The organism is Micromonospora sp. LOL_013, from assembly GCF_048060315.1.
Taxonomy (GTDB): Bacteria; Actinomycetota; Actinomycetes; order Mycobacteriales; family Micromonosporaceae; genus Micromonospora_E.
The window spans coordinates 1-112,777 of sequence record NZ_JBHMIQ010000022.1 but is presented as its reverse complement, the minus strand read 5'-3'; the positions used below and the strand labels follow the sequence as shown (position 1 = coordinate 112,777).

Genomic DNA, 112,777 nt, shown 5'->3' with positions numbered 1-112,777 from the left:
CAGAGGGCACTTTCTACATCCGGGGTCCTGCCGGTCCAACCTTCATCGGTGGATCGAGGCTCAGTCAATTCGGGCTTTAGTAAAGGGCCAAAAGGGTGGATATATTGACAGATTCGGAAATGAGTGGGTGCGCGGCCCTTCGCGAACTCCAGGACAAGAATTCGAGTGGGATGTCCAGCTAAGTAGGACGGGTAAGGCTCAGCTGAGAAGGCTGAGTCCTGACGGGAAGCACTTGAATGTTTCGTTGGATGGAAGGATTACACACTAGCATCCTACTGGCATGCCTAGTGCGTTGGCCGTGAACGTTCACCGGGTCTGATCGGTCAGGCGGCCTTGGCCCGGGGACGGCCCCAGCGGTGCTGGCGTTCGCTGCGGACCCGGGCTCTTTCGCGGCGTTGCGCGGCCAGCACGTCCGGGTGGCGGGCGTTGGCGTTGCGCCAACGCAGGTACTTCTGCATCTCTCGGGCCAGGACGGTGTGGTTGGGGTGGTTCGAGTTCGCCATGGTGAACATCCGCAGCGGCCCGAACTGCGCTTCGATCGGGTTGGCCCAGGACGCGCTGGTCGGCGTGAGGCACAGCTCGACCCCGTTGCGAGCCGCCCAGGCCCGGATGGCCGGGGTCTTGTTCGCCGACAGGTTGTCCAGGACGACGTAGATCGGGGCGCCGTCCGGCCGCGCCCCGCGGATCGACTTCAACGCGGACAGGGTGTGGTCCGCGCCCTTGCGGCGGCGGTTGACACCCCAGAGCTGGTCGTCGCCGAGGCTGTAGCAGCCGTGGAAGTACCGGATGCCGTGCGTGCGACGGTAGGTCGCCGGCAGCCGGTCCGGACGCCACCGGTTGGGGAACGTGCTGGTCACCTCCTCGATCCGGTCGAGTTTGGCGTCGAGGTCCGGGTCCGTCGATTCCTTCCAGGTCCGGGTCCGCTGCCAGCTGACCTCGTTACGTCGCAGGATCTGCCGCAGCCGTTCCCGGCCCACGTCCACCGTCCGGGTGGCGTCGGTGGCCAGGTAGTCGGCGAGTTTACGCAGGCTCCAGCAGGTGAAAGGCCGCCCGAGCGTGCTCGGGCGGGCCTTGGCCGTCGCGACGATGAACGCCTCATCGTCGTCACTGATCCGGCGGGGACGGCCTCCCGCCCACTGAGGGTCCAGCGCGCGGAGACCGATCTCGTTGAACGCGTGGATCACGTCGCGGACGGTGTCCTCGTGACCGGCGATCAGCCGGGCGATCGCCGGGACCGGTGTCCCGGACGCCGACGCCATGATGATCAGCGCCCGCCGCATCCGGACCGAATCGTGCTTGCCCCGGCGGACGAGTTGTTGCAGCTTACGGCCTTCTTCTTGCGTCAACCGCCGTGCCCGTACCGGCTCGGCCACCCCGCCACCTCACTCTCGACAGCCAATATCACCGCCGTCGAGAGTGAGCCGTGACCAGCGACTACCAGCGGACGCCGCCCGGCGTGTCGCCGACCCGGTGAACGTTCATGGACAACGCACTAGGGGGTAGTATTGGGGATTGGGTGTATGGCTGGGGCGAGTGTGGTCTTGGTTGGCATGTTGCTTATTCTGCGAAGGTGGTTGGTGGTGCGATGGAATGTGGTGACCGGTATCGCTTTTCGGTGCGGTTGCTCTGATGGGTAGCCCGAGTTGGCACTTTGTTATCGATGAAATGCGAAATGGGTGAATCGTGATGGGTAATGGTCGAATTCCTTTCTATTCGGAAATTGTTGTCGTCCGGGATCCGCAGCAGACTGGGCAAGATGGTCGACTTGGGGCGGTGGTTGGCGTATCGGAGAATTTCGACGAGGGTGGTAGTTATGCAATAATTCTTGATGGTGAAGACCACGTCGTCGTTTATGATTCAAGGGATATTCGACCTACGGGAAAAATGCGCACTCGTGACTTGTACTATCCCGATGAAACCTTAGAGTGAAAGTCGTACAGGGTTTGGGATCGACCTGCGGACTGGTCAAGTTTCTCGACCTATTTTACATCCGGTAGTGACGGGGGTTGTTTGGCATGTTGACGCCGACGTGATGGTCGTTCACAGGCTTGTGCAGATAGGTGTTCCGAATCTGCGGGTGTAGGTACCAGTAGCGCGGGTCGGCCCAGATCTCGGCCAGCTTTCCCTCTGGTTATCTAGGAAGTGCAGTAGTCCATAATGGTGGGTAGATCGTGATGAGGGGCACACGCGTCTGGCCGGCGCGACCGATACCGTCAACTGCGTGTTTGGGGCGAAGAACCGGGCCCTTGCAGGGACGTCGGGTTTCCCCTGTTTGTTGCTGGGGCGAGGCCCCTCAGAACCGGGCGGGCCCTAATCGGTCGTCGTAACCGTGATGGAATCGTCCCCAGTAGCGAGCCTGGACCCATCATTTCCCTTGTTCGGATGTCCAGTCGCGTCGCTGCTCAAAGGCAATGCCGGTGCTATGGGACAGCAAGGACGCGTCCGGCCCGGTGCTGCGGTTCGAGCCGGGCACGTGGTCGACCTTCGTCGACGGGGCGAAGGCGGGCGGGCTCGCCCACGCGTGACCACCGGTAGGCCGCCGCCCAACGAACGCGGGTCCCGGGTCCTCAGCTACCCGGCGGTTACTCCTTGCAGCATCAGGAGGATCCCGGGCCGGTCAGGGCCCGGCGGGCGGGTACGCAGAGTAGGGTCAGCCGCGTGAGCGCGAAGACGTGAACCGCGTACCGCCGGGCTCCCCCGACCTCGCCCGGCGGGCGCGTGCAGGCCGCGAACGAAAGGCACCCCTGTGACCAGCCCAGCCAAGACCCGCGTCGCCATCGTCTTCGGCGGCCGCAGCACCGAGCACGCGATCTCCTGCGTCAGCGCCGGCAGCATCCTGGCCGCCCTGGACACCGACGAGTACGAGATCGTCCCGGTCGGCATCACCCGCGCCGGGCGGTGGGTGCTCACCACCGGCGACGGCAGCCAGCTGGCCATCACCGACCGGCAACTGCCGGAGATCACCGACCGGTCCGGCTCGGCCGTGGTGCTGCCCGCCGACCCGACCGGCAACGGGATCATGGTGCTCGACCCGGCCGACGGCCCGGCCGCCGCCCTGGCCGGCGTCGACGTCGTCTTCCCGGCGCTGCACGGCGCGTACGGCGAGGACGGCACCATCCAAGGGCTGCTGGAGATGGCCGGCATCCCGTACGTCGGGGCCGGGGTGTTCGCCTCGGCCGCCGCGATGGACAAGGAGTTCACCAAGAAGCTGGCCACCGTCGAGGGCATCCCGACCGGCCCGTACGCGGTGCTGCGCCCCGGGGTGAGCCTCAGCGACGCCGACAAGGAGCGCCTCGGCCTGCCGGTGTTCGTCAAGCCGTCGCGCGCCGGTTCGTCGTACGGCATCACCAAGGTCTCCGACTGGGCCGACCTGGACGCCGCCGTCGCCACCGCCCGGGAGATCGACCCGAAGGTGCTGATCGAGGCGGCGATCGTCGGCCGTGAGGTCGAGTGCGGGGTGATCGAGGGCGAGGCCGGCGGCGGCCCCGAGGCGTCCCTGCTGGCCGAGGTACGGGTGGTCACCGACCACGAGTTCTACGACTTCGAGGCCAAGTATCTCGACAACTCCTGCGAGTACGACATCCCGGCCGGGTTGTCGGAGCAGGTGACCCGGCAGGTGCAGGACTACGCCTGCCGCACCTTCACCGCGCTGGACTGCGCCGGTCTGGCCCGGGTCGACTTCTTCGTCACCGACGACAACCAGATCTACCTGAACGAGATCAACACCATGCCGGGGTTCACCCCGACGTCGATGTTCCCGCGGATGTGGGCGGCCGCCGGCCTGGAGTACCCGAAGCTGGTGGACCGGCTGATCCGTACCGCGCTCAGCCGGGGCACCGGGCTGCGCTGACCGACCGCCGGGACCGAGACCGGACCAGAGGAGCGGACCGGACCGGATTCGGACCGGACCCAGAGTCAGGCGCGGCAGCCGCGCGGGGCGGCGTCCGCGTCGCTGGGCACCGTCTCGATCAGCGGGTCGGCGAACGCGGTCACCCACTGGCCCGGTTCGTCGTAGGAGCCGGGCACACTCACCCGCACCGGGATCTCCCGGTCGACGGTGGTCCAGACGGTGGCGTCGGCCTGCTCGGCGGCGTGCCAGCAGACCCCGTCAAGCGCGTAGACCAGGTCGGTCGGTGGGAACTGCGCCGCCGGCACCCCGCAGGCGACGGTGATCGGCGGTTCGCCGTACGCCGCGTTCTGCTCGGCGCCGTCGGTGACCCGCCGCTGCGGCAGGTCGCGCAGCGTACCCGGCAGTTGGGAGACCAGCGCCCGGCAGACGATCTCGGCGCGTTCGTCCAGCGTCGGGGCGGCGATCTGCACCGGCGTGGTCGGCACCGGCGCGACACCGGCGGACGCCGACGCCGACGGGTCCGCGGCGGCCCCGGGGTCGTCGTCGGACCCGGCCGGGGCGAGCCGGCTGAACGCGGCGAGCGCCACGATCACGGTCAACGGCAACGCCACCACGGTCGCCCAGATGGCCGCCTGCCTGGTCGTCCGGTCCGGCCCACCTGTCACAGTCGTACCACCGAACACGTCAGGGTCCGGGTGATGCCCGGCACCATCTGGACCCGGCTGACTATCATCGTCCCGAGTTCGTCCACGGTGTGCGCCTCGGTGAGCACGACCACGTCGTACGGCCCGGTCACCGCGTCCACCCGGACCACGCCGGAGATGTCCGCGATCGCGTCGGCGACGTCGCGTGCCTTTCCGACTTCGGTCTGGATGAGGATGTATGCCTGGACCACGACCCGACTCCTATCCGCCGCCCGGGAGCGGCTCGAACGTGAAACTACCGTACGGAGCAGGCCGGATTCATGACGGTGCCCGAGTGGAGACGACAATGATCGAGGTGGACCGGTGAATGTGGCACAGGCCGGTGAATTCGGGCTCATCTCCCGGGTCACCGCGCGGCTGCACCCGGGGGCCGCCACCCTGCTCGGCCCCGGCGACGACGCGGCCGTGGTGGCCGCCTCGGACGGCCGGGTGGTCGCCTCCACCGACGTGCTCGTCGAGGGCCGGCACTTCCGGCGGGACTGGTCCAGCGCCGTCGACGTCGGCCACCGCGCGGCCGCCGCGAACCTCGCCGACATCGTGGCGATGGGGGCGGTGCCGACCGCATTGCTGGTGGCGCTCTGCGCCCCGCCGGAGACCGACGCCGGCTGGGCCGAGGACCTGGCGGTCGGCCTGTCCGACGAGGCGGCCAAGGTCGGCGCGAGCGTGGTCGGCGGCGACATGTCGGCCAGCCCGACCCTGACCATCGCGGTGACCGCCCTCGGCGACCTGCACGGCGCGGCCCCGGTGCTGCGCAGCGGCGCGCACGCCGGTGACGTGCTGGCCATCGCGGGCCGGCTCGGCTACGCCGCCGCCGGCTACACGGTGCTGTCCCGCGGCTTCCGGTCACCGAAGCTGCTCGTGGAGGCGTACCGACGCCCCGAGGTGCCGTACGCCGCCGGCCCGGCCGCGGCGAACGTCGGCGCCAGCGCCATGATCGACATCTCGGACGGGTTGATCGCCGACCTGGGTCACGTCGCCACCGCCAGCCGGGTCGGTATCGACCTGCGCCGGGCCGCGTTCGAGGTGCCGCCGCAGATGCGCGACACTGCCAACGCGCTCGGCGTCGACCCGTACCAGTGGATCTTCGGCGGTGGTGACGACCACGCCCTGGCCGCGACGTTCCCCGAGGATCTGCCGCTGCCGAAGGGCTGGCGGCGGGTCGGCCACGTGGTCAAAGGCGCCGGGGTCACCGTCGACGGCCAGCCGTACCAGGGCGTCGCCGGCTGGGAACACTTCCAGTGAGCCCGCGCCGGTCACCGCTGAGCCACCGCCGGTGACCGCACTACGCTTTACCGCGTGACTGATCTGCTTCAGGCCGGCGTCGAGATCCGCCGGGTCCGCTACACCGACGCGGTGGCGCAACGTCTGGTGGCCGCCGCCATGGCCGATCTGGGTGCCCGCTACGGCGGCACCGGCGACGACACCCCGGTCGACCCGGCCCACTTCGACCCGCCCGGCGGTGCCTTCCTGATCGCCCATCTGGACGGGGCACCGGCCGGCTGCGCCGGCTGGCGCAGCCACGGCAGCTCCGGCGAGGACGCCGAGCTGAAGCGGATGTACGTCGCCGACGCCGCCCGCGGGCGCGGGGTGGCCCGCGCGCTGCTGGCCGCCGTCGAACGCTCCGCCGCCGGCCAGGGCCGCCGCCGGGTCATCTTGGAGTGCGGCGACAAGCAGCCCGAGGCGATCGCGCTCTACAGCAGCAGCGGGTACGCCCGGATCCCGAACTTCGGCTACTACCGGGACTCGCCGGGCTGCCTGTCCTTCGGCCGGGTGCTCAGCGCCGACTGGTGACGGATGCTCACCGCCGGCTGGTGACCGTACACAGTCAGCCGCCGGACCCGATCGGGTCCGGCGGCTGCTGAAACGTCGAGGTCGTGGGCGGCGCGGTCAGGCGCCCCGGACCACCTTGCCGGCCTTGAGGCAGGAGGTGCAGGCGTTCACCTTGCGGGTGTTGCCGCCACCGGCCGGGGTGCGAACGGTCTGGATGTTCGGGTTCCAACGGCGGTTGGTCTTCTTCTTCGACCACGGCACGTTGTGACCGAAGCCCGGCCCTTTGCCACAGACGTCGCACACGCTAGCCACGGGATACTCCTGGGGATTTGTCGTTCATCAGGTCGCCGGTCGCCGGGACACACCACGCCCAGACAACCTGGCCAGGCTACCCGATCGACCACCCGGGCGGCCAATCGCCCTGCCCCGACCGTCAAGCTGCCGCCGCCCGGCCGCCTGCGTCGTCTCCGCGCGCCGGCCGCCTGGCCGCACCCGGGTCGTCTTCACGGCGGCTGTCGGCGTGCGCCAGTAGGCTCATCGCCGTGCTGGACACCCTTGACGCCGCCGCTGTGCGCCGGTGGTGTTCGGGTTCGCTGGCCGCGCTGCGCCGCCACCAGGGCGAGATCGACGCGCTCAACGTCTACCCGGTGCCGGACGGCGACACCGGCACCAACCTGGTCCTCACCCTCACCTCGGCCCAGCACGCCCTGGCCCTCGACCTGGACAACTCCTCGGAGGGGGAGCAGACCTCGCACGGGCGGGTGCTGCGGCTGATGGCCCGGGGCGCGCTGCTCGGTGCCCGGGGCAACTCCGGGGTGATCGTCTCGCAGATCCTGCGAGCGCTGGCCGACGCGCTCACCGACACCGCCGTGGTGCGCGGCCGGGCCCTCGCGTCGGCGTTGACCGCCGCCACCGACGCGGCGTACGCGGCGGTCGCCCGCCCGGTCGAGGGGACCGTGCTGACCGTGGTCGCCGCCGCCGCGCGGGCCGCCGACCGGACCGGCTCCGACGACCTCGCCACCGTGGTACGGGCCGCCGCCTCGGCCGCCCGCGACGCCCTCGCCGCGACCCCCGGCCAACTGCCGGTGCTGGCCCGCGCCGGAGTGGTCGACGCCGGCGGTCGCGGCCTGTGCCTGCTGCTCGACGCGCTGGCCGCCGTGGTCGGCACCCCGCTCACCGACAGCACCGACAACCCTGACAACGCCGACAGCCCTGACAGCACTGACAACCCCGTCGGCCGCGCCACCGACCCCGGCGGCGCCGGCCGCGCCGTCGACCCCCACAGCGGGGCCGGCTCCGAGGAGTACGCCTACGAGGTGCAGTTCCTGCTCGAAGCGCCGGCCGGGGCGGTCGACCGGATGCGGGCCGCACTCGCCGAGATCGGCGACTCGCTGGTCGTCGTCGGCTCCGACGCAGGGGATGGCGACGGGGACGATGACGACAGGGACGATCCGGTGTGGAACGTGCACGTGCACGTGCACGTCGACGACATCGGCGCCGCCATCGAGGCCGGCATCGCCGCCGGCCGCCCGTACCAGATCTCGGTCACCCGGTTCGCCGACCAGCCGGCACCGCCGCTCGCCGGCCGGGCCGCGGTGGTGGTCGCCGCCGGCACCGGCCTCGCCGCCCTGTTCACCGGTGAGGGTGCCGGCGTGGTCGGCGGCTCCCCGTCCACCGCCGAGCTGCTCGACGCCATCCGCCGCACCGGCGCCGCCGAAGTGGTGGTGCTGCCCAACGACCCGGACACCCAGGCCGTCGCCGGCCTCGCCGCCCGGGAGGCCGAGGCCGGCGGCGTCACCGTCGCCGTCGTGCCGACCCGGTCACCGGTGCAGGCCCTCGCCGCGCTCGCCGTCCGCGACCCGCGACGCCGCTTCGACGACGACGTGATCGCGATGGCCGAGGCGGCCGGGGCCTGCCGGTACGCCGAGGTCTGCCACGCCGCCCGGGAAGCGCTCACCGTCGCCGGCCGCTGCCGCCCCGGCGACGTGCTCGCCCTGGTCGAGGGGGAGGTACTGCTGATCGGCACCGACCTGGCCGGCACCTGCCACAACCTGCTGGACCAGCTGCTCGGCGGCGGCGGTGAACTTGTCACTTTGATCGTCGGCGAGCAGGCACCGGACGGCCTGGGCGAGGCGGTGGCGGCGCACGTCGCCCGCTGCTGGCCGTTCGTCGAGGTGCACACCTTCGTCGGCGGGCAGCCGCACTACCCGCTGCTGGTAGGGATCGAATGACGCAGCCGTTGTTGGAGGCCGGATGACGCAGCCGTGCACGATGGACACTCCGCTGAAGGTCAACCTGGGCGCGAAGACCGCCAAGGCGATGGCCGACCACCTCGACCTGCACACCGTCGGGGACCTGCTCTACCACTTCCCGCGCCGCTACGACCAGCGCGGCGAACACACCGACATCCGCTCGCTGGAGGTGGGGGAGCAGGTCACCGTCCTGGGCCAGGTGCGGCGGACCACCGTACGGCCGATGCGCCAACGGCGCGGCAAGCTGCTCGAAGTGGTCGTCGAGGACGGCACCGGCGGCACCCTGACGTTGACCTTCTTCGGCAACCAGGCGTGGCGGGAACGGGACCTGAAACCGGGCCGCTGGGGGCTGTTCGCCGGCAAGGTGACCGAGTTCCGGGGCGTACGCCAGCTCAACGGCCCCGAGTACGTGCTGCTCGGGGACGGCGCCGCCGACGGCGAGGTGGCCGCCGAGGACCCGGTGGAGGAGTTCGCCGGTGCGCTGATCCCGGTCTACCCGGCCGCCGCCGCCGTACCGACCTGGGTGATCGCCCGCTGCGTCCGGACCGTGCTGGACGTGCTCACCCCACCCGAGGATCCGATGCCGGCGGCGGTACGGGCCAGCCGCAACCTGCTCGGCCTGCACCCGGCGCTGCGACAGATCCACCGCCCGGCCGACGAACCCGAGCTGTTCCAGGCCCGGCGGCGGCTCAAGTGGGACGAGGCGTTCGCCGTACAGCTGACGTTGGTGCAGCGCAAGCTGCGCGCCGCCGACTGGCCGGCGCGGCCCCGGCCCCGCGCGGACGCCGGCCTGCTGGCCGCGTTCGACGCCCGCCTGCCGTACGAGCTGACCGACGGTCAGCGGCGCATCGGCGAGGAGATCGCCGCCGACCTGGCCACCGCGCATCCGATGCACCGGCTGCTGCAGGGCGAGGTCGGCTCCGGCAAGACGGTGTGCGCGCTGCGGGCGATGCTGCAGGTCGTCGACGCCGGCGGGCAGGCGGCGCTGCTCGCCCCGACCGAGGTGCTCGCCGCCCAGCACCACCGGGGCATCCAGGAGCTGCTCGGCCCGCTGGGGCGGGCCGGTGAGCTGGACGGCGACCCGGCCGGCACCCGGTTGACGCTGGTCACCGGGTCGCTGGGCGCGGCGGCCCGCCGGGCCGCCCTCGACGAGGTCCGCGACGGCCGGGCCGGCATCGTGATCGGCACCCACGCCCTGCTGTACGAGGGCGTCGACTTCGCCGACCTAGGCCTGGTCGTCGTCGACGAGCAGCACCGGTTCGGGGTGGAGCAGCGCGACTCGTTGCGGGCCAAGGCCGAGCAGCCGCCGCACGTGCTGGTGATGACCGCCACCCCGATCCCGCGGACGGTCGCCATGACCGTGTACGGCGACCTGGAGGTGTCCGCGCTCACCCAGCTGCCCGGCGGCCGGTCGCCGATCGTCTCGCACGTGGTGCCGGCGGCGGAGAAGCCGGCCTTCCTGGAGCGGGCCTGGCGGCGGGTACGCGAGGAGGTGGCCGCCGGCCATCAGGCGTACGTGGTCTGCCCGCGCATCGGTGACGCGACCGGAACCGGCGCCGACGAGGAGCCCTCCGGCGACGGCGACGATCCCGGGGCGCGGCGGCCGCCGCTGGCGGTGACCGAGGTGGCGCCGCTGCTCGCCGACGGGCCGCTGCACGGGCTGCGGATCGAGGTGCTGCACGGTCGGCTGCCGGCCGACGCCAAGGACGCGGTGATGCGCTCCTTCGCCGCCGGTGACGTCGACGTGCTGGTCGCCACGACGGTGGTCGAGGTGGGGGTGAACGTGCCGAACGCCACCGTGATGATCGTGCTGGACGCCGACCGGTTCGGGGTGTCGCAGCTGCATCAGCTGCGCGGCCGGGTTGGTCGGGGCTCGGCGGCCGGGCTGTGCCTGCTGGTCACCGACGCCGCCGAGGGCACGCCGGCCCGCGAGCGGCTGGACGCGGTCGCGTCGACCACCGACGGGTTCCGCCTGGCCGAGCTGGATCTGGAGCAGCGCCGCGAAGGTGACGTGCTGGGCGCGACCCAGTCGGGTCGCCGGTCCCATCTGCGGCTGTTGTCGCTGCTGCGCGACGCCGACCTGATCGGGCAGGCCCGGGCCGAGGCGATCGACCTGCTCGACGACGATCCGGAGCTGACCCGGCATCCGGCGCTGGCGGCATCCGTCGGCACCCTGGTCGACGCCGAACGCGCCGAGTACCTGGAGAAGGGCTGAAATCACGGCCGGGAGCGGCTGCGGCGGACCGGGGTACGGCTGCGGCCGGACAGGCGGAAGGGCGCCGACCGGGGGGATCGTCGACGCCCTTCCAGGGGTGGTGCGGGGGGATGACTTGTCAGTCAGTCACGACCCAGGGTGGCTGACTCAGGCGGTGAAGGTGACCCGCCGACGACGCGCCAGGTAGAACAGCACGCCACCGATGGCCAGCAGCGCGATGGCGCCAGCGGCGAGACCGCCAGCGGCGGCACCGGTGACCGGCAGGGAACCGCCGCCCTCGCCACCGGTGTCACAGTCCTCCGGCAGCTCCCAGGCGAAGGCCTCGGACTCGTCCTCGAAGCCCTCGACGACCAAGGTGACCGCAAGGCCCTCGAACGCGTCGAACTCGGCCACGCCCGACTCACCGGGGCCGACGGTGACGGTGCGGGTGTCGCCCTCGTTCGGTACGAAGTCGACGGTGATGGTCTCGCCGTCCTCCGGATTGTTGATCGTGAAGATCAGCTGGTCGCAGGTGGACTCGATGATGCGCTCGGGCTCGCTGGGCTCCACCGCCGGCGGCTCGGTTGGCTCCGGCGTGACCGGCGCGGTCGGGCTCGGTTCGACGCTCGGCTGCACGGTCGGTTCGACGCTCGGCTGCACGGTCGGCTCGGTCGTCGGCTCGGTGGTCGGCTCGGTCGTCGGGTCGACGGTCGGGCTCGGAGTCGGCTCGGCACACATCGGCAGCAGCCTCAGCCGCTTCGGCTTCTTCACCGGAATGCTGGTGACGGTCTGCGTGACGACCTCGGTCTTCCGGGGGCGGACGCGGAGCCACTCGGCGGTCACCGTCAGGGACACCTTGGTGATCTCGGACGGGATCATCTGCTCACCGCGAATGCCGTCGCGGCCGGTGGGCAGTTCCGCGCCGACGAAGATTCCACCGGTGATCTCGGTCTCCGCCGGGTCGGTCGAGACCTCGGTCAGCGTCGCGGCGAGGTCCCGCTCGCTGTTCCAGACCTTCCAGACGATCTTCCAGTCGCCGTCTGCCGTCTTGCAGACCGGCAGGCCGACCGGGATGGGGTGGTGCGCGCTGGCAGGGGTGGCGAGGGCCACCGCGCCGACCACGCCGATCGTCGCGCCGGCCGCGATGGCCAAGGCGCGCCGAAGCGGAGACTTCAGACGGTTCACAGGTACTCCCGAGTGAGGGGTTCAGGGGCCCGGCGCGGCCGTGCGCAACCTGACTGGTGAGGTGCAGTCGATGATTGGTGCGACAACGACCCGCGTCGTGCGTCGTGTCCGGCGTTGTCCCACCGGCACAGCGCCTGACCTTAGCTGTTCCTGAACTGACAGGGTGCCCCACAGGTCCGGCTAAGGATGATGTTGTCGTTCCGAGATATTTCATAGACGCAACGTGTTTGCCGTCCGCTTTCCGAGTGGTTGTTGCCCACTCGGGTGTCTCTTTGCAACAACAGACGCACCTGGTCACACGAGGGCGGATTAAGCCGTCCGGGTCGGCATTCGACCGGTTCGGCTGATCGCGTAGCGTGCCGGGGATGAGTGCACCGGCCGCCGTGGGGGTCCGCCGCCGATGACCCGGATCATCTCCGGCCGGCTCGGCGGCCGGCGGATCGCCACACCGCCTGGCGCGAACACCCGGCCCACCTCCGACCGGGTCCGTGAGGCACTGTTCAGCACCCTCGGCACGATGACCGACCTGGTCGGGGCGCGGTTCGCCGATCTCTACGCGGGCAGCGGCGCGGTGGGTCTGGAGGCGCTGTCCCGGGGCGCCGAACACGTCCTGCTGGTCGAGTCCGACACGCGGGCCGCCCGTACCGTGCGGGCGAACATCGCCGCGCTGGGAGCTGGCACCGGTGCGCGGCTGATCACTGCCAAGGTCGCGACCGCGCTGGCCACGCCGCCGGACGGCGGCGGCTACGACGTGGTCTTCGCCGACCCGCCGTACGCGGTGACCGACACCGAACTCCGGACCGCCCTGGACAGTCTCGTCGGCGGCGGCTGGCTCGCCCCGTACGCCGTCGTGGTGATCGAGCGGTCCGCCCGGGGACCGGCGTTGACCTGGGTGGAAGGCGTCACTGCCGAGCGCGGGCGGCGTTACGGCGAGACCATGCTTTGGTACGGTCGGCGATCATGAGACGAGCGGTGTGCCCCGGCTCTTTCGATCCGGTCACCAACGGACATCTCGACATCATCGGCCGGGCCAGCCGGCTGTTCGACGAGGTCATCGTGGGTGTCCTGATCAACCAGTCCAAGGCTGGCCTGTTCACCATCGACGAGCGAATATCGATGCTCCGCGAAGTAACCGGGTCGTACCGCAACGTTCGGGTCGCTTCGTTCCGTGGCCTACTGGTGGATTTCTGCCGTGCTCAGGAGGCGGCCGTCGTGGTCAAAGGCCTGCGGGCGGTCAGCGACTTCGACTACGAACTGCAGATGGCACAGATGAACATTGGCCTGGCCGGGGTGGAGACGCTGTTCATGCCGACCAACCCGCTCTACTCGTTCCTCTCTTCCAGCCTGGTCAAGGAGGTCGCCAAGTGGGGCGGTGACGTCTCGGCCCACCTGCCCGAGGCGGTCCACGACCGGCTGCTCGCCCGGGTCACCGCGCCGCCGACCCAGCAGGTGTGAACCGGGCTGGCCCGGCAGCTCCGGGCGGGCCGACCGAGCCGCGATGAACCGCCCGGCGCGTCGCGACGCGCCCGAACTCGGGGTGGGATGGACCACATGTCGTCCTGGGTCGCATCATGATGGAGCGCCGACCGGTCCGGCAGTTGGGATGATGACGTTCTGGCCCGGCCTTGCCATCATGGTGGGTCGACCCTCCGACAACAGGGAGTGAGATGCCGGTGGATCCATTCGACCGCATCGACGAGATCATCGCGATGGTGGAGACCGCGCGGGCCGTGCCGATGTCCCGGAACAACTGCATGATCGACCGGGCCGAGATGATCGGTGTCCTGGACCAGTTCCGGGCCGAGCTCCCCGCCGACCTGCGCCGGGCGGCGGCGCTGCTGGAGGAACGCGACAAGATCATGGACGCCGGCAAGCGCGAGGCGGACCGCATCATCAGTGAGGGCGAGGCCGAGCATGCCCGGCTGGTGTCGGTGAACGAGATCACCGTCTCCGCCGAGCACGAGGGTGCGCGGATCGTCGCCGAGGCCCGCGCCGAGGCGCAGCGGCTGCGCGCCGAGGTCGACGACTACGTCGACACCGCGTTGGCCAACTTCGAACAGTTCCTTACCCGGGCGCTGGCTTCGATAGAGCGTGGCCGGGACAAGATGCACGCGTTGCGGGAGATCGGTACCTTCTCCGGTGAGGAGAACGAACGCCCGCTGCCCTTCTGACTGACCGGTGCCCCGGTTCGACGCCGTCGCCGCTGCTCGGGTAACCTGTTTTGTCGGCCTCTACCAGGCCGGAGTCCAACTATGCGCAATCACTCGTCGAAGACACTCAACCCCAGGTCGCCGCTGGTTCTCGACACCCGGGAACTGCCGCGTCGCCCTGGCGCGTTGCGTACGGTGAGCCGGGTGGTGCCCGCGCCGGCGGACCTCGGGCTGGAGCTGAACGGCGTACCGGAAGGTGCCGACCTGAGCCTCGATCTACGGCTCGAGTCGGTCTCCGAAGGGGTGCTCGTTTCCGGGACGGTCTCCGGACCGGTCTCCGGCGAGTGCGGGCGGTGCCTGCGCTCGATCAGCGAGTCGCTGACCGTCCCGATCCAGGAGCTGTACGCATACGAGAACAGCACCACGGACGAGACGGCCGACATCGACGAGGTGGGCCGGTTGCAGGGCGATCTGATCGACCTGGAGCCGGCACTGCGGGACGCGGTGGTGCTTGCACTGCCGACCACCCCGCTGTGCCGCAGCGACTGCCCTGGGCTGTGCCCCGACTGCGGGGTGCACTGGGACGAGCTGCCGGACGACCACAACCACCAACAGGTCGACCCGAGGTGGGCCGGCCTGTCGCAACTGACCCGCCAAGAGGAGTAAGAACCGTGGCCGTTCCCAAGCGCCGGATGTCCCGCAGCAACACCCGTTCCCGCCGGTCCCAGTGGAAGACCACGCCGGTGGTGACCGTCGAGTGCCCGCAGTGCAAGTCCGCGAAGCTGCCGCACACCGCGTGCACCGTCTGCGGCACCTACAACGGCCGCCAGGTCATCGAGGTCTGATCCGGTCGTCGTGACGCCGCCGGTCTTCGACCGGGCGGCGCGGATCTCCCGGCGAACGCCGGGTGCCTCGTCCCAGGAGCCGGCCGGTCGGTCGGCACCGGCCGGCGCTGACTCCGGGACCGGCACCTCGCGGATCGCCGTCGACCTCCTCGGCGGGGATGGGGCACCCGCCGTCGTGGTTGACGGCGCTCTGCGCGCCTGCCGCGCCGATCCCGATCTCCAGCTCCTGCTCGTCGGCCCGCCGGATGCGGCGGACGACGTTCGCGCCGCGCTGCCCGACGAGCAGCGGAGCCGGATCACCGTACGGCCGACGGGTGACACCGTCCGCGCGGCGGCCGACACCGGCGAGCTTTCCGTCACCGCCGCGGGTTCTGTCACCGGCCGGGCCGACGAATCGATCCGGGCCGGCATGGCCGCCGTCGCCGACGGCGCGGCCGACGCGTTCATCTCCGCTGGGTCCAGCGGCGCGATCGTCACCGCCGCCGCGCTCGGTCTCGGCCGGTGGCCGACCGTACGCCGGCCCGCCCTGGTCGTCACCCTCCCGGCGGTCGCCGGCCCGGTGGTGCTGCTCGACGTCGGCGCCACAGTAGAGGCGCGCCCGGCCACCCTGACCCAGCACGCCCTGTTCGGGGCCGCATACGGTGCCGTGCGGCTCGGCCTGGACCGGCCCCGGGTCGGACTGCTCTCGATCGGCGCCGAGCCAGGCAAGGGCGACCGGGTCCGGCGTACCGCCGACACTCTGCTGCGGAGCCTCACCCTGCCCGCCGACGGCCGGTATGTCGGCTTGGTCGAAGGACACGACGTCATGCTCGGCGACGGCATCGACGTGGTAATCACCGACGGCTTCACCGGGAACGTGCTGCTCAAGGGCATCGAAGGTGCGTACGCGATGGCCGGCGGCCCGGAACCGGGCCGGGTCGCGCCCCGGGCGGCGGCCCTGCTCGGCGTCGCCGGGACGGTGGTCGTCTGCCACGGTGCCGCCACCGGTGCCGACATCGCCACCGGTATCACCCTCGCCGCCGGACTGCACCGTGGCCGGGTGACCTCGACTCTCGCCCGGATGCTCGATGACATCACCCGGCTGATCGCAGAACAGGACGAGGTATCGCCATGAGTAACAACCAGTCCCGTCGTCCGCCGGTTGCGCACCTGGAGGCCGCGTTCGGTGTGGCGTTCGAACCGGATCTGCTGGAACGGGCGTTGACCCACCGGTCGTACGCGTACGAGAACGGCGGTCTGCCCACCAACGAGCGGTTGGAGTTCCTCGGCGACTCGGTGCTCGGCGTGGTGATCACCTCGGCGCTGTTTCACAGCCACCCCGACCTGCCGGAAGGGCAACTGGCCAAGCTTCGGGCCAGCGTGGTCAACATGCGGGCGCTCGCCGAGGTGGCCCGGTCTCTCGGCCCGCAGGGGCTTGGCCCGTACCTGCTGCTCGGCAAGGGGGAGGAGAGCACCGGCGGGCGGGACAAGGCGAGCATCCTGGCCGACACCCTGGAGGCGCTACTCGGTGCGATCTACCTGCAGTACGGGCTGGACACCGCGTCAATCGTGATCCGCCGGCTGTTCGACCCGTTGATGGCGGACTCCGCGAGCCGGGGCGCCGGGCTGGACTGGAAGACCAGCCTGCAGGAGCTGACCGCGACCCTCGGGCTGGGCGTACCCGAGTACCGCATCGACGACGCCGGTCCGGACCACGCAAAGACCTTCACCGCCTGGGTGGTGGTCGCCGGACAGCGCTACGGCGGGGCCGAAGGCCGCAGCAAGAAGGAGGCTGAGCAGCGGGCCGCCGAAGCCGCGTGGCGTACCCTTTCCGCGCAGATGGTGGACTCCACCGCGGTCGCCGGCACCGCAGCGGCCGTTGACCAGCCGGGTCCGGCTTCCGACGCCGACGCCGGTCCGCCGGGCGAGGTCGCTGCCGGTCCGCCGGAGCCCGAGGACGGGCCGCCGGCCAGCCCGTCCGCCCAGGTCTGAGCACGAGAACACCACCGGCACCGGTCGGAGAAAGGCATGTCATGCCAGAGCTGCCCGAGGTCGAGACGGTCCGGCAAGGGCTGGCTGGCTGGGTGATCGGCCGGCGGCTGGACACCGTGGAGGTGCGCCATCCCCGGGCGATTCGCCGGCACCTGCCCGGCCCGGTGCACTTCGCCGCCGTACTCGCCGGCCGGCAGATCATCGACGTACGCCGCCGTGGCAAGTACCTGTGGCTGCCGCTGGACAGCGGCGACGCGGTGGTCGGCCATCTCGGCATGTCCGGACAGCTGCTGCTGCAGCCGGCCCACGCCCCGGACGAGACGCACCTGCGGGTCCGTTTCCGGTTCGTCGACGGCGACCCGCAGCTGCGCTTCGTCGACCAGCGGACGTTCGGCGGGCTCGCTGTGTCGGCCGGTGGCGCCGAGTTACCGGCCGAGATCGCGCACATCGCCAGGGATCCGCTCGACCCGGACTTCTCCGACACTGCGTTCGTCGCAGCGGTACGCCGACGTCGCACCGAGATCAAGCGGGCACTGCTTGACCAGTCGCTGATCTCCGGGATCGGCAACATCTATGCCGACGAGGCGCTGTGGCGGGCCGGCCTGCACGGCACCCGACCGACCGACCGGCTGCCGGCCGCGACGGTCACCAGGCTGCTGGCACACGTACGGGACGTGCTGCGGGCGGCAGTTACCGAGGGCGGCACCAGTTTCGACGCGCTCTACGTCAACGTCAACGGCGAGAGCGGCTACTTCGACCGGTCACTCAATGTGTACGGGCGGGAGGATCAGCCCTGCGCCCGGTGCGGGGCGCTGATCCGCCGGGAGTCGTTCATGAACCGGTCGTCGTTCAGCTGCCCGCGCTGCCAACCTAGGCCGCGGGCCGTTCGCCGCTGACCGACGTCAGCTCAGCGCGCCGACCCGAACATCTGCGTCCAGTAGAGGGTCCCGTTCGACGAGGTGGCCGTGCCGACCCCCATGGCGACCGCGTCGCAGTTGAGGATGTTGGCCCGGTGGCCCGGGCTGTTCAACCAGCCCTCCATGACCGCCTCGGCGGTGGGGTAGCCGGCCGCCACGTTCTCGCCGATCGCCTGCTCGTAGCCGGCCCGCTTGGCGCGTTCCCACGGGTCGCTGCCGTCGCTGCCTTCGTGCGACATGTCGTTGTTGGTTGCCTGGTCCTCGCTGTGCAACCGGGCCGCCTCGGTCAACTGGTCGTTGATTGTCACCGCGCCGCACCCGTTGTCGTCGCGCGCCGCGTTGACCAGCGCCAGGACCTGCTGCTGCCGGCTGGTGTCCCCGGTGGCGGTCTGCTGCGGCGCGGCGCTGGTCTTCGCCGGCGCGGCGGTCGTGCGCTCCGGACGGGAGCTTTCCGGGGCGGCGGCGCTACGGCGTGGGCTCGGGGCAGCCGAGGTCGGCGGTGGCGGTGCGGGGCTCACAGCCGGGGTCGGGGCGGCACCGAGTTCGGCGTCGAGCACCTCCGGCTCGCCGATCTGCGGGTCCTCCGTACCAGCGGACTGTTCGGTGAGTGGGTCGGTGACCGGATCGACATCCGTTGCCACGACGGTGTCGTCGGTGCCATCGGTTGAGTCGTCGCCGAACCCGGCGCGTAGCATCGCGCCGCCGCCACCGATCGCCACCAGCAGCACGACGACCAGCGTGGCCAGGGTGACCGGCCCGACGGCGAGCCGGCGCCGTCGGCCGTCGGCAACCTCCGGGTCGGAGTCGTCGCGCGCGTCGGACCGCCGCCGACGGGCGACGCGGGTCAGCGACCCGGTGTCGGTCGGGACCTCACGCGGACCCCGGTCGTCGTCGGTCCAGCGATCGTCGCCGCTGGCCCAGCCGTCGTCACCACCGGGCCAGCCGTTGGCCTCGCCGGGTCCGTCGGCCAGGTCTCGCAGCACGCTGTACCGGTGCGTCTCGGTCTCGTCGTGCCGGGTGTCGCGGCCGGCCCCGTCGTGTCCGTGCGGAGCCCCGGCGTACCCCGGTCCGTCGGCGTACCCCGGTCCGTCGACGTACCCCGGCCCGTCCGGGCGGGCGGTCAGGTGGGTGTCGTACCCGTCGTCGGTGGGGAGGCCGTACGGCTGCGGGTGGTGTTCCGCCCCGCCGGGGAGCTGTCCGGTCGGGTCGGCGGGGTAGCCGCCGTGGTCCACGCCGTCGTACGCCGGGTGACCGCCGCCGCCGTAACTGCCGAGGTCGTAACCGCCGTCGCCGGGGAACCGGCCGGCGGTCGGGTAATCGTCGGCCGTCGCCAGGCCGGAGTACTCGTCGGCCGACGAAGGGCCGGGTCGCCAGCCGGCGTCGAGGTGGCCACGCCAGGAACTCTGTCCGAACCGGTCGGTGTCCCAGCCGGCATCACCGAATGCGGTGTGGCCAGCGGGCGGCGTCGGATCGCCGGGGATGGATCCATCGACCCGGTCGTTGCGCCGGTACAAGGTCGTTGCCTCCGCAGGTGGGTGGTCGGCCCAACGGGCCGCGTCCGGTGGGACCGGGGCGCTGTGCCGGGTGCGACGCTAAGGCGTCCGGTCGCGCCCGGCAACGCTGCTAAGACAAACCGGCGATGCCGCTAAGGAAGAGATAAGGCGGACAGCTGTCCGGCTGAGGTTCTGCCGTTGACACTGTGATCTGTGCCGCTAAACCACCGCTCTTCGTACCTTTTGGGCGATAGATTCGTGAAGGAGGTGGGGATCCACGTCTGGTGGAACTTGACGAAGCGGCGACTTCGGCGGACCATGGGGGTGTCGCCAGTCGCGCCCAGTCGCGCCCCCGCATGCCCGGGGGTTGACCGACGTGAGGGTTCACGGGCGCGCGTTGGCCGGCCTTTCCGGCAGCGCATTACAAGGAGACGAAATGGCGAAGGCCCTCTACGGCCACGTTGGTGCAGCACCCGACCGGCGCCTGCTCGACGAGGTCACCCGATTGCGTGCCACTGTACAGGCACTGGAGTTCGAGATCACCCGACTGCGGGCGGAGAACGACCGGCTCGCCGCAGCGGTCGCCGAAAGCGACGACCTGCTGCGGATCCCCGAGCCTGCGCTCACCTGATCTCCACGGGCGCCGGTGCAGGCCGGCGCCCGCCGCCAGTGACCGTACGTACCGCTGATCGCACGCACCCCGCGCGCCGACACTCAAGTGCCGGCGCGCAGCTTTTTGTCCGGCCCCGTCCGTTGCCCCGTTCACGTCCGTCCGTCTGCGGCCCGGTCCGGGCCCCGGCCACGGTGTCCCAGCCGCGTCGGATCCGGTGCCCGTCCGACCGACGGGTTAGCCTGTGCCGTACTGACCAGCACTGACGGCCGCACGGCGACCCGTCGGACGAGGAATCGGACCGTGCATCTCAAGAGTCTGACGGTGAAGGGCTTCAAGTCCTTCGCCTCCGCCACCACCCTGAAGCTGGAGCCCGGGATCACCTGCGTGGTCGGCCCGAACGGCTCCGGCAAGTCCAACGTCGTCGACGCCATCGCCTGGGTCCTCGGCGAGCAGGGCGCGAAGGCGCTGCGGGGCGGCAAGATGGAGGACGTCATCTTCGCCGGCACCGCCGGTCGGGCCCCGCTGGGCCGGGCCGAGGTCACGTTGACCATCGACAACACCGACGGTGCGTTGCCGATCGAGTACACCGAGGTGTCGATCACGCGCCGGATGTTCCGCTCCGGTGAGAGCGAGTACGAAATCAACGGCAACCACTGCCGGCTGCTCGACATCCAGGAACTGCTCTCCGACTCCGGCATCGGCCGGGAGATGCACGTCATCGTCGGCCAGGGTCAGCTCGACGCCGTACTGCACGCCAAGCCGGAGGACCGGCGGGCCTTCATCGAAGAGGCCGCCGGCGTGCTGAAACACCGCAAGCGCAAGGAAAAGGCGCTGCGCAAGCTGACCGCGATGCAGACCAACCTGGATCGGCTGACCGACCTGACCGGCGAGCTGCGCCGCCAGCTCAAACCGCTGGGCCGGCAGGCCGAGGTGGCCCGCCGGGCCGCCGGGATCCAGGCCGATCTGCGCGACGCCCGGCTGCGGCTGCTCGCCGACGACCTGACCACCCTGCGGACCACCCTCGACAAGGAGATCGCCGACGAGACGGCGCTGCGGCACCGACGCACCGAGGTGGAGTCCGAACACACCGAGGTGCAGTCCCGGCTGGCCGAACTGGAGTCGGCGCTGGCCGAGGACGCGCCGCTGCTCGCCGCCGCCCAGGACACCTGGTACAAGCTCGCCGCCCTGCAGGAACGCTTCCGGTCGACCGAGCAGCTGGCCGGGGAACGGCTGCGGCACCTGTCGGGGATGCCGGACGACGAGCGACCCGGGCGTGACCCGGACCAGCTCACCGACGAGGCGCACCGGGTCCGTGAGCAGGAGGAGGAGCTGCGGGCCGCGCTGACCGAGGACCAGATCCGTCTCGCCGAGGCAGTGGAGGGCCGCCAACAGCTGGAGACGCAGCTGGCCCAGGCCGAGCGGGCGCTGGTCGCCGCTGCCAAGGCGATCGCCGACCGGCGGGAAGGGCTGGCCCGGTTGACCGGACAGGTCAACTCCGCGCGGGCCCGTACCTCCAGCGCCGCTGACGAGATATCCCGGCTCACCGCCGCGCACGCCGATGCGCAGGCCCGCGCTGACCAGGCCCAGCAGGACCTGGACGCGGCCACCGAACTGTCCACCGAGGCGGACCGGGACAACGCCGACCTGGACGCCCGGTACGCCGAGGCGGTCGCCGCACACGACGCGGCCGCCGCGCAGGTACGGCAGCTGTCCGACGCCGAGCGGAGGGCGGAGAAGGAGGCCGCCACCTGGCAGGCGCGGGAGGACGCGCTGGCGATGGGGTTGCGCAGGGGCGACGGTGCCGGCGCGCTGCTAGCCCGGGCCGACCAGGTGCCCGGCCTGCTGGGCAGCCTGGCCGGCCTGCTCACCGTCGCGCCCGGACACGAGGCGGCGCTGGCCGCCGCGCTGGGCGGTCTCGCCGACGCGGTGGCGGTCACCGGCGTCGACGAGGCGGCCGAGGCGATGCGGCTGCTCAAGATCCAGGACTCCGGTCGGGCCAGCCTGCTGGTCGCCGGGCCCGCCGGGCCGGGGATGATCGGCTCGCCGGACACCCTGCGGCCGGCCCTGCCGCCCGGGGCGACCTGGGCACCGGACGTGGTCAGCTGCCCCGACGAGCTCCGGCCGGCACTGCACCGGGCGCTGCGGGACGTGATCCTGGTCGGCGACCTCGCGGCGGCCACTGCGGCCGCCGCCGACCATCCGCAGCTGCGGGCGGTCACCCCGGACGGCGACATCGTCGGCGCTTACGCCGCCGCCGGCGGATCCGCCAAGGCCCCCAGCTTCATCGAGGTACAGGCGGCGGTCGAGGAGGCCCGCAGCAACCGGCTCACCGCCGAAGCCACCGTCGCCGAGCTGCGCGGGCAGCTCGACACCGCGCGGGAGGCGGCGGCCGGCCTCAAGGAGCAGGTCGCGCAGGCCGCCGCCGACCGGCGGCAGGCGGAGGGGCAGCGTAACGCCGCCGCTCGCCGGCTCGCCGAACTCGGCGCTGCGGCCAGGTCGGCACGGGCCGAGGCGGAGCGGCTCGGCGCCTCCCGGGACAAGGCCGCCGAGTCCCGGGACCGAGACTTGGCCACGCTGGAGGAGCTGGAGGAGCGGCTCCGGCTGGCCGAGGCGACCCCGATCGACGAGGAGCCGTCGACCGCCGAACGGGACTCCCTCGCCGCGATGCTGCCCGGTGCCCGGCAGAACGAGATGGAGGTCCGACTCGCCGTCCGCACCGCCGAGGAGCGGGTATCGTCGATCGCCGGCCGGGCGGACTCACTGCTGCGGCAGGCGGCGGCCGAGCGGGCCGCGCGGGAACGCGCCGCCGCCCGCCGGGCCGCCCGGGCCCGGGGCGCGCAGATCGCCCGCGCGGTCACCGCCGGGGCCCGGTTCGCGCTGACCAGGCTGGCCGACTCGATGGTCGACGCGGCCGCCGCCCGTGACGAGATCGCCAGCGCCCGCGCCGCGCGGGAGGCCGAGCTGCAGGAGGTACGCGGCGCGGCCAAGCGTCTCGGGGCTGAGCTGGAGCGGCTGACCAGCGCGGTGCACCGCGACGAGGTGGCCCGCGCCGAGCAGCGGCTGCGCATCGAGCAGCTGGAGGCGAAGGCGGCCGAGGACTTCTCGCTGGACGTGGAGACCCTGCTCGTCGAGTACGGCCCGCACCAGCCGGTGCCGCCCACCCAGGCCCAACTGGCGGCGGCCGCCGCCGAGGGCAAACCGGAACCGCAGCCGGTGCCGTTCGACCGGGCCACCCAGGAGAAGCGGTCGGCGAAGGCGGAACGGGAGCTGGCCCTGCTCGGCAAGGTCAACCCGCTGGCGTTGGAGGAGTTCGCCGCGCTGGAGGAGCGGTACAAGTTCCTCTCCGACCAGTTGGAGGACCTGAAGGCGACCCGCAAGGACCTGCTCACCGTCGTCGCGGACGTGGACGACCGGATCCTCGAGGTTTTCTCCAGCGCGTACGCCGACACGGCCCGCGAGTTCGAGCAGGTGTTCACCGTGCTGTTCCCGGGTGGCGAGGGACGGCTGGTGCTCACCGACCCGGACGACCTGCTGACCACCGGGGTGGAGGTGGAGGCCCGGCCACCGGGCAAGAAGATCAAGCGGCTGTCGCTGCTGTCCGGCGGGGAGCGGTCGCTGACCGCCGTCGCCATGCTGGTAGCCATCTTCCGGGCCCGGCCCAGCCCGTTCTACATCATGGACGAGGTGGAGGCGGCGCTGGACGACGTCAACCTCGGCCGGTTGATCACCCTGATGGCCCAGCTGCGGGACCGCAGCCAGCTGATCATCATCACCCACCAGAAGCGGACCATGGAGGTCGCCGACGCACTGTACGGCGTCACCATGCGCAACGGTGTCACCCAGGTGATCAGCCAGCGGCTCAAGTCGGCCGACGAGTCGGCTGGTCCGACCGTGCCGGAGCCGCCAACGCCTACTGCGGAAGCCCCGCAGCCTGCTGAGGAGGCCGAGGCGCCGGCTGCACCGTCGGATCGGTGAGCTGGCGGCGGGCCACCTCACGCAGCGCGCCGTCGGCCGTTGTGCCCTCCAGCGTCACCTCGGCCGTCGCGCCGTTGTGCAGCAGCGTACTGACCGCGTTGCCGAAGTACGGACCGTCCAGTTTGCGCCAGCGCACCGACGGCCTCGGCAGTCCGGCGGAGCGGGCCAGCGCCCGCAGCGCCGCCGTCGGCCCCCGCCACCAGCCCAACCGCATCAACGGCCGCATCAGCGCCGGCACCTGGTTGTGGATCGGTGAGCAGGTGAGCTGGTGCACCGGGGTGCGAACCTGCCCAGGCAGCGCGGCCCGCGCCACGTACGAGTGGTGCACGTCGCCGGAGAGCATGCTGATCGAGGCCGGCGGCGGGTGACCTGGCCCGGCACCGACCCGGGCGAACAACTGCCCGAGGTCGTCGAAGGAGCGCCGGAACGCGGCCCAGTGCTCCAGGTCCAGGACCTGGCGCAGCCACTCCGACGACGCCGCGACCCACCGCCGGGGCGACTCGGCCAGCCGTTCGTTCCACGACTCGAGGTGGTGGATGCCGGGCGGCATCAGCCAGGGCAGCGACGCGCCGACCACCAGATGGTCGTAGCGGCCGTGGGCCCGATCGGTGAACCAGGCCCACTCACCGGCTGGCAACATGCTGCGTGCCCCCGGCCGCAGTACCCGGCTGCACCGGTTGTCCAGCACGATCACCCGGGTCCGGCCGACGTCCAGCGAGAAGCTCCACTGGTACTGCACCTGCGACCAGCGCTGCGGGTCGTGCGCGACGTCCGCCTCGGCGTCCACCCGGGCGCCGAATTCGCGCAGCACATCGGTGGCGTCGTCGGCGGCGGTGACCGCCCGGAACACCGGGTCGGCGGCGACCTCGTCCGGGGCCAGGTTGCCCAGGTGCTGGTAGACCCAGTAGGAGGCGAGTCCGCTGCTGATCCGCTCCGGCCACCAGGGCTCGCCGCGCATCCGCGCCCGCCAGGCGGCCGAGGTGTTCCAGTCGTCGATCACCTCGTGGTCGTCGAAGATCATCACGCTGGGGACGGTCGACAGCAACCAGCGGATCTCCGGGTCCCGCCACGACTCCAGGTACAGCCGGGTGTACTCGGGGAAACTGACCACCTGGTCGGCTGGGGCACCGGGCGGCAGCCCACGATGTCGCCGCCGCCGCCGCAGGAACCGTCGGATCACCGGCGACGTCTCGTCGGCGTACACCTGATCGCCGAGCAGGAGCAGCAGGTCGGGCCAGTCGCCGCCGGCCGGGTCCAGGCCGGCCAGCCGCCGGGCGTACGCGTCGAGCGCGTCCGGCGGCAACCGTCGGGCGGTGGAGTGCTGGGTGGTCTCCCGGCAGGATCCGAAGATCAGCCGCACCGGCTGGGCGTCGTCGTCGGCCCGCCGGGTCCGGATCACACTGCCCGGGTACGGCGAGTCCGGCTCCGGCCAGACCCGCCGGTCGTCGAGGAAGACCTCGTAGCGGTGGCTGGAGCCGGGGGCCAGCCCGTCGACCACCACGAGCGCGTAGTGGTGCCCGAACGCGCTGAAGGTGCGGGCCGAACCGCCCGCCGTGCCCGTCGTCGCGACCCGTACCGTGGCCGGGGCGTCGGTCTCCACCCAGACGGTGGCCTGCCCGCCGACCACCCGCCGCAGCAACGGCCCGATCAGTAGCCGGGGGCCGGCCGCCGGTCGGAGCTGCGGGTCCGGTCCACCGGCGGTTGTGCCGTCGGTCACCGGTGGTCCCTGCCGGGCTGGTGTGCAGACATGGTCGACCTTTCGCCAGGGACGCGGGACGGCCTCTTTTGTACCCCGCATGCAGGCCCGTCACCCAGTTCCCCGACCTGTTCCTGTGGGGTGTGGTCGCCGGCCGGCGACGCGGGTGGTAGGGGTGTGGTCGCCGGCCGGCGACACTGTACCGGGGGGCGGGTGTCACCGATGGGTGCGGTGGGCGGGACGCGGTCGCGGCCATCTGTCAGGATTTCCGCATGGATTACCTCGTCCTTGCCGCGATCCTGCTCGGTGTGCTGCTGCTCGCCGGTCTGGGGCTGGTGGTGCCCCGGTTGCGCCGGCAGCCTCCGCTGCCGCCCGCGCCGCCGACCCCGCTCGGCGGCGAGCAGCCGCAGGAGCGCCCACCGACCGACGCCGACGGCGAGCGTCCGGTCGGCATCGCGGTCGAGGACCGTCCGGTCGCGCCACCGGCCGAACCGGAGCAGGCACCCGCGGAGCCGGTGGCACCGGCCCCGCCGACCCTGGAACGTCCGGAGCCCACGGCCGGGCGGCTGGTCCGGCTGCGGACCCGGCTGTCCCGGTCGCAGGGCCTGCTCGGCAAGGGGCTGCTGAACCTGCTCTCCCGGGACCGGCTGGACGAGGAGGTCTGGGAGGAGATCGAGGAGAGCCTGATCACGGCGGACGTCGGCATCGAGCCGACCCGGGAGATCGTCGACCGGCTGCGGGAGCGTACCCGGGTCCTCGGCACCCGCAGCGCCACCGAACTGCGTACGCTGCTCACCGAGGAGCTGGTCGCCGCGCTGGACCCGCAGCTCGACCGGGCGTTGAACACCGGCGGCGAGCCGAGCGTGGTGCTGGTCGTCGGGGTCAACGGGGCCGGCAAGACCACCACCTGCGGCAAGATCGCCCGGGTGCTGGTCGCCGACGGCCGTACCGTGCTGCTGGGTGCCGCCGACACGTTCCGCGCCGCCGCCGCCGATCAGCTGACCACCTGGGCCTCCCGGGTCGGGGCCGAGGTGGTCCGCGGCCCGGAGGGCGCGGACCCGGCCAGCGTCGCCTTCGACGCGGTGAAGCGGGGCATCGACACCAAGGTCGACGCGGTGCTGATCGACACCGCCGGTCGGTTGCAGAACAAGATCGGCCTGATGGACGAGCTCGGCAAGGTCAAGCGGGTGGTGAGCAAGCATGGTCCGGTGCACGAGACACTGCTCGTGCTGGATGCCACCACCGGGCAGAATGGGTTGGAGCAGGCCCGGGTGTTCACTGAGGCGGTGGAGGTGACCGGGGTGGTGCTGACCAAACTCGACGGCACAGCCAAGGGCGGTATCGTCATTGCGGTGCAGCGCAAACTCGGCATTCCGGTCAAACTGGTCGGTCTCGGGGAAGGTCCGGACGACCTCGCCCCGTTCGATCCGGCGCAGTTCGTCGACGCCCTGATGGGCGCCGATCCACGTGAGATGGATGCGTAGCCTCGGGTGACGTACCGCAATCAGGAGCCACGTCTCGGGAGACCGTACGTGACCCAGCAGGAAATCCCACTGCGTGGCGGCAACGTCAGCACCGTGGTGCGGGTCGGAGACACCGTCCGGCGCAACGTCGGCCCGTGGACCCCCTCGGTGCACGCGCTGCTGCGGCATCTGGAGTACGTCGGGTTCACCGGCTCGCCCCGGGCCCTCGGCATGGACGAACGCAACCGCGAGGTCCTCTCCTACGTCGAGGGGGAGTGCGGCGAGTATCCGCTGGCGCCGCACTGGGTAAGCGACGAGGCGCTGGTCACCGTCGCGACGATGTTGCGGATGTTCCACGACGCCCAGTACGGGTTCAATCCGCCGCGTAGCGCGGTCTGGCGTTCGTTCGGCCCGCCGCCGCCGGACACCGAGGTGATCTGCCACCACGACGCGGCCCCGCACAACGTCATCTGGCGTCCGGACGGCACCCTCGCCCTGATCGACTTCGACCTGGCGTCGCCGGGGGCGCGGATCTACGACGTCGCGTACGCCGCGTGGACCTGGGTGCCGCTCTTCTCCGACCGGGACTCCTACACGCTGGGCTGGCGGCAACCGGACCGGCCGCGCCGGCTACGGCTGTTCGCCGACGCGTACGGGCTGATCCCCCGCGACCGGCACCGGCTGGTCCGGACCATCCGTAAGCGGGTCGTTGACCATGTGGAGGGGATCCGGCGGATGGCCGCCGCCGGAGATCCGGCGTTCGTCCGGATCGTGCACAAGGGCCATCTCCGCCGGCCGATGCGGGACCTGCGGCTGCTCGACTACGAACGACACATCCTGGAGTACGCGTTGCGCTGACCCGCGGCGGGCCGGGGCGGCAGTGGTCCGGGGACAGGTGACGAGTTCTGTCGTCCTCCGGACAGCCGGCGGTGGCTAATCGGTTGATCTGGCCCTGCCTGATCTGGCGATAGTGAAGTGTTCTTCACATGTTGGAAACAACCCGTCACGTGTTGGAAACGGCACGGGCACCCTGCGTGAAACAGCTGCCCAGCAAGCTTCGCGCAACCGGCGAACGGGCGATGCTGCCTCTTGGAGCCGGTTATGTTTCCAACTGAGAGGAGGCAGCGTGCCGGAACTAGATTCTGGTGCCACCGCCTGGATTTTGACTTCAGCCGCCCTGGTGTTGCTCATGACGCCCGGATTGGCGCTGTTCTATGGTGGCATGACGCGGTCCAAGTCCGTGCTCAACATGATGATGATGAGCTTCGGTGCGATCGGCCTGGTCAGCCTGCTGTGGGTCTGCTACGGCTACAGCATCGCCTTTGGCACCGACGTCGGCGGTGTCACCGGTGACCTCTCCATGGCCGGCCTGCGCGGCATGCTCGAGTCGGGCTCCGAGGGCGGCATCCCGGACCTGCTGTTCGTCGTCTTCCAGATGATGTTCGCGATCATCACCGTCGCACTGATCAGCGGTGCGATCGCGGACCGGGCGAAGTTCGGCGCCTGGCTGCTCTTCGCCGGCCTGTGGGCCACCCTGGTCTACTTCCCGGTCGCGCACTGGGTGTGGGGCGGCGGCTGGATCTTCGAGCTCGGCGTCCTCGACTTCGCCGGTGGTACCGCGGTGCACATCAACGCCGGTGCTGCGGCGCTCGCGCTGGCCCTGGTGCTCGGCAAGCGGGTCGGCTGGCCGAAGGACAAGTTCAAGCCGCATAACCTGCCGATGGTCCTGCTCGGCGCCGGCCTGCTGTGGTTCGGCTGGTTCGGCTTCAACGCCGGCTCCGCAGTCGCCGCCGACGGTGCCGCCGCGGTCGCCTTCATCAACACCCAGGTGGCCACCGCGGCCGCCGTGCTGGGCTGGATCGTCGTCGAGTGGTTCCGTGACGGCAAGCCGACCACCCTCGGCGCCGCCTCCGGTGCCATCGCCGGTCTGGTCGCCATCACCCCGGCCTGTGCCTTCCTGGAGCCGCTCGGGGCGATCGCGCTCGGCATCATCGCCGGTGTGGTCTGCGCCCTGGCGGTCGGCCTCAAGTACAAGCTCGGGTACGACGACTCGCTCGACGTGGTCGCCGTGCACATGATCGGCGGCATCATCGGTTCGCTGCTGATCGGCTTCCTGGCCGTCGAGGTGCTGGCCGGAGAGGGCAACGCCGGACTCATCTACGGCGGTGGCATCGACCTGCTCGGTTTGCAGGCGCTCGGTGTGGTCGCGGTGCTGGTCTACTCGTTCGTCGTCGCCTACATCATCGGCTTCGCGATCGAGAAGACCATCGGCTTCCGGGCCAGCGCCGACGCCGAGGTCGAGGGCATCGACACCGCCGAGCACGCGGAGAGTGCCTATGAGTTCGGTAGCACCTCGGGTGGCGGGTTCGCCGCCGCCGGCATCGGGAAGGCGCCCGCCGGTTCGGGCGAGTCCGCACCGGTCAGCGAGAAGGTCGCCGGTTAACGTTCCCTGATGGAGGGGTTAGACATGAAACTGGTGACCGCGGTCATCAAGCCGTACCAGCTCGACGCGGTCAAGGAGGCCCTGCACGCCCTCGGCGTCGCCGGCCTGACCGTGAGCGAGGTCCAGGGATACGGACGCCAGAAGGGCCACACCGAGGTGTACCGGGGTGCCGAGTACACCGTCGAGTTCCTGCCGAAGATCCGGATCGAGGTGCTGACCGACGAAATCGACGTCGAGAAGGTCGTCGATGCGGTCGTCACGGCGGCCCGTACCGGAAAGATCGGCGACGGCAAGGTCTGGGTGACGGCCGTCGAGGACGTCATCCGGGTCCGCACCGGCGAGCGTGGTCTCGACGCGCTCTGAGTCGGCGAGCCCACCCAACCGGTAGGGAGAACACATGACCGACGGAGTCGGGGTCCGGCAGCGTCCTGCGGCCGGCCCCGGCCCGTCGCTGTCCGACGGCATCGGTGCCGCCGCCCGCGTAAACCGGGCGGCGGCACTCGATGTCTGGCTGACCTCGCTGATGCCGGCCGGGCTGGCCGGGATCGCCCTGGTGGCGGTCGGCGGACTCGGTCGGTTGCAGTGCTCCCCGTACAGCGATCTCGACCTGGTGCTGCTCCATCGTGGCGTCGCCGGGATGGACGAGATCGCCGCCCGCCTCTGGTACCCGATCTGGGACGCCCGCCTCGGGCTGGACCACTCGGTGCGTACCCTGCCGGAGGCGCTGTCCGTCGCCCACGATGACGTCAAGGTCGCGCTCGGCCTGCTCGACGCCCGGCACGTCGCCGGCGACCGGCAACTCACCGCCGAGTTGCAGGCCGCCGCGACCGACCAGTGGCGGCGCACCGCCGTCCGCCAGTTGCCGGCGCTGCGCGAGGTCACCGAGGCCCGCTGGCGTACCCACGGCGAGCTGGCCTTCCTGCTGGAAGGCGATCTGAAGGAGGCCGCCGGCGGGCTGCGCGACGTCGGCATCCTGCGCGGCATCGCCCTCGCCGGCATCGCCGACAGCATGCGCCCGGCCGCCCGCGCGGCCCACCTGCGGCTGCTGGACACCCGCGACGCGCTGCATGTCGCTGTCGGCCGGCGGGTCGACCGGCTGGTGGCCCAGGAGCGTGTCACCGTCGCCGGCCTGCTCGACCTGGACGACCCGGACACCCTGCTGCGTCGGGTCGCCTCCGACGCACGCACCATCACCCACGCCCTCGACGACGCCTGGCGCAGCGCCGAGCGGTTGCGCTCGGGCCGTCGGCGCGGCGGCGGACCGCCGGTGCGCCGGCCGGTGGCCCGTGACGTGGTCGAGCACGACGGTGAGCTGGTCCTCGCCCGGACCGCGATCGGGGCCCGCCCGGACGCCAGCCTGTCGTTGCGGGTCGCCGCGGCCGCCGCCACCAGCCGGCTGCCGATCGCCCGGGCGACCTGCGAGTGGCTCGCCGCGTACTGCCCGCCGCTGCCGGCGCCGTGGCCGGACGCGGCCCGCGCCGCGCTGATCACCCTGCTCGGCGCCGGTCCCGGTCTGGTGCCCACCTGGGAGACCTGCGATCGGTACGGGCTGGTCGACGGCTGGCTGCCGGAGTGGCCCCGGATGCGCAGCCTGCCGCAGCACAACCCGGTGCACCGGTTCACCCTGGACCGGCACCTGGTTCAGGCGGCGCAGGAGGCGACCGGGTTCACCCGCGAGGTGGACCGGCCCGACCTGCTGCTGCTCGGTGCCTTCCTGCACGACGTGGGCAAAGGGCTGCCCGGCGACCACAGTACGGTCGGCGCCCCGGTGGCGGCGCGGATCGCCGCCCGGACCGGGCTGCCGCCGACCGACGTCGACATGATCGACAAGCTGGTCCGGCTGCACCTGCTGCTGCCGGAGGTGGCCACCCGGCGTGACCTCAGCGATCCGGTGACGATTTCCCAGGTCGCTGCTGCGGTGGGCGACACCACCACGCTCGGCCTGCTGCACGGGCTGGCCCGCGCCGACGCGCTGGCGACCGGTCCGGCGGCCTGGTCGGACTGGAAGGGACGGCTGATTGCCGAACTGGTCCGCCGAGTACACACCGCGCTGGACACCGGGGTGCTTCCCGAGCCACCGAGACCCGATCCGGCGCTGGTGGCGGGTCCGCTACCGGCCGTACACATCGATGGTGGCAACCGGGTCGCGGTGGCCGCCGCGGACCGGCACGGCCTGCTCGCCGCGGTCGCCGGCTGCCTGGCCCTGCACCGGCTGGACGTGCTGACCGCCGACGCCTCCACGGTCGACGGGCGGGCGTTGGTCGAGTTCCGGGTCCAGCCCCGGTACGGCACCCCGCCGGACACCATCGCGCTCACCGCCGACCTGCGGCGGGCGGTCACCGGTGACGTCTCGGTCACCCAGCGGCTTCGGGGCCGGGCACTCGCCGCCCGCCGGGCGGGGGCCGATTCCCGGGTGGTGTGGCACCGGGAGGCCGCCACCGACGCGGTGGTGCTGGAGCTGCGGGCGGCCGACTCGGCCGGCCTGCTCTACCGGGTGACCAGCGCGCTCGACGAGGCCGGCGCCCAGGTGCGGGCGGCCCGGATCTCCACCCTGGGTGGCGACGTGGTCGACGCCTTCTACCTGGTGGGGGTCGGCCCGGACGACGCCGAGCGGGCCCGACTCGAAGCCGCGGTGCTGGCCGCCGCCGGATGACCGGGCGGCGCAGCGGCGGAGCCGGGTGCCGGAGTGGCGAAAGCGGTCGGCTGATGCGGGCGGTGGAGTGGCAGAAGCGGTCGGTACGGACGGCGGCTAGGCTTGCCAGGTCGGGCGGAGTCCCGTCCCGACACCGCCGTGAGTTGCCCTGCCGGATCGACATACAGGATGTTGCGTCGTGTTTGACACTTTGAGTGATCGACTGTCCGGGATCTTCGGCAAGCTCCGGGGCAAGGGTCGGCTCACCGACGCCGACATCGACGCGACGGCCCGGGAGATCCGGCTGGCGCTGCTGGAGGCGGACGTCGCGCTGCCGGTGGTGAAGGCGTTCATCGGCCGGGTCAAGGAGCGCGCCCGTGGCTCCGAGGTCTCCCAGGCACTCAACCCGGCCCAGCAGGTCATCAAGATCGTGCACGAGGAGCTGGTCGGGGTCCTCGGCGGCGAGCAGCGCCGGCTTCGGTTCGCCAAGCAGCCGCCGACGGTGATCATGCTGGCCGGGTTGCAGGGTTCCGGCAAGACCACCCTCGCCGGCAAACTGTCCAACTGGCTCAAGGCGCAGGGGCACCAGCCGCTGCTGGTCGCCGCCGACCTGCAACGCCCGAACGCGGTCGGCCAGCTGCAGGTCCTCGGCGAGCGGGCCGGGGTCAAGGTGTTCGCCCCGGAGCCCGGCAACGGGGTCGGCGACCCGGTGGCCGTCGCGAAGGCGTCGATCGAGCACGCCCGCCGGTCGGCGCGCGACGTCGTCATCGTCGACACCGCCGGCCGGCTCGGCATCGACGCCGAGATGATGGCCCAGGCCGCCGCGATCCGCGACGCGGTCGCCCCGGACGAGGTCATCTTCGTCATCGACGCGATGGTCGGGCAGGACGCGGTCCGCACCGCCGAGGCGTTCCGCGACGGCGTCGGCATCACCGGCGTGGTGCTGTCCAAACTCGATGGCGACGCGCGCGGTGGTGCGGCGCTGTCCGTCCGGCAGGTCACCGGCGAACCGATCCTGTTCGCCTCCACCGGGGAGAAGCTGTCCGACTTCGACGTCTTCCACCCGGACCGGATGGCCAGCCGGATCCTCGGCATGGGCGACGTGCTCACTCTGATCGAGCAGGCCGAGCAGGCCTTCGACGCCGATCAGAAGGAGAAGATGACCGCCAAGCTGATGGGCGGCGAGCAGTTCACCCTGGAGGACTTCCTCGACCAGCTCATCGCGGTGCGCCGGATGGGGCCGATCGCCAACGTGCTGGCCATGATGCCCGGCATGGGGCAGATGAAGGACCAACTGGCCGAGGTCGACGACAAGCACTTCGACAAGGTCACCGCGATCATCCGCTCGATGACGCCCGGGGAGCGGAGCAACCCGAAGATCATCAACGGGTCGCGCCGGGCCCGGATCGCCAACGGCTCCGGGGTCACTGTGATGGACGTCAACCAGCTGCTCAACCGCTTCGCCGAGGCGCAGAAGATGATGAAGCAGATGGGCGGGATGATGGGTCTGCCCGGTGGCGGGCGGCGCAAGGCGACCAAATCGCCGAAGAACAAGCGCAAGGGGAACAAGGGCGGTAACCGTGGCGGCGGTGCCCGCCAGCGCGGCGGCGGGGTGCCGGCCGGCTTCCCGGGCGGTATGCCGCAACTGCCGCCCGGTCTCGACCCGAACGCGCTGGGCGGCGGCGACGGTCTGCCGCCCGGCTTCAAGCTTCCCAAGATCGACTTCAACAAATTGAACAAGCGGGAGAAAGGCTGAGCGCCGTCGACCCCGCAACCGTGCCGCTGCACGTCCGCGGGGTCGTACTGCCCGAGGACCGGACCCGGGACCTGTGGCTGGTCGGTGACCGGGTGACGCTGCACCCGGTGCCCGGCGCGACCACCGTGGTCGACAGCGGCTTCATCCTGCCCGGCTTGGTCGACGCGCACTGCCACCTCGGGATCGCCCGGGGCGGGACGCCGATCGACTCGCTCGACGACGCCCGCCGGCTGGCCGGGGTCGATCGGGACGCCGGCGTACTGGCGCTGCGCGATGCCGGGTCCCCGTACCCGTACCCGCAACTCGACGACGAACCGGATCTGCCCCGGCTGGCCCGTGCCGGCCGGCACGTCGCGCCGCCCCGGCGCTATCTTCGCGACATCGGCGTCGAGGTGCCAGCGGAGCGGTTGTCCGACACGGTGGCCGAGCAGGCCAGGGCGGGCAACGGCTGGGTCAAGTTGGTCGGCGACTGGATCGAGCGGTCCGCGGGGGACCTCGCCCCGGCCTGGTCGGCGGAGGCGATGACCGACGCCATCGCCACCGCGCACCGGGCCAACGCCCGGGTCGCCGCGCACACCTTCGACGAGGAGGCGGTACGGATCCTGGTCCGGGCCGGGGTCGACTCGGTCGAGCACGGCACCGGGCTGAGCCCGGACCTGATCGACGAGATGGCCCGCCAGCGGACCGCGCTGATCCCGACGATGATCAACATCGCGACGTTCGGCGGGATCGCCGACCGGGCCCGGGAGAAGTTCCCCCGGTACGCCGCCCACATGATCAGCCTGCGGGACGGGTTCCCCGAGGTGGTACGCGCCGCGCACGAAGCCGGCGTACCGGTCTTCGTCGGCACCGACGCCGGTGGCGGCATCGCCCACGGCCGGGCCGCCGACGAGATGCTCACCCTGCACACCGAGGCGGGCATGCCGGCCGAGGCGGTGCTGGCCGCCGCCTCCTGGGGCGCCCGGGACTGGCTCGGCTTCCCCGGCCTGGTCGAGGGCGGGCTCGCCGACCTGGTCGTGTATCCGGCGGACCCGCGCGCCGACCTGCGGGTGGTCCGCGCACCTGAGCGGATCATCCTGCGTGGGCGGGTGCTGCGCTGAGCTGGCCGCTGGTCTCGCGCTCACCGTGACGGCCGGTGCTGCGCTGACCCGTCGGCGGCGGGTGCGTCGCGCAGCCGCCACCGCCGGCGCATAGGATGTCCGGTCATGGCCCGCGTGCTCACACCTCGTGCGGAGGACTTCCCCCGCTGGTACCAGGATCTGATCGCCAAGGCGCAGCTCGCCGACAACGGACCGGTGCGCGGCACCATGGTGATCCGGCCGGCCGGGTACGCCATCTGGGAGCGAATGCAGTCCGAGATGGACAACCGGATCAAGGCGGCTGGCGCGGAGAACGCGTACTTTCCGCTGTTCATCCCGGAGAGCTACCTGCGCCGCGAGGCCGAGCACGTCGAGGGCTTCTCACCGGAGCTCGCGGTGGTCACCCACGGCGGCGGCAAGCAACTCGCCGAGCCGGTGGTGGTCCGGCCGACCAGCGAGACGGTGATCGGCGAGTTCATGGCCAAGTGGGTCGACTCCTACCGGGACCTGCCGCTGCTGCTCAACCAGTGGGCCAACGTGGTGCGCTGGGAGCTGCGCCCCCGGGTGTTCCTGCGGACCAGCGAGTTCCTCTGGCAGGAGGGGCACACCGCGCACGCCGACGAAGCCGACGCACGGGCGTACGCCCGACGGATCCTGCACGAGGTCTACCAGGACTTCATGGTCAACGTGCTCGGCATCCCGGTGCTGGTCGGGCGTAAGACCGCCCGGGAGCGCTTCGCCGGAGCCACCAGCACGTACACCCTCGAAGGGATGATGGCCGACGGCAAGGCGCTGCAGCTGGGCACCTCGCACGAGCTCGGGCAGAACTTCGCCCGCGCGTTCGACATCACCTACACCTCCGCCGAGCGGGCCGTCGAACACGCCTGGACCACCTCCTGGGGGGTCTCCACCCGGATGCTGGGCGGGCTGATCATGGTGCACGGCGACGACAACGGGCTGCGGGTGCCGCCACGGCTGGCCCCGGTCCAGGCGTACGTCATGGTGGTCAAGGCCGGCGACGGGGTCGCCGAGGCGGCGGCCAAGCTGCGCGGCGCGTTGCGTGACGCCGGCGTTCGGGTCGGCCTGGACGACCGGGTGGACACGCCGTTCGGCCGCCGGGCTGTCGACGCCGAGCTCAAGGGATACCCGGTACGCGTCGAGGTCGGCCCGCGCGACCTGGCCGCCGGCAACGCGGTGCTGGTCCGGCGTATCGACGGGTCGAAGACCCCGGTGCCGGTCGCCGACGTGGTCGGCGCGGTCCGCGACGCCCTCGACGCCGACCAGCAGCGGCTCTACGACCAGGCGCTGGCGCTGCGTCAGACGCGCACCGTCGAGGTCGGCACCCTCGCCGACGCCGTCGCCGCCGCGGCGACCGGATGGGCCAGGGTGCCGTGGTCGGTGGTCGGCCCGGAGGGTGAGGCCGAGGTCAACGCGCAGGGCGTCACCGTACGCTGCCTGCTGCGTCCGGACGGCTCGGTGCCCGACTCCGACGACGAGCCCGACCTGGTCGCGGTGCTGGCCCGCTCGTACTGACGCTCTGCCCTGCCGTTCGTGGGCGGTGTCGCTGTCGTTGGGCATGGTGAGCGAGGGAGATGAGCATGCGGTTTCAGCCCGGTCAGTTGATCATGCATCGGAATGTGCGGCGCGGGCGTCTCGGCTGGGTCCGTCCGGCCCGGGTCGTCGTCGACGACGAGCGGGGCCTGCTGGTCTGGGTCGACCGGGGCTCGCCGGTGGTCAACGAGGTGGCCGACGACGGCCGTGGCATGCGGGCGATGCCGTTCACCGAGTGGATCACCCGGTCGTACCGGATCAAGCACGGCCGCTGGCTCGGCCCCCCGGTGCTGAAGTTCCTACCCGCCGGAGCCGCCCACTCGGTGTGGTGGTTCCGCGACGACGCCGGGAACTTCCTCAACTGGTACGTCAACCTCGAAGAGCCCGGCGTGCGCTGGGCCGACGGCGACCTCGCCGGGGTGGACGTGGTCGACCAGGACCTGGACGTGGTGGTCCGCCCGGACCGCAGTTGGGTCTGGAAGGACGAGGAGGAGTTCGCCGAGCGGCTCGCCTTCCCGGAGCACTACTGGGTGCGTGACGAGGCGGCGGTACGGGCTGAGGGACGGCGAGTGATCAAAATTGCCGAGGCGGGTGATTTTCCGTTCGACGGCACCTGGTGCGACTTCCGGCCGGACCCGGCCTGGACGCCGCCGGCCGAGCTGCCGCCCGGCTGGGACCGCCCGCCGGCAGCAGGCTGACCGCCGGGCACCGGACTGGCCGGCGACCCACCGGGGCCACCGGGTGTGGCGGTACGCCGCGGGTCTGGCACAATAGCGTGTTGGTATCCGGTACGTGTTCGGCGCCCTCTACCCGGGCACGTCGCCAGTCCACCCGAGCTGCCTCTGGCCCAACCCCACTGTGCCGGTCGGCGTTCACCCGCGCACCGCCCTCGGGGGCCGGTGAAGATCGCAACAGGAGCGAACAAACCGTGGCCGTAAAGATCCGGCTTCTGCGGATGGGCAAGATCCGCAACCCGCAGTACCGCATCGTCGTCGCCGACTCGCGTACCAAGCGCGACGGGCGGGCGATCGAGTTCGTCGGGATCTACCACCCGAAGGAAGATCCGTCGGTCATCGAGGTGACCTCGGACCGTGTCCAGTACTGGCTCTCGGTCGGCGCCCAACCGAGCGAGGCCGTCCAGCGCCTGCTGGAGAAGACCGGCGACTGGCAGAAGTTCAAGGGCCTGCCCGCCCCGCCACCGCTGCTGGTGGCGCCCGAGCGGGCCGACCGCAAGGCGGCGTACGAGGCGGAGGCCAAGGCCGCTGCGGGCGTCGCGGACACGCCGACCAAGCCGGCGAAGAAGGCCGAGAAGAAGGCCGAAGCGAAATCCGGGACGAAGGCCGAAGCGAAGTCCGAGCCGGCGGCTGCCGAAGCGCCGGCCAAGACCGAGGAGCCTACCGGTGCCGGCTCCGGCGAGCAGGCCTGACATGGTCCTCCGGCCCGCGCTGGAGCACCTGGTCAAGGGGATCGTCACCCACCCCGACGACGTACGGGTCCGGCTGGTCGACTCGCGCCGGGGCAAGCGCCTGGAGGTACGGGTGCACCCGGAGGACCTCGGCACCGTGATCGGCCGCGGCGGGCGCACCGCCAAGGCGCTGCGTCAGGTGATCGGTTCGATCGGCGGGCGTGGTGTGCGGGTCGACATCGTCGACTCGTACTGATGCTGTTGATCGTCGGTCGGATCGGCCGACCACACGGAATCCGTGGCGAGGTCACGGTCGAGGTCCGGACCGACGAACCGGAGATCCGGTTCGCCGCCGGATCGGTGTTGATCACCGATCCGGCGGCGGTGCCGGCCGCCCGCGAACCGCAGCAGCCGCCACCGCCCGGCGCGACCCTGGTCCGTGTCCCTGACCGGTTGACCATCGAGGCGGTCCGCTGGCATCAGGGCCGACCGTTGGTGCAGTTCGCCGGGGTTGTCGACCGCGACCTTGCCGAGGCGTTGCGGGGCGTACTGCTCTGCGTGGACAGCAGCGAGATCGCCACCCCGGAGGATCCGGACGAGTACCACGATCACCAATTGGTCGGCCTGTCGGCGGTCACGCCGTCCGGTGAGGCTCTCGGCGAGGTGGCCCGGATCGACCATGCGCCCGCATCCGATCTGCTGGTGCTCCGCCGGCCGGGCGGCGGGTCCGCCCTGGTGCCGTTCGTCCGGGCGATCGTGCCGGAAGTGGATCTCGCCGGTGGACGGGTGGTCGTCGACGCCCCACCCGGCCTGCTCGACCTGTGAGCGCCCCGATGCCGTCCGGCGCGGCGGCGCTGCAGGTAGACGTCGTCACCATATTTCCGGACTATCTGGCGCCGCTGGACCTGTCGCTGATCGGCCGGGCGCGCCGGGCCGGCCTGCTCAGTGTCGAGGTGCACGACCTGCGCCGCTGGACGCACGACGTGCATCGGACGGTGGACGACACTCCGTACGGCGGTGGTGCCGGAATGGTGATGCGCCCGGAGCCGTGGGGTGCGGCGTTGGACGAGTTGGCCGCTGCCGGACGGCCGCCCGCGCGGCTGGTGGTGCCGACCCCGGTGGGGGAGCGGTTCGACCAGGCGATGGCGCAGCGGTTGGCCGCCGAGCCCCGACTGATCTTCGCCTGTGGCCGCTACGAGGGGATCGACCAGCGGGTGATCGACGAGGCGGCGGCAGCGCTGCCGGTGACCGAGGTGTCCCTCGGTGATTTCGTCATCTTCGGCGGCGAGGTCGCCGTGCTGGCCATCCTGGAGGCGGTGACCAGGTTGATTCCCGGAGTGCTCGGCAACGCCGGATCGCTCGTCGAGGAGTCCCACTCGGACGGGTTGCTGGAGGGGCCGGTCTACACCAAGCCGCCGCAGTGGCGAGGACGCGAGGTGCCGGAGATACTACGATCGGGCGATCACGGCCGGATCGCCCGGTGGCGGCGAGATCAGGCGCTGCTCCGTACGGCGTCGCGTCGGCCGGATCTGATCGCCGGACTGCCTGCCGGAAAACTCGACAAAAAAGACATTGCGCTGCTGGTGGCGGCCGGATTTCAACTGCCGGCCGGTGATGTGGCAGAGTAGTGGGGTTGCCGCAGACGGGCATGCGTGTCCGGCTGCGAGGATCCCGCCAGCGGGAAGGCATCGAACGTTGAGGCATCGAGCGTTCCGGCCCGGGATCAGAATCATCCATCCGCGCACCGCGAGACGGTGCGCCTTGAGTAGCCCAAGGATGCAGCGATGAACACGCTGGACGCTCTTGACGCCCAGTCGCAGCGGACCGACCTTCCGGACTTCCGCGCCGGTGACACGCTCAAGGTGCACGCCCGGGTCGTCGAAGGTAACCGTTCCCGGGTGCAGGTCTTCCAGGGCGTGGTGATCCGCAGGCAGGGTGCCGGCCTGCGGGAGACCTTCACTGTCCGCAAGATCAGCTTCGGTGTCGGAGTCGAGCGGACCTACCCGGTCAACAGCCCGGCCATCGACCGGATCGAGATGGTGACCCGTGGTGACGTCCGTCGCGCCAAGCTGTACTACCTGCGGGAACTCCGTGGCAAGGCCGCCAAGATCAAAGAGAAGCGGGAAAAGCAGGTCAGCTGAGCCCGCTGATCCCGGTTCCCGATCTCAGGACTGCCGCTGGGAGCTTTCGCCAACTACCCTTGCGGTAGTGACCGATGGGGAGCGCTACGTCCGCGGCGATCGTCGCGGCGGCGGGAGTCAACTGTGCTACCGCTCGTGGCGCCTGACGAGAGGCGCCGTGGGCGGTAGCGCCGTGTCTCGGGACCGGGGAGATGCGTAGCGTGTATCAACAAGGACACCAGGATCAGTGGCAGCGGCGGGCCGCGTCGGGCGCGCGCTCGCAGCGCAACCGTCGGGACGGCCGGTCGGTGGCACGCCCGCGTCGGTCGGGCCGGTCCGGCATGCAGATGGTGCAGCGCCGGCGTCGGCAGATGCCACTGTGGCAGGAGTTGCCGCTGTTGCTGGTGGTGGCCTTCTGTCTGGCGGTATTGATCCGCTCCTTCCTGCTGCAGGCGTTCTTCATCCCGTCCGGCTCCATGGAGGACACGCTGCTGGTCGGTGACCGGGTGTTGGTCAACAAAGTTGTTTACGACGTCCGGGATCCGGTGCGCGGCGAGGTCATCGTCTTCCGGGGCACCAACGACTGGGCACCGGAGCCCACCGACGACCCGGACCTCGGTTTCGTCGCTAAACTCGGCCGCACCGTTGGCGATCTGGTCGGGGTTGGTCGACCGGGTGAGAAAGACTTCATCAAGCGGGTCATCGGCGTGCCGGGTGACCGGATTCGTTGCTGCGACGACCAGGGCCGGTTGACCGTCAACGACCAGCCGCTGGACGAGGCCGGCTACGTCCTGGAGGACTCGCCGCTGGACGTCCCACCGAGCCCAGGTGAGTGCCGATCCCGGCAGTTCGCTGAGGTCGTGGTTGAGCCTGGACAGCTGTTCGTGATGGGCGACCATCGACTGGTCTCACAGGACTCCCGCTGCCAGGGCCCGGTGCCGATCGACAACGTCATCGGTCGGGCCTTTGTGATCGTCTGGCCCCAGGACCGCTGGGACGGACTGTCCGTGCCGGACACCTTCGACAGCCTGCCGCCGACGGCTCCGACCCCGGCGGCGGTCGACCAGCCGGCGGACGTTCCGGAGACCTCCGGTGACCTGGTGATCGTGCTACCGGTGATGATTCCGCTACTTTTTGCTTCGCGCTCCGTGTCGCTGTTGCCAGCCAGACGTCGTAGGCTCCGGTTGTGATCGACGAGCAGACCGAGAAAAAGCCCAGTTCCTTCTGGCGCGAACTACCGATCCTGTTGGGTGTGGCGGTCCTCGTCGCGGTCCTGGTCCGGGCGTTCGTCCTGCAGACCTTCTACATTCCGTCGCCGTCGATGGAGCACACCCTCGACATCAACGACCGGGTGCTGGTCAACAAGGTCGTCTACCACTTCCGATCGCCCGAGCGCGGCGAGATCGTCGTGTTCCGGGCGCCACCGGAGTGGAGCAGCAACCCGGACGGCGAGGACTTCATCAAGCGGATCATCGGGGTCGGTGGAGACCGGGTCGAGTGCTGTGACGCCGAGGAGCGGTTGATCATCAACGGCCAGCCGCTGGACGAGCCGTACATCTACTCCGAGGGCGGGATCAGCGATCCCGCCGCGGTCGGTCCGTTCGACATCACCGTGCCGGAAGGACGGCTCTGGGTGATGGGCGACCATCGGTCGGCCTCGGGCGACTCGCTGGAGCACTGGGACCGCAGCGGCGACATCGACTACGCGACCATCTCCGAGGGCGCCGTGGTCGGCCGAGCGTTCACCGTCTTCTGGCCACTGGACCGGGTCACCTGGCTCACCGTGCCGGAGCCGTTCGAAACCGTTCCGAGTTCGGGACCGTGACCGGTCGGTCCACGCCAACCCGGACGGTGCGCTCGGCAGCGGCTGCGGCCACCTGTCGTGCCGGCCAGCTTGTTCTCCTACTCTGGTCGGATGACCGACGCGGAGCTGACGGTGGACCGCGCGCCGGAGCAGGCGCGCAACCGGTACGCGGCCCGGGTCCTGCTCGTCGACTCTGCGGGTCGTGTGTTGCTGCTACGCGGGTGCGATCCGGCCCGTCCCGGACACCGGTACTGGTTCACCCCCGGCGGTGGACTGGAGTCCGGCGAGAACCCGGTCGACGGCGCGGTCCGCGAGTTGGCCGAGGAGACCGGCCTGCGCGTGAAACCTACCGAGTTGGGCGCGCCGGTCTGGCGGGAAACCGTCGAGTTCCCGTTCGACGGCTGGTGGTACCGCCAGGAACAACACTTCTTCCTGCTGCGGGTGCCCAACTGGCAGGTCGACACAAGCGGGTTCGACGACATCGAACGCCGTACGATCGACGCCCATCGGTGGTGGTCGGTCGGTGAGCTCGCGACCACCCGGGAACGGGTCTATCCGCCGGAGCTGCCGACCCTGCTGCGCCGGCTGACGGGAGAGGCCGAACTGTGCTGACTCCACCGCGTACCGTGGTGCGTCGCGACGCCGGGCTCTATGCGTTGGAGCAGGCTCTGCGGCGGCGCGGGTTCGCCCATGTGGCCGGCGCTGACGAGGCCGGCCGGGGTGCGTGCGCCGGGCCGCTGGTGGCGGCCGCAGTGGTGCTCGCGCCGGGCCGCCGGGGCGAGATCGACGGACTGGCCGATTCGAAGTTGCTCACCCCGGCGGCGCGGGAGCGGGTCTACGCCTCGGTTCGTGACCGGGCACTCGCCCACCGGATCGTGGTCGTATCAGCCGACGAGATCGACCGTCGGGGCCTGCACGTGTGCAATCTCGCCGCGATGCGCCGGGCACTGGCCGGGCTCAGCCCCGCACCTGAGTACGTGTTGATCGACGGGTTCGGCGTTGACGGGCTCGGTGCGCCCGGGCTCGCGGTGTGGAAGGGCGACCGGGTGGCAGCTTGCGTGGCGGCGGCCAGTGTGCTCGCGAAGGTCACTCGGGACCGGTTGATGGTCGAGCTCGACGGGCGGTTCCCGGGTTACGGCTTCGCCGAGCACAAGGGCTACGCCACCGCCGAGCATCAGGCCGCGTTGAGTCGGCAGGGGCCGTGTGTCGAGCACCGGTTCTCGTACGCCAACGTGGCGGCCGCCTCGGGCCGGTCCGCGAGTCCACCCCGCTCCCGCCGACCGGCCGCTGAAGCTGGCCGGGCCGATGGAACCGGCTCGGCCGAGATCGGCATCCGTGAGCCGATGGGGCGTCCGGACCCCATCCGGGGTACCGTCGGCGTGGCGTTGGACGAGCAGCTTCGCCAACCGGCGCTACTGGGGAAAGATGTGGTCATGGAAGGCGGATGGCGATGAGCGCCGAGGATCTCGAGAAGTACGAGACAGAGATGGAGCTGCAGCTCTACCGGGAGTACCGCGACATCGTCCGCCAGTTTTCGTACGTCGTCGAGACCGAGCGTCGCTTCTACCTGGCGAACCAGGTCGACCTGCACGTGCGCAATTCTGACGGCGAGGTGTACTTCGAGGTCGAGATGCACGATGCCTGGGTGTGGGACATGTATCGTCCTGCCCGTTTCGTGAAGAACGTCAGAGTAATGACGTTCAAGGATGTAAATGTGGAAGAGTTGGACAAGCCGGAAATCTCACTACCGGCAGATTCCGGATTCAGCGGCTGACATCAATGGCCGGTCCATAGCAGATCGACTGCGGCGAGTTCCGTTTTCCACAGCTGAGCCAGCATCCACAGCCTGTCGTCCGCCCATCGAGGCCGTACCCCGGTCGGGTGCCAGCCTGTCGGCATGAGATTCCTGCTCCTGCCGATACTGGTCGCGGCGATCCTGTTCAGCACTGCGCCCGCAGTCCCCGCCACGGTGTCGGTCGCCGCTGCCAAACCACAACCGACCGGGTCCGCGCGCCCAGCCGCAGACCCGCGTTTCCACCTGCCACTGGCCGGCGCCGTCACGCTGAGCCGCCGATTCGACCCGCCCCCGGTGCCCTGGGGGCGCGGACACCGGGGCGTCGATCTCACCGCTGACGTCGGTGCCACCGTGTACACCGCCGGAGCCGGTACGGTCAGCCACTCCGGTCGGATCGTCGACCGGGGCGTGGTCAGCATCAGCCACCCGGGTGGATTCAGGACCACATACGAACCCGTGGACGGCTGGCTCGCTGTCGGCACTGCGGTCAGCGCCGGCCGTCCGATCGGCGCCGTCACCGAAGGCCATCCAGGCTGTCCTGCCGACGCGTGCCTGCACTGGGGCCTGCGGCTGACGGACGGCAGCTACCTCGATCCGTTGCTGTTGCTCGGCAACGGACGTGTCCGCCTGCTGCCGCTCGGGTCAGCCGGCCCGGTGTAGCAGCGCGGGCAGCAGCTCCGCGAGCCGGTCGTAGTCTGCTGCCCGGTTGTAGACCTGAGCGCAGATTCGCAACCACGCCCGATCGGACCACCAGGCAACCGACACCTCAGTGGCCAGGTCGTCGGCGATCCGACGACGCAGCGCGGCCGCTGCGACAGCGCTGTCGGCCACGCCGGTCGGTAGCGGGACCAGGCGCATGGCCAGCTGGGCCGACTCCGGTCGGTGCGGATCGGGTACCGGCAGCCGCTGCGGCGGGACCCCTAGCGCGTCGGCGATGGTCCGCTGGCCGTAACCGACCAGTGCGGCGTTGTGCGCTCGGACCCGGTCCAGGCCGAGGCTGCGCAACGCGTACAGGCCAGCCGGCGCAGCCAGCCACGCGGTGTAGTCGCGGGTGCCCTGCCACTCCACCCGCGACGGGAACCCGGATTCCTGCTCCCAGGAGACTCCCAGCGGCTCAAGCCGTTCCCGCCATCGGGGCGCGACCGTCAGCAGCGCCGTGCCGCGCGGCGCGAACGCCCACTTGTGCAGGTTGCCCACCCAGAAGTCGGCGCCGATCCGGTCGACCTCGACCGCCAGCATCCCCGGTACGTGGGCGGCGTCGACCAGGACCGGTACGCCGGCGTCACGGGCCACCGGGACCAGCTCGGCGACCGGAAACACCTGCGCGGTCGACGAGGTGACCTGGTCGACCACGAGTAGTCGGGTCCGGCCCGGCCGGAGCGCGGCGCGCAGCCGCTCGACGACCTCCTCGGCCGGTGCCCCCAGCGGCACCGCTACGACTCGTACCGTCGCGCCAGTACGCCGGCACTCCCGCTCGACCGAGAGCGCGACCGCGCCATACCCGTGGTCGGTCAACAGCACCTCGTCACCGCTACCCAGACGCAGCGTCTGCAGCACGGTAGCGGCGGCGACGGTGATGTTGTCGACCAGTGCGGCGCATTCCGGGTCGGCGCCGAGGAAAGCGGCCAGATGGCGGCGGGTGTGGCCGATCCGATCCAGCAGACCCTGGGTGAAGAACCGCGGCGGGTCGGCCTCCATCTCGTCGCGTAGCCGCTGCTGCACCCGCTGTACCGAGACCGGGACCGCGCCGAACGCGCCGTGGTTGAGGTGGGTGACCGCTGGGTCGAGGGAGAACAGCATCCGTGCGCCGGGTAGCGGTTCGGGTGGGGCCAGGCCGCCGCTCATCAGATGCCTTCCGTGGATACTCCGGCCGTCCGGCCGGGGAGGAAACGGACTCCTGCGGAGCAGGACAGGGGAAGTCGATTCGTCGCCGAGGCGGATCGACGTCCAGTACCCGCGCGCCAGGGCACCCGGCGTGCGGACAGGTGTGCTAACGAGGCGTTGCCCTTCCGACGACAACCAAGCCGGTCGGCCTACCTCCGGGCTGGTGGGAAGTAACGTCTGTGGAGTCTGTGTAAGACCGATGGGCGGTACTCTGTCCCTTGCCGTTGATTCGGGTCGGCTGTGGTCTGCGAAGCAGGGAACTCGACCCGTGAGGGTCGAATCTCCCTGCTTCAGCAGGGGGGAGATGCCAACGGCACATTCTAGGCGAGCCGTCTCGGCCCGGTCCGGCGAGCGGCCCCTCCCCGGGCCGGCAGCCTCAGGCCCGCGGATGTGCCTGCCGGTACGCCGCCCGCAATCGCTCCACCGACACGTGGGTGTAGAGCTGGGTGCTGGCCAGCGAGGCGTGCCCGAGCAACTCCTGGACCGACCGCAGGTCGGCGCCACCCTCCAACAGGTGGGTGGCCGCCGAGTGGCGCAGTCCGTGCGGGGTGACGCGGGGTAAGCCCGCGTCGCGGGCAGCCGCGGCGACGATCCGGCGCACCACCGTGGCCTGGAGCCGGCCACCCTTCGCGCCGAGCAGTAGCGCCCCGCCGGAGCGGGGCGACTCGAGCGTCGGTCGCCCCCGGGCCAGCCAGTCGTGGATTGCCGCCCCGGCCGGCACCCCGTACGGCACGGTCCGCTCCCGGCCGCCCTTGCCCAGCACCCGGAGTACCCGTCGGCCCGGGTCGAGGTCGGCGAGGTCGAGCCCGCAGAGTTCGCTCACCCGGACCCCGGTCGCGTACAGCAGCTCCAGAACCAGCCGGTCGCGCAGCCGCAGCGGGCCGTCCGGACCGGTGCCGGTCGGTTCCCGGGTCTGTTTCCCGGCCGGCTGAGCCTCCGAGTCGGTGCCGTCGCCGTCCGGCATCAGCTGCGCGGCCTGCTCGACCCGCAGCACCGCCGGCAGCGTCCGGTGCGGTCGAGGGCTGGCCAGCGCCGCACCGGGATCGGCTCTGGTCAATCCGGTTCGGTGTGCCCAGCCGCTGAAGGCACGGGCGGCCGCCGCCCGCCGGGCCAGCGTGGCGCGGGCGGCGCCGAACGTCCGTTGCCGAGCCAGCCAGCTGCGCAACACCGTGATGTCGAGTCCGGCGGGTGAGTGGACCCCCATCCGGGCTGCGTGGTCGAGTAGCGACACGACGTCACCGACGTACGCCCGTACGGTGTGGGCCGAACGGTTGTCGACCAGAGCGAGGTGCCGCGCGAAGGCGTCCACGGCGTCGCGCAGGCCGGACGGCAACCCGGCGTGCCGCGCGGCGGTGCCCCGGCTGCCGTCGTCGCTCATCCCCCGACCGTCGGCCCGGCGGCCTGATCGGTCAAGTCGCCACGCCGACCGACCCCGGTGGCGGACCGGGGCGGCAACCGGTAACGCCCATCCGCGCCGGTGAGTAGGCCTCGGGCCTGCAGAGCGGAGACCTTACGCATGGCGGTGCGGATGTCGACGCCGGCTCGGCCGGCCAGCTCGTCCAGGTCGACCGAGCCACGGCCGGGAACCGCTTCCAGGACCCGCGCCGCCTGGGGGTCGAGCGAGTCACGGGGACGCTCGGGCCCGCGTGGTGGTGGTGCGAGGTCGATACCGATCCGGCCGATCTCCTCCTGCACGTGGGCGACCCCGGCGACGAGCCGGGCCTGCGGGTGGTCGCGCAGAATCTCGTGACAGCCGACCGACACGGCGGAGGTGATCGGCCCCGGCACCACCATGGTCGCCCGGCCCAGGGCCAACGCGCGCCGGACTGTCTGGGCGGCTCCGCTACGGGCACCGGCCTCGACCAGCACGGTCCCGGCCGTCGCGGCGGCTATCAACCGGTTGCGGGTGAGGAACCGGTGCCGCAGCGGCTCGGCGCCGGGCAGCCACTCACTGACCAGCAGCCCGGACTCGGCGATCTGGTCGAACATCGCGGTGTTGCCGGCGGGGTACGGCCGGTCGATCCCGCAGGCCAGCACCGCTACCGTGCAGCCGCCAGCGGCGAGCGCACCGCGATGGGCGCAGGCGTCGATGCCGTACGCACCTCCGGAGACGATCGTCCAACCCTGCTCGGCAAGGCCGTGGCCGAACTCCATGCTGACGTGACGTCCGTACTCGCTGGGTGCCCGGGAACCGACCACGGCGACCGAACGGGCCAGCGCCTCGGCGAGCGGCCGTGGCCCGCGTACCCACATGGCCAGCGGTGGCGCACCGTCGCGGGAACCCCGGTAACCGGCACCGCCCGACCCGCCGTCGGGGCGACGGGCCAGCCGGGTCAGGTCCTCGACCTGGCGCGGCCAGTCCGGGTCCTCCGGCGTCACCAGCCGGGCGCTGACCCGCGCCGCCCGGTCGAGAGCGGCGGCGGCCACCTGCAGCGGATCGGCGGTCGCCAGCCGCGCGGAGCTCGCCGTCCGGGTCGGTTCGTCCGGACTCCACCCGCCGCGTAGCCGGGCCAGCGCCTCGACCGGACCGACCGCCGCCACGAGCCGGTGAACGGCTTCGTTTCCGGGCTCGGCGAGCCAGGTCAACGCGATCCGGGCCAGCCGGCTGCCGGCCGGTTCGGTGCCCGGCATCACAGCTCGCCCGTCCGCAGCTGGATGGCTTCGTCGATGTCGGTCGAGTCCGGCCGGGACCGTCCGTCCAGGTCCGCGATTGACCAGGCGAGTCGCAGAATGCGGTCGAAGCCGCGGGCGGAGATCGCCCCGACGTCCAGCCGCCGCCGCAGTGCGGCGGTCTCGCCGGCGGCCAGCCGCCACGGCGGGCGTCGTAACGCGGGCCCGGGGACCACCGAGTTGGTCCGCCAGCCCTGGCCGGCCCAGCGCTGCCGGGCGGCCTCACGGGCGGCGGCCACCCGGGCGGCCACCGTCGCGGTCGGTTCCGCCGGCGGCTGGTTCGTCATCAGGTCCACGGCCCGCAGCGCGGTGAGGCTCACCTGCAGGTCGATGCGATCCATCAGGGGACCGGACAGCCGGTTGCGGTAGCGGCGCCGTACCACGGGCGGGCACTCGCAGAACTGATCGCCCGCCGGCCGGGCGCACGGGCACGGATTGGCCGCGAGCACGAGCTGGCACCGGGCGGGGTACTCGGTGACCCCCAGGGCACGGGTGATCAGCACCCGCCCCTTCTCCAGCGGCTGCCGCAACGAATCCAGCACCCGGCTGTGGAACTCGGGTGCCTCGTCGAGGAACAGGACACCATGATGGGCCAGTGAGACCGCGCCGGGGCGGGCCAGCCCGGAACCGCCGCCGACCAGCGATGCGACGGTCGCCGAGTGGTGCGGGGCCTGGAACGGCGGTCGGCGTAGCAGGGCGCTGCCCGGTGGCAGCACTCCGGCGATCGAGTGCAGCGCGGAGACCTCCAGCGCCGCCGTGTCGTCCAACGGCGGCAGCAGACCGGGGAGCCGTTCCGCCAGCATGGTCTTGCCGGCACCGGGCGGCCCGATCAGCGCCAGGTGGTGGCAGCCGGCGGCGGCGATCTCCAGGGCCCGCTTGCCGAACGCCTGCCCGGCGACGTCGGCGAGGTCCGGACCGGCCTGGACGACGCCTGGCTTCGGTGGCGGGGGATCGAGCAGCTCGTCGGCGCCGCGGATGAACGCGATCAGCCGGTGCAGCGTGTCGACGGCCTTGACCCGCACCCCCGGCACCACCGCCGCCTCGGCCGCGTTGGCGGCCGGCACCACCACCTGGGTCACCCCGGCCCGGGCCGCTGCCACCACCATGGGCAGCAGGCCGCGCACCGGCCGTACCGCGCCGTCCAGGCCCAACTCGCCGAGCAGCGCCACGCCGTCGACCGGGGCAAGCGGCAGCTCTCCGGTGCCGCCGAGCAACGCGGTGGCCACTGCGAGATCGAACCCCGAACCGATCTTGGGCAGCGTCGCCGGTAGCAGGTTGACGGTGATCCGCCGGCTCGGCCAGTGCTGCCCGGAGTTGACGATCGCGGCGCGTACCCGGTCCCGTGCCTCGTGCAGGGTGGTGTCCGGCAACCCCGAGATGATCACTGCGGGGAGCCCGGCGGCGAGGTCGGCCTCCACCTCCACGAGATGCCCGGTGACGCCGACCAGGCCGACGCAGAGCACCTTCGCGTAGCTCATCGTCCGGTCTCCAGCGGTCGGTCGTCCTCCGTGGATGGTGGTGGTCGGTCGTCGGCGCGCGGCGGGCGATGGATGTCGTTTCTCATGGCACGACGGTGGCTGTCCACGACCGGGCCGCCGGGCCGGGCAGGGGCGCGCCTGTGGACGAAGGTCCCGTTGTGGACAACGCGGAAACCGGTTGACGCCGGCTGCTAGGCGGCGGCTGCCGGGCGACGCCGACGGGTCGGGCGATGCTGGTCAGAAGGCCGCCGTCAGGCGCCGGACCTGGGCCGCGCCGGACCGACCGACGGTCACGCAGATCAGATCGAATCGCACCGGCCGCCGGCCATGTCCCGGGTTGGCGGCCAGCCAGCCAGCGGCCAGCCGGCGGATCCGCCGGGCCTTGGCCGCGGTGACCGCTTCCTCCGGCGCGCCGTAGCGGTCACTGCGTCGGGTCTTCACTTCGCAGAACACGATGGTGTCGGCGTGCCGGGCGATGATGTCGATCTCGCCGGCCGCACAGCGCCAGTTGCGTTCGATGACGATGAGCCCGGCGTCAACGAGGTGCCGTACCGCACAGCGTTCGCCGTAGGCGCCGACGGCCTGCCTGATGTTGGTCATGTCCGGCAAAGTGCCCGGCGGTGCTGGCTCACGCCCGGTGCGGTACGCCGTGGTTGTGGACGGCGGGCTTGCTGTGGATGCCGCGAGGGCACCGGCCGCCGACCTGCTAGCGCCGGTCTACCAGCACCGGTACAAGATCGCCCGAGAGGTCAGTGGAGCGGACCCGAGTGGCGGCGGCGGTTGCGGTGACATACGGTCCCTGTCCGTGGACCCGAACCGAAACTATCCGGACGACCCCGATCCCCGGTGGTACTCCGAGCGCACCTACGTCGATCCGTCCTGGCAATCCACCGAGTCGAGCAGCGACCGGTTCGGTGACGATCCGTTCGGCGGCACCAGCCGGTACGCCAGTGGCGACAGCACCGGTGAACTGCGGGCAGCCCGGGCTGCCCGGGCGGATACGACGGAAGGTGGCCGGCGGCGCGCGGCGCCGGAACCGGCGTCGGCACCGCCGTTTGCTCCGCCGGCGTCGGCACTGCCCGGACCGGCGAGCGGTCCACCGTTCGCGACCCCGGAGCCCCGGTCGGAGCCGGGTCCAACGGTCGATGCCGGCCGGCGGTCCGAGTCCGCAAGGCGGCCCGACCCCGGTCGGCGGTCCGACCCGGCGCGGCCGGACGAGTCGGCTAGTTCGGTCGACATTCCCACCGGGCTCATGCCGCCGGTCACCCCCCGTCCGGCCGGTGATCCACCGTCGATGGGGGAGTACGGCGGCCGGCGGGCACCGGTGGGCAGCGTAGTCAGCGACGGGGTGTACCGCAGTCGACGTCCTGCGCTGGGGATCCTGTTCGCCGTCCTGGTGATGATCTTCGAGGTGCCGGCGTTGCGGCTGTTGCTGGACGGAGCGCTGGCCGATCCGGCCGAGGTCGGCGCGGTGGTCGCCGGTACGGCGCTGATGATCGGACTGCCCGCGTTCGGTATCGGTCTCTACGCGCTGGCCACCGGGGCGACCAAGGTGGGTTCCCCGGTCGAGGCGTGGCTGCGTCCACCGACCGCGCATCTGCTGGTCGGCCTGCTGCTGTTCGTGGTGGCCGGACTCGCGGGCTGAACCATGCGGGCTGGCCGGGTCGTGACCCGGCGCAGGGCGTACACTTGACAACCGGCGACCGCCTCGTGCGGTCGACCTCGCGCGCCCTTCTCCCCGGCGACAGCCGTGGGGGCGACGGTCCCCTGGTCCTGATCATTCAGGCCCACCATGACCGCCGACCGGGCGCCAGGACGCCCGGCCGCCGGCCGGCGTGACAACCAGGGACGTACAGGGAGAAGACACCATGGCCGTGGTGACCATGCGTCAGCTGCTGGAGAGCGGTGTGCACTTCGGGCACCAGACCCGGCGCTGGAATCCGAAGATGAAGCGGTTCATCTTCACTGAGCGTAACGGCATTTACATCATCGACCTGCGCCAGACCCTCGACTACATCGAGAAGGCGTACACCTTCGTCCGTAACACGGTGGCCGACGGCGGCAACATCCTGTTCGTCGGGACCAAGAAGCAGGCGCAGGAGGCCATCGCCGAGCAGGCGACCCGGGTCGGTCAGCCGTACGTCAACCACCGCTGGCTCGGCGGCATGCTGACCAACTTCCAGACGGTGTACAAGCGACTGCAGCGGATGAAGGAGCTGGAGGCGCTGGACCTGACCGGCACCGCGCAGGGCTACACCAAGAAGGAGACCCTGCAGCTGTCCCGGGAGAAGGACAAGCTCAGCCGTACGCTCGGCGGCCTGCGGGACATGCAGAAGGTGCCGGCGGCGATCTGGGTCGTCGACACGAAGAAGGAGCACATCGCCGTCGACGAGGCCCGCAAGCTGGGCATTCCGGTGATCGCGGTGCTCGACACCAACTGTGACCCGGACGAGGTCGATTTCCCGATCCCGGGCAACGACGACGCGATCCGCTCCGCCGAGCTGCTCACCCGGGTCGTCGCGACCGCCGTGGCGGATGGTCTGATTGCCCGTTCCGGCAAGTCGCGTGGTGCCGAGGAGAAGCCGGAGCCGGGCGCCGTGGCCACCGACGAGCCGCTGCCCGAGTGGGAGCGCGAGCTGCTTGAGGGGCCGGCCAACAAGGAGAACGAGCCCTCGGCCGGCAAGGAAAACGAGCCCGCTGCCGCCGCTGCGGAATGACGACCACCCAAGCCGTCTGACGAGACTGAAGAGAGAGTCATGTCCAACTTCACCGCCGCGGACGTCAAGAAGCTCCGCGACCTCACCGGCGCCGGCATGATGGACTGCAAGAAGGCGCTGCAGGAGGCCGAGGGCGACTTCGACAAGGCCGTCGAGATTCTGCGGATCAAGGGTGCCAAGGACGTCGGCAAGCGGGCCGGCCGCACCGCCGCGAACGGCTTGGTGGCCCACGCCGGGTCGGCGCTGCTGGAGCTCAACTGCGAGACCGACTTCGTCGCGAAGAACACCGACTTCATCGATTTCGCGCAGTTGCTGGTCGAGCACGGCGAGCAGATCAAGGCCACCGACGCGGAGGCGCTGCTCAGCTCCACCCTGCCGGACGGTCGGCCGGTCGCCGACGCGGTTCAGGAACAGTCCGCCAAGATCGGCGAGAAGCTGGTGCTCAACCGGTTCGCCCGGCTCGACGGCACCGTCACGGTCTATCTGCACCGCAAGGCGCAGGACCTGCCGCCGCAGGTGGGCGTCCTGGTGGCGTACTCCGGCAAGGAGGACGAGGCGGCCGACGCCGACGCCCGCGGTGTGGCGATGCAGATCGCCGCGATGCGGCCGCGCTTCCTCACCCGTGAGGAGGTGCCGGCGGAGACGGTCGAGTCGGAGCGCCGGATCGCCGAGCAGACGGCCCGCGAGGAGGGCAAGCCGGAGGCGGCCATGCTGAAGATCATCGAGGGCCGGGTGAACGCCTTTTTCAAGGACTTCGTCCTGCTGGAGCAGGCCTCGGTGGCGGACAACAAGAAGACGGTCAAGAAGGTGCTGGCTGAGGCCGGCATCGATGTGACCGGGTTCGTCCGGTTCGAGGTCGGCCAGGCCTGACCCGGTCCGGGCCGGGTGTCGGCGCGTCGGCCGGTCGGCGGCCGCGCAGGCAGGTCCCCGGTGAGGATCGAGACGATCGATCGACAGAGGAGGCCGTTGGTGTACGTGACAGGCACCACGGCCTCCTCGTTCCGTAGTGTGGGCACGAGGGTGAGTACGGCGGCGCTGAGGGCAGCTAACGAAGGGCGGGTCGGATGACGCAGGTAATGAGTGGACACACGCTGGCGGCGGACGACCCGACCGCGCCCCCACCCGGTCGGTCCCGGCGGGTGGTGCTGAAACTGTCCGGAGAGGTATTCGGCGGCGGAGCGATCGGCGTCGATCCGGATGTGGTGCAGGACATCGCCCGGCAGATCGCCACTGTCTCCCGGCTCGGGGTCCAGGTTTCGGTGGTGGTCGGCGGCGGTAACTTCTTCCGCGGTGCCGAGCTGCAGAAGCGCGGTATGGACCGGGCCCGAGCCGACTACATGGGCATGCTGGGCACTGTGATGAACTGCCTGGCCCTGCAGGACTTCCTGGAGAAGGAAGGCGTCGAGACCCGGGTGCAGAGCGCCATCACGATGGCCCAGGTCGCGGAGCCGTACATCCCGCTGCGGGCGATCCGGCACCTGGAAAAGGGCCGTGTGGTGATCTTTGGCGCGGGCGCCGGTATGCCGTACTTCTCCACCGACACCGTCTCGGCGCAGCGTGCCCTGGAGATCCACGCCGACGTGGTGCTGATGAGCAAGAACGGCGTGGACGGGGTGTACACCGCCGATCCACGGACCGACCCGACCGCCAGCAAGCTCGACACGGTGACCTTCGCCGAGGCGCTGCGGCGCGGGCTGCGGGTCGCCGACGCCGCCGCGTTCAGCCTCTGCATGGACAACGACCTGCCGATGTTGGTCTTCGGCGCGCAGGGCGACGACACGATCGTGCGCGCAGTCGCCGGCGAGCGCATCGGTACCTTGATCACGACCTAACCGGCCGGACCGTGCGGCGGATCCGTACCGGCAGGTGCCAGCAGGGACACCGGACCATCAGAAGGAGGCGACGGAACAGGTGATCGAGGAGACTCTGCTCGAAGCAGAGGAGAAGATGGAGCGCGCCGTCGAGCACGCCAAGGAGGAGTTGGGCGCGATCAGGACCGGTCGGGCCACTCCGGCGATGTTTTCCCGCATCGTGCTTGACTACTACGGAACCCCGACGCCGATCACCCAGATGGCATCCGTCGGGGTGCCCGAGCCGCGGATGGCCATCGTCAAGCCGTACGACATGTCGCAGCTCGCCGCGATGGAGAAGGCGATCCGCGACTCGGACCTCGGAGTCAACCCCAACAACGAGGGGACCCAGCTCCGGATCCTGCTGCCGCAGATGACCGAGGACCGCCGGCGAGAGATGATCAAGGTGGCGCGCGGCAAGGGCGAGGACGCCAAGGTCGCCATCCGCAACGTCCGTCGCAAGGCCAAGGAAGAACTCGACCGCATCGTCAAGGACGGCGAGGCCGGCGAGGACGAGGGACGCCGGGCCGAGAAGGAACTGGACGATCTCACCCACCGGTACGTGTCCAGCGTCGACGATCTGGTCAAACACAAGGAAACCGAGCTGCTCGAGGTCTGATGTCCTACCCCGAGACCGCTGGCGGCGATCAACCGGACGCTCGAACGAGGGCGCGGCACCCCGGCGCCGCGCCCGAACCGTCAGCTCCGGAGACCCGTAACGGCCACCCGCTGGCCGAGCGGTCCCAGCCGTACGGCGGCCCGAACGGAGTGCCCGGCGCCGGTTACGGTACCGCCGGCTACGGGGGCGCCGCGTACGGGGGTGCGGCCCATGGCGGTCCCCTCCCCACTGGGCCGTACACCGGTACCGGGGATTTCCCGAATGCCGGTTCCCACCTCGGCAACGGCGGTCTGCCCCAAGCCGGCGCGCCGACCGGCAACGGTCACGGCAACGGTCACTGGTCGACCGGGTACCGGGACGGCGAGCAGACAGAGCCGTCGACGGACCCGGACCCGCAGGTCGGGCCCGACAGCTCGGCAGCGCGTCGGCGGGCCGGCGCGCGACGCCGTCGATCCGGCCGGTCTGGTCCGGCCCGGCCGGCGACCGAGCGCTCCGACCCGGATCAGCCGCTGCCGGAGCCGACCGGCTCTCGTCGGGCCGGTCAGAATCCGTCCGGCGAAACCGGGAACGCATCGCCGGCTGCCGACCGTCGGCCGTCAGCCGGTCGAGATCTGCCGGCCGCCATCGGCGTCGGCCTCGGGCTGGTCGTCGTGGTGCTCGGTTCGTTGTTCCTGTGGCGGCCAGCCTTCCTGGTCGTCCTGCTGGCCGCCGTCAGCCTGGGCACCTGGGAGATGATCCGAGCGGTGCGCACCAGCGGCGCCCGCCCGCCGATGACCCCGTTGCTTGCCGGTGGCGCGCTGATGTCCGTGCTGGCCTGGCGGATCGGCCCGGATGCTCTGGCGCTCGGGCTGCTGGTGACGGTCCTGGCGATGCTGATCTGGCGGCTGGGCGACGGACCGTCCGGGTATCAGCGGGACGCGGCCACGGCCACGCTGATCACGGTCTACGTCCCGTTTCTGGGCGGTTTCGCCGCGTTGCTGGCCAGTCGGCCGGACGGCGACCTGCAGATTCTGGTCACCCTGGCCGCGGTGATCCTCTCCGATACCGGTGGCTATGCCGCTGGCGTCTTCTACGGCAGGCACCGGATGGCACCGACGATCAGCCCGAAGAAGTCCTGGGAAGGCTTCGCCGGGTCGGTGGCCGCCGCCGGGATCGGCAGCGCGGTGCTGCTGTTTCTGTTGCTCGACGTCATGCCGCTGTGGGGGGCGCTGTTCGGCGTGGCGGTGTCGGTCGCGGCTGTGCTGGGGGACCTCGGCGAGTCCATGCTCAAGCGGGATCTCGGGGTCAAGGACATGAGCAACCTGCTACCCGGACACGGCGGGCTGATGGACCGGCTCGACTCGATCCTGTTCGCGTTGCCGGTCTCCTACCTCGTGCTGTCGTTGATCGCGTTGGCCGGCTGAGCGGTCGTTCAGAAGGGGGTGGCCGGTCGATTCGCCCACCGTGGCGAGCTGGCCACGGCGGGATCGTGGGAGACTGGTCCTGCCATGAGAAGTCTGCCACTGACCCCGAGCCGTCCGGTGACCGCCGCGTCCGACGGTCGCCCCGCCCTGCCGCCCCAGCACCTGGCCGATCTCGATCTCGGCCAGCGGCAGACGCTGCTGGCCGGGCTCGGCCAGCCCGCGTACCGGGCGAAGCAGATCTCGACGCACTACTTCGGCCGGCTGACCCGGGACCCGCAGGCGATGACGGATCTGCCGGCCGCCGTCCGGGCCGGGGTCGCCGAGCGGCTGTTGCCGACCCTGCTCACTCCGGTGCGCGAAGACGCGTGTGACAGCGGTGCCACCCGCAAGGCGCTCTGGCGGTTGCACGACGGAGCCCTGGTGGAGAGCGTGTTGATGGGTTACCCGGACCGGGTGACCGTCTGCGTGTCCAGCCAGGCCGGGTGCGGGATGGCCTGTCCGTTTTGCGCCACCGGTCAGGCCGGGCTGACCCGAAACCTGTCCACCGCGGAGATCATCGACCAGGTCGTCCACCTCGCGGGAGTAGCCGCGGCGGGTGGCGTCACCGGGTCACCGCCCCGGCTGTCGCACGTCGTCTTCATGGGGATGGGCGAACCGTTGGCCAACTACGGCCGGGTGATCGCCGCCGTCCGCCGGCTCTGCGCGCCACCACCGGAAGGGCTGGGCCTGTCGCAGCGGCATGTGACCGTCTCGACCGTCGGACTGGTGCCGGCGATGCGCCGTCTCGCCGGGGAAGACCTATCGGTAACTCTTGCGCTGTCGTTGCATGCGCCCGATGATGATCTGCGCGACGAACTCGTGCCAGTCAACCAACGGTGGAAGGTCGCCGAAGTCCTGGACGCCGCGTGGGAATACGCGGACCGTACAGGTCGGCGGGTGTCCATCGAGTACGCGATGATCCGGGATGTGAACGACCAGCCATGGCGAGCCGATCTGCTGGGTCGATTGCTGGCTGGTCGCATGGCCCATGTGAATCTTATTCCGCTCAATCCGACTCCGGGCAGTCGTTGGGACGCCAGTCCCAAGCCGATCGAGCGGGAATTCGTTCGTCGGCTGCGTACAGCCGGCGTCGCGGTGACCGTCCGCGACACCCGGGGCCGGGAGATCGACGGAGCATGCGGGCAGCTCGTGGCCGCTGAGACGGCGTCGTGAGCTACCGGTGTGATCAGCGAGTGAATCAGGAGACGTAGTGGCGAGTCAGGGACAGCGCTTCCGGCGCCGGGCGCTTCGTCGGGGCTACAAGGTCGACGAAGTGGATGCCTTCCTCGACCGTGTCGAGGCCACACTCGCCGGCGAGCCGGTGGGGTCACCGGTTTCCGCACAGGAAGTGCACGATGTCGTATTCAGAGTCCGGTTCAACGGCTACGACGAATGGCAGGTCGACCTGCACCTGGACCGGGTGGAACGACAGCTGACCGAGCTGGAGGAGCGTGGCCCAGCCGGTCGTGGCGCGGACACCCGTGCCGGCCGCCCCGACCGGCTGACCCCGGCCGGGCGTGACGATCGTCCCGTGCCGTCGGCCGCCGCCGCGCTGCCGCCGCGGCCGATGCCCGGTCAGCCGGGGCCGATGCCCGGTCAGCCGGGGCCGGCCCCCGATCCGTACGGCCACTACGCCGACCAGCCGACCGGCAGTTACGGCCGCTACGAGGACCCCCGGGGCAGCTACCCGCCGGGAGCTCCGGCAGGCGGCCCGCCGGTCCCGGCACCGGGCGGGCCGCACCGCGGCTTCGGTCCCGGCCCGGACGGTCGGTTCGACGGCTTCGAGCAGGGCCGGCATGGCAAGGCCGACATGACGGCCGAGGTCTACTTCCCGGATCGGCGATCTGGCCCGTCCGGTCCGCCGCCAGGTGGACACCCCGGCCATCCCGGCATGGGTGGTTCCCCCGGCGGCCACCCTGGGATGGCTGGCGGCCACCCCGGCATGGGCGGCCCTCCCGGCGGTGGCCACCAGGGCATGGCGGGCGGCCGCCCGGCGATGCCGGGTCAGCCAGGCGTCGCCGGCTACCCGGGTGGGCCGGGCAGCCCCGGCCACCTGCCGGGCGGACCGGCGGGACCGTCCGGTGGTGGCAGCCTGCAGCGGGTGGACCAGATCCGGCGGACCTTCCAGGTCCGCCGGTTCGGCAGCGGCTACGACCCGGCGCAGGTGGACCGGCTGTTCGAGGAACTCCTTACCGCGATGGCCGGCCGGGGACCGATGCCGGTGGACACGGCGGAACTCGACACGGTGCAGTTCGGGCTGGTCACCGGCGGCTACTTCGAGGCCGAGGTCGACGCCGCACTGAAGGAGGTACAGGACATCCTGCAGCGCGGCCGGTGACCGCCGGCTGCGGCCGCCCTTGGCTGGATCAGCGCCAGCGGTCAGGCGCCGGATCAGCGCCAGCGGTGCGGCCCGGGCCCGGTCAGGAACGCAAGCCGTTGCGTCGTAGCACGGCGTCGCCGACAACGATGGCCAGCAGTCCAACGGCCAGGCCGATCAGCCAGATGTCCTCGACGCGGCCCTCATGGTTGCCGATCAGCATGGAGAGCAACACCAACGCTGAAACGACAGCACCGATCCGCCCCAACTTGCGATGGCCCGGCTTGTGCTGGTCGGGTGAGGTCACCGGCTCGGTTCCGGCCACGGCTGGTCCTCCTCTCGAACCGGCCCGTTCCGTTGAACGGAGCCCGGTCACTCGCATGGATCCCGCCCAGTCTGGCATGGTGCCGGCGGGCGCGGCATCGCGACCCCGCCGTGGGACCCGTGCGGGAGCTGGTGGATCCGGACGTCGCCAGCCGGGGCGACTGCTGCCTCCGGTAGCGTTTCCGGCGTACACATCGCTTGTGACCGAGGGGGTCTGTACGGTGCGACTGACGGGAACCGGGCACGCCAGTATGCGGATCGACACGGCTGCGGGCAGCATCCTGTGCGACCCGTGGGTCAACCCGGCCTACTTCGCCTCATGGTTTCCCTTTCCGGACAACTCCCAGTTGGACTGGGAATCCCTCGGACAGGTCGACTATCTGTACGTCTCCCACCTGCACCGGGACCATTTCGACGCGGCGCACCTCAAGCACTTCGTGTCGAAGAAGGCGACCGTGCTGCTGCCCGAGTACCCCACCTCGGAGCTGGAGGACGAGCTGCGTGAGCTCGGCTTCACCAGCTTTCTACGGACAAAGACCAACGAGGTGGTCGAGCTGGACGGCGGCCTCAACGTCATGATCCAGGCGTTGACCAGCCCGACCGACGGCCCGATCGGTGACTCGTCGTTGTGGGTCGAACACGACGGCATCCGACTGCTCAACCAGAACGACGCCCGTCCCACCGATCTGTCGGTCTTCGCCGCACTCGGCCACGTGCACGCCCACCTGCTGCAGTTCTCCGGCGCCATCTGGTACCCGATGGTCTACGAGCTGCCCACCAACGCCAAGACCGCCTTCGGCAAGCAGAAACGGGAGCGCCAGTTCGATCGCACCTGGCGGTACATCGATGATCTAAAGGCATCGTACGTCTTTCCGATCGCCGGGCCGCCCTGCTTCCTCGACGACGCGCTGTGGCAGTTCAACGACATCCACGGCGACGAGGGCAACATCTTCCCCGACCAGCAGGTCTTCCTGTCCGAGTACACAAAGGTCGGCGGCACCAACGGAGTGGTGCTCCTGCCCGGTTCGGTCGCCGAGGTCACCGCCGACGACTGCCGCACCACGCACCCGCAGCCGGTCGACGAGTTCTTCGCCAACAAGCAGGCCCACCTGGTTGAGATGCGGGAGCGCAAGCGCCCGGTCATCGAGGCCGAGAAGGCCTCCTGGCGGCACCCGGAGATTGACGTACTGGGCGAGATGAAACGTCGTATCGAGCCGTTGCTGGAGGAGTCGGTCTACCTGGCCAAAGGGGTCGGCGGCCCGGTCCGGTTCGACCTGGTCGACTACGACGGCGAGTCGGTCGAGTCGATCGTGGTGGACTTCCCCGGCAAGCAGGTGCGGCCGTACGCCGACGAGAAGGTCCGCTACCGGTTCCGCACCGACCGGGCACTGGTGGAGCACCTGCTGCACACCGGCGAGGTCGACTGGGTCAACTCGCTCTTCCTGTCCTGCCGGTTCTCCGCCGCGCGGATCGGCCAGTACAACGAGTTCGTCTACGCCTTTTTCAAGTGCCTGTCCACTGAGCGGCTGCAGTACGCCGAGGGCTGGTACGCCGAGCAACGCCCGGACGCCGAGGACGTCAAGATCGGTGACTGGATCGTGCAGCGCCGCTGCCCGCACCTGAAGGCCGACCTGACCCGGTTCGGCATCATCGACGGCGATCAGCTCACCTGCCAGCTGCACGGTTGGCGGTTCGACCTGACCAGCGGGCGGTGCCTGACCAGCGTAGGGCACGAGATCCGGGCCCGCCGGGCGGGCACTCCGGCACCGGCGGAGTGCCAGATCCCGGCCGGCGAGCCGGCGGCGCAGGCCTAGCACCTGCCTGGCGCCGACGGCCTGGGGACCGCCGCGCCTAACGTCCGCCGCGCCCCAGGTCGGTGAGGATCCGCCGGGCGGCGTTGTGCCCGGCGGCGCCGATCACACTGCCCGCCGGGTGACAGCCGGCGCTGCCCGCGTACAGGCCGGGCAGCCCGGTGGCGTACGGCATCCGGTCGGTGAACGACACGGTGTTGTCCACGTGGTGGATGTGCCCTCCGGTGATGCCGAAGTGCGCCTCGATGCCGGGTGGGGCGAGCGGCACCGCGTCGGCGACCAGCGTGCTGGTGCCCGGCGCGTACCGGTCGCAGACGGCCAGCAGCTGTTCGACGTACCCGGGCAGTTCGGTCGACCACGACGAACCCGTCGGCTGCCACGGCACCGACTGGACGAACAACGCCGACGAGTGATGTCCGGCGGCGTCGCGCAGTGACGGGTCGGCCGTGGTATGCAGGTACCACTCGATGGTTGGCTCGGCCGGCAGCCGGCCGGCCCGCACATCGGCCCACATCGCCCGCAGCGCGGTCATCGGCGACTCGCCGCCGCCGGGCAGCAGCGACGCCGACCCGGGCAGCAGATGGATGGTGGCCCCGAACGGGCTGGGCGCGGCGTCCGGCAGGCAGCTGAACCGGGGCAGCCCGGTCAGCGCCAGGTTGACCTTCAACGTGCTGCCCGGCCGGCGGGTGGCGGCCATCCGGTCGGTCAACATGGCCGGCAGCGCGCCGTCGGGGGCCAGCTCCAGCAGCCGGTACGGGTCGCAGGCACCGAGCACCACCTCGGCGGCGACCGACCGGCCGTCGGCGACGACGACGCCGCTGGCGTTGCCGGCGTCCACGGTGATCCCGGTGACCGGTGTGTCGGTGACGATCCGCGCCCCGGCGGCTCGGGCGGCGTCGGCGAAGGTCCGCGACACGGTGCCCATCCCGCCGGCGGCGATCATCCAGGTGCCATCCGCGCCGGGCAGCCGGCACATGTTGTGGACCAGGAAGTTGTGGCCGGTGGCGGGGTCGTCCGGGCCGGCGGTCAGCCCGCTCAGCCCGTCGGTGACGGCGTACATGGCGACCAGCAGCTCGGAGCGGAACTCGAAGCGGGCCAGGTAGTCGGCGACCGAGCCGCGGACCAGGTCGATGAAGACCTGCCGCAGCGCCGGGCGGACGTAGCGCTGCGCGGTCTGCTCGACCGGCAGCGGCTCGGCCAGCCAGGCCGGTGCCAGGTCGTCGCGTAGCGCCGCCAGTTCGGCCTGCATGGCGTCGTCGGCGGCCACGTCGGCGGCGGAGAGAGTCGCCGCCATCTGCGCCCGGGTCGCGGCCCGGTCCGTGCCGAACAGCAGGTACGGCGACCCCGGCCCACCCGGGGTGGGCAGGAAGTAGTGCGGGTCGCGGCGCAGCACCGGGATGGTCACGTCGAGGGTGGCCAGCAGTTCCGGCGGCATCAGCCCGAGCAGGTACGAGCCGGTCGAGTGGCGCAGCCCTGGCACCCGGGTGAACGGCTGCTCGGTGCGGGTGGCGCCGCCGATCACCTCGGCCGCCTCCAGCACCAGCACGTTCAGCCCGGCCCGGGCCAGCAGGACCGCCGCGACCAGACCGTTGTGCCCGGACCCGATGACGACCACGTCGGCCCGGGCCGGCAGGCCGGCCGTGTTGGGCAGGTCCGCGCGGTCCGACGTGTCGGGTCGCGGTGCCGGAGACTGTGACGTACCCATGTCCCGACCCTAGTCGCCGTGCGGCGTCCATGATGGGCCTGCGATAGTCGAGACGTGTTCGCATGGTGGGGACGGACCGTGGTCCGGTTGCGATGGGTGGTGCTGGCCGCCGCCGCGTTGCTGGTCGTCGTCGGAGTGACCTGGGGGACCGGCCTGTTCGGGGCGGTCTCCGGTGGCGGTTTCGCCGACCCGGCGGCCGAGTCGACGCAGGCCCGGGAGCGGATCAACGCCGAGCTGGGCAACCAGGACGTCGACGTGCTGGTGCTGTACCGCAGTGACACGGCCACCGTCGACGACCCGGCGTTCCGCGAGCCGGTCACCGAGACCCTGGCGTCGCTGGCCACCCGGCCGGAGGTGACCAGTGTCACCAGCTACTACGACACCGAGTCACCGGCGCTGGTCGCCACCGACCGGCTGGCCACCTACGCCCTGGTCCAGCTCGCCGGCGACGACGAGGACGCCAAGACCGCCGCCTTCGAGCAGATCCGACCGCTGCTGGACGCGCCGGGGCTGACCACTCGGGCCGGCGGTGCCGTGCCGTTCCTCGACCAGGCCAACGAGCAGACCATCCGGGACATCACCCGGGCCGAGCTGATCGCCCTGCCGATCCTGCTGGTGCTGCTGGTGCTGATCTTCGGTGGGCTGGTCGCGGCGTCGATGCCGCTGCTGGTCGGCGTGCTCGCCATCCTCGGCGCGTTCGTGGCGGTCCGGGCCCTCACCCTGGCCACCGAGGTTTCGGTGTTCGCGATCAACGTGATCACCCTGATCGGGCTGGGCATGGCGATCGACTATGCGCTTTTCGTGGTCAGCCGGTTCCGGGAGGAGTTGGCCGCCGGCCACCCGACCCCGGAAGCGCTGGTGCGCACGGTCGCCACCGCCGGGCGTACCGTCGCGGTCTCCGGCCTGATCATCGGTACCTCGCTGATCAGCCTGCTGATCTTCCCGCAGCCGTTCCTGACCGGGATCGGCTTCGGCGGGATGGCCGCGGTGCTGGTCGCCATGCTCGCCTCGGTGACCGCGCTACCCGCCCTGTTGGCGGTGCTCGGCCCGCGGATCAACGCGCTCACCGTACCGTTGCCGTGGCGCCGCCGGGCGGTGCCGCCACCGCCGGGGGAGGCCGGCCGGGCCGGCGCCTGGGCCCGGATCGCCCGCAGCGTGATGCGGCGTCCGGTGCGCTACGCCACCGTCGTGGTGGTCGGGCTGCTGCTGCTGGCCACCCCGTTCCTGCGGGCCGAGTTCGGTGGCTTCGACGAGCGGGTGTTGCCGGCCGGTGCGCAGTCGCGGGTGGTGGCCGAGACGATCGCCGGGGAGTTCCCCGACGGCGCCAGCATCGGCCCGATCGAGGTGCTGGTCTCCGGCGCCGGCCCCGACTTGGTGCAGGCCTTCGCCGAGGACATCGCCGGGCTGCCGGGCGCCACCGGTGCCCAGATCGCGGCGGTACGCGACACCTCGGCGCTGATCCGGGTCAGCTACGTCGGCGAGCCGACCGGCGACGAGGCCGAGGCACTGGTTCGGGCCATCCGCCACCTGCCGCCCCCGGCCGGGGCCGAGGTCCTCGTCGGCGGCCGCACCGCCGCAGACATCGACATGCTGGACAGCCTCGGCAGCTACCTGCCGTGGATGGCGCTGCTGATGGCCACCGCCACCATGGTGCTGCTGTTCCTGGCGTTCGGCTCGGTGGTGTTGCCGGTCAAGGCGGTACTGATGAACCTGGTGTCGATCGGCGCCTCGTTCGGCGTGGTGGTCTGGGTGTTCCAGGACGGGCACTTCGCCGACTGGCTCGGCTTCACCCCGACCGGGTTCATCGATCCGACCAACCCGATCCTGATGTTGGCGGTGCTGTTCGGTCTGGCGACGGACTACGAGGTGTTCCTGCTGTCGCGGGTGCGGGAGGAGTGGGACCGCACCGGCGACAACACCGCGTCGGTCGCCGCCGGGCTGCAGCACACCGGACGGATCATCACCGCCGCCGCACTGCTGCTGATCGTGGTGGTGGCCGGCTTCGCCACCGGCGGCATCTCGTTCATCAAGCTGATCGGGGTTGGGATGATCGTGGCGATCGTCGTCGACGCGACCCTGGTGCGGGTGCTGCTGGTGCCGGCGACGATGCGGCTGCTGGGTCGGTGGAACTGGTGGGCGCCGGGTCCGTTGGGCCGGCTGTACCGCCGGTTCGGGCTGCACGAGACCCCGGCGCAGCCGCAGTTGGCATCGGTCGGCTCCGGTGCCGGCGCCGACGGCGCCACCGGCTGAACGCCAGCGTGGCGGAGTAGCCGGCCAGCACGATCACGTGCAGCAGGTAGAGCCAGAGCAGCACCGCGACCGCCGCGCCGACCTGGTCGAGCCCGCCGAACGGCACCCCGAGGTCCAGCGGCAGCGAGCAGAACAGGATGAACCCGTGCAGGAAACCGGACAGGTTGGCGGCGGTGAACGAGCCGACCGCGACCGTGGCCAGCCAGTCCGGTTTGCCTGGCCCGACCACCCGGAACACCCACACCAGCACTGGGCTCAGCCCCAGCCAGACGGCCAGGAACGACACCACCACCCCGAGCGCGCCGGCCCAGCCGCCCCGGGCGAACAGCCCGGCGGCCGACGGTAGGGCCAGCAGCACCAGCAGCAGCAGCGCCGGTGCTGCGCCGAGCAGCGGCAGCAGCAGCACCCGGCCCCGCCAGCCGACCATCGACTCGGCCGGCTCCGGCGGTGGTGCCACCGACACGAACGCTCGGCGCAGCCCTTCGCCGTACAGCGAGGCGGGCAGCACGGCGGCCAGCGCCAGCACCGGGGTAAGGTGCAGGCCGGCGTCGATCAGGGCGGCGGCGGCCCGGTCGGCGCCGAGCTGTCCGGGCAGGGTGTCGATCGCCGGGTCGGTGAGCCGGCGGATCCGGCCCGCACCGGCGAACAGTCCGGTCAGCCAGATCGCCAGCAGCACCACCGGGACGACCGCGATCGCGCCGAAGAAGGTGATCGAGGCGGCGTGCAATGACAGGTCCCGCCCGCGCAGCGGCCGGAACGCTGCCCGGACGAGCCGGCGACCTCGGGAGACCATGTCCCTCAGCATTCCCCACCGGGGCGGTCGCCACTCCCGTACGGGCGGTCGGCCGGCGCGGGGTGGCCGTCCGGTCCGGCGGCGGTTGGCTTGCCGACATGGCCCGGTGCGCCGCCGTGGCGGGGCGGCGCGGCTAGTCTGGTCGGTGCATCACGTCCCGCGGAAAGGGGTGAGCACGTTGGCACAGCCGGCATTCGTGCCCGATCCGGAGCCGCGGCGTGAGCCGTCGTTCGACGTACTCGGCGATTTCGACGAGCCGTGGACCGCGCAGCTCGCCCTTGACCTGTTGCCGGAGACCAATGGTCCCAAGGTCGAGGTCCTCAGCGGGAGCGTGATCGTGACACCATATGCCGGAGTTGACCACCAGTCGGTCGAGCGGGAGCTTTCCTACCTGCTGCATCGGGCTGCGCGCAGGGCCGGCCTATGGGCCTATCCGGAGATCAACGTGGTTTCCGGGGCTGACCTGTTCATACCCGACCTGGTCGTGCTGCGGACGTCCGGTGGCGGCAGGACGACCGTTGACGTGGCGGACGCCGTACTGCTGGGCGAGATCGTGTCGCGCGGCAACCGGCGCAAGGACGTGATCGACCGGCCCCGGCAGTACGCCGCAGCCGGCGTTGCCTGGTTCCTCCGAGTGGATCTTCGGAACCGAGTGCCGGCGCTGGTGTTGCACGAGCTGAGCGACGGGGAGTACCGGCCGGTGGCGGCGGCTGCGGCCGGGACCACGTTCGTGATGAAGGAGCCGTTCGAGTTCACCATCGATCCGGCCGATCTGCTCGACGAGGCCGACGACGGCGTACGGTGACGCGGTGTCCGGGCGGCTGCGCCGCTACGGGACAATGAGTCGGTGACTTCCTCCCCACGGGATATCGTCCTGCTCGGCTCCACCGGCTCGATCGGCACCCAGGCGGTCGACATCGTCACCCGCAGCCCTGACCGGTTCCGCATCGTCGGGCTCGGTGCCGGCGGCGGCAACGTCGAGTTGCTCGCCGTACAGGCACTGCAGTTGCAGGTCGAGGTGGTGGCGGTGGCCCGGGCCTCGGCGGCGCAGGACCTGCAGCTCGCCTTCTACGCCGAGGCGTCCCGGCGCGGCTACCCGACCGGTGGGTTCCGAATTCCGAAGATCCTGGCCGGCCCGTCGGCGATGGCCGAACTCGCCGAGTGGCCGTGCGACGTGGTGCTCAACGGGGTGGACGGCTCCCGGGGGCTGGCCCCGACGTTGGCGGCGTTGCGGGCCGGTCGGACCCTGGCGCTGGCCAACAAGGAGTCGCTGATCGCCGGCGGCCCGATCGTGCGGGCGGCGATCCAGCGCCCGGACCAGATCGTGCCGGTGGATTCCGAGCACTCGGCGCTCGCCCAGTGCCTGCGCTCCGGTGCCGCCGACGAGGTGCGCAAGCTGGTGGTGACGGCGAGCGGCGGCCCGTTCCGGGGGCGGGCGCGCGCCGAGCTGACCGAGGTCACCCCGGAGCAGGCGATGGCCCACCCGACCTGGAACATGGGCCCGGTCATCACGATCAACTCGGCGACGTTGGTGAACAAGGGCCTGGAGATCATCGAGGCGCACGAACTGTTCGGCATCCCGTACCCGAGGATCGAGGTGGTGGTCCACCCGCAGTCGGTGATCCATTCGATGGTGGAGTTCGTGGACGGTTCAACGATCGCCCAGGCCAGCCCACCGGACATGCGACTGCCGATCGCGCTGGCCCTGGGCTGGCCGGCCCGGGTGCCGGCGGCGGCCGCCCCGGTCGACTGGACCCGGGCGCAGAGTTGGGAGTTCGCCCCGCTCGACGAGACGTCGTTCCCGGCGGTGGCGCTGGCCAAGCAGGCCGGCGCGGACGGCCGCTGCCGGCCGGCGGTCTACAACGCCGCGAACGAGGAGTGCGTGGCGGCGTTCGTCGCCGGCAGGCTACCGTTCCTCGGCATCGTCGACACGGTGGAGCGGGTGCTGCAGTCGGCACCGGATTTTGGTGAACCGGGTACGGTCGACGATGTGCTCACTGCGGAATCCTGGGCGCGAACCCGGGCGCATGAGCTGATCGGTGCATCGGCGGAGGGAGCTTGATGGCGTACCTGCTCGGGGTGGTTCTCTTCGCCCTCGCGATTCTCATCTCGGTCAGCCTGCACGAGGCCGGTCACATGGTGACCGCGAAGAAGTTCGGGATGAAGGTGACCCGGTACTTCGTCGGTTTCGGCCCGACCATCTGGTCGTTCCGGCGCGGTGAGACCGAGTACGGCCTCAAGGCCATCCCGCTGGGTGGCTTCTGCAAGATCGTCGGCATGACCCCGCAGGACGACGACGTGGCACCCGCCGACGAGTCCCGGGTGATGTGGCGCTTCCCGGTGTGGAAGCGGACGGTGGTGATGTCCGCCGGTTCGGTGACCCACTTCGGGCTGGCGATCGTCGCCCTCTGGCTGGCTGCGGTCTTCATGGGTTTGCCGAACCCGGACTTCCCCGCCACCGAGGAGCAGGCCCGTCAGGAGCCGGCGGTGGTCGCGGTCACCGACTGTGTGGTCGTCGAGTACGTGGCCCGTGCCTGCGAGGCCGGCGACCCGGCCAGCCCGGCCGCGCAGGCGGGCCTGCGCGACGGCGACCGGATCCTCGCGGTGAGCGGCACCCCGGTCGACACCTGGGGTGACATGCTGGAGGCGATCCGGGGTGCCGATCCGGGGCCGGCGACCGTCCGCTACGAGCGGGACGGGACGACCGGCACCGTCGAGGCGGAGCTCGCCGCGGTGCAGCGTCCCGAGCTGGGCACCGACGAAGGCCCGTTGAGTACGGTCGCCGCGCTCGGTGTCGGGTTGCGGATCGAGAAGCCGGGCATGGTGACGTACGGGCCGATCGAGGCGTTCGGCGCGACCGGCGACTACCTGCGCCAGATGGCGGTCGGCACCGTCGAGGCGATGATGCGGATCCCGGAGAAGATCCCGGCGCTGTGGGCGTCGATCACCGGCGCGGAGCGCGACATCGACACCCCGATCAGCGTGGTCGGTGCCAGCCGGCTCGGCGGGGAGGCGGTGGCCAACGACGCCTGGGAGCTGTTCGTGCTGCTGTTCATCTCGCTGAATTTCTTCGTCGGGGTGTTCAATCTGCTGCCGCTGCTGCCGTTGGACGGCGGGCACATCGCGATTGCCTGGTTCGAGAAGGCCAGGTCCTGGCTGTACGCGGTGCTCGGCCGGCCCGATCCGGGCCGGGTCGACTATTTCAAACTGATGCCACTCACGTACGCGGTTCTGCTGATCGGTGGCGCGTTCACGCTGCTGACCATCACCGCGGACGTGGTCAACCCGATCACGCTGTTCTCGAGGTGAGTTGAAGTGACCGCAGTCAGTCTGGGCGTGCCCGCAGTGCCGCCGCCGCCGTTGGCGTCGCGCCGGGCCAGCCGGCGGATCATGGTCGGTCCGGTGCCGGTGGGTGGCGGTGCGCCGGTCTCCGTACAGTCGATGACCACCACGGTGACCTCGGACATCAACGCCACCCTGCAGCAGATCGCCGAGCTGACCGCGTCCGGCTGCCAGATCGTGCGGGTCGCCGTGCCGTCGCAGGACGACGCGGACGCGTTGCCGACGATCGCCCGTAAGTCGCAGATCCCGGTGATCGCCGACATCCACTTCCAGCCGAAGTACGTCTTCGCGGCGATCGACGCCGGCTGCGCGGCGGTACGGGTCAACCCGGGCAACATCCGGCAGTTCGACGACAAGGTGGCCGAGATCGCCAAGGCGGCGTCGGCGGCCGGAACCCCGATCCGGATCGGCGTCAACGCCGGTTCACTGGACAAGCGGTTGCTGGCCAAGCATGGCAAGGCGACCGCCGAAGCGCTGGTGGAGTCGGCGTTGTGGGAGTGTTCGCTGTTTGAGGAGCACGACTTCCGGGACATCAAGATTTCGGTCAAGCACAACGACCCGGTGGTGATGATCCGGGCGTACCGGCTGCTGGCCGAGCAGTGCGACTATCCGCTGCACCTCGGGGTGACCGAGGCCGGCCCGGCGTTCCAGGGCACGGTGAAGTCGGCGGTGGCGTTCGGCGCGCTGCTGGCCGAAGGGATCGGCGACACCATCCGGGTGTCCCTGTCCGCGCCGCCGGTGGAGGAGATCAAGGTCGGTACGGCGATCCTGGAGTCGCTCGGGTTGCGTGAGCGGGGCCTGGAGATCGTTTCCTGCCCGTCCTGCGGGCGGGCGCAGGTGGACGTGTACACCCTGGCCGACCAGGTGACCGCCGCGCTGGACGGGTTTCCGGCGCCGCTGCGGGTGGCGGTGATGGGTTGCGTGGTGAACGGGCCGGGTGAGGCTCGGGAGGCCGACCTCGGGGTGGCGTCCGGCAACGGCAAGGGTCAAATCTTCGTCAAGGGTGAAGTGATCAAGACGGTGCCGGAGTCGCAGATCGTGGAGACCCTGGTGGAGGAGGCGCTACGGATCGCCGAGGAGACGGGTGCCGAGTTGCCGGAGGAGATGCGTGAGCTTCTTCCTGGGCCGACGGTCACGGTGCACTGAGGCGTGACGCGCGCCGGCCCGGGGCCGGCTGTCGTTTCTGATCCCGTTGGCGGACGTCGGTCCGCCAACGGGATCGTCTTTGTGCCGGTCAGGGGGGCGTCTGCCGGCAGCGGCGGATTGGTGGGGGGTGCACCTCCGGCGACATTCTCATCGGCGTACGCCGATTGACAAAGTTTAGGCTCCCGACTTAGTCTGCGGCCACTTCGCTGGTGCTGGCTGCTCGTTGCGACCGCCGGTGCCCGTCCCTCCGTGCCTGACCCGCAGGCACACCCCACGGCGAGGAGCGACATGACTCAACAGACAACGACGGCTCGCGGCAGACGGTGGCGTGCTGGCCTGATCGCCGGCGGTGTGACCGCCGCGCTGGTCGGCGGTAGCGTCGCCGTCGCGGCCAGCGCGCACGCGGCCGCCGGCTGCCGGGTGGTCTACTCGGCGCCCGCCCAGTGGCCCGGCGGCTTCACCGCCAGCGTGAACGTCACCAACCTGGGTGACCCGCTCAATGGCTGGCAGCTGACCTGGGCCTTCCCGTCAGGACAGCAGGTCACCCAGGCCTGGAACGCCACCATCACCAGCTCGGGCAGCCAGGTCACCGCGACCAACGTCAGCTACAACGCCAACCTCGGCACCAACGCGACCGTCTCGTTCGGCTTCAACGGCTCCTGGTCGGGTAGCAACACCGCGCCGACCTCGTTCGCGCTCAACGGTGTCACCTGCACCGGCAGCGTGGGTCCCAGCACGCCGCCGCCGACCGACCCACCGTCGCCGACGGTGCCGCCGACCACCGCGCCGCCGTCCCCGACACCGACCGCGACCCCGCGTCCGCCCGGCAACCCGCAGGACGTCGTCGACGCCATGCAGCCCGGCTGGAACCTGGGCAACACCCTCGACGCGACCGGCGACAACGTCGGCGGCAGCGGTGAGACCTCATGGGGCAACCCGCTGGTCACCCGGGACCTGATCCGCACAGTGAAGTCGCAGGGCTTCAACAGCATCCGGATCCCGACGACCTGGACGCACCACCACGGCGGCGCGCCCAACTACACGATCGACCCCACCCGGCTCGCCCGGGTCAAGCAAATCGTCGACTGGGCCCTCGCCGAGGACCTGTACGTGATGATCAATCTGCACCACGATTCGTGGCAGTGGATCAACACGATGCCCAGCAACCGTACTGGCGTCCTGGATCGCTACTCGGCGCTGTGGACCCAGCTGGCGAACACCTTCCGCGACTCGTCGCCAAAGCTGCACTTCGAGAGCGTCAACGAGCCGCAGTTCAGCAACAGCTCCGGCGATGCCCAGAACGCCCAGCTGCTCGACGAACTGAACCGCAGGTTCCACCAGATCGTCCGCAACTCTGGCGGTAACAACGCCACCCGGCTGCTCATCCTGCCGACCCTGCACACCTCATCCGACCAGGCCCGGCTCGACGAGCTCGCCAGCACTTTCACCGCGCTGAACGACCCCAACCTGATCGCCACGGTGCACTACTACGGCTACTGGCCGTTCAGCGTCAACGTCGCCGGTGGCTACCGCTTTGACGCCACCGCCCAGCAGGACGTGATCGACTCGCTCAACCGGGTACAGAACACCTTCGTCTCCCGGGACATCCCGGTCGTCATCGGTGAGTTCGGCCTGCTCGGCTTCGACCGGCACACCGGCACCATCCAGCAGGGCGAGAAACTGAAGTTCTTCGAGTTCTTCGGCTACCACACCCGGACCCGCGGCATCGCTACCCAACTGTGGGACAACGGCCAGCACCTCGGCCGGACCAGCTTCCAGTGGAGCGACCCGGAGCTGATCGCCCAGATCAAGTCGGCCTGGACCACCCGCTCCGGCACCGCCGCCAGCGACATGATCTTCGTGCCGCGGACCGGCGGCGTCACCGCGAAGACCCTCGCGCTGAACCTCAACGGGCTGACCTTTCAGGGGCTGCGGCAGGGCAACACCGACCTGGTCCGGGGGACCGACTACACGGTCAGCGGCAATCAGTTGACGCTGACCGCGTCCACCGTCACCCGCCTGGTCGGCAACCGGGCGTACGGGGTGAACGCCACCCTGCACGCCCGCTTCTCGTCCGGCGTACCGTGGCGAATCAACATCATCTCGTCCGACCCGCCGGTGCTGAGCAACGCGAGTGGTACCACCTCGTCGTTCAACATCCCGACGACCTTCCGCGGTGACCAGTTGGCCACCATGGAGGCGCGGTACGCGGACGGTTCCAACGCCGGCCCGCACAACTGGACGTCGTACAAGGAGTTCGACGTCACCTTCCGGCCGAACTACGCCGCGAACAGCATCACCCTGACGTCGGAGTTCTTCGCCGAGGTCAACGACGGCTCCCCGGTGACGCTCACCTTCCACTTCTGGAGCGGCACGACGATCACCTACACCGTCGTACGGAACGGTTCGTCGGTGACCGGCACCGCCTCGTAACATCTTCCCAGCACCCGGTGGGTGCCGCCGACACACCCGGCGGCACCCACCGGCCCGGTACCCACCCGGCCCTGAGGGCCGACTGGTCAGCAGCAGTCCGGCCCGCAGCAGTCCGGCTCGCAGTCGCAGCGCGTGGTCAGCTCCAGCATCGTGATCACCTCCCGTCCCCATCCGGTGGGCACCATCGCCCTGGTACCGGCGGCGGGCAGGCCGCCGTCGGCAGCTTCTCGGCCATCTCGGCCATCTCCGCCCGTAGCGCGGTCAGCCGGGCCAGCTCCACGTCGACCTCGGCGATTCGGCGGCGCAGTAGCTGCTCCGCCGGCTCACACGGGCAAACACCGGTGTCCCGGACGGCGAGCAGATCGGCGATCTCCCGCAGCCGGAGCCCGAGCCGCTGACAGCCCCGGATGAACCGGAGCCGGTCGACCGCCGCGGCGCCGTACACCCGGTAACCGGTGGGGGTCCGCTCCGGCGGGTGCAGCAGCCCGGCCCGTTCGTAGTAGCGGACGGTGTCCGGCGACACGCCGACAGCGGCGGCGAGGGCGGCGACCCGCAGGCCGGGCCGCTCAACCGCCGTCTCGAATGTGTCGGCCCCGGATCCACCGGTCCCGGACGCGTCGCCCGCCCCGGCGGCGCAGCTGGTGCGGTCGAGAATCTCGACTCTGGTGCCCGTGGTCATGATGACGACGGTAGACCTTGGAGCGCGCTCCAAGGTCAAGCCGAATTTGCTGGCCGTGCCGGAGCAGCCCGTCGATGATGGCCGACATGACGATCGACATGTTCACCGACCCGGCTGCCGATCCGCGTGCCATTCCGCCCCGGCTCGGCGACGAGCGGGCCACCCTCGCCGGGTTTCTCGACTGGCACCGTCGGACCCTGGAACTGAAGTGCGGTGGACTCGACCCGCAGCAGTTGGCTCGCCGGTCGGTGCAGCCGTCGGCGCTGTCGCTGCTCGGGCTGGTGCGGCACCTCGCCGACGTGGAACGGTACTGGTTCCGGCGGGTGATGGCCGGCGAGGACGCCCCGCCACGCTTCTACTCCCAGACCGCACCCAACGACGACTTCGACGGTTCCGTCGCCGACCCGGCGGCCGTCACCCAGGCGTGGGCGGCATGGCGGGAGGAGATCGAGTACGCCGAACGCTTCGTCGCCGACGCCGCCGGACTGGACGTCACCGGCTCCGCCCGGCGCGGCCCGATCTCGCTGCGCTGGGTGTTGATCCACATGATCGAGGAGTACGCCCGACACAACGGCCACGCCGACCTGTTGCGGGAATGCATCGATGGGGCGGTCGGCCAGTAGAACGCGGCCGATCCACCGCTGGCAGCCCGCCGGCCGCCCCCGTCGAACGTCAGCGGGTCGGCTGGGGCGGCTGAGTCCGCAGGTCGCCGACCCGCAGGAACTCGGCCGCCGCGGAGATCAGCCCGAACACGGTCAGCGCCGGCAGCGTCCAGGCGGCGGGCAGTGCGGCGGTCGGAAACGCCAGCACGATGACCACGCTGGCGCTGGCGATCCGGTACCAGCTTAGTGCGTGCCAGGTCCGCCACCAGTACATTTGGTTGGCGAGCAGATAGAACCCCACTCCCCAGTAGAAGGCGTAGTGGCCGAACCGGGTGCCGGTGTCGTCGTGCGGCACTGCGGCTTGGTGCAGGCCGTACGCGATCAGGATGACGCAGGCGACCATCGGCAGGTGCAGGTAGGTGAACCCGTCCCGGGCGAGTTTGGCCCGGTCGACGCCGGTCTGCGCCTCCAAGGCGAGCCGGGCCGAGTCGATCGTGGTGAAGTACGGCCACCAGAGAACTCCGACGGCGACCGCCGACGTGACGACGATGACCATGACTTTGGTGGAGACCGGCTGGTCCGCGACGGCCAGGCCGACCGAGATGATTGCCTCGCCGAACGCGATGAGCATGATCAGCGCGTACCGGTCCACCCAGTGCCGGGTGGACCGGGGCCGCCAGGATTTCACCCCGACGGGGTAGCTGCCGGCGAGTTGAATGGTGAGCGCGGCGACCCAGAGCAGCGTGACGGCCGGGTTCGCGGCCAGCCGCTCGGGTGACGCCAGCTCGACCACGGCGAACCCGGCGAGCAGCAGCAGCGCGGCGGTGGACGGTACGGCGTTCTGCCGGGCGAGCGCCCGCAGCACCGGCTCGGTGCGCGACGCCTGCAGGATCAGCAGGGTCTGCATGAGCTGGCTGGCGAGATAACTGGCGACGATGATCAGCGAACCGGGCAGACTTCCCGGGGCCGGCTCGAAGGCCTGGGGGGTGGCGATGCCGATCACCAGGATCGAGGCGGCGATGCCGATCGTGGTGCAGCGGACCAGGACCGTCTCGGTGTGGACCGCGTTGGTGAGCCAGGAGAAGGAGGTCCAAGCCCACCACAGCAGCGCCAGCAGGGTCAGCCCCCGGACGATGCCCAGGGCTGAGGCGTTGCGGGTCATCAGGGTGGTGACCTGGATGAACGCGAAGACGAAGACCAGATCGAGAAAGAGTTCCCGGGGGGTGACCCCGTGCAGCCGGGACGTCTCGGATTCGGCCAGCCGGTGCAGTTGGGTGTGCCGGCGATGGAACACGGTCCGGTCGGCGACCACCATCGCCACGACGCAGACGGCCAGCAGCGCCAAAGCGCCCAGCACCGGGACCCGGGTGGCCACCGGGAGCAGACCCAGTAGCAGAGCGATGCCGAGGATCGGGCTGCGACCGAGCAGGCGTCCGGACAGCCATTCGAAGGCGACCAGCGCCAGCAGATAGAGCAGTACCCCGCCGTACAGGATGACCACGTCGGCGGTGTCCCAGGGGTGCTCGGAGCTGCCGGAGGTCCAGGGATGCTCGGGGCCGCCGCCGATGGTGGCGATCGCGTGTTTGAGTCCGAGAGTGAAGAAGATCAGCCCACCGATCATCGGCAGGTGCAGTCCGCTGTACACGTCCCGGGCCATCCGGGTCTGACCGGCACCGGCGCGCCGGGACAGGGCGTGTTCGGCGAGGATCTTGGCGAGGTCGAAATAGGTCCACCACAGGGCCGACACGACGATCAGGCCGAGCGTGGCGGCGGCGAGCAGCGACCAGGTGACCGGGATGTCGGCGCGGACCGCGCCTCCGGTGCCGACCGAGATGATCGTCTCGCCGAGCGCGATCAGGACGATCAGCGCGTGCCGTTCCGCCAGGTGCCACGCGGAGACGAGCTGCCAACTGCCGCGACCGACCGTGGTCAGCACCACGAAGTCGATGGACAGCGCTACGGCGAACAGGACCAACCGGACCAGGTCGGCGTCGAACCGGGCCGGCAGGTGCGGCGGCAGCAGCGCCGAGGTCAGCAGGACCGACGCCGACGCGGCGAGCGTCAACCAGGCGATCGCGGCCGGACGCCGTCCGGCCGGACCTTCCGACCAGCGGGACCGGGTGAGGACCGCGAGTACGCCGACCCGGATCGCCAGGTAGCCGACCACCACGATGACCGGCCCCGGCAGCCTGCCTGGCGTGTCGAGGAACGTCTCGGGCACGGAGACGCCGATCACCAGCAGGATGGTGGCGATGCCGGCCATCATCAGCGGCATACCGCCCCGGTCCAGGTGGACCACGTTGCCGAGCCAGACAACCGGGGTCCAGCAGTGCCACAGCAGCAGGATCACCATGACCCCGTGGAGCATGCCGACTGCGGTCAGATTGGCCGCCATCAAGGTGGTGATCTTCAGGAAAGCGAACACGAAAAACAGGTCGACGAACAGTTCCATCCAGCTGACGTCGCCGGTCACCAGCGGGTTCCGGCGCACCAGGCGGAGACCGCCGGCGGTCGGATGCGGGTGCGGGCTGTCGTCGTGCACGCCCCAACTCTGGCAACCATCGCCCCGGACCGGAGCGGATCGCTGAATCCTCGGCTGTCCGGATGGGGCCGTCCGGACAGCCGAGGTGCGGCGGTCGGGTCAGCGTGGCCCGGAGCGGCCGGAGGGCGGGCTCCGACGTCGTTGTCGGGGCCCGCCCTCCGGGGCTGTCAGGGGTAGATGACGGTCCGGGTCAGGCCGCGTCGCCGGTGGAGCCGGCCGACACGGCGCGGCGGGCCGCCGGGTAACGGATGCTCTCCACCATCTCGGAAATTTCCTCCGGTGGCGGTGCCGTCATCTTCGACACGACGATCGTGACGATGAAGTTGACGATCGCACCGATGGTGCCGATGGCCTCCGGGCTGATGTCGAAGATGTGCGGATTCGCCGAGGTGCCGAAGACCTCCAGGGTGTAGATCATGTAGCTGGCGGTGAAGACGAGACCGGCGATCATGCCGGATGCCGCGCCGACCGCATTACATCGCTTCCAGAAGATCCCGAGCACGATGACGGGGAAGAAGGTCGAAGCGGCGAGACCGAATGCGAACGCCACCACCTGGGCCACGAACGCCGGCGGGTTGATGCCGGCGTACACCGAGATCAGGACCGCCAGACCCATGGCGATCCGTCCGGCGAGCAGCCGCTGCTGGTCGGTCGAGTCCCGCTTCACCCGGCGGAAGTACAGGTCGTGCGAGAACGACGAGGAGATGACCAGCAGCAGACCGGCGGCGGTCGACATTGCGGCCGCCATGCCGCCGGCGGCCACCAGGCCGACGATCGGTGCCGGCAGGCCGGCGATCTCCGGACTGGCCAACACCAGGATGTCGTTGTTGACGATCAGGTCCGCCCCGGACGTGGGGCTGTTGCTCACCGTCTGGATCGTCTGCGCGTTCTCGTTGACCGTGACCAGGCCGGTCGCCGCCCAGTTCTCGATCCATCTGGGCAGCGAGTCCGCCGCCACGCCGTTGACGTCCTGCAGCAGGTTCAGCTTGGTGAATGCGCCCACCGCCGGTGCGGTGGTGTAGAGCAACGCGATGAAGAACAGCGCCCAGAACGCCGAGTAGCGGGCGCCCCGGACCGTCTTCGTCGTGTAGAACCGGATGATCACGTGCGGCAGGCCAGCGGTACCGATCATCAGTGACATTGTCACCAGGAACACGTCGATCTGCGGTCGGGCGGAGAACGCCTCGGTGAACTGGCTCAGCCCCATCTGGGTGCTGAGCGCGTTGAGTTCGCCGAGGATCTGCCCGAAGGTGACCTGCGGGATCGGCAGCCCGGTCATCTGCTGTGCCACCGCGATCGCCGGGATCAGGTAGGCGATGATGAGTACCGTGTACTGCGACACCTGGGTCCAGGTGATGCCCTTCATGCCACCGAGCACCGCGTACGCGAAGATGATCAGCGCCGCGACGATGACGCCGCCGGTGATGTCCAGCCCGAGGAACCGGCTGAACACGATGCCGCCGCCGCGCATCTGTCCGACGACGTACGTGAAGGAGACGATGATCGCGGCCACGGCGGCGATCGTCCGGACGGTCTCCGAGTAGCGGTCGCCGACGAACTCCGGGACCGTGAACTTGCCCCACTTACGCAGGTAGGGGGCGATGAGCAGGGCCAACAGTACGTAGCCGCCGGTCCAGCCCATCAGGTAGATGGAGCCGTCGGAACCGAGGAACGCGATCAGGCCGGCCATCGAGATGAACGACGCGGCCGACATCCAGTCGGCGGCGACGGCCGCACCGTTGGCGACGGTCGGGATTCCCTGACCGGCCACGTAGAAGCCGGTTGTTTCCTTCACCCGGCTGCGCCAGGCGATGCCGAGGTAGAGGGCGAAGGTGAGGATGATGAAGCCGAGCGTCCAGCCCTGGATCTGGGTCACTTCTCTCCCCCTTCCGCCGGTCGCTCACTGACACCGAACTGGTCGTCCATCCGGTCCATCATCTTCGCGTAGACCAAAATCAGGATGACAAAGGTGTAGATCGATCCCTGCTGGGCGAACCAGAACCCCAGTGGAAACCCGAGGATCTCGATGTTGTTTAACGGCTGGATAAGCAGGATTCCGCAGACGAACGACACGACGAACCAGATGGCGAGCAGGATCACCATGAGGCGTAGGTTCTTGCGCCAGTACTCCTGGCGCCAACCATTGTCCGGTGGTGACGTCGTCGGTGGCGGTTCCCCGCCACCGGCGTTCTTATCGGGGGTTACGTCAGTCACTGTGGGGCCTCCTAGTCGTTATGGGAACGGCAGGTGACGGGTCGTGGCGCGGCGACCGGCAGGCCACCGTGCCGCGACTGTGCCGCTGTCCGATCCGCACCTCCGTCGGTCAGTCGGGACCGCCCGACGGCTTGTGCGGTCGGTCACACCCTTAATCTGGGAAGAGAACGTGACCCGGCCCGGACAGGCAATAGTTGATCTGCCTTACGCCGGGTTGGGGCGGTGAACGGTCTACCCGGGCCTGCGAGCGGTCGGCGGTCGTGGACGAGCGGGGGAGCGTCGCCCGGTTCGCGCGTTTTGTGGTGACTATCTGGCCGTCCAGCGGCCCCGCTCGACCACTCACCGATTGCCGGCTGGGGCACACCAGGGATCCCGGCCTAGCATCCGGTCATGGCTGACACCGCATCCACCGCCGCCCCCGCCCGTCGGCGCATCCTGCACGCCGGCAGCCTCGGCATGATCATCGGCGGTCTGCTCGCGCTGGTCGGCTCGCTGCTCCCCTGGGTGATCACACCTTTCGGGCCGCTCTCCGGCACCGCCGGACCCGGCCTGTGGACGCTGTCCGCCGGATTCATCGCCGTAGCCGGCGCGCTGCTGCCGTACCGCAAGGTGGCCGTCGCACACGCCCTGCTACCCGGGCTGGCGGTCGCCGTCATCATCGGCTGGCAGGCTGCCCGGCTGATCTACCTCAGCTCGACCACCGGCAGCTGGGGGCAGCTGATGCCCGGTATCGGGATGGTCATGGTCGCCGGCGCCGCCGTCGTGCTGCTGCGTACTGCGATCCGGCTGATCTCGATCCGCTGACGGCCCGGTGGACCGGCCACCGGCCGGCCACTGAGCAGCGACGGAAGACCGGCGGCGGACGACCGAACGTACGGTGCTGATCTCCATTGGAGCTGGGAGACTGAGCCGGTGACCTACCCCAACCCATACCAGTCGGGGCCGCAGCAGCCGATGCCCACCTCGGGGCAGCCGTACCAACCGGGCGGCTACGCCTCCGTCCCCGGCCCCGCGGTGCCGAAGTCGGCCGGCGCGGCGGTCGCCCTGGAACTGGTGCCCGGCCTGTTCGGCATCTTCGGGATCGGCAACATCTACGCCGGCAAGATGGCCACCGGCATCGTACTGATGGTTTCGTTCTGGGTGTTCTTCTGGATCAACGTCCTGCTCACGTTCATCGTCATCGGCTTGATCACCCTGCCGATGACCTGGGTGGCATATCTGGTGGCCGGCCCGGTCCTGGCGCTGCGGGCGACCGAGCGGTACAACTCGCGGCTGCTGTCCGGCCACCGCTGACCGGCGGCGGGAAACCGCCGCCGGTCAGTCGCCACTCAGTTGTGCGGCACCGTCTCCGCCGCAGGCCGCAGCGGGCAGCCACGTACCGTATACGCCACCAGCCCGGCCACCGCCAGCAGTGTCGCGCAGACCGTGGCGGCGGAGGTCCCGGCCGGCTGGATCAGCCACGCACCGAGCTGCATCCGCAACTGTCCACTGGGCCCCATCCACGGCATGATCGCGACGATGGTCCAGACCAGCGGAGCGATCCAGGACAGCGCGGCACCGAGCAGCGCGGCACCGAGTGCGGTGAGCCCGAGCAGCCCGGCAGTGTTGCGGGCGACGACACCGAGCGGCTCGAACCGGGCGTCGGTGAGCGTGGTGACCAGCAGCAGCCCGATCACCGCGGCGGCGAAGAGCAGCAGATGTGCGGCCCGGCGGGTCGGCCAGCTGACCGACGCGGTGTGGTCGAGGGCGTCGTCGGCGCCGCTGAGCGTGGTGCCGATCGCGACGACCGCGAGCATCACGGTGACACTGATCATCCGGGTGTTGATGGTCTGTCCGTCGGAGAAGACCGGCCAGCTGACCCAGGTCAGCGCGATGACACCGACGACGACGGCGGCGGCCATCGGCACTCGACGGGCGCGTAGGTGCAGGCTCAGCCACCTCATTGGTCACCTGCCAGCAACAGCTCCTCGATCCGGTCGAAGTCGCAGTCGAGAGCCGCGTCGCGGGCCTGCCCGACGACCTGTCGCTGCTGCTCGACCGGCAGACCCGTCAGCGCCCGGTACGACGCGTCGGCCAGCTGCCGGTCCTCCGGAGACCACCAGCTCTGCGGTTGCGGCGGCTCGCCGACCAACCAGGCCACCGCAACCTCCTGAGCCAGGTACGGGGCCGGCTTGAACACCAGGTAAGGCTCGTCGCTCTCGCACTCCTGTGACCACGCGGACCGCAGCAACTCCGCCTGAAAGTACCCGCTGGACAGATCGGCCCGGCCCGTCCGGCTGATGTCCGGGGTATCGAAGACCAGCACGTCTGAGTCGTTGCGGACCGCCGTCTGCTCGGGTGCGGCCCAGGCGGCCAGCTGGTCGCTCTCCACCGCACGCGTAGGCGGATCCGGCAGCTTGGCCCCCAGCGCCGCGAGCGTCTCCCGGACCGGTCCGACGACGTCGGGCAGCACCGCCGCGTGCACCCTGCGGACACACACCTGCGGGCCGTCGTCGTCGCAGACCAGCTCGACGGCGGCGGGGTCGACGACAGCCGCCCCGGTGTATCCGTTGGTGGGCAGCAGCGGGATCGCCACGGCGGCACCGAGGACGGTGGGCAGCACCGCCAGGGCGAGCACACCACGGCGCACCGCGCCGATCAGCAGCAGCGCGGTGCCGGCGAGCGCCGTCAACCACATCGCCTGCAGCAAACTGACCGAGGTCGGGATGGTCTGGAAATTGTCGATTTCGTTGGGCGCCGCCGGGATGAGCAGCAACGCCGACGGGTCCGGCCGGGTCTTGACGAAGTTTTCGTCGAGGTTGGACATCGTGACGAAGTCCGGGATCAGACCGACCACGGCGAACCCGACGACTGCGAGGACCGGCGCGGTGACGATCCAGGGCACGGCCCGGCCGGCGGCCAGGCCCAACCAGCTGGCGGCGACCATCGCCAGCGCGCCGACCGCGGTGATGCCGAGGACGGTACCGGGGAAGTAACCGGCCGTCGGCGCCACCCAGAACGTCCCGATGGCGAGGACCAGTAGGTACACCGCGATCATGGCGGCGGCGTACCCGACGGTGAGCGGTAGGGTCCGTCGCCAGCGCGGCCGTACGGTGGTGGCGAACAACTCGCCGACCCGGTGCTGCCGGTCACGCCGGCCCAGCCACGCGCCGCCAGCCAGGGCCAGCGGGAACAACAGCAGCAGCGAACCACGTCCGTACATCGCCAGCTGCGTCCACCGGCCGGCGAAGGACTGGGTGGAGGCGAGGGTGACGGACGCGCCGACCACCACGAGCAGTCCGGCGAGGGCGGGTACCGCCGACCGGCGTACCTCGGTCCGCATGATCCGCCCGGTCATGCCGGGACCTTCCCCCGGTACGCGCGCAGCAGCGCCGAGTAGCCACGTTCGGTGGCGCTGTCCCCGGCGTCGCCGGCGCTGCCCTGCTCGGCCAGCTGCGCCGGGGTGCCCTGCCAGACCAACTGGCCCTCGTTGACCAGCACCACATCGGTGCAGGCCGCGGCGACGTCCTCGACCAGGTGGGTGGAGACCAGCACGCAGCTGTCCGAGCCGACCTCGCGCAGCAGCTCCCGGAAGTCCAGCCGCTGCTCCGGATCCAGGCCGACGGTCGGCTCGTCGAGCAGCAGCACCTCCGGATCGTTGACGATCGCCTGGGCAATTCCGGCCCGGCGCAGCATTCCACCGGAGAGCGTCTTCAACTTTGAGTCGGCCCGGCTGGTCAGACCGACCCGGTCGACGGCGCGCTGCACGGCACCGGGAACGGTGGCCTTCGGCATCTCTTTGAGCCAGGCCATGTACTCGACGAACTCCCGTACCGTGAAGCGCGGATAGAAGCCGAAATGCTGTGGCAGGTAACCCAGGCGCTGGCGGACTCGGCGCAGATCGGCCCGGCCGGTCACGTCCTCGCCGAGCAGGGCCAGCCGGCCACCGGCCGGCTTCAGCACCGTGGCGAGGGCCCGTATCAGGGTCGTCTTTCCGGCGCCGTTCGGGCCGAGTAGGCCGTGTACGCCGGTGCCCAGCGCCAGGTCCAGCCCGTTGACGGCAAGGTGCCGGCCGGCCCGAACGACCAGGCGCTCGGTGTGCACCGCCCACGCGTACGTGGAGGGTGCGGTCTCTGCCGCGCTGACCGCACGAATCATGAATCTCTCCTTGAGTGGACACTCTTGGTACCTGGCAGATCACCGCCAGGTGGGAAATGGAACCGATCGGCCGCACGTGCGTACGGCCCGGTCGGCGGGTGGAGTCAGGACCGGTCGGACGAGATCCGGCCGAGGTACAGCCGGTTGTGGTCGCCTGCCCGCACCGCCGTCACGGCCACCAACGCCACGGTGGCCAGCGCCCAGCCGGGCCAGCTGCCGGACCTCAGGATGACCGGGAGCTGCTGACCGACCAGGCTGGGCAGGATCACCCCGACCGCCCAGACGACCGTCAACCCGAGTGCGGCCCGGTCCACCCCGACCAGCCCGCCCAACGCGAGTGCGCCGGCGGTGAAGGCCAGACCGGGCAGCAGCCACAGCGCGGGGGACTGCCCGGTCGACCAGCCGGCCGCCGCGAGTACCGGCACGACCACGGTCAGTACCGCGAGGGTGCGGCGCAGCAGCAACGGCAGCCCGGTCCGGGGCATCGTCGCCATCAACTCCCAGGCCGGGTCGGTGCGGCGACTCCACGCCGCAGCCACCGGCAGCAGTGGAGTCACCGGAGCGACCAGCAGCACCAGTGAGGGCAGACTGGCGAAGGTCGTCTCGAACAGAACCGCGATCAGCATCAACGCGCCGGCGGTGGCCAGCCAGGGGAGGATCCGTGCGGCGAACCCGGAACGCCGCAACCGGCGACGGCGTACCGGTGCCGGGCCGGCCTCGATCCCGGCCGCGACGCCGACCGCCACCCGGTCGAGCAGTTGCCGGTCGGCCGGGCCGACGCTGTCGGACAGCTGCATCCGGCAGGGTGCGCAGGACTCCAGGTGGGCTTCGACTGCCCAGACGGTCGCCTCGTCGATCCGAGGGTCACCGGACGCGTAGCGGGAGATGAGGGTGGGGGTGGGGTGGGTGGTCATGACAATGCCTCCCGTAGCGCGATCCGGGCCCGTCGCGCGTACGTCTTCACGGTTCCTTCCGGCATGCCGAGCAGCACCGACGTCTCCCGGGTGGTCAGACCGTCGAGGACCATGGCGCGCAGTACCTGCCGCAGGTTGGCTGGCAGGGCCAGCAGCGCCTGTTCCAGGTCGGCGTTCATTCGGCCGGCCAGTGCCTCGTCCTCAGCGGCTGGGGCGACGGTGGCGGCGGTCTGCACCGCCGGGACCCGTTCCCGGCGGGCGCGGGCGCGGAACGCGTCGACCAGCCGGCGGGCGGCGATGGTCCACAGCCAGCCGACCGCACTGCCCTTCGCCGCGTCCTGAGCCTGGCTGCCGGCCGAGCGCCATACCGCCAGGTAGGTGTCCTGCAGTACCTCGGCGACCATGTCGTCGTCGGCGCACCTGCGGCGTAGCCGCGCGGTCAACCAGGGCGACGTCCGACGGTACAGTTCGTCGAAGGCCCGCCGATCGCCCCGGGTGATGCGGCGCAGCAGCTCACCCTCGTCGAGTGCGTCCAAGCTCCGTCCCACAACAGGCAAGACGATCCGCGCCCCCACGATGGTTCTTCACCTTGAGTGAGCTGGGTCACAGAGCGTCGTCAATGGCCGGTTTCGCCGGCGACAGTGGTTCCTTGATGTGCGCAACGCCGCTGTCTCCCGGCGCAACGCTCTCGCGGCTCACGCGGCCCGGTGCGTAGAGTTTCAGGTCGCATCGGTGACGCTCCAGGGGGGTTCCTCTTTCGTCGCCGACCGCCCCGTTCGAGAGGAGGACTCCCGGTGAGGTCTTACACCGCCTCCACAGGCGATCACGGAGAGCCCCTCCGTGAGGATGCTGCGGGCCGCGTTGATGTCCCGGTCGTGGGCCTGCCCGCACCGGCAGGTCCACGACCGGACGGCCAACGGCAGGGGTTCAGCCAGTTCGCCGTAGCCCGAGGACCGTCGGGTCGACGGGAACCAGCGGTCCACGACCACCAGGTCCCGGCCGTACCAGTCGTCCTCGATCACGATCGTTTGGGTTTCACGAACGAGCCGGGTGGTGAGTTGTGCAGGTGGTCGCGGCGGCGGTCGGCGATCCGGGCATGAATCCGGGCCACCGTCAGCCGGGCCTTGGCCCGGTTCGCGGAGCCTCTGGCCTTGCATGCGAGGTTCCGCTGGGCGCGGGCCAGCCGATCGCGGTCGCGGCGTTCGTGCCTCGGGTTGGGGATCTTCTCCCCGCTGGACAGGGTGAACAGGCTGTCGAGGCCGGCATCGACCCCCACCACAGCACCCGACGCCGGGGCCGGCTCGATCCGGTCGTCGCAGGGCGATTTGAACGTCGGGTACCGGGCGCGTTTCGCCCAGAGGTTGGTGGACGCGGTCTGCAGGTGCCGCAGCGCCTGCTGCAGAGGGACGCAGGAGACGTCGTTGAGGAACGCGAGGTCGTCGGTCTTCTTCCACGCGGTGAGCATCGCCGACGTGGCGTTGTAGGTGACCCGTTGCCGACGCGGGGCCCACGCCTCGGTGCGGGCGGCCAGCGCCATGTTGTAGACCAGCCGGACGCAACCGAACCTCCGGGCGAGCTCGGCGGCCTGCCCGGGGGTGGGGTGGAAGCGGTATCTGAACGCCCGCTTCACGGTCCTGGACGCAGTCCACAGTCTAACGATTCGGTCGTGAGCCGTGAGGTCGCGTGTGGGGTGCACGCCGGTCCACCTTGGTGGCGGACCGGCTCTCCCTGCCCTGCTCCGCAGAAGTTCCGGTTGCTTCCCGGCCGCAACGCCGGAGTATCCACGGAAGGAATCCAATGACGGTGGACGACGTACGGCCGCTTGGTGAGCCGGCTGCGGCCGGGGTCGACCCGGCGCAGCTGGCGGTCTGCCTCGACGTCATCGAGGCGCTGTCGGCGCTGCCGTCCGACCATCCGGACGTGGTACGGGTGCAGCGGGCCACCGCGAAGCTGTACAAGTCGGTGAAGCGCCAGCGGCGGGCCGAGCGACGCGACGCCGTCCTCTCCGCCGACCGGGCCGTCACCGCCGCGACCGCCACCGGGGCACCTGGGCGCATCGACGACGAGACCAAAGGCGTCCCGCTGGTGTCGTCGACCGTCGGCGCCACCGCCGGCATCCTGCGCCAGCCCCGCGCCTGCTACATCTGCAAGGAGCGCTATCGGGAGGTGGACGCGTTCTACCACCAGCTCTGCCCGCCGTGCGCCAAGCTCAACCACGAGCGCCGTGTCGCCCGTACCGACCTGACCGGCCGCCGGGCGCTGCTCACCGGCGGCCGGGCCAAGATCGGCATGTACATCGCGCTGCGGCTGCTGCGCGACGGCGCGCACACCACGATCACCACCCGGTTCCCGCAGGACGCCGCCCGCCGGTTCGCCGCCATGGACGACAGCGACCAGTGGCTGCACCGGCTGCGAATCGTCGGCGTCGACCTGCGCGACCCGGCCCAGGTGATCGCGGTCGCCGATGCGGTGGCCGCGCAGGGTCCGCTGGACATCCTGATCAACAATGCGGCGCAGACCGTCCGGCGCAGCTCCGGCGCGTACGCCCAGCTGGTCGCCGCGGAGTCGGCGCCACTGCCCGACGGGCCGCTGCCGGAGATCGTCAGCTTCGCCTCGGTCGGTGGCCGAGGCACCACCGCGACGGCGATCGCCGGACCGTCGCAGCCGTCGGCGATCACCCCGCAGGCGCTCACCGCGTTGGCGTTGACCAGTGGCTCGGCCACCCCGGACCGGATCGCCCTGGCCACCGCGATCGACGCCGGTGGGCTGGTGCCGGACCTCGACCCGGTGAACAGCTGGGTGCAGCGGGTGCACGAGGTCGACGCGGTGGAGCTGCTGGAGGTGCAGCTGTGCAACTCCGTCGCCCCGTTCATCCTGATCAGCCGGCTGCGACCGGCGATGGCCGCTGCGGCTGCCCGGCGCAAGTACGTGGTGAACGTGTCGGCGATGGAGGGAGTGTTCAGCCGCGGCTACAAAGGGCCCGGTCACCCGCACACCAACATGGCCAAGGCCGCGCTGAACATGCTGACCCGCACCAGCGCGCGGGAGATGCTGACCGACGGCATCCTGATGACCGCCGTCGACACCGGCTGGATCACCGACGAACGGCCGCACCCGACGAAGACGCGGCTGGCCGACGAGGGCTTCCACGCGCCGCTGGACCTGGTCGACGGCGCGGCCCGGGTGTACGACCCGATCGTCCGTGGCGAGCAGGGCGAGGACCTGTTCGGCTGCTTCCTGAAGGACTACGCACCGGCCGCCTGGTAGGCCGCAGCCGCAGGCGGGTGGTCACCGGCCGCGGACTCTCCCGACCGCTCCGGCGTACCGACCGGCCCGTCGCGGTCGCTCACGGCTGCCAGCAGCCACGACACTGCGCTCAGACAGGCGAGCATGGCGATCGGGACGGTGACCCGGTCCGCCGACGCGCCCAGCCACCAGTCGACGTCCGACGGCCCGGTCACATAGGTGGCCACCAGCGTCGTCGCGTACCCGCAGCTGAGTAGCCAGATCCAAAGGTCCGACCCGGCTCCGAGCGCGGCACGTCGCTGACGGACCAGCAGGGCCCCGGCCAGCGAACAGCAGACGGCCACGGCCACCAGCGGACCGACCGTTTCCCACAGCGCGTCGAGGGTGGGGGGCAGGCGGCTGGTCAGGCGGGCGGTGTCGCCGAACAAACTGCCCAGCGGCTCGGCCTGCTCGATGTCCGATGTCGAACCCACCAGGCGGGACAGCCCGACCCAGGCCAGGCCCGACCCGACCGGCAGCCAGACCAGCCGCGCCCGGCCGAGGTCACGGCGTTCCCGGACCGTCACCAGGGCGGCGAGGATGCCGCCGGCCACCAGTCCTTCGTTCTTGCTGAGGACGGCGGCGGTCAGCAGCACCAGCCCGAGAGCGGGACGGGCGAACGGATCGCGGCCGAGCAGCAGAGCCGCGGCGGCACCGACCAGACACGCCGACCACAGGGCGTCGGCGTAGCCGGCGGCCACGTACTCCGCTCCGGTCGCCCAGGTCGCCAGTCCGACCGCGACCCCGGCGGGCCAGGCGAGCCAGGGTCGGCTCCGGGTGAACGCGGTCGCGACCGCCACGACGGCGGCGGCGACCGCCGAGAACGTGGTCACGGCCGACACCACCTGCGCGGTCCGGTAGCTCTGGCCGAACAGGCTCCAGGCCGCGGCGACCGGTGCGGAGGCCAGTGGCGGGTAGTCGGTGTGCGAGAAGGCGAAGCCGGGGCTGGCCATCGCCGCTCGGGCGATCTCTGCGTCGTAGGTGAAGTACCCGGCGTGCAGCCACCAGATCGAGTGCGCGTCCCAACTTGTCGGCGGGTGCAGGACGAGAAGAAACGGTACGGCGAGCACACCGGCCGTGACGCCGACGGCCAGCCACGGTGCGCCGGCCAGCGAAGGTACGGTGGGTGGAGCCGGCTGTGGTCGGCGCAGCCACCAGCCGCAGGCCGCCCAGGTGATCATGAAGGCCGTTGCCAGCCAGCTGCGGAAATTGGCGCCGAAGACCAGCATCAGCACTACCGCGACCGTGCTGACCAGCGCCGTGGCGAGCGGAGCGAGCAGCAGGGCGACGGGCATGGACCGGACGATCGTGAACGTCAGCGGCAGCCCTGCTGCCACGATGAGCGCGACCGTCAGCAGGTGATCGGCGGACATCAGTCGAGCACCGCCGGCTGTGGCACCGTCGGCTGGAGCACGGTCAGCTCGACGTCGAACCGGCGGCCCACCGTGGTGTCCCGGTGGACGAGGCTGGCCCGGTATTCGGCGTCCCGGCGGTTGGTGACCACGGTGCCGCCGGCCAGCGCGGTGAACTCACTGAAACGCTGCAGCCAGAGATGCTTGAGCGGCGGATCGATGAGCACTCGGCTGCCCGGCGGCACGGTCGCGACGAACTCGCGGCGGATCTTCTCGAAGTCGTGGTGCAGACGTCGGTCCGACGCCAGTTGACCCGGTGACCGGGCGTATCCGACACCAGTGACCCCGGCGTCGTAGGCACCCCGGCCGGCGAGCGCCACACACGGCAGGGCGAGCATGACCACGAGCACCTGAGCCAGCTGCCGGCTCGGGCGTGATCGTCGTAGTTCCACTGGTGCTCCTGTTCCTGGTCCGCGAGGCAGGCGACAGGTGGGTAAACGCTCAGCTGGGCCGACGGGTAACTCGGTCGGCGGATCTGGTGACCAGCGACTGACCGCCCGCCGCCCGACTGCCAGTCGGCGATCCGCGCGCTGTCGCGCAAATGGGGCAACGAAGCCGATGACGTCCGACATCCTGGTGTCGACGACTGCCGCGTACGCCGGATCGGTGTGCGCCCTCCTCGACAGGGACAAGCCCTGGGAGCGCTTACGGCCGCACCGGTCCGCTGTGGAGTGGTGATGTGCCCGGTGTGAGCCGTCGCAACGATGAAGTACTGAGAGCGCTCCCAGAATCATCACCGCCGATCCCTGTCATCAGGTGTCGTCACCCCCGGCGTACCACCCGTACCTGTCCGGCCGGCACCGTCACCGTCCCGGCGCAGCTCGCGCCGGTGATCAGCTCCGCCCCGGTGCCCGGCAGTTCCGCTGGGAGCGGCACCTTGGCGTCGGTGGCGGAGTGGTTGATCGCGATCAGGTAGTCGGCTGCCGGCCCGGTCCGGCGGACCAGCTCCACGCCGTCGGGGACGCCGGCCGGCGGTGCGATGCCCGCGTCGGCGTACACCTGGGTCATGACCGGGGCGAGCGCGGCGGCGCCGAGGCGGGTGGAGATGTACCAGGCGGTGCCGGCGCCGTACCGGTGCCGAGTGACCGCCGGACCCCCGGCCGCCGGGCCGTCGGTGTAGCGCAGCACCGCCTCGGCCCCGGCCAGCTCCACCGCCTCGGCCCACACATCACCGGTCAACCGGCCGTCCGGCCCGGCCAGGCTCTGCTCCAGCACGGTCCGGCCCTCACCCAGCTCGACCGACTCGTCGGCGCGCAGCGGCAGGAACTCGTCCACGGTCAACCCGAGCAGGTCCCGCAACGCGCCCGGGTACGCGCCCGGGTGGACGGTGTCGGTGGCGTCCACGATGCCGGAGAAGTACGACACCAGCAGAGTCCCGCCGTCGGCGACGTAGCGGCGCAGGTTCTCCGCCGCCGCCGGGGTGGTCAGGTACAGGCTCGGCACTACCACCAGCGGATACTCGTCCAACGCAGCCTCGGGGTGGGCGAAGTCGACGGTCAACCGGTCGCGCCACAGCCGCTCGTAGCAGGCCTCGACCCGTTCCCGGAAGTCCAGGTCGACCGAGGGACGCCACTCCAGCTCCACGGCCCACCAGGACTGCCAGTCCCACAGGATCGCCGCGTCGGCGACCACCGTCGTGCCGCGCAGCTCGTCGAGGCGGGGCAGCACCTCGGTGCCGAGCGCGACCACCTCGCACCAGATCCGGGTGCCGGTGCCGCCGTGCGGCACCATCGCCGAGTGGAACTTTTCCGCCCCGAACCGGGCGGCCCGCCACTGGAAGAACAGCACCGACTCGCGCCGCGCGCCAGGTGGGCGAGGCTGTTGCGGGCCAGCTCGCCGGGGCGTTTGGCAATGTTGCGGGGCTGCCAGTTGACCGCCGAGGTGGAGTGCTCCATCAGCAGCCACGGCCGACCGCCGGCCACCGAGCGGGTCAGGTCGGCGCACATCGCCAGCTCGATCGCGTTTTCGGCCCGCTCGGCCTGCAGGTAGTGGTCGTTGGCGACCACGTCGACCTCGTCGGCCCACCGCCAGTAGTCCAACGTCTTGCAGTTTGCCAGCATGAAGTTGGTGGTCACCGGCACGTCGGGGGTGTGCCGGCGCAGGATGTCGCGCTCGCGGCGGAAGTTGGCCAGGTGTGCGTCGGAGGAGAACCGCAGGAAGTCCAGCTGCTGGGCCGGGTTGACGGCGGTCGGCGCGGCGGTCGGTGCCTCGACCTCCGCCCAGTCGCCGTAGCGCTGCCCCCAGAAGCTGGTGCCCCACGCGGTGTTCAGCGCAGCCAGGTCGTCGCCGTAGCGCTCCCGCAGCCAGTCGCGGAACGCCTGAGTGGAGCCGGTGCAGTAGCAGAGGGCGTTGGCGCCGCCGTACTCGTTGTGCACGTGCCACAGCACCAGCGCCGGGTGGGCGGCGTACCGGGCGGCGATCGCTTCGGTGATCCGGGTTGCGGCCTGGGCGTACGCCGGTGAGCTGGGGCAGAACGACTGCCGAGCGCCGCCGCCGAGCACCGCGCCGGTGCGGTCGACCAGCCGGGCGTCCGGGTACGCGCGACGCAACCAGGCCGGCGGTACGGCGGTCGGGGTGGCCAGGTCGACGGCGATCCCGCCGTCGTGCAGCAGGTCCAGCACCTCGTCCAGCCAGCCGAAGTCGAACTCGCCGGGGGCCGGTTCCAGCAGCGCCCAGGAGAAGATCCCGACGCTGACCAGGTTGACTCCGGCCGCGCGCATCAGTGCCACGTCCTGCGGCCAGACCTCGGCCGGCCACTGCTCGGGGTTGTAGTCCCCGCCGTACGCCAGCCGGTCCAGCCGGGGGATCGGTGGTCTCTGCACCATGTGACACTCCGAAACTGTGCGCGCTCCCAACACAACACCGACATGATTTCACATGCCACAGCAGCGGAGTCAGCCCCGATGTGGCTTTCGACACAGCACGTAGGGCACCAACACCGTGAGCGCTCACAGCTGTTTTCCCCTGTCACCATCTGACGGCTTCTCGATCGCCGAATGAGCGCCGAATGAGTTCAGTGACGCCGCTGTTCGTGCTGACCTTCCTGCTGCCCATCGGGTGCGCCGTCCACCTGAGCCTGCACAAGGTGCAGGTCTCCGGCCTCGGGCTGGCCGGGGCTCGCGCAGCGAGGTCTTCGCCGGCCTGGCGAACTATCGGGCCGCGCTGGCGGACCCGACGCTGCTGACCGGGGCGTTGCGGGTCCTCGGCCACGGCGCGCTGCTGATGCCGGTGATGCTCGGCCTGGCGCTGCTGTTCGCCCTGCTGCTGGACCGCCCCCGGCGCGGCCTGCAACGCTTCAGCCGGGTCGCGATCTTCCTGCCGTACGCCGTCCCGGCGGTGATTGCCAGCCTGCTCTGGGGGTTCCTCTACCTGCCCGTGACCAGCCCGCTCAACGACATGCTCGACTGGCTCGGCGGGCCGCAGCCCGACCTGCTCGACACCGGCACGGTCTTCCAAGCGGTCGTCAACATCGCGCTCAGGGGTGGCGGCGAATTTAACATGATCGTGCTGTTCACCGCCCTGCGGGCCATTTCGCCGGAGCTGTACGAGTCGGCCCGCATCGACGGCTGCTCGGAGCTGCAGATCGCCTGGCGGATCAAATCCTGCTGCTCACCCCGGCGCTGGTAATGACGTACCGGGGTGGGCAGTTCTGGCGCTGGGTGGCCAACACCGCGCTGCTCGCCGGGGTGCTGGTGCCCGGGGTGATCCTCGCCGTACCGCAGTACCTGCTGCTGGCCAAGGTCGGGCCGGCCGACACCTACTGGTCGATCCTGCTGCCCAGCATCATCAGCCCGTCCGGCATATACCTGGCCCGGATCTACGCGGCGGCGGTGCCGGACACCGTCATCGAGGCGGCCCCCACCGACGGCGCCGGCGAGTTCCGGATCTTCCGCCAAGTGGCGGTGCCGATGATGGTCCCCGGCCTGATCACGGTGTCCTCTTTCAGTTCGTGGCGATCTGGAACAATTTCCTGCTGCCGTTCATCATGCTGGCCGACGACGACAAGTTTCCCGTTACCCTTGGCCTGTACACCCTGCTGAACCGGGGTTCGACCACCCCGGCCCTGTACAGTTTGGTGATCACCGGATCGCTGTTGTCGATCATTCCGTTGGTGGCGCTCTTCCTCTCCCTGCAGCGGTACTGGCGGATCGACCTGCTATCCGGATCGATCAAGGCCTAAGGAAGACAATGTGACCGTGGCCGGAACCGAGCGTAACCGGGCCCGCCCCGAGCGGGCCCGCCCCACTATGGACGACGTCGCCGCGGTCGCCGGGGTGTCCCGGGGGACCGTGTCACGGTGGCTCAACGGCGGACACAACGTCAGCGGCCCGGCCGCCGAGGCCGTCGAACGGGCCGTTCGCAAGACCGGGTACGTGGTCAACCAGCACGCCCGCAGCCTGGTCACCCAGCGGTCCGACTCGGTGGCGTTCATCCTGTCCGAGCCGCAGGACCGGCTCTTCGAGGACCCGAACTTCAACGCCCTGCTGCGCGGCTGCACCCAGGCGCTGGCCGAGCGGGACATCACCCTGCTGCTGACCATCGCCGGCACCTCCGAGGACCGCAAACGGGTCGGCCGCTACGTCACCGCCGGCCACGTCGACGGCGCGCTGCTGGTCTCCACCCACGCCGGCAGCCCGCTGATCGACGAACTGAAGGGGCGGGGCCTGCCGTTCGTGGTCTGCGGCAAACCGCTCGGTCACGAACGCGACGTCAGCTACGTCGCCGCCGACGACCGCGACGGCGCCCGGCAGATGGTCTCCTATTTGCGCTCCCGGGGGCACCGGACGATCGCCACCATCACCGGCCCGCTGGACACCCCGGGTGGGGTCGAGTGCCTCGCCGGCTACCACGACGTGCTTGGCGACACCGACCCCCGGCTGGTGGTCACCGGCGACTACACTCGGGCCGGGGGAGAGGCGGCGATGGAGCAGCTGCTGCGCCAGGCCCCCGACCTCGACGCCGTCTTCGTCAGCTCCGACCTGATGGCCGCCGGGGCGATCGCCGCGCTGCACCGGGCCGGCCGTCGGGTGCCGCAGGACGTCGCGGTCGGCGGCTTCGACGACTCCGAGGTGGCCACCGCGTCGCTGCCGCCGCTGACCACCATCCGCCAGCCGCTGGGGCGGATCAGCGCCGAAATGGTCCGGCTGCTGCTCGGCCACCTGGCCGGCGACTCACACGCCGCAGTGATCCTGCCGACCGAACTGGTGGTGCGCGGCAGCGCCTGACCCCCGGTGCCCGGCAGCGCCTGACCATCCGTGCCCGGATCGGGTCTGCCGGGCGGCATCGGATCTGGCAGGCTGGTAACTGTGCTGACGGTACCGGTGCGGCAGCTCGGGGAGACCGAGCGTGGGGCGGTGGAGCGAATCCTCGACCTCGACCCCTATGCCGCGCCGCAGGTCGCGGAGCGGATCGCCGCGCGCGGACTGGCCTGGTGGCGCTCGGACGGGCGGGTCTTCGGCTACGGGCCGCGCCGCCAACTCGAGTCGCTGTGCTGGCTCGGCGGGCATCTGACCCCGGTGCACGCCTCGCCGGCTGCGGTCGCGGCGTTTGCCGACCGGCTCGCCATCGAGGAACGGGTCTGCTCGTCGATCGTCGGTCGGGCCGACGCCGTACTCGGGCTGTGGGAGCGAATCGGCGGGCAGTGGGGTCCGGCCCGGGAGATCCGCGCCGACCAGCCGCTGCTGATCGCCGACCGGCCGCCGGCGGTGCCGGCTGACCCGGGGGTACGCCTGGTCCGGCCCGACGAGATCGACCTGCTCTTCCCGGCGGCGGTGGCCATGTACACCGAGGAGGTCGGCGTCTCCCCGGTCGCCGAGGACGCCGGGCGCGGCTACCGGCGGCGGGTCGGCGAGCTGGTCCGGGCCCGTCGCACGTACGCCCGGATCGTCGACGGCACGGTGGTCTTCAAGGCCGAACTGGCCGTCGTCACCCGGCACACCGCGCAGGTCCAAGGGGTCTGGGTCGATCCGATGTGGCGCGGCCGGGGGCTGGCCACCCCGGCGATGGCGGCGGTGGTCCGCGACGCGCTGCGCCGGGTCGCGCCGACCGTCAGTCTGTACGTCAACGATTACAACACCGCGGCCCGTCGGGTCTACGACCGGTGCGGTTTCCGCCGGGTCGGCTCCTTCGCCACCGTGCTCTTCTGAGCCCTGCCGTCCGCGGCGTCGGCACGGTCCAGCCACTCCTACTCGTCCAGCCAGCCACGCCTGCCCGTCCAGCGGCCACGGAACCGCGTCCGACAGCGGTGGTACTTTGTTGGGCGTTCGTCCAGGACGAACGCCCAACAAGGTTGGGGGAGGCGGAGCGGGCCGGGGTGTCCGGTCTGGGCGGCGCAGCGCATGCGCGTACCGGCTGGTGCCGGCCAGCCAACCAGCCAGGCAGGTCCATCAGTCGTCGTCTACGGCATCAGCGGTGGCGGACCGATCGCCATCGAATTCGCCCGCCGCTATCCGGAACGGGCCGAGGCGCTCATCCTCGAATCCGCCGTCACCCGTCACTACACCCCCGCCATATCGCCCATCGCCAAGACGATCTATCCGAGCCCGCTCGGCACCTGGCTGACCGCCCAACTCGTCCAACGCCTCCCCCGCGCAGCCCTGCACGACTTCGTCCGCCAGGAGTCCACCCTCGACCGGCAGGCCCGCCGCGCGACCGTCGACTGGATCCTCGCCGACGACCAGCGTCTGGCATACGCCAAAGCCGTCATGGCGGCGCTCACCCCGTTCGAGGACCGCGCCGCCGGGCTGGACAACGACCTTCGGCAATGGGCCAGGCTGGACGACTCGACCACCGCCGGCATCACCTGTCCGACCCTGATCCTGCACGGCACCCACGACGGCGACGCCGACCCGGCCCACGCCCGCCACGCCGCCACGACCATCCCGCAGGCCACCCTGCATCTGGTCCCCAGCGGCTGGCACCTGCTGCCTCTGTCGATCAACGGCGCGACCACACGACAAGCCAGGTCCACGTTCCTAGCCGAGTGACACCCGGTAGAGCCGGCCCGCCGTGGCACACGGATCCGGGGTCACCCGGGCGGCGGTGGCGAGCAACGAGCGTGGCTCGTCGTGTCGCCGGACGGTCCGCGGATCGGCGTCCGCCGGCAGCGGCAGCAGGTAGAGCTGGTCGACTCCCCAGGTGGCGATCCAGTCGCGCCGTTGCGCGACCGGGATGTCGGCGAAGTTGTCCGGGAAGAACGCCGTCCGCCGGCCGGTCAGGGCGCTGTGTCGGCCGACCTCCGTGCTGGTGACGATGGTCAGCGTACCGTCGCTGCGGCAGCGCCGCAGCTCCTGTTCGACGACGCCGCCGGTGAGGCTTTCCGGGTCCGCCGGCACGGTGGTGAGCTGGTGTCCGAGCGCCCAGCCGGCCGGCAGCGTCAGCAGCAGCACGCCGACGGCATGCCCGGTCCGCCGCCCGGTCAGCCGGGCCGGGACCGGGGCCCGCAGGATCAGCACGACTGCGGTCAGCAGCGTCAGCAGCACGGCCAGGCTGAGATAGCGTCGGCTCAGGTAGCCGGTGCTGAGCTCGGAGAAGGCGACCTGTGCGGTGAATGTGGCCAGCGCGGCCAGGCCGACCAGCAGCCATCGCGGCCCATGGCGCAGCGGGATGCGGCCGCAGCGAAGCTGCAGTCTGCGGCCGCGGCGGAGCAGCAGGCCGGCGGCGACGGTGGTGGTCACGACGGTGGGTGCCCAGACCGCGGCCTTGGCCGCCTGCAGGACAGCCGCCGGCGCGTTGCCGGCGAGCCGGGCCAGCCAGCCGATCGGGTCGTCGGCGGCGGTCGGAAGCTGGTCGACGTCGATCACGTCGGTGACGTACAGCTGCGGCACGGCCAGCGCGATGATGCGGTTGTCCGCCGGGAACGGCGTACCGAAGTGAACCAGCCCGTAGACCGCCCACGGCGACATCACGAGGGTGAAGAGCAGGCCGGCCGGCAGCAGCCAGCGCCAGTCCCGGCGGCGGATCACGACCAGCAGCACCGCCAGGAGCAACACAGCCGGCAGGGTGTCCGGTCGGGTGAGCACCAGGCCGCCGGCGGCGGCCCCGGCCGCCGGCCAGGCCAGCGCCGCTCGCCGATCGGTGCTGACCAGCGCGAGGAGCAAGAGGCTGAGCAGCAGCCCGGCCAGCGGGAAGGTCCGCGCGGTGAGCATCTCGTCGAGGAACGGCACGAAGCCGAGCAGGCCCACGGTGACGACCGGCCCGAGTCCGGGTACGCCGACGCGTCGGCCGATCACCGACAGCACCGCCGCCATGGCCAGCACGCAGCCTGCGGCGGCCAGCAGCCCGGCCTGCGGGCCGGTGCCGCTCAGCGCGGCGGTGACCCCGACCAGAATCGGCCAGAGCGGACCACAGCCCATCGAGTACGGCTCGGGCGACTGGTAGCTGTGCCGGGAGGCGATCCGGAAGAAGTCGCCGCCGAGGGTCTGGGACAGCTCGTAGTAGCGCCACGAGTCCGGGTTGTACGGCGGGCCGTCCCAGTAGTAGAGCAGCAGGACGGCCAGTACGCCGACGAGCGTCGCCCAGCCGGCGGCGGGCAGCCAGCCGGGCACCGACAGGGTCCGCCGGGCGTCGACCGGGTCGCTGGTCGGGTCCTCGGTCGGTCGCCCGGTGAGCCGGGTGAGCGTGCTCACGCCCCCGCCCCGATCGTCGCCGCAGGGTCGTCCGATGTGGCCGGACGGGCCGATGCGGCCGGGCGGTCGTCCGGTGCGCCGGTCACCTGATCGTGCAGGTACGGCCCTGGTGGTCCGGCGGTACGCCCTGGTGCCTCGGCCGGTTGGCAGACCACCACGTCGCGGACCGCGTACATCGGCCGGGCCCGTACCTCGACCAGGATCCGGGCCAGGTACTCACCGAGCACCCCGAGGATCAGGAACAGACCGGTGAATCCGCCGGACACCAGGATCGCCAGGGTGGTCCACCCTTCGATGGGGTCGGACTTGACGAGGAACACCGCGACCGCGTACGCGATGCCGGCGAGCGACAGGGCGCCGAACGTCAGGGACAGCCGGTGTGCCACCCGTGGCCCGAAGTCGGAGAACGACAGCAGAATGTCGAAGGCCAGGCTCGACGTCTCCCGGTCCAGCCGCCGGCGTGCGGCGGTGTCCACCGTGGTCCGGGTGTACCGCAGGTGTTCGTGCCGGTGCCCGAGGATCGCGTACAGGGCCTTGCGGTAGCGGACCTTCTCCCGCATGGCGAGCATCGCGGCCAGCGTGCGTCGGGAGGTCAGTCTCAGACGCTCGGTACGCAGCGGGGTGTCGAGGTCGCTGTACCGGTTGACCAGGCGGTAGAACATCCGGCTGCGCAGCGGCCCGTCGTCGCCGCTGGCGGTGACGATGTCGCAGCCGCCGGTGGTGGCGCGTTCGTACATCCGGGCGAGGATGTTCAACGGGAAGTCCACTGTCGGGCTTTCCCGTTCGAAGACCCAGTCGCCCATCGCCCGGTCCAGCCCGGCCTTCATCCCGGCCTCCACGCCGTGCCGTCGGGCCAGCCGGACCATCACCGCGTTGAGCTGGTACCGGTCCGCGTACTCGCGCACCAACGGGGTGGGGTCGACGGTGGAGTTGTCGTCGACCACCACCAGTTCGTGCAGGTCGAAGTGCTCGCTGAGCCAAGGCCCCAGCTGCGCCAGGAAGCGGTCCAGATCCGGGTCGTCGCGGCAGTAGAGCACGAAGCTCACGAAGGTCTGGTACGGCACAGCGCCTCATCCAGGTCGTAGATCGTGTTGACTTTCCCGCTGAACAACGTGATGAACGGAGGGTGCACGCTCTCGGTCCGGATCAGGGTCGGACGGGAGTCGTCGACCTCCGCCGTCCGCAGCACGGTCTTGACCGTGCACAGGCTCTCGACCTGGCGTAGCTGTCCGGCTGTCGGCAGGAACCGACGGGTCAGGGTGTGCATGTACGGGTAGCCGCTGGCCGGCCGGGCGGGGCAGGTCCCGCAGTTGGCCAGGGCGCCCGGCGCGCAGCCCGGCGTCCGGCGCTGGCAGGGAAAGGTCGGTAGGGTGTCGGTGCTGGTCAGCCGGGGGGTGTAGGCCACCGCGCTGAGGCTGTGCCAGGGGGTGTGCCCGAACGGCATCAACGAGAAGAACGGACCGTCCAGTACGGTGACCGCCGCGTCCCGGTGGGCCGGGGCGTCGACCAGCACCATCTCGCACAGTTCGTACTTGAGCCGCACCGGCGGCAGGCCGAACGTGGCGAGCAGGGCGTTGGTGCCGGCGTAGGTCGCGTTGACGACCGCGCCGGCTTCCACCCGGGTGCCGGACCGCAGGGTCGCCCGCCAGACCGTACCGTCGCGTCCGGCCTCGACCACGGTGTCGCCGAGGAACCACCGCAGCCGGTCCGCGTGGGCCTCGAGGCGGGCCAGCAGTGCGGTGCGCAGCGCCGGTGCGTCGAAGCTGAACTCGTCGGTCCCGTACGCCGCCTCGACGGTGCCGGCCAGGAAGAACTCGGCCGGGTCGATCCGGCTGGCCGGCACTCCGACGGTGGCGCAGAACTTCTCGAAGTAGGCGGCGTCCACGAAGGAACCCTCCGCCGCGATCGCGTACACGCTGCGGAACCGGTGGTTGACCGCGGTGGGGAAGTCGCGCAGGAACCGTTCGTAGTAGCTGGCCGACCGCAGCGCCGTGTACACGCTGCGCGGGTAGTGGTAGCCGTTGTGGCCGCGGGCCTGGTTGATCAGGCTTGCCCGCACCAGCGGGCGCCGGTCGATGTCGACCACCGCGACGGACCCGCCGTCGGCGAGTTGCCGCCGGGCGGCCCACAGCCCGAAGACTCCTGCGCCGAATATGAGCGTATCAACAGAAATGCCCCCTCTACCCACGGCAGAAAGCTAGCATCCATCTTATCCCGATTTGTCGCTAAGTGAGAGGTGAGTCATGCTCGCAGGTTTGGTCGGCCACACCGGCTTCGTCGGCGGCAACCTGGCCCGACAACGCGCCTACGATCTCAAGGTCAACCGGGCCACCGTCGCGGCCATCGACGGGCAGCGGTTCACCCGGCTGGTGATCAGCGCCGCCCCCGGCGTCAAATGGCGGGCGAACGCCGACCCGGACGCCGACCGCGCCGCGATCGACGCCCTGACCAGCCACCTGCGCACCACGACGGCCGACGAAGCCGTCCTCATCTCCACCATCGACGTCTATCAGCAGCCGCAGGGCGTCGACGAGGCGACGTCCGTCGAACCGGCCGACCACCCGCAGGCGTACGGCCGCAACCGGATCCGGCTGGAACAGTTCGTCCAGTGGCACTACCCGCGCAGCCTGGTGGTCCGACTGCCCGCCCTGTTCGGGCCGGACCTGCGCAAGAACCTCGTCTACGACCTGGCGACCGGGCGGACCGAGGAGTTCTGCCACCGCGACTCGACGTTCCAGTTCTACGACCTGCGGCGACTCACCGCCGACCTGGACCGGGCCGTCGCCGCCGGACTGAGCGTGGTCAACCTGGCGACCGAGCCGATCGCCGCGCAGACCGTGGCACAGCAGGTCTTCGGACGCACCCTGACCTGCGACACGGTGGCCCGGGTCGATTACGACATGCGTACCCGGCATGCCGCCGTGTTCGGTGCCGACGGGCCATACGTCAGCGGTCGCGACGAGACGATCACCCGGCTGCGGGAGTTCGCCGAGGACCGGGCGGCAGGTGCGCGCCCGGCCGGAGAAGGCGTGCGTCCGGTCGGAGAGCGGGTGGCGGTCTGATGTCCGAGCCGACCATCAAAGTGGCGGTGAGCAACATCGCCTGGCAGCCAGCCGACGACGAGAAGGTCGCCGACCTGCTGCGCCACGCGGGAGTCGCCGGCGTCGAGGTGGCGCCCACGAAGATTTGGCCGGACCTGACCGAGGTCTCCCTCGACCAGGCACGCGCGTACGGGCGGACCTGGGCCCGCGCCGGGCTGCCGGTGGTCGCCGCCCAGTCGCTGCTGTACGGACGCCCCGAGCTGACGGTGTTCGGGCCGCGCCGAGAGGATCTCGTCGCGTACCTGTGCCGGGTGATCGACCTGTGCGCCGCGATGGGCGCCACCGCGCTGGTCTTCGGCAGCCCGCGCAACCGCCGACGCAACGGCCTGCCGGACGAGACGGCGGACCGGATCGCCGCCGACGTCTTCGGCCGGCTGGCCCGCCGGGCACACGCCGCCGGGACGAGCCTGTGCCTGGAGGCCAACCCCGCCGAGTACGGCGCCGACTACCTGGTCCGGGCGGAGGAGGCGGCGCGGCTGGTGGCCGCCGTCGACTCACCTGGGCTGCGGCTGCACCTGGACACCGCCTGCATGGCGCTGGCCGGTGACGACGCGGCGGCCTGCGCCCACAGTTTCGCCCCGCTGCTGCGCCACGCCCATCTCAGCGAGCCCGACCTGGCGGCGGTCGGCACCCCGGACCGCGCCCACGCCGACTTCGTCGCCGCACTGCGGGCCGTCGGCTACGACCGGTACCTGAGTGTGGAGATGCGCCCGTCGGACGGCGAACCGGTCGCCGCCGTCGATCGCGCCGCCCGGTACGCCGTGGCACTGTGCGGTGATCGGTCATGACCGGCACCCGGCAGCTCGACGCCCCAGGCGATCAGGTCCCATGCGACCAGGTTCCACCGCTGGCCCGAGACCACGACCGGCGGATCCCGAGCCACGACCGGCGCGACTTCGCCCCCCGGCGCAGCCGGTACGCGGTGGTGGTGCCGGTGATCAACGAGGGTGACCGGCTGCGGGCGCAGCTGCGCCGGATGCACGACCACGGGCACGGCCTTGACGTCCTGATCGCCGATGGGGGCAGCACCGACGGCTCCCTCGCCGACGACTTCCTGGCCGCCCACGGCGTACGGTCGGTGCTGGTCAAGCGCGGTCCGGGCCGGCTCAGCGCGCAACTGCGGATGGCCTTCGCCACAGCCCTGGACGACGGCTACCACGGGGTGGTCACCGTGGACGGCAACGGCAAGGACGGCGTCGAGGCGATCGGCCGGTTCCGGGACCGGCTGGACGCCGGGTACGACTACGTGCAGGGTTCCCGCTTCGTCCCGGGCGGCGTGGCGGTCAACACGCCCTGGTCCCGGTACCTCGGCATCCGGCTGCTGCACGCACCGATGCTGTCGGCCGGGGCGCGGACCTGGTACACCGACACGACCAACGGTTTCCGGGGCCACTCGGCCCGGCTGCTCGCAGATCCCCGAGTGGGGGTGTTCCGGGATGTGTTCGATGCGTACGAGCTGCTGGCGTACCTGCCGGTGCGGGCGGCCCGGCTGGGGCTGCGGGTCTGCGAGGTGCCGGTGACCCGCGCCTACCCGGCGGGAGCGGTGCCGACCAAGATCAAAGGCTGGTCCGGCAACCTGAACCTGCTGGCCGTCGCCGCCCGCGCCGCCACCGGCCGCTACGACCCCGCTCCTTGGCGAGCGCGACGGGGTCGCGGATGACCTGTCCTGCCGTCACCACGCACCACACCACGATCAGCAGTAACAGCAGCCGCTCCAGCGTGCCGACCAGCAGCCCACCGCCGACCAGCAGCATGCCCAGCCCGACCGCGGCGGACAGCGGCAGCGCGGCGGCGGCCCCGAGCAGCGCCAGCCGACGCAGCGGGCAGGTCGACACCGGCGACCAGAACACGGCGATCATCGCGAAGACGCAGCAGGCGACGGCGACGATGCTGGCCCCGCCGTGCACCAGGTCGGTCGCGGTGACCGGGTCGTGCGGCGGCAGCGGGCAGCCGTCCCGGCAGGAGACGGTCGCCGAGACCGTCGTCGCACCGGCCGCCGCGACCAGCAGCCCGGCGGCGGCGCGGACCGGGCGCAGCGCCCCGGCGAGCAGCAGCAGGCTCACCGCCAGGGCGAGCAGCCCCGACTGGTACGCCAGTACGTAGCCGCCGTCGCCGACCCCGGACTCGCTGACGTACCCGCGCAGTCCCGGACCGGGGCCGGCGACCACCGTGACCGTCACGGTCACCGCCCCGCCGACCGCGCCGACCGCCGCCCCGACCGCCCACCACCTGGTACGCCTCACCCGCCTACGGTGTCACGTGGTCCCGGCTCACGTGGTTGCGGTGTCAGACCGGCCGGTCCGGATCGGCGTGGCTGCCCGCCGGATGTGTCGGTGGTGCCGGCCGGTGGTGCCGGACCGGTCGGATCACCGCCCCCGGCCGCAGCAGCGCCACCAGCCGGGCCTGGACGTGTCGGGTGACGCCGTCCCGGCCGTCGAAGTTGATCTGTGCGCCGATCAGTTGCACCCATCGGATCCCGTCTTCGATCGAAACGTCGCCCACGTGCTGCACCCGCAGTCGGAGCGCGCTGATGCCGTACCGGTAATCGGTCTCCGACATCTTGATCACGTCGCCGACCTCGACCGGAAGATCACTGTTGCTCATTGTCGTCCATCCTTTCCGGCACCATTTCCGGTGGCTGCAGGCCGTGTAGCTGGAGTACCGCACGGACTCTTCTGGCCGCCGGATCCCGGTGCCGGTCGAGGTAGGCCAGCGCCTTGCGGAACGGCCGGCAGTACACCTGCCCGCACGGCAGGCAGCCGTCGTTGCGGCGGGGCATGTGCCGGGTGACCAGCCGTCGGGCGTGGGTGATCACGTCGTCGTGTGCGGTGGTGTGCTGCGGGCCCGCGTTGGTGGGCAGCCGGCGTAGTTGTCGCGGTAGTCCGCCGATCCCGTCGTTTCTCGGCATCGTTCACCCTCCCGGGTGGAGTGTCGAGTCGAATTTCCCTCCACTCCACCCTGGACTTCTCAACCCAGTCAGCGGAAGATAGGTCAGCGGCAATCCGCACTCATCTACCGGACAATCACCTGTATCCGAAAGGTGTGCACCGTGAATACACTTCCGGAAATCCTCCGTCAGCTGCGCAGCGAGCGTTCCGTCACCCAGGATCAGGTCGGTGAGGCGATCCTGGTCTCCGGCTCACTGATCGCCGCCTTCGAGCAGGGCCGGTTGGTCCCGCAACCGGACACCGCCGCGCGACTGGACGAGTTCTTCGGCTCGGGTGACCGGGTCCGCAAGTCGGCGGCCGAGGCGGCCGAGGCCCGTGAGCTGGAGCGGGAGCGGCGCAGGATGGCCCAGGCGGTGTGGTTCCGCCCGTGGGCCAAGCTGGAGGAGTCCGCCACCGCCCTGCGGTACTACCAGTCGTCTCTCGTCCCCGGCCTGCTGCAGACCGAGGAGTACGCCCGGTCGGTGCTGGACAGCGGCCTACGCAGTCAGCGCGAGGTCGACGAGCTGCTCGCCGTCCGGATGGAGCGCCAGTCCGTTGTGCTGGGCCGCGAGGATCCGGCGATCTGCGTGTTCATGATGGACGTGGCCGCGTTGCGGTCGGCCCACCCGGCGATGGCCAAGGCGCAGTTGGAGCGGCTGCTGGCCGAGTCGGAGCGCCACCGGACCTTCGTGCACGTGGTGCCGGACGGGGTCGGCATGCACATCGGTCGGTCGGTGTCGTTCGTGCTCGCCTCGCTCGACAACGGCGCACTCGCTGGATACATGGAGGATATTTTCGAGGGCCGGCTTGTCACCGAGCCGGCGCGGGTGACCGGGCTCGATCGGGCGTGGCACACTGTCAACGCGCTCGCCCTGAACGCGGCCCAGTCCCGGGATCTGATCCGGCAGATGGTGAGGGAGCTATGACCACCGAGCCGATGTGGCGCACGTCCCGCCGATCGAACGCCTCCGGCGGTGACTGCGTCGAGGTCGCCGACAACCTGCCCGGCCGGGTGCTGGTCCGCGACTCCAAGGACCGCACCGGCGGCACCCTGGCCTTCGACCCGCCCGCCTGGTCCGCCTTCGTCGCCACCGTCAAGCGCTGAGCCGCACCCCGCCGCCGGGTGTACCTCCGAGCCCGCCGCCGCTCGCCGGCTACCAGGCAGCAGTCCGGGCCCGGGTGGGCCCCTGTTGGGGAATCCAGTCTGAGCCGTTGGAGATGGAGGCTACGGACCGGCGCAGCCGGCGGCGGGCGCGCGGATCGAGGTGGTCGCCGTCGAGCGTCCGGAGCGCGTCGCGGGCGGTGCGCTGGTGTGAACGCGCCGTCTCGGCCAAAGCTTCGGCCGCCCATCGCCGGTGATCCAACGGGCTTTCGTCGTCGGTGATCACGGCGAGCAGGCGGCGGGCGCATGCGCCCGCTTCCGCGAAGTCCATCTCGGGGATCGCGGCCAGCGCCATGAACCGCACGTACGGATGTGCTGCCGGGTTGTCGGCCAGCTGGCGCATCGTCGTTGCGGCGGCTGCGCGGTCCGCCCAGACTCCCGTGCCGCCGAGCGCCCGCGCGGCGGTCAGGATCGTGTAAGGCTTGGCACCCGGCAGCGCCAGCAGCTCTCGCATGCGCATGGACGCCGACGGCTCCCGTGGGCATAGGCGAACGGCTGGCTCCGGACCGTCGGTGCGCAGCACCGCGACAGCTGCTGCCAGGCGGTCGTCCGGGGCGGCGTCCAGTTCCAGTAGGCGTGCCCGAGTCTCCGCGCGCCGTGGTCCGGGCGCGTCGAGCAAGGTCTGACCGGCGAGCACCCGGAGGTAGCCGGGCGTGCCTGGGTTGTCCAGCAGGTCGTGGAGCACGTCGTGTGCCGGCCGCGCGGCGGCGCCCGATTTGAGGCCTAGCAGGATGGTGGCCGCTCGGATTCGGACGATCGGGGGCAGGTCGGGGTGGGCGGCGATGCCGGTCGCCTCGGTCACCACTCTGCGTACGGTGTCCGGGAGCATCCGCGCCAGTAGGGCGAGCAGCGCGGCCCGGCGTGCCGGGGTGATATCCGAACGTTCGAGGATCTCCTCCATCGCCAGGCCAGCGCGAAGTCGCTGAACGGGCGTGCCCGCAGCCAGCGTTTGCGTGATCTCGATGACGGTGCCGAAGGGGGTGTCGCTGGCGGTCAGCAGCGCGAGGAGTTCGGTGAGCGGCTCGTCCTGCTCGGGATCGACAGTCACTATGGCCAGTAAGACGGCGGTCCGGGTGGTCCTGGTGTCAGCGGCGGTCAGCATGCGGCGGAGCCGGTCAAGGGTGTCGGCCAGGGTGCCCGGCACCTCGTCTGATCGCCGTATCAGGGCGGTGCAGCGGTCAGCTAACGACAGCTGTTCGTCACACGACTCCGCGAGGAACGACAGGTCGGCGTGCCGGAGCCCGTGCGGACCGCCGTCTTTTGCCAGGATGGCTCGGGCCTCGCGGCGGCGGCGCCAGGTCTCCTTGCCGTCGCCGACGACCGCCGAGAGCGCCGCGCCGGCCTCGGCTCTGCTGTGGACGACCTGGTAGAGCAACCGGGCGGCGTCGACCGGATCGATCGGTGGCGGCACCAGGTCGTCGCCGGGCGGGCGCACTGCGGCATGGAGTATGTCTATGGCGGGTATGCGGTGTGCCGGCGACAGGTCGAGTTGCAGCTCCAGAACCTGGGCCCGGTCTTCTGGCGTCGCGGCGGGCTCGTCCAGGATTCGCCGTATCCCGGTCAGCGCTACGGATTCCTCCTCTGGAAGAGCTATTGCAGCGGTGACTACCGCCGTCGTTGTCGGCGGCTGGGCTGCCAGGGAGGCGCGGACCGCCGTTATGGCACCGTCGATGCGGGCCAGTCGACGGACGGTGTCGGGCGGGACATAGCCGCCGAGGAGATTTGGCTGCGCCAGCGATCGAAGAAGTAGGTCACCGATCGCCTGTTGCACGGCCGTGTCGCGCCCCCACGACGAGCGGATCAGAATTTCGGCTGTACGTTGGGCGTCGCATATCCAAGGAAGTGTGGTCCACAGCAGATCGTCTGCCAGCTGCAGTGGGGGAACGTACCGGTCGTCCCCGTGGTGCAGGAGCACCTGGAGCGCCTGTACCCGGCACTCGATCGGCTCGTGCCGGTCGGAGAAGAACGACAGCAGGCCAGCGCGGTACCGGCCGGTTCCGTTCGTCTCGGTCTGCGCCAACCAGGCATGGGCGCTGACGCGTTCCTCGTTCGGGGCGTAAACGTCAGATGCGGCCGACTCCAACACCTGAACGGCATCGGCCACCGCCCGGTTCTCCGCAAGAATGCTCGCGATCGAGCGGCGATCTTGTAGGTCATTGGTCCGCTCCGACAGCATGTCCCGTAACAGCGCCAGCCACTCCGCCGCCCGCTGTGGCGCCCGGTCGATGAGTAGTGAGATCACGTTCACCCGATATGTCGGCGCTGTACGCGGATCTCGTGCGTATTTCTCCAGGACGCCGAGAGCGGGAGCGTGCAGGCTGACCAGATTGCTGTACGCCCGGAACAGCCACCACCGCTGCGAGGGCGGGACGTGGAGGATGTGGAGGTCGAGCACAGCTTTTTTCGCGGCTGCACGGTGCGTTGGATGGTCTATCAGGTCAAGCGCTGCATCGAGACGTGCTTCGATCCGTGTCGACGACCCGGTCATCAATCGGTGGAGCGACGAATCGACAACTTGGTCAGGACCGCGAGCCGCGCGTATGTGGCGCGTCGAGGCGTGTACTGTTTCGTCGGGAAGGTCTGCCTCAGGGCTTACAAGAAGCCGTGTCAACTGCCGATCGAAATCGGCGGCGACCGGCAGGGAACAATCGCTGGACTGTGCGAGGAGGTTTGTTGTCTCCTTGACGGTCCATGAGTGGCCGGCTGCGAGTCTCAGGACCACGTCTGCGTCGGGCTGAAAAAGAGGGTCGAGATCGACGGCTAAAGCTCGGATGCGGGACGCAGTCGCGGTATCGAGTGTTGACTCATTGGTCATTCTTTCGATAGCGTCCACGATCCGATCCCGGAGGTCATGTTCGATCTTCCGCAGGCGCCAAGCTGAACTGGCGCCTCGGGGCGACCGGCCGCTGTCATACAGTGCGCGGCATATTGCTTCGATCACCTCAGGCCAGTGGTCCTCGCCCACTCGTGCCAGGCTCAGGGCGGCCAGCATGCGAATGTCAGGACTCACATCGTCAGCGGATGACAGGCGGCGCAGACACCGGATCCCGTCCGGGCGATACTCTGGCCCCAGCTCGGTCAACAGCCGTGCGGCCTGGATGCGCTCGTCGTCCTCGATGTTCATCTCGGAGAGAAAATACCCACAGCGACCAGCGATTTCGGCCCGGCAGATTTGGTCGACAGCGAGCATGGTCTCCGCTATAGCGGATAGCCCATAGACGCCGAGCCCCGGCTTGTCGAGAGTGACGCGAAGCTCGGCGAGAATCAGCTGACGGGATGCGTGGTCCCACTGGGCCAGGGCCTCGGCCGCGACCCGTCGTTCGTACGGTTGCGCGGCGACATCGCCGAGGGTTTCCCGCATGACCTGGATCGCTCGGTCTCTCGGATCGCCTTTCCGGTCGATGAGGTGGCTCGCGACGGCGACCCGTTGCGAAATGGTGCCGCCGGTCGTCGTCAGGGCGTCCGCGAGCAGCCTGGCGAGCTCCGCTTCCTGGTCCGAGTCGATGTTCTCCAGGGCGATCACCGAGGCCAGCCGTGCGGTCAACGAATCGCCCCCGCCGGCCTGGGCCAACAGCTCTGCCTCCAGGGCCGGCCGTCGTGAACGATCCCGGTCGGCGAGCAGGGCGGCGAGGGCGGCCCACGCCGCCGAGCCCGGCTTCGCAATCTCTACGTGTCGGGCGAGCCAGCCGACGAGGACCGGGGTGTCCGGGAAGCGGCGTAGGGGGGCGACCAGTTCGACCGCGTCGGGCGGTGCAGCCTTCCACAGCTGGTCGGGGAGCGAGTCCAGGCATGCGGCGAGTTGCCGGTCGGAGGCCGCTGCGCCTTCGGCGACCAGTCGTACCGCGGTGGCCCGGTCGGCTGCCCCACCGCTGAGCAGCCAGCTCAGCAGGTCCCCGTCGCCTGGATGAAACCTGGTCCACCTGATCAGCACCGCCATCGCGCCCGGCTCGTCGCGGACCGCGAGGTGCAGCGCGCGGCGCCATCCCGCGTCGTCCGCGTCGAAACGGTCCGGCAGCGCGGCGGCGAACCTCCGGGCGGCGAAGTGCTCGGCGAACGTCAGGTGGATGAAGTCCGGTCCTGCGTCCCGGCGGCTGAGCAGTCCCGTGCTGAGCAGCACCTCGGAGATGAGTTCCGCCATGTCCTCGGGTGGTCTGCCGCTGACCTGACCGGCCTCGCGGCGCAGCCAGTCCGTCGCGGTCAGGATCAGCGAGCGTCGGCTGCGCATCCTTTCCACCGCGAGTTCTTCGACCAGATCGTCCGTGCGGTCGCAGAGCGCGGCAACCAGAGCGGAACTGTCGCGGTCACCGTCCAGCGTGGCGGTCAGCGCGGTGCGGGCCGAGGTACGGCGGGCCGCGTTGTGCTGCCGGAGCCAGTGGAGGTAACGCTCGTAGAGGTCGTGGCGGTTACGCGGCAGGCGGGAGTCGGGATCGTCCGCGTACACGTTGATCGCGATGGTCGCCATCAACGGCACCGCCGCCATTTCGTGCAGGCCGGCTGACGCGACCTGAGACAGGAAGCCAGCGGCCTGGTCGGCGCCCTCCGGCGACGGACCGAACCAGCGGTGGGCGAACTCGGCGAGCATCCGTCGGTCGAACGGCAGCAGTGTGTAGTGGCCGATCGCTCCGGCGCCGAGCATCGCCGTGGCGTGCCCGACCAGCGGCCGGGTCGTGATCAGCAGACGCCACGGCCGATCGGCGGCGGCCGTCCATCCGGACAGCACCGCCATGAAGGTCTCCCGCTCATCGCTGGGGACCTCGTCCAAACCGTCGATCACTATCAGCCACTCGGTGCCGTCGACCGGACCGGCGAGCAGCGCCGGATCGACCGAGTCGCGGGCGGCCATGCCGAGGCCCTGCGACGCGGCCGCCGCCAGTGCTTCCGGCCACTTCCGGCCAGCGTGGGCGGCCAGCGATCGCGCCGTGACCAGCAGTGGCAGTAAAGGCTTCGCGGTCAACCGGCGCCCGTGCTCGTCGGCGTGCAGCCAGGCCCTGGCCAGCTGACGACAGATCTGCGCTGCCGTTGTCGACTTGCCGGTGCCGGGACCGCCCTCGATCAGCAGATGACGGTGCTGGTCGAAGACCTTCTCCAGCGGCCGGCGCACCGGGATCACCCGGGGGCGCTCGTCGAACGGAAGGAACAGCCGCTCGTCGGCGAAACGGCTCAGCCGGCGCCGCCGTTCGTCGGCGCGGCTCTCGGCGGACTGTGGCTGCTCCACTCGCTGCTGAACGTAGACGGTGGACACCTCGTTCCGGCGGTTGCGCAACAGCCGGCTCGGTGACCGGTCGGCGGCGGCCTCGATGTCCTGGAGCAGCCGCCACACGTCGTCGCGGAGCGGACGGCGGCCCCAGGCGGTCCGCTGCCTCCGAGTCCGCACCGGTGACGTAATCGTCCGGCCCTGACGCACAGCGATTACGGCCGCGCCGAAGGCGAGGACCCCGATGAACATCGCGACGACGCTCGCGAGCTGATCGGCGCGCTCCAGGCCGAGGCGGCTGAGGATTACGGCGAGGCCGCCCAGGAGAAGTGCGGTGAGGGCCAGGATCCCGGCGGCGATGAGTCGTCCGGACGAGGGGGTTCGCACTCGGTCATCATCCCAAGCGAACGCACCCATCAGTGTCCGTCACTGAGCAGCAGCGCGGACCGTACGAATGATCCACTCCATCAGCCGTATAGCGGCGGCGGCGATCAGCGACCTTTGTCCTGGCGGCTGCGCGCCAGGAGGTAGCCGACGTAGGCTGCCAGCGCCACGGCTGCCAACGCCGCAGGCGGGCCGATCAGCGCGCCAGCCCGCTCACGGGTGCCCATCACGGCTCCGAAGGAGCGGTCAGCCATCACCGACCAGCGGGACCGCCAGGACAGAGCCGACCCGATCGAGAGCGTGGAGCCGACGGACAGCACCGATCCTGCGGAGCCGACGCTGCCGACGGAGGCGATCGAGCCGACGCTGCCGATGGACAGCACCGAGCCATGGGATCCGATCGACAACAGCGAGTCGGTGGACCACAACGACAGCCATGACGAGCCGGTAGCTTTCATGGGGGGAGTATGCGCCCCCTGCTTTCACAGGTCGTCGGGCAGGACCCGGAACGCCGTGTGCCCGCTCAATGGACGGATGGCCCGAAAATCCCGGCGATCCAGTGTCAACACCGCATCCGTCTCGTACTGCTCGGCAACCACGACATTCACGGCGTCCGTGAGATCCAGGCGCAGTGCTGCGTACCGCGACTGGACGGTACGGGCTCCGCGCAGCACGGTCGCGGTCACTTCCGGGACCAGGACCCGCAGGTTCCGCTCCTGCCCCAGCAGCCAGTCCTGCACCGCGTAGGCCGTCCGGCGGTCCACGTTCCGAGTGATGATGTGCTCGATCTCACCGAACACCAATGGCGAGATCACCGTCGCCGACGCCTCGGCAAAGGCCCTGCGCGCAGTGGCATGCTCAGGATCGTCAATGTTGAACGCCGCCACCAGCCCGGACGTGTCCCCGACCACGATCATGCAGCGTGGCCGGACGAGCCGTACTTGCGGTCCTCGGCTTCCGCCACCGCCGCTCGCACATCGTCGTCACTCACCGGCCCGCCGAAACCGAATTCCGGTATGTCCCAGTCTCTCGACCAACGACGCGCCCGCAGCGCCGCGATATGGAACGCCTCCCGGAAGTACTCCGACTCCGGGCGCCCCTCCCTCGCGGCAGCCTCCTTGATGATCCTCAGGTCGTCTTCGTCGACCATTACTGTCGTCTTCTTCAAGGCCATATGGTTATGGTACCTCCACCACCCATCCGGCAGACCCGGCTGCCAACCGTCACGACGATCGGCGCTGAACCCGTCACCGGTCACCGGTCAGCTGCGCGGCGTGGTGCGGCTCGGCGGCCGCCGGAGGCGCGTCCGGGCCGTCCCGTACGACGTAGACGTCCTGAAGGTGTGACAAGCTCAGTCAGTTGCCGGTGCCGAGGTTGGCCATCATCGCGGCCGGGTAGCGGTCGCCCCGTGCCGAGCCAGCCGGGACGGCCTTCTCGATCTCGGCCAGGTCGTCCGCGGAAAGTGCCAGGTGGGCGGCGGGCAGAGCCTCGGTCAACCGATTGCGGGTACGGGCGCCGACGAGCGGGACGATGTCGCCGCCCTGGGCTGCCACCCACGCGATCGCCAGCTGGGCCACGGTGCAGCCCTTCTCCTCGGCCACCCGCCGCAGCGCCTCCACCAGGGCCAGGTTGTGTTCGACGTTGTCGCCCGAGAACCGTGGCATCCGGCTGCGGTGGTCACCCGGTCGCGCTTCGGTGTTCTGCCAGTGGCCCGAGATAAGGCCTCGGCTCAGGACGCCGTACGCGGTCATCCCGACGCCCAGTTCCCGCAGCGTCGGCAGCACGTCGGCCTCCACCCCGCGCGAGATCAGCGAGTACTCGATCTGCAGGTCGGCGACCGGGTGCACGGCGTGCGCCCGGCGGATCGTCTCAGCACCCACCTCGGACAGTCCCACGTGCCGCACGTACCCGGCTTCGATCATGTCCTTGACCGCGCCCACCGTGTCCTCGATCGGCACCTCCGGGTCCAGTCGTGCCGGCCGGTAGATGTCGACGTAGTCGACACCCAGCCGGGTCATCGCGTTGACGAAGACGAGGAGCATGATCCTGATCGGCTGCGAGAAGTCGCGCGGCCGGGTAGGACCCGCGAAGCAGGCGCCAGATGACCCGGCCGGCAGGGCCGCACGAGGTCTGTCTGCAGCCCGACCAGCCTCGATCAGTAGATCAGTTGAGAGGTTTGAATGTATCGATAACTGTCGGTAAGGTCGTGCTTGCATGTCGTTGCCGAGATGGGAGCATCTGTGAGCAAGATCAGAAGCATCCTGGTAGGGGGCATCATCGTCGCGTTGGTCGCAGCCGTGCCTGCGCCCGCCTCGGCAGAGCCTGGGAAGTCGGAGGTGTCTGACATCGCGCCGGTAACAGAACCGGCCACAGACGAAGCGCACAAGTACGCCCAACTCTTCGCCCGCCAGGAGAAACTCAACGATGCGGCTGACGCCATCCGGGTCGCAGCCGGCGACCTGGCTCTGTCGGGTTTCGCTGGTGACCGAGTTGATCCCGCCGCCAACACCCTGACTGTTTACTGGCACGGTGAGCTGACAACGGCGGTCGAGATCGTTATCGCGAAGGTACGCCGGGCTGGAATCGACGTCGAGGTACGGGCCGCAGCCTACTCGCTGCACACCCTCGAAAAGGAGGCTGACCGTCTCGCGGGACAACAGTTCTCGTCTGGCCACGTCGTGCTCGTCGGCCCCGCCCCGGACGGCAACAGCCTTGAAGTCGGTGTCACACTGGCCGACGGCGACAGGCGCGCATCTACCGATCTGCGCCAGGTGTCTGACGAGCTAACCGGTAGCGTGAAACTGGACGTGTCGCTCGAGTCGCCCGCCGAGTTCACGACCCGGTTCGCGGACACCCAGCCCTACTGGGGTGGCGCGCTCATCCTGAATGGCGGTGCCTGTACCTCAGGCTTCGGTGTACGAGGCAACAACGGCGCAGCCCGCTACCTGCTCACTGCGGCGCATTGCGGCGCTGGGCAATGGCGAACGGGCAACGGCACCGTGATCGGCAACACCCTCTCCAACACGACGGTCGAGTACGACGGCATGCTGATCCTCACCAACGCTGGCTACAGCGTGTACGAGGGCCCATCCTCAATGCCACGTAGCTTAAGTTGATCTTGGTGGTGGCTGGACCCGGTAGATGTGGATGGTC

The 112,777-nt window shown here is 70.7% G+C and carries 106 protein-coding genes and 3 pseudogenes; 68 read left to right on the top strand and 41 right to left on the bottom strand.

What is annotated here, in order from left to right:
• Positions 1-52 precede the first annotated feature (52 nt).
• Positions 53-268: a polymorphic toxin type 17 domain-containing protein gene (locus ACFHWS_RS16605; RefSeq protein ID WP_416568501.1), complete on the top strand. Its 216-nt coding sequence runs from the start codon at positions 53-55 to the stop codon at positions 266-268.
• 55 nt (positions 269-323) lie between these two features.
• Here the strand turns inward: ACFHWS_RS16605 and ACFHWS_RS16600 are convergent, their stop codons facing one another.
• Entirely contained in the window at positions 324-1,373 is a 1,050-nt protein-coding gene (locus tag ACFHWS_RS16600; protein ID WP_416568495.1) for a helix-turn-helix domain-containing protein, read from the bottom strand.
• Between the two features lie 1,038 nt (positions 1,374-2,411).
• Between ACFHWS_RS16600 and ACFHWS_RS16595 the strand changes: the two genes are divergently transcribed.
• On the top strand, positions 2,412-2,525 hold the full coding sequence (locus ACFHWS_RS16595; protein WP_416568494.1) for a DUF397 domain-containing protein: 114 nt from the start codon (positions 2,412-2,414) through the stop codon (positions 2,523-2,525).
• Between the two features lie 221 nt (positions 2,526-2,746).
• Positions 2,747-3,850, top strand: a complete 1,104-nt coding sequence (locus ACFHWS_RS16590) for a D-alanine--D-alanine ligase family protein (RefSeq protein ID WP_416568493.1) — start codon at positions 2,747-2,749, stop codon at positions 3,848-3,850.
• A gap of 65 nt (positions 3,851-3,915) precedes the next feature.
• Here ACFHWS_RS16590 and ACFHWS_RS16585 read toward each other — a convergent pair whose 3' ends face one another.
• Together ACFHWS_RS16585 and ACFHWS_RS16580 are read right to left on the bottom strand one after the other, a co-directional pair.
• On the bottom strand, positions 3,916-4,515 hold the full coding sequence (locus ACFHWS_RS16585) for a DUF3515 family protein (protein WP_416568492.1): 600 nt from the start codon (positions 4,513-4,515) through the stop codon (positions 3,916-3,918).
• Positions 4,512-4,745: an Lrp/AsnC ligand binding domain-containing protein gene (locus ACFHWS_RS16580; RefSeq protein WP_123600471.1), complete on the bottom strand. Its 234-nt coding sequence runs from the start codon at positions 4,743-4,745 to the stop codon at positions 4,512-4,514. The genes ACFHWS_RS16585 and ACFHWS_RS16580 overlap by 4 nt, the downstream gene beginning before the upstream one ends.
• A gap of 112 nt (positions 4,746-4,857) precedes the next feature.
• Between ACFHWS_RS16580 and ACFHWS_RS16575 the strand changes: the two genes are divergently transcribed.
• Together ACFHWS_RS16575 and ACFHWS_RS16570 are read left to right on the top strand one after the other, a co-directional pair.
• On the top strand, positions 4,858-5,796 hold the full coding sequence (locus ACFHWS_RS16575; RefSeq protein WP_123600472.1) for a thiamine-phosphate kinase: 939 nt from the start codon (positions 4,858-4,860) through the stop codon (positions 5,794-5,796).
• Positions 5,797-5,859: 63 nt separating this feature from the next.
• A complete protein-coding gene (locus tag ACFHWS_RS16570; RefSeq protein WP_416568500.1) occupies positions 5,860-6,345 on the top strand; it encodes a GNAT family N-acetyltransferase in 486 nt (161 codons plus the stop codon).
• 96 nt (positions 6,346-6,441) lie between these two features.
• Here the strand turns inward: ACFHWS_RS16570 and rpmB are convergent, their stop codons facing one another.
• Complete coding sequence (gene rpmB, locus ACFHWS_RS16565) at positions 6,442-6,636, bottom strand: 50S ribosomal protein L28 (protein WP_123600473.1); 195 nt, start codon at positions 6,634-6,636, stop codon at positions 6,442-6,444.
• 230 nt (positions 6,637-6,866) lie between these two features.
• Here rpmB and ACFHWS_RS16560 point away from each other — a divergent pair, with 230 nt between their 5' ends.
• Both ACFHWS_RS16560 and recG read left to right on the top strand, forming a co-directional pair.
• Complete coding sequence (locus ACFHWS_RS16560) at positions 6,867-8,555, top strand: DAK2 domain-containing protein (RefSeq protein WP_416568491.1); 1,689 nt, start codon at positions 6,867-6,869, stop codon at positions 8,553-8,555.
• Positions 8,556-8,577: 22 nt separating this feature from the next.
• The gene (gene recG, locus ACFHWS_RS16555; RefSeq protein ID WP_416568490.1) at positions 8,578-10,791 is read left to right on the top strand and encodes an ATP-dependent DNA helicase RecG; all 2,214 of its coding nucleotides are present in this window, start codon (positions 8,578-8,580) and stop codon (positions 10,789-10,791) included.
• A gap of 147 nt (positions 10,792-10,938) precedes the next feature.
• Here recG and ACFHWS_RS16550 read toward each other — a convergent pair whose 3' ends face one another.
• Positions 10,939-11,955: an LPXTG cell wall anchor domain-containing protein gene (locus ACFHWS_RS16550; protein WP_416553118.1), complete on the bottom strand. Its 1,017-nt coding sequence runs from the start codon at positions 11,953-11,955 to the stop codon at positions 10,939-10,941.
• 400 nt (positions 11,956-12,355) lie between these two features.
• Here ACFHWS_RS16550 and rsmD point away from each other — a divergent pair, with 400 nt between their 5' ends.
• The 8 genes from rsmD to mutM all read left to right on the top strand — a co-directional run bounded on the left by rsmD (position 12,356) and on the right by mutM (position 17,817).
• Positions 12,356-12,919: a 16S rRNA (guanine(966)-N(2))-methyltransferase RsmD gene (rsmD, locus tag ACFHWS_RS16545; protein WP_416568489.1), complete on the top strand. Its 564-nt coding sequence runs from the start codon at positions 12,356-12,358 to the stop codon at positions 12,917-12,919.
• Positions 12,916-13,410, top strand: a complete 495-nt coding sequence (coaD, locus tag ACFHWS_RS16540) for a pantetheine-phosphate adenylyltransferase (RefSeq protein ID WP_278167761.1) — start codon at positions 12,916-12,918, stop codon at positions 13,408-13,410. The genes rsmD and coaD overlap by 4 nt, the downstream gene beginning before the upstream one ends.
• 218 nt (positions 13,411-13,628) lie before the next feature.
• Positions 13,629-14,126, top strand: coding sequence for a hypothetical protein (locus ACFHWS_RS16535; RefSeq protein ID WP_123604406.1), 498 nt, complete (start codon positions 13,629-13,631; stop codon positions 14,124-14,126).
• 81 nt (positions 14,127-14,207) lie between these two features.
• Complete coding sequence (locus ACFHWS_RS16530; RefSeq protein WP_416553114.1) at positions 14,208-14,771, top strand: YceD family protein; 564 nt, start codon at positions 14,208-14,210, stop codon at positions 14,769-14,771.
• Between the two features lie 5 nt (positions 14,772-14,776).
• The gene (rpmF, locus tag ACFHWS_RS16525; RefSeq protein WP_123600480.1) at positions 14,777-14,950 is read left to right on the top strand and encodes a 50S ribosomal protein L32; all 174 of its coding nucleotides are present in this window, start codon (positions 14,777-14,779) and stop codon (positions 14,948-14,950) included.
• 133 nt (positions 14,951-15,083) lie between these two features.
• Positions 15,084-16,064, top strand: coding sequence for a phosphate acyltransferase PlsX (locus tag ACFHWS_RS16520; RefSeq protein WP_416553164.1), 981 nt, complete (start codon positions 15,084-15,086; stop codon positions 16,062-16,064).
• Positions 16,061-16,921: a ribonuclease III gene (gene rnc / locus ACFHWS_RS16515; RefSeq protein ID WP_416553112.1), complete on the top strand. Its 861-nt coding sequence runs from the start codon at positions 16,061-16,063 to the stop codon at positions 16,919-16,921. The genes ACFHWS_RS16520 and rnc overlap by 4 nt, the downstream gene beginning before the upstream one ends.
• A 41-nt stretch (positions 16,922-16,962) precedes the next feature.
• A complete protein-coding gene (gene mutM / locus ACFHWS_RS16510; RefSeq protein WP_416553110.1) occupies positions 16,963-17,817 on the top strand; it encodes a bifunctional DNA-formamidopyrimidine glycosylase/DNA-(apurinic or apyrimidinic site) lyase in 855 nt (284 codons plus the stop codon).
• 11 nt (positions 17,818-17,828) lie between these two features.
• On the opposite strand, the gene ACFHWS_RS16505 is transcribed toward mutM, so the two are convergent.
• A complete protein-coding gene (locus ACFHWS_RS16505) occupies positions 17,829-19,352 on the bottom strand; it encodes a CAP domain-containing protein (RefSeq protein ID WP_416568488.1) in 1,524 nt (507 codons plus the stop codon).
• 415 nt (positions 19,353-19,767) lie between these two features.
• Here ACFHWS_RS16505 and ACFHWS_RS16500 point away from each other — a divergent pair, with 415 nt between their 5' ends.
• Both ACFHWS_RS16500 and smc read left to right on the top strand, forming a co-directional pair.
• Positions 19,768-19,962, top strand: a complete 195-nt coding sequence (locus ACFHWS_RS16500; protein ID WP_123600485.1) for a hypothetical protein — start codon at positions 19,768-19,770, stop codon at positions 19,960-19,962.
• 282 nt (positions 19,963-20,244) lie between these two features.
• Positions 20,245-23,820 (top strand): annotated as a pseudogene (smc, locus tag ACFHWS_RS16495) (chromosome segregation protein SMC); the annotation flags it as partial.
• Positions 23,821-23,854: 34 nt separating this feature from the next.
• Here the strand turns inward: smc and ACFHWS_RS16490 are convergent.
• Positions 23,855-25,636, bottom strand: coding sequence for an alkaline phosphatase D family protein (locus tag ACFHWS_RS16490; protein WP_416553106.1), 1,782 nt, complete (start codon positions 25,634-25,636; stop codon positions 23,855-23,857).
• 251 nt (positions 25,637-25,887) lie between these two features.
• Here ACFHWS_RS16490 and ftsY point away from each other — a divergent pair, with 251 nt between their 5' ends.
• The 20 genes from ftsY to ACFHWS_RS16390 all read left to right on the top strand — a co-directional run bounded on the left by ftsY (position 25,888) and on the right by ACFHWS_RS16390 (position 44,323).
• Positions 25,888-27,099, top strand: coding sequence for a signal recognition particle-docking protein FtsY (ftsY, locus tag ACFHWS_RS16485; protein ID WP_416568487.1), 1,212 nt, complete (start codon positions 25,888-25,890; stop codon positions 27,097-27,099).
• A gap of 6 nt (positions 27,100-27,105) precedes the next feature.
• Positions 27,106-27,936 (top strand): phosphotransferase, encoded by an 831-nt coding sequence (locus ACFHWS_RS16480; RefSeq protein ID WP_416553102.1) that lies wholly within the window; start codon positions 27,106-27,108, stop codon positions 27,934-27,936.
• Between the two features lie 331 nt (positions 27,937-28,267).
• Complete coding sequence (locus tag ACFHWS_RS16475; protein ID WP_416553100.1) at positions 28,268-29,521, top strand: ammonium transporter; 1,254 nt, start codon at positions 28,268-28,270, stop codon at positions 29,519-29,521.
• A 24-nt stretch (positions 29,522-29,545) separates the two neighbouring features.
• On the top strand, positions 29,546-29,884 hold the full coding sequence (locus tag ACFHWS_RS16470) for a P-II family nitrogen regulator (RefSeq protein WP_199757473.1): 339 nt from the start codon (positions 29,546-29,548) through the stop codon (positions 29,882-29,884).
• Between the two features lie 34 nt (positions 29,885-29,918).
• The gene (locus ACFHWS_RS16465; protein WP_416568486.1) at positions 29,919-32,174 is read left to right on the top strand and encodes a [protein-PII] uridylyltransferase; all 2,256 of its coding nucleotides are present in this window, start codon (positions 29,919-29,921) and stop codon (positions 32,172-32,174) included.
• A gap of 178 nt (positions 32,175-32,352) precedes the next feature.
• On the top strand, positions 32,353-33,909 hold the full coding sequence (gene ffh, locus ACFHWS_RS16460) for a signal recognition particle protein (protein WP_416568485.1): 1,557 nt from the start codon (positions 32,353-32,355) through the stop codon (positions 33,907-33,909).
• Positions 33,910-33,929: 20 nt separating this feature from the next.
• The gene (locus ACFHWS_RS16455) at positions 33,930-35,009 is read left to right on the top strand and encodes an amidohydrolase family protein (RefSeq protein WP_416568484.1); all 1,080 of its coding nucleotides are present in this window, start codon (positions 33,930-33,932) and stop codon (positions 35,007-35,009) included.
• A 105-nt stretch (positions 35,010-35,114) separates the two neighbouring features.
• Positions 35,115-36,521: a proline--tRNA ligase gene (gene proS, locus ACFHWS_RS16450; protein ID WP_416553092.1), complete on the top strand. Its 1,407-nt coding sequence runs from the start codon at positions 35,115-35,117 to the stop codon at positions 36,519-36,521.
• A 65-nt stretch (positions 36,522-36,586) separates the two neighbouring features.
• Positions 36,587-37,237: a DUF402 domain-containing protein gene (locus ACFHWS_RS16445; RefSeq protein WP_416553090.1), complete on the top strand. Its 651-nt coding sequence runs from the start codon at positions 36,587-36,589 to the stop codon at positions 37,235-37,237.
• A gap of 230 nt (positions 37,238-37,467) precedes the next feature.
• A complete protein-coding gene (gene rpsP / locus ACFHWS_RS16440) occupies positions 37,468-37,965 on the top strand; it encodes a 30S ribosomal protein S16 (RefSeq protein WP_416553088.1) in 498 nt (165 codons plus the stop codon).
• Positions 37,940-38,200: an RNA-binding protein gene (locus ACFHWS_RS16435; RefSeq protein WP_199757474.1), complete on the top strand. Its 261-nt coding sequence runs from the start codon at positions 37,940-37,942 to the stop codon at positions 38,198-38,200. Before rpsP ends, ACFHWS_RS16435 begins: the two co-directional genes overlap by 26 nt.
• Before the next feature lie 2 nt (positions 38,201-38,202).
• The gene (rimM, locus tag ACFHWS_RS16430) at positions 38,203-38,769 is read left to right on the top strand and encodes a ribosome maturation factor RimM (RefSeq protein ID WP_416553162.1); all 567 of its coding nucleotides are present in this window, start codon (positions 38,203-38,205) and stop codon (positions 38,767-38,769) included.
• 29 nt (positions 38,770-38,798) lie between these two features.
• On the top strand, positions 38,799-39,572 hold the full coding sequence (gene trmD / locus ACFHWS_RS16425; RefSeq protein WP_278174412.1) for a tRNA (guanosine(37)-N1)-methyltransferase TrmD: 774 nt from the start codon (positions 38,799-38,801) through the stop codon (positions 39,570-39,572).
• Between the two features lie 156 nt (positions 39,573-39,728).
• On the top strand, positions 39,729-40,085 hold the full coding sequence (rplS, locus tag ACFHWS_RS16420; protein WP_416553086.1) for a 50S ribosomal protein L19: 357 nt from the start codon (positions 39,729-39,731) through the stop codon (positions 40,083-40,085).
• A 320-nt stretch (positions 40,086-40,405) separates the two neighbouring features.
• Positions 40,406-41,254 (top strand): signal peptidase I, encoded by an 849-nt coding sequence (gene lepB / locus ACFHWS_RS16415; RefSeq protein WP_416568499.1) that lies wholly within the window; start codon positions 40,406-40,408, stop codon positions 41,252-41,254.
• Positions 41,251-41,889, top strand: a complete 639-nt coding sequence (gene lepB / locus ACFHWS_RS16410; protein ID WP_416568483.1) for a signal peptidase I — start codon at positions 41,251-41,253, stop codon at positions 41,887-41,889. Before lepB (ACFHWS_RS16415) ends, lepB (ACFHWS_RS16410) begins: the two co-directional genes overlap by 4 nt.
• 90 nt (positions 41,890-41,979) lie before the next feature.
• On the top strand, positions 41,980-42,480 hold the full coding sequence (locus tag ACFHWS_RS16405) for an NUDIX hydrolase (RefSeq protein ID WP_416568482.1): 501 nt from the start codon (positions 41,980-41,982) through the stop codon (positions 42,478-42,480).
• Positions 42,474-43,322 (top strand): ribonuclease HII, encoded by an 849-nt coding sequence (locus ACFHWS_RS16400; RefSeq protein ID WP_416568481.1) that lies wholly within the window; start codon positions 42,474-42,476, stop codon positions 43,320-43,322. Before ACFHWS_RS16405 ends, ACFHWS_RS16400 begins: the two co-directional genes overlap by 7 nt.
• Positions 43,319-43,642 carry a DUF2469 domain-containing protein gene (locus ACFHWS_RS16395; RefSeq protein WP_123604412.1) on the top strand — a complete coding sequence of 108 codons (324 nt, stop codon included), beginning with the start codon at positions 43,319-43,321 and terminating at the stop codon, positions 43,640-43,642. Before ACFHWS_RS16400 ends, ACFHWS_RS16395 begins: the two co-directional genes overlap by 4 nt.
• 123 nt (positions 43,643-43,765) lie before the next feature.
• Complete coding sequence (locus ACFHWS_RS16390) at positions 43,766-44,323, top strand: M23 family metallopeptidase (protein WP_416568480.1); 558 nt, start codon at positions 43,766-43,768, stop codon at positions 44,321-44,323.
• On the opposite strand, the gene ACFHWS_RS16385 is transcribed toward ACFHWS_RS16390, so the two are convergent.
• The 5 genes from ACFHWS_RS16385 to ACFHWS_RS16365 all read right to left on the bottom strand — a co-directional run bounded on the left by ACFHWS_RS16385 (position 44,306) and on the right by ACFHWS_RS16365 (position 50,295).
• Positions 44,306-45,508 carry an aminotransferase class V-fold PLP-dependent enzyme gene (locus tag ACFHWS_RS16385; RefSeq protein ID WP_416568479.1) on the bottom strand — a complete coding sequence of 401 codons (1,203 nt, stop codon included), beginning with the start codon at positions 45,506-45,508 and terminating at the stop codon, positions 44,306-44,308. The two genes, ACFHWS_RS16390 and ACFHWS_RS16385, sit on opposite strands and share 18 nt — an antisense overlap.
• A gap of 415 nt (positions 45,509-45,923) precedes the next feature.
• Positions 45,924-46,925 carry a tyrosine recombinase XerC gene (locus ACFHWS_RS16380; protein WP_416568478.1) on the bottom strand — a complete coding sequence of 334 codons (1,002 nt, stop codon included), beginning with the start codon at positions 46,923-46,925 and terminating at the stop codon, positions 45,924-45,926.
• A complete protein-coding gene (gene dprA, locus ACFHWS_RS16375; protein ID WP_416568477.1) occupies positions 46,922-48,178 on the bottom strand; it encodes a DNA-processing protein DprA in 1,257 nt (418 codons plus the stop codon). Before dprA ends, ACFHWS_RS16380 begins: the two co-directional genes overlap by 4 nt.
• Positions 48,178-49,695, bottom strand: coding sequence for a YifB family Mg chelatase-like AAA ATPase (locus ACFHWS_RS16370; protein ID WP_416553070.1), 1,518 nt, complete (start codon positions 49,693-49,695; stop codon positions 48,178-48,180). The genes dprA and ACFHWS_RS16370 overlap by 1 nt, the downstream gene beginning before the upstream one ends.
• Positions 49,696-49,932: 237 nt before the next feature.
• Positions 49,933-50,295 carry a YraN family protein gene (locus ACFHWS_RS16365; RefSeq protein ID WP_416553068.1) on the bottom strand — a complete coding sequence of 121 codons (363 nt, stop codon included), beginning with the start codon at positions 50,293-50,295 and terminating at the stop codon, positions 49,933-49,935.
• A gap of 205 nt (positions 50,296-50,500) precedes the next feature.
• Here ACFHWS_RS16365 and ACFHWS_RS16360 point away from each other — a divergent pair, with 205 nt between their 5' ends.
• From ACFHWS_RS16360 to ACFHWS_RS16325, 8 genes are all read left to right on the top strand, one after another.
• Positions 50,501-51,340, top strand: coding sequence for a hypothetical protein (locus ACFHWS_RS16360; RefSeq protein ID WP_416568476.1), 840 nt, complete (start codon positions 50,501-50,503; stop codon positions 51,338-51,340).
• A 223-nt stretch (positions 51,341-51,563) separates the two neighbouring features.
• Positions 51,564-52,412 (top strand): 30S ribosomal protein S2, encoded by an 849-nt coding sequence (rpsB, locus tag ACFHWS_RS16355; RefSeq protein ID WP_416553065.1) that lies wholly within the window; start codon positions 51,564-51,566, stop codon positions 52,410-52,412.
• A 39-nt stretch (positions 52,413-52,451) separates the two neighbouring features.
• Positions 52,452-53,282 (top strand): translation elongation factor Ts, encoded by an 831-nt coding sequence (gene tsf / locus ACFHWS_RS16350; protein WP_416568475.1) that lies wholly within the window; start codon positions 52,452-52,454, stop codon positions 53,280-53,282.
• Between the two features lie 194 nt (positions 53,283-53,476).
• A complete protein-coding gene (pyrH, locus tag ACFHWS_RS16345) occupies positions 53,477-54,244 on the top strand; it encodes a UMP kinase (RefSeq protein ID WP_370461410.1) in 768 nt (255 codons plus the stop codon).
• A 79-nt stretch (positions 54,245-54,323) separates the two neighbouring features.
• Positions 54,324-54,881, top strand: coding sequence for a ribosome recycling factor (gene frr / locus ACFHWS_RS16340; RefSeq protein ID WP_123604413.1), 558 nt, complete (start codon positions 54,324-54,326; stop codon positions 54,879-54,881).
• Complete coding sequence (locus ACFHWS_RS16335; protein WP_416568474.1) at positions 54,881-56,284, top strand: phosphatidate cytidylyltransferase; 1,404 nt, start codon at positions 54,881-54,883, stop codon at positions 56,282-56,284. The genes frr and ACFHWS_RS16335 overlap by 1 nt, the downstream gene beginning before the upstream one ends.
• Before the next feature lie 84 nt (positions 56,285-56,368).
• Positions 56,369-57,496, top strand: coding sequence for a 23S rRNA (adenine(2503)-C(2))-methyltransferase RlmN (rlmN, locus tag ACFHWS_RS16330; protein WP_416568473.1), 1,128 nt, complete (start codon positions 56,369-56,371; stop codon positions 57,494-57,496).
• 37 nt (positions 57,497-57,533) lie between these two features.
• Complete coding sequence (locus ACFHWS_RS16325) at positions 57,534-58,661, top strand: DivIVA domain-containing protein (protein ID WP_416568472.1); 1,128 nt, start codon at positions 57,534-57,536, stop codon at positions 58,659-58,661.
• Between the two features lie 82 nt (positions 58,662-58,743).
• On the opposite strand, the gene ACFHWS_RS16320 is transcribed toward ACFHWS_RS16325, so the two are convergent.
• Entirely contained in the window at positions 58,744-59,022 is a 279-nt protein-coding gene (locus ACFHWS_RS16320) for a DUF2631 domain-containing protein (RefSeq protein WP_416568471.1), read from the bottom strand.
• Between the two features lie 163 nt (positions 59,023-59,185).
• Here ACFHWS_RS16320 and ACFHWS_RS16315 point away from each other — a divergent pair, with 163 nt between their 5' ends.
• Positions 59,186-60,778: a Rieske 2Fe-2S domain-containing protein gene (locus ACFHWS_RS16315; RefSeq protein WP_416553054.1), complete on the top strand. Its 1,593-nt coding sequence runs from the start codon at positions 59,186-59,188 to the stop codon at positions 60,776-60,778.
• Positions 60,779-60,815: 37 nt separating this feature from the next.
• Here ACFHWS_RS16315 and ACFHWS_RS16310 read toward each other — a convergent pair whose 3' ends face one another.
• Positions 60,816-62,480, bottom strand: coding sequence for a phytoene desaturase family protein (locus tag ACFHWS_RS16310; protein ID WP_416553052.1), 1,665 nt, complete (start codon positions 62,478-62,480; stop codon positions 60,816-60,818).
• Positions 62,481-62,534: 54 nt separating this feature from the next.
• Here ACFHWS_RS16310 and ACFHWS_RS16305 point away from each other — a divergent pair, with 54 nt between their 5' ends.
• Complete coding sequence (locus ACFHWS_RS16305; protein WP_416568470.1) at positions 62,535-64,730, top strand: MMPL family transporter; 2,196 nt, start codon at positions 62,535-62,537, stop codon at positions 64,728-64,730.
• On the opposite strand, the pseudogene ACFHWS_RS16300 reads toward ACFHWS_RS16305, so the two are convergent.
• Positions 64,708-65,523: pseudogene (locus ACFHWS_RS16300) on the bottom strand (YhjD/YihY/BrkB family envelope integrity protein); the annotation flags it as partial. The gene ACFHWS_RS16305 and the pseudogene ACFHWS_RS16300 sit on opposite strands and share 23 nt — an antisense overlap.
• 178 nt (positions 65,524-65,701) lie before the next feature.
• Between ACFHWS_RS16300 and ACFHWS_RS16295 the strand changes: the two are divergent.
• From ACFHWS_RS16295 to ACFHWS_RS16275, 5 genes are all read left to right on the top strand, one after another.
• Positions 65,702-66,328 carry a Uma2 family endonuclease gene (locus tag ACFHWS_RS16295; RefSeq protein ID WP_416568469.1) on the top strand — a complete coding sequence of 209 codons (627 nt, stop codon included), beginning with the start codon at positions 65,702-65,704 and terminating at the stop codon, positions 66,326-66,328.
• Between the two features lie 63 nt (positions 66,329-66,391).
• Positions 66,392-67,585, top strand: coding sequence for a 1-deoxy-D-xylulose-5-phosphate reductoisomerase (dxr, locus tag ACFHWS_RS16290; RefSeq protein ID WP_416568498.1), 1,194 nt, complete (start codon positions 66,392-66,394; stop codon positions 67,583-67,585).
• Positions 67,585-68,832, top strand: a complete 1,248-nt coding sequence (locus tag ACFHWS_RS16285) for a M50 family metallopeptidase (RefSeq protein ID WP_278167803.1) — start codon at positions 67,585-67,587, stop codon at positions 68,830-68,832. The genes dxr and ACFHWS_RS16285 overlap by 1 nt, the downstream gene beginning before the upstream one ends.
• A gap of 6 nt (positions 68,833-68,838) precedes the next feature.
• Positions 68,839-70,011, top strand: a complete 1,173-nt coding sequence (ispG, locus tag ACFHWS_RS16280) for a flavodoxin-dependent (E)-4-hydroxy-3-methylbut-2-enyl-diphosphate synthase (protein WP_416553046.1) — start codon at positions 68,839-68,841, stop codon at positions 70,009-70,011.
• Between the two features lie 288 nt (positions 70,012-70,299).
• Positions 70,300-72,444: a cellulase family glycosylhydrolase gene (locus ACFHWS_RS16275; protein ID WP_416568468.1), complete on the top strand. Its 2,145-nt coding sequence runs from the start codon at positions 70,300-70,302 to the stop codon at positions 72,442-72,444.
• 154 nt (positions 72,445-72,598) lie between these two features.
• Here ACFHWS_RS16275 and ACFHWS_RS16270 read toward each other — a convergent pair whose 3' ends face one another.
• Positions 72,599-73,123 carry a MerR family transcriptional regulator gene (locus ACFHWS_RS16270; protein WP_416553042.1) on the bottom strand — a complete coding sequence of 175 codons (525 nt, stop codon included), beginning with the start codon at positions 73,121-73,123 and terminating at the stop codon, positions 72,599-72,601.
• Positions 73,124-73,209: 86 nt separating this feature from the next.
• Here ACFHWS_RS16270 and ACFHWS_RS16265 point away from each other — a divergent pair, with 86 nt between their 5' ends.
• Positions 73,210-73,746: a DinB family protein gene (locus ACFHWS_RS16265; protein WP_416553040.1), complete on the top strand. Its 537-nt coding sequence runs from the start codon at positions 73,210-73,212 to the stop codon at positions 73,744-73,746.
• Positions 73,747-73,795: 49 nt separating this feature from the next.
• Here the strand turns inward: ACFHWS_RS16265 and ACFHWS_RS16260 are convergent, their stop codons facing one another.
• The 3 genes from ACFHWS_RS16260 to ACFHWS_RS16250 all read right to left on the bottom strand — a co-directional run bounded on the left by ACFHWS_RS16260 (position 73,796) and on the right by ACFHWS_RS16250 (position 78,481).
• Positions 73,796-76,267: a low temperature requirement protein A gene (locus tag ACFHWS_RS16260; protein WP_416568467.1), complete on the bottom strand. Its 2,472-nt coding sequence runs from the start codon at positions 76,265-76,267 to the stop codon at positions 73,796-73,798.
• Between the two features lie 190 nt (positions 76,268-76,457).
• The gene (locus tag ACFHWS_RS16255) at positions 76,458-78,143 is read right to left on the bottom strand and encodes a sodium:solute symporter family protein (RefSeq protein ID WP_416568466.1); all 1,686 of its coding nucleotides are present in this window, start codon (positions 78,141-78,143) and stop codon (positions 76,458-76,460) included.
• Entirely contained in the window at positions 78,140-78,481 is a 342-nt protein-coding gene (locus ACFHWS_RS16250) for a DUF4212 domain-containing protein (protein ID WP_416553034.1), read from the bottom strand. Before ACFHWS_RS16250 ends, ACFHWS_RS16255 begins: the two co-directional genes overlap by 4 nt.
• 390 nt (positions 78,482-78,871) lie before the next feature.
• On the opposite strand from ACFHWS_RS16250, the gene ACFHWS_RS16245 reads away from it, so the two are divergent.
• Positions 78,872-79,285 carry a hypothetical protein gene (locus ACFHWS_RS16245; protein ID WP_416568465.1) on the top strand — a complete coding sequence of 138 codons (414 nt, stop codon included), beginning with the start codon at positions 78,872-78,874 and terminating at the stop codon, positions 79,283-79,285.
• A gap of 108 nt (positions 79,286-79,393) precedes the next feature.
• The gene (locus ACFHWS_RS16240) at positions 79,394-79,774 is read left to right on the top strand and encodes a hypothetical protein (protein ID WP_416553031.1); all 381 of its coding nucleotides are present in this window, start codon (positions 79,394-79,396) and stop codon (positions 79,772-79,774) included.
• A 35-nt stretch (positions 79,775-79,809) separates the two neighbouring features.
• On the opposite strand, the gene ACFHWS_RS16235 is transcribed toward ACFHWS_RS16240, so the two are convergent.
• The 7 genes from ACFHWS_RS16235 to ACFHWS_RS16205 all read right to left on the bottom strand — a co-directional run bounded on the left by ACFHWS_RS16235 (position 79,810) and on the right by ACFHWS_RS16205 (position 85,162).
• On the bottom strand, positions 79,810-80,424 hold the full coding sequence (locus tag ACFHWS_RS16235) for a hypothetical protein (protein ID WP_416553029.1): 615 nt from the start codon (positions 80,422-80,424) through the stop codon (positions 79,810-79,812).
• Positions 80,421-81,818 (bottom strand): hypothetical protein, encoded by a 1,398-nt coding sequence (locus ACFHWS_RS16230; RefSeq protein WP_416568464.1) that lies wholly within the window; start codon positions 81,816-81,818, stop codon positions 80,421-80,423. Before ACFHWS_RS16230 ends, ACFHWS_RS16235 begins: the two co-directional genes overlap by 4 nt.
• Positions 81,815-82,618, bottom strand: coding sequence for an ABC transporter ATP-binding protein (locus ACFHWS_RS16225; RefSeq protein WP_416568463.1), 804 nt, complete (start codon positions 82,616-82,618; stop codon positions 81,815-81,817). Before ACFHWS_RS16225 ends, ACFHWS_RS16230 begins: the two co-directional genes overlap by 4 nt.
• Positions 82,619-82,722: 104 nt before the next feature.
• Positions 82,723-83,532 carry a zf-HC2 domain-containing protein gene (locus ACFHWS_RS16220; protein WP_416553023.1) on the bottom strand — a complete coding sequence of 270 codons (810 nt, stop codon included), beginning with the start codon at positions 83,530-83,532 and terminating at the stop codon, positions 82,723-82,725.
• Positions 83,529-84,068 (bottom strand): RNA polymerase sigma factor, encoded by a 540-nt coding sequence (locus tag ACFHWS_RS16215; RefSeq protein ID WP_416553021.1) that lies wholly within the window; start codon positions 84,066-84,068, stop codon positions 83,529-83,531. Before ACFHWS_RS16215 ends, ACFHWS_RS16220 begins: the two co-directional genes overlap by 4 nt.
• Before the next feature lie 183 nt (positions 84,069-84,251).
• On the bottom strand, positions 84,252-84,554 hold the full coding sequence (locus ACFHWS_RS16210) for a zinc ribbon domain-containing protein (RefSeq protein ID WP_416553019.1): 303 nt from the start codon (positions 84,552-84,554) through the stop codon (positions 84,252-84,254).
• Positions 84,551-85,162 (bottom strand): RNA-guided endonuclease InsQ/TnpB family protein, encoded by a 612-nt coding sequence (locus tag ACFHWS_RS16205; protein WP_416553017.1) that lies wholly within the window; start codon positions 85,160-85,162, stop codon positions 84,551-84,553. Before ACFHWS_RS16205 ends, ACFHWS_RS16210 begins: the two co-directional genes overlap by 4 nt.
• Positions 85,163-85,329: 167 nt before the next feature.
• Here ACFHWS_RS16205 and ACFHWS_RS16200 point away from each other — a divergent pair, with 167 nt between their 5' ends.
• Positions 85,330-86,799 (top strand): SDR family NAD(P)-dependent oxidoreductase, encoded by a 1,470-nt coding sequence (locus tag ACFHWS_RS16200; RefSeq protein WP_416553015.1) that lies wholly within the window; start codon positions 85,330-85,332, stop codon positions 86,797-86,799.
• On the opposite strand, the gene ACFHWS_RS16195 is transcribed toward ACFHWS_RS16200, so the two are convergent.
• The 4 genes and pseudogenes from ACFHWS_RS16195 to ACFHWS_RS16180 form a co-directional block, all read right to left on the bottom strand.
• Positions 86,778-88,190, bottom strand: a complete 1,413-nt coding sequence (locus ACFHWS_RS16195) for a hypothetical protein (protein WP_416553013.1) — start codon at positions 88,188-88,190, stop codon at positions 86,778-86,780. The two genes, ACFHWS_RS16200 and ACFHWS_RS16195, sit on opposite strands and share 22 nt — an antisense overlap.
• A complete protein-coding gene (locus ACFHWS_RS16190; protein WP_416553011.1) occupies positions 88,190-88,621 on the bottom strand; it encodes a hypothetical protein in 432 nt (143 codons plus the stop codon). Before ACFHWS_RS16190 ends, ACFHWS_RS16195 begins: the two co-directional genes overlap by 1 nt.
• A 370-nt stretch (positions 88,622-88,991) precedes the next feature.
• Positions 88,992-89,813, bottom strand: a complete 822-nt coding sequence (locus ACFHWS_RS16185) for a beta-galactosidase (RefSeq protein ID WP_416568497.1) — start codon at positions 89,811-89,813, stop codon at positions 88,992-88,994.
• A gap of 141 nt (positions 89,814-89,954) precedes the next feature.
• A pseudogene (locus ACFHWS_RS16180) lies at positions 89,955-90,949 on the bottom strand (beta-galactosidase); the annotation flags it as partial.
• Positions 90,950-91,286: 337 nt separating this feature from the next.
• On the opposite strand from ACFHWS_RS16180, the gene ACFHWS_RS16175 reads away from it, so the two are divergent.
• The 5 genes from ACFHWS_RS16175 (at position 91,287) to ACFHWS_RS16155 (ending at position 95,215) form a co-directional block, all read left to right on the top strand.
• On the top strand, positions 91,287-91,856 hold the full coding sequence (locus tag ACFHWS_RS16175) for a carbohydrate ABC transporter permease (protein ID WP_416568462.1): 570 nt from the start codon (positions 91,287-91,289) through the stop codon (positions 91,854-91,856).
• The gene (locus ACFHWS_RS16170) at positions 91,856-92,269 is read left to right on the top strand and encodes an ABC transporter permease subunit (RefSeq protein WP_416568461.1); all 414 of its coding nucleotides are present in this window, start codon (positions 91,856-91,858) and stop codon (positions 92,267-92,269) included. Before ACFHWS_RS16175 ends, ACFHWS_RS16170 begins: the two co-directional genes overlap by 1 nt.
• Positions 92,270-92,425: 156 nt before the next feature.
• Positions 92,426-93,454 carry a LacI family DNA-binding transcriptional regulator gene (locus ACFHWS_RS16165; protein ID WP_416568460.1) on the top strand — a complete coding sequence of 343 codons (1,029 nt, stop codon included), beginning with the start codon at positions 92,426-92,428 and terminating at the stop codon, positions 93,452-93,454.
• 81 nt (positions 93,455-93,535) lie between these two features.
• Positions 93,536-94,375 carry a DUF4081 domain-containing GNAT family N-acetyltransferase gene (locus tag ACFHWS_RS16160; protein WP_282229867.1) on the top strand — a complete coding sequence of 280 codons (840 nt, stop codon included), beginning with the start codon at positions 93,536-93,538 and terminating at the stop codon, positions 94,373-94,375.
• Positions 94,376-94,567: 192 nt separating this feature from the next.
• On the top strand, positions 94,568-95,215 hold the full coding sequence (locus ACFHWS_RS16155; RefSeq protein WP_416568459.1) for an alpha/beta fold hydrolase: 648 nt from the start codon (positions 94,568-94,570) through the stop codon (positions 95,213-95,215).
• Here ACFHWS_RS16155 and ACFHWS_RS16150 read toward each other — a convergent pair.
• From ACFHWS_RS16150 to ACFHWS_RS16140, 3 genes are read right to left on the bottom strand one after another with little or no spacing between them, the layout of a single operon-like run.
• A complete protein-coding gene (locus tag ACFHWS_RS16150; RefSeq protein WP_416568458.1) occupies positions 95,204-96,856 on the bottom strand; it encodes a hypothetical protein in 1,653 nt (550 codons plus the stop codon). The genes ACFHWS_RS16155 and ACFHWS_RS16150 overlap by 12 nt on opposite strands.
• Positions 96,853-97,920: a glycosyltransferase gene (locus ACFHWS_RS16145; RefSeq protein ID WP_416568457.1), complete on the bottom strand. Its 1,068-nt coding sequence runs from the start codon at positions 97,918-97,920 to the stop codon at positions 96,853-96,855. Before ACFHWS_RS16145 ends, ACFHWS_RS16150 begins: the two co-directional genes overlap by 4 nt.
• Positions 97,899-99,044 (bottom strand): FAD-dependent oxidoreductase, encoded by a 1,146-nt coding sequence (locus tag ACFHWS_RS16140; RefSeq protein ID WP_416568456.1) that lies wholly within the window; start codon positions 99,042-99,044, stop codon positions 97,899-97,901. The genes ACFHWS_RS16145 and ACFHWS_RS16140 overlap by 22 nt, the downstream gene beginning before the upstream one ends.
• 55 nt (positions 99,045-99,099) lie before the next feature.
• Between ACFHWS_RS16140 and ACFHWS_RS16135 the strand changes: the two genes are divergently transcribed.
• The 3 genes from ACFHWS_RS16135 to ACFHWS_RS16125 are packed head-to-tail and all read left to right on the top strand — an operon-like array spanning position 99,100 to position 101,617.
• Complete coding sequence (locus tag ACFHWS_RS16135) at positions 99,100-99,918, top strand: hypothetical protein (RefSeq protein WP_282229871.1); 819 nt, start codon at positions 99,100-99,102, stop codon at positions 99,916-99,918.
• Positions 99,918-100,745 carry a sugar phosphate isomerase/epimerase family protein gene (locus ACFHWS_RS16130; RefSeq protein WP_416568455.1) on the top strand — a complete coding sequence of 276 codons (828 nt, stop codon included), beginning with the start codon at positions 99,918-99,920 and terminating at the stop codon, positions 100,743-100,745. The genes ACFHWS_RS16135 and ACFHWS_RS16130 overlap by 1 nt, the downstream gene beginning before the upstream one ends.
• The gene (locus ACFHWS_RS16125) at positions 100,742-101,617 is read left to right on the top strand and encodes a glycosyltransferase family 2 protein (RefSeq protein WP_416568454.1); all 876 of its coding nucleotides are present in this window, start codon (positions 100,742-100,744) and stop codon (positions 101,615-101,617) included. The genes ACFHWS_RS16130 and ACFHWS_RS16125 overlap by 4 nt, the downstream gene beginning before the upstream one ends.
• On the opposite strand, the gene ACFHWS_RS16120 is transcribed toward ACFHWS_RS16125, so the two are convergent.
• From ACFHWS_RS16120 to ACFHWS_RS16110, 3 genes are read right to left on the bottom strand one after another with little or no spacing between them, the layout of a single operon-like run.
• Positions 101,514-102,200, bottom strand: a complete 687-nt coding sequence (locus ACFHWS_RS16120; protein ID WP_282229874.1) for a DUF998 domain-containing protein — start codon at positions 102,198-102,200, stop codon at positions 101,514-101,516. The genes ACFHWS_RS16125 and ACFHWS_RS16120 overlap by 104 nt on opposite strands.
• A gap of 43 nt (positions 102,201-102,243) precedes the next feature.
• A complete protein-coding gene (locus tag ACFHWS_RS16115) occupies positions 102,244-102,561 on the bottom strand; it encodes a hypothetical protein (protein WP_416568453.1) in 318 nt (105 codons plus the stop codon).
• Complete coding sequence (locus tag ACFHWS_RS16110; protein WP_281553933.1) at positions 102,548-102,865, bottom strand: hypothetical protein; 318 nt, start codon at positions 102,863-102,865, stop codon at positions 102,548-102,550. Before ACFHWS_RS16110 ends, ACFHWS_RS16115 begins: the two co-directional genes overlap by 14 nt.
• 141 nt (positions 102,866-103,006) lie before the next feature.
• On the opposite strand from ACFHWS_RS16110, the gene ACFHWS_RS16105 reads away from it, so the two are divergent.
• Positions 103,007-103,810, top strand: a complete 804-nt coding sequence (locus tag ACFHWS_RS16105; protein WP_416568452.1) for a Scr1 family TA system antitoxin-like transcriptional regulator — start codon at positions 103,007-103,009, stop codon at positions 103,808-103,810.
• Positions 103,807-103,989, top strand: a complete 183-nt coding sequence (locus ACFHWS_RS16100; protein ID WP_281553935.1) for a DUF397 domain-containing protein — start codon at positions 103,807-103,809, stop codon at positions 103,987-103,989. Before ACFHWS_RS16105 ends, ACFHWS_RS16100 begins: the two co-directional genes overlap by 4 nt.
• Before the next feature lie 49 nt (positions 103,990-104,038).
• Here ACFHWS_RS16100 and ACFHWS_RS16095 read toward each other — a convergent pair whose 3' ends face one another.
• Complete coding sequence (locus ACFHWS_RS16095; protein ID WP_416568496.1) at positions 104,039-109,147, bottom strand: NACHT domain-containing protein; 5,109 nt, start codon at positions 109,145-109,147, stop codon at positions 104,039-104,041.
• Here ACFHWS_RS16095 and ACFHWS_RS16090 point away from each other — a divergent pair.
• Complete coding sequence (locus tag ACFHWS_RS16090) at positions 109,106-109,324, top strand: hypothetical protein (RefSeq protein ID WP_416568502.1); 219 nt, start codon at positions 109,106-109,108, stop codon at positions 109,322-109,324. The two genes, ACFHWS_RS16095 and ACFHWS_RS16090, sit on opposite strands and share 42 nt — an antisense overlap.
• A gap of 407 nt (positions 109,325-109,731) precedes the next feature.
• Here ACFHWS_RS16090 and ACFHWS_RS16085 read toward each other — a convergent pair whose 3' ends face one another.
• The 4 genes from ACFHWS_RS16085 to ACFHWS_RS16070 all read right to left on the bottom strand — a co-directional run bounded on the left by ACFHWS_RS16085 (position 109,732) and on the right by ACFHWS_RS16070 (position 111,666).
• A complete protein-coding gene (locus tag ACFHWS_RS16085; protein WP_416552992.1) occupies positions 109,732-110,082 on the bottom strand; it encodes a hypothetical protein in 351 nt (116 codons plus the stop codon).
• Positions 110,083-110,106: 24 nt separating this feature from the next.
• On the bottom strand, positions 110,107-110,535 hold the full coding sequence (locus tag ACFHWS_RS16080) for a type II toxin-antitoxin system VapC family toxin (RefSeq protein WP_416552990.1): 429 nt from the start codon (positions 110,533-110,535) through the stop codon (positions 110,107-110,109).
• Positions 110,536-110,537: 2 nt separating this feature from the next.
• On the bottom strand, positions 110,538-110,798 hold the full coding sequence (locus tag ACFHWS_RS16075; protein WP_416552988.1) for a ribbon-helix-helix protein, CopG family: 261 nt from the start codon (positions 110,796-110,798) through the stop codon (positions 110,538-110,540).
• 181 nt (positions 110,799-110,979) lie between these two features.
• On the bottom strand, positions 110,980-111,666 hold the full coding sequence (locus tag ACFHWS_RS16070; protein WP_416552986.1) for an aldo/keto reductase: 687 nt from the start codon (positions 111,664-111,666) through the stop codon (positions 110,980-110,982).
• Between the two features lie 198 nt (positions 111,667-111,864).
• On the opposite strand from ACFHWS_RS16070, the gene ACFHWS_RS16065 reads away from it, so the two are divergent.
• Positions 111,865-112,740, top strand: coding sequence for a hypothetical protein (locus ACFHWS_RS16065; protein WP_416568451.1), 876 nt, complete (start codon positions 111,865-111,867; stop codon positions 112,738-112,740).
• Positions 112,741-112,777: the final 37 nt, after the last annotated feature.

Excerpts from the sequence above, each read along its gene's own strand:
- ACFHWS_RS16465 (WP_416568486.1), top strand. The coding sequence starts at position 29,919 with ATGACCGACGGAGTCGGGGTCCGGCAGCGTCCTGCGGCCGGCCCCGGC.
- coaD (WP_278167761.1), top strand. The coding sequence starts at position 12,916 with ATGAGACGAGCGGTGTGCCCCGGCTCTTTCGATCCGGTCACCAACGGA.
- ACFHWS_RS16070 (WP_416552986.1), bottom strand. The coding sequence starts at position 111,666 with ATGCTCCTCGTCTTCGTCAACGCGATGACCCGGCTGGGTGTCGACTAC.
- ACFHWS_RS16130 (WP_416568455.1), top strand. The coding sequence starts at position 99,918 with ATGTCCGAGCCGACCATCAAAGTGGCGGTGAGCAACATCGCCTGGCAG.
- ACFHWS_RS16235 (WP_416553029.1), bottom strand. The coding sequence starts at position 80,424 with ATGAGGTGGCTGAGCCTGCACCTACGCGCCCGTCGAGTGCCGATGGCC.
- recG (WP_416568490.1), top strand. The coding sequence starts at position 8,578 with ATGACGCAGCCGTGCACGATGGACACTCCGCTGAAGGTCAACCTGGGC.
- dprA (WP_416568477.1), bottom strand. The coding sequence starts at position 48,178 with ATGCCGGGCACCGAACCGGCCGGCAGCCGGCTGGCCCGGATCGCGTTG.
- ACFHWS_RS16270 (WP_416553042.1), bottom strand. The coding sequence starts at position 73,123 with ATGACCACGGGCACCAGAGTCGAGATTCTCGACCGCACCAGCTGCGCC.
- ACFHWS_RS16200 (WP_416553015.1), top strand. The coding sequence starts at position 85,330 with ATGACGGTGGACGACGTACGGCCGCTTGGTGAGCCGGCTGCGGCCGGG.
- ACFHWS_RS16530 (WP_416553114.1), top strand. The coding sequence starts at position 14,208 with ATGCGCAATCACTCGTCGAAGACACTCAACCCCAGGTCGCCGCTGGTT.
- ACFHWS_RS16445 (WP_416553090.1), top strand. The coding sequence starts at position 36,587 with ATGCGGTTTCAGCCCGGTCAGTTGATCATGCATCGGAATGTGCGGCGC.
- ACFHWS_RS16475 (WP_416553100.1), top strand. The coding sequence starts at position 28,268 with ATGACGCCCGGATTGGCGCTGTTCTATGGTGGCATGACGCGGTCCAAG.
- ACFHWS_RS16275 (WP_416568468.1), top strand. The coding sequence starts at position 70,300 with ATGACTCAACAGACAACGACGGCTCGCGGCAGACGGTGGCGTGCTGGC.
- ACFHWS_RS16395 (WP_123604412.1), top strand. The coding sequence starts at position 43,319 with ATGAGCGCCGAGGATCTCGAGAAGTACGAGACAGAGATGGAGCTGCAG.
- rplS (WP_416553086.1), top strand. The coding sequence starts at position 39,729 with ATGAACACGCTGGACGCTCTTGACGCCCAGTCGCAGCGGACCGACCTT.
- ACFHWS_RS16075 (WP_416552988.1), bottom strand. The coding sequence starts at position 110,798 with ATGGCCTTGAAGAAGACGACAGTAATGGTCGACGAAGACGACCTGAGG.
- proS (WP_416553092.1), top strand. The coding sequence starts at position 35,115 with ATGGCCCGCGTGCTCACACCTCGTGCGGAGGACTTCCCCCGCTGGTAC.
- ACFHWS_RS16335 (WP_416568474.1), top strand. The coding sequence starts at position 54,881 with ATGTCCTACCCCGAGACCGCTGGCGGCGATCAACCGGACGCTCGAACG.
- ACFHWS_RS16595 (WP_416568494.1), top strand. The coding sequence starts at position 2,412 with ATGCCGGTGCTATGGGACAGCAAGGACGCGTCCGGCCCGGTGCTGCGG.
- ACFHWS_RS16100 (WP_281553935.1), top strand. The coding sequence starts at position 103,807 with ATGACCACCGAGCCGATGTGGCGCACGTCCCGCCGATCGAACGCCTCC.
- ACFHWS_RS16155 (WP_416568459.1), top strand. The coding sequence starts at position 94,568 with ATGCGCGTACCGGCTGGTGCCGGCCAGCCAACCAGCCAGGCAGGTCCA.
- ACFHWS_RS16195 (WP_416553013.1), bottom strand. The coding sequence starts at position 88,190 with ATGTCCGCCGATCACCTGCTGACGGTCGCGCTCATCGTGGCAGCAGGG.
- ACFHWS_RS16320 (WP_416568471.1), bottom strand. The coding sequence starts at position 59,022 with ATGCGAGTGACCGGGCTCCGTTCAACGGAACGGGCCGGTTCGAGAGGA.
- ftsY (WP_416568487.1), top strand. The coding sequence starts at position 25,888 with ATGGATTACCTCGTCCTTGCCGCGATCCTGCTCGGTGTGCTGCTGCTC.
- ACFHWS_RS16370 (WP_416553070.1), bottom strand. The coding sequence starts at position 49,695 with ATGAGCTACGCGAAGGTGCTCTGCGTCGGCCTGGTCGGCGTCACCGGG.
- rlmN (WP_416568473.1), top strand. The coding sequence starts at position 56,369 with ATGAGAAGTCTGCCACTGACCCCGAGCCGTCCGGTGACCGCCGCGTCC.
- ACFHWS_RS16125 (WP_416568454.1), top strand. The coding sequence starts at position 100,742 with ATGACCGGCACCCGGCAGCTCGACGCCCCAGGCGATCAGGTCCCATGC.
- ACFHWS_RS16245 (WP_416568465.1), top strand. The coding sequence starts at position 78,872 with ATGGCTGACACCGCATCCACCGCCGCCCCCGCCCGTCGGCGCATCCTG.
- ACFHWS_RS16310 (WP_416553052.1), bottom strand. The coding sequence starts at position 62,480 with ATGGGTACGTCACAGTCTCCGGCACCGCGACCCGACACGTCGGACCGC.
- ACFHWS_RS16500 (WP_123600485.1), top strand. The coding sequence starts at position 19,768 with ATGGCGAAGGCCCTCTACGGCCACGTTGGTGCAGCACCCGACCGGCGC.
- ACFHWS_RS16170 (WP_416568461.1), top strand. The coding sequence starts at position 91,856 with ATGACGTACCGGGGTGGGCAGTTCTGGCGCTGGGTGGCCAACACCGCG.
- ACFHWS_RS16135 (WP_282229871.1), top strand. The coding sequence starts at position 99,100 with ATGCTCGCAGGTTTGGTCGGCCACACCGGCTTCGTCGGCGGCAACCTG.
- ACFHWS_RS16365 (WP_416553068.1), bottom strand. The coding sequence starts at position 50,295 with ATGACCAACATCAGGCAGGCCGTCGGCGCCTACGGCGAACGCTGTGCG.
- ACFHWS_RS16470 (WP_199757473.1), top strand. The coding sequence starts at position 29,546 with ATGAAACTGGTGACCGCGGTCATCAAGCCGTACCAGCTCGACGCGGTC.
- mutM (WP_416553110.1), top strand. The coding sequence starts at position 16,963 with ATGCCAGAGCTGCCCGAGGTCGAGACGGTCCGGCAAGGGCTGGCTGGC.
- pyrH (WP_370461410.1), top strand. The coding sequence starts at position 53,477 with ATGACGCAGGTAATGAGTGGACACACGCTGGCGGCGGACGACCCGACC.
- ACFHWS_RS16110 (WP_281553933.1), bottom strand. The coding sequence starts at position 102,865 with ATGCCGAGAAACGACGGGATCGGCGGACTACCGCGACAACTACGCCGG.
- rsmD (WP_416568489.1), top strand. The coding sequence starts at position 12,356 with ATGACCCGGATCATCTCCGGCCGGCTCGGCGGCCGGCGGATCGCCACA.
- ACFHWS_RS16380 (WP_416568478.1), bottom strand. The coding sequence starts at position 46,925 with ATGAGCGACGACGGCAGCCGGGGCACCGCCGCGCGGCACGCCGGGTTG.
- lepB (WP_416568499.1), top strand. The coding sequence starts at position 40,406 with ATGCAGATGGTGCAGCGCCGGCGTCGGCAGATGCCACTGTGGCAGGAG.
- ACFHWS_RS16265 (WP_416553040.1), top strand. The coding sequence starts at position 73,210 with ATGACGATCGACATGTTCACCGACCCGGCTGCCGATCCGCGTGCCATT.
- ACFHWS_RS16220 (WP_416553023.1), bottom strand. The coding sequence starts at position 83,532 with ATGACCACCCACCCCACCCCCACCCTCATCTCCCGCTACGCGTCCGGT.
- ACFHWS_RS16405 (WP_416568482.1), top strand. The coding sequence starts at position 41,980 with ATGACCGACGCGGAGCTGACGGTGGACCGCGCGCCGGAGCAGGCGCGC.
- tsf (WP_416568475.1), top strand. The coding sequence starts at position 52,452 with ATGTCCAACTTCACCGCCGCGGACGTCAAGAAGCTCCGCGACCTCACC.
- ACFHWS_RS16285 (WP_278167803.1), top strand. The coding sequence starts at position 67,585 with ATGGCGTACCTGCTCGGGGTGGTTCTCTTCGCCCTCGCGATTCTCATC.
- ACFHWS_RS16115 (WP_416568453.1), bottom strand. The coding sequence starts at position 102,561 with ATGAGCAACAGTGATCTTCCGGTCGAGGTCGGCGACGTGATCAAGATG.
- rnc (WP_416553112.1), top strand. The coding sequence starts at position 16,061 with ATGAGTAACAACCAGTCCCGTCGTCCGCCGGTTGCGCACCTGGAGGCC.
- ACFHWS_RS16230 (WP_416568464.1), bottom strand. The coding sequence starts at position 81,818 with ATGACCGGGCGGATCATGCGGACCGAGGTACGCCGGTCGGCGGTACCC.
- ACFHWS_RS16385 (WP_416568479.1), bottom strand. The coding sequence starts at position 45,508 with ATGAGCGGCGGCCTGGCCCCACCCGAACCGCTACCCGGCGCACGGATG.
- ACFHWS_RS16225 (WP_416568463.1), bottom strand. The coding sequence starts at position 82,618 with ATGATTCGTGCGGTCAGCGCGGCAGAGACCGCACCCTCCACGTACGCG.
- ACFHWS_RS16390 (WP_416568480.1), top strand. The coding sequence starts at position 43,766 with ATGAGATTCCTGCTCCTGCCGATACTGGTCGCGGCGATCCTGTTCAGC.
- ACFHWS_RS16090 (WP_416568502.1), top strand. The coding sequence starts at position 109,106 with ATGACGGTGCTGGTCGAAGACCTTCTCCAGCGGCCGGCGCACCGGGAT.
- ACFHWS_RS16085 (WP_416552992.1), bottom strand. The coding sequence starts at position 110,082 with ATGAAAGCTACCGGCTCGTCATGGCTGTCGTTGTGGTCCACCGACTCG.
- rpsB (WP_416553065.1), top strand. The coding sequence starts at position 51,564 with ATGGCCGTGGTGACCATGCGTCAGCTGCTGGAGAGCGGTGTGCACTTC.